Annotated in this window: 97 protein-coding genes (2 of these 97 running past the window's edge); 39 read left to right on the forward strand and 58 right to left on the reverse strand. The window is 67.6% G+C overall.

Features of this window, described 5'->3' with window-relative positions; all coding sequences use genetic code 11:
- The 4 genes from ITJ61_RS20270 to ITJ61_RS08510 form a co-directional block, all read right to left on the reverse strand.
- Nucleotides 1–136: the 5' end (the start) of a helix-turn-helix transcriptional regulator gene (locus ITJ61_RS20270; RefSeq protein ID WP_194685959.1), read on the reverse strand. Its footprint begins 2405 nt before the window's first position; the window shows 136 of its 2541 coding nt (coding positions 1–136); it begins with the start codon at nt 134–136; the stop codon falls past the left edge of the window.
- Nucleotides 137–378: 242 nt separating this feature from the next.
- Nucleotides 379–1608 carry a hypothetical protein gene (locus ITJ61_RS08500; RefSeq protein WP_194685960.1) on the reverse strand — a complete coding sequence of 410 codons (1230 nt, stop codon included), beginning with the start codon at nt 1606–1608 and terminating at the stop codon, nt 379–381.
- A gap of 116 nt (nt 1609–1724) precedes the next feature.
- Nucleotides 1725–3014 (reverse strand): MFS transporter, encoded by a 1290-nt coding sequence (locus ITJ61_RS08505; protein ID WP_104299635.1) that lies wholly within the window; start codon nt 3012–3014, stop codon nt 1725–1727.
- A gap of 79 nt (nt 3015–3093) precedes the next feature.
- Entirely contained in the window at nt 3094–3273 is a 180-nt protein-coding gene (locus tag ITJ61_RS08510; RefSeq protein WP_068477200.1) for a hypothetical protein, read from the reverse strand.
- Nucleotides 3274–3362: 89 nt separating this feature from the next.
- Between ITJ61_RS08510 and ITJ61_RS08515 the strand changes: the two genes are divergently transcribed.
- From ITJ61_RS08515 to ITJ61_RS08525, 3 genes are all read left to right on the forward strand, one after another.
- Nucleotides 3363–4151, forward strand: a complete 789-nt coding sequence (locus tag ITJ61_RS08515; protein ID WP_104242929.1) for an HAD-IIA family hydrolase — start codon at nt 3363–3365, stop codon at nt 4149–4151.
- A gap of 73 nt (nt 4152–4224) precedes the next feature.
- Nucleotides 4225–5976 carry a BCCT family transporter gene (locus tag ITJ61_RS08520; protein ID WP_104305902.1) on the forward strand — a complete coding sequence of 584 codons (1752 nt, stop codon included), beginning with the start codon at nt 4225–4227 and terminating at the stop codon, nt 5974–5976.
- A 155-nt stretch (nt 5977–6131) separates the two neighbouring features.
- A complete protein-coding gene (locus ITJ61_RS08525; RefSeq protein WP_104342810.1) occupies nt 6132–7214 on the forward strand; it encodes a hypothetical protein in 1083 nt (360 codons plus the stop codon).
- 137 nt (nt 7215–7351) lie between these two features.
- On the opposite strand, the gene ITJ61_RS08530 is transcribed toward ITJ61_RS08525, so the two are convergent.
- The 9 genes from ITJ61_RS08530 to ITJ61_RS08570 form a co-directional block, all read right to left on the reverse strand.
- Nucleotides 7352–8269, reverse strand: a complete 918-nt coding sequence (locus ITJ61_RS08530) for an endonuclease domain-containing protein (protein WP_194685961.1) — start codon at nt 8267–8269, stop codon at nt 7352–7354.
- Nucleotides 8270–8553: 284 nt separating this feature from the next.
- Complete coding sequence (lysS, locus tag ITJ61_RS08535) at nt 8554–10053, reverse strand: lysine--tRNA ligase (protein WP_104298307.1); 1500 nt, start codon at nt 10051–10053, stop codon at nt 8554–8556.
- Between the two features lie 130 nt (nt 10054–10183).
- Entirely contained in the window at nt 10184–10879 is a 696-nt protein-coding gene (locus ITJ61_RS08540) for a low molecular weight phosphatase family protein (protein ID WP_194685962.1), read from the reverse strand.
- A gap of 114 nt (nt 10880–10993) precedes the next feature.
- A complete protein-coding gene (gene panC / locus ITJ61_RS08545; protein WP_194685963.1) occupies nt 10994–11848 on the reverse strand; it encodes a pantoate--beta-alanine ligase in 855 nt (284 codons plus the stop codon).
- 28 nt (nt 11849–11876) lie between these two features.
- Nucleotides 11877–12614, reverse strand: coding sequence for a Rossmann-like and DUF2520 domain-containing protein (locus ITJ61_RS08550; protein ID WP_194685964.1), 738 nt, complete (start codon nt 12612–12614; stop codon nt 11877–11879).
- Nucleotides 12611–15106, reverse strand: coding sequence for a PH domain-containing protein (locus tag ITJ61_RS08555; protein WP_194685965.1), 2496 nt, complete (start codon nt 15104–15106; stop codon nt 12611–12613). Before ITJ61_RS08555 ends, ITJ61_RS08550 begins: the two co-directional genes overlap by 4 nt.
- Nucleotides 15106–15591 (reverse strand): PH domain-containing protein, encoded by a 486-nt coding sequence (locus tag ITJ61_RS08560; protein ID WP_104240378.1) that lies wholly within the window; start codon nt 15589–15591, stop codon nt 15106–15108. The genes ITJ61_RS08555 and ITJ61_RS08560 overlap by 1 nt, the downstream gene beginning before the upstream one ends.
- Before the next feature lie 102 nt (nt 15592–15693).
- Nucleotides 15694–16272 carry a YdcF family protein gene (locus ITJ61_RS08565; protein WP_194685966.1) on the reverse strand — a complete coding sequence of 193 codons (579 nt, stop codon included), beginning with the start codon at nt 16270–16272 and terminating at the stop codon, nt 15694–15696.
- A gap of 79 nt (nt 16273–16351) precedes the next feature.
- Nucleotides 16352–16498 carry a hypothetical protein gene (locus tag ITJ61_RS08570; protein WP_181057739.1) on the reverse strand — a complete coding sequence of 49 codons (147 nt, stop codon included), beginning with the start codon at nt 16496–16498 and terminating at the stop codon, nt 16352–16354.
- 256 nt (nt 16499–16754) lie between these two features.
- Between ITJ61_RS08570 and ITJ61_RS08575 the strand changes: the two genes are divergently transcribed.
- Nucleotides 16755–17444, forward strand: coding sequence for a hypothetical protein (locus ITJ61_RS08575; protein ID WP_104240376.1), 690 nt, complete (start codon nt 16755–16757; stop codon nt 17442–17444).
- A 172-nt stretch (nt 17445–17616) separates the two neighbouring features.
- Here ITJ61_RS08575 and ITJ61_RS08580 read toward each other — a convergent pair whose 3' ends face one another.
- Nucleotides 17617–18741, reverse strand: a complete 1125-nt coding sequence (locus ITJ61_RS08580) for a glycosyltransferase family 4 protein (RefSeq protein WP_194685967.1) — start codon at nt 18739–18741, stop codon at nt 17617–17619.
- A 171-nt stretch (nt 18742–18912) separates the two neighbouring features.
- On the opposite strand from ITJ61_RS08580, the gene ITJ61_RS08585 reads away from it, so the two are divergent.
- From ITJ61_RS08585 to ITJ61_RS08605, 5 genes are all read left to right on the forward strand, one after another.
- Complete coding sequence (locus ITJ61_RS08585; protein ID WP_228496929.1) at nt 18913–19941, forward strand: acyltransferase family protein; 1029 nt, start codon at nt 18913–18915, stop codon at nt 19939–19941.
- A gap of 258 nt (nt 19942–20199) precedes the next feature.
- A complete protein-coding gene (locus ITJ61_RS20275) occupies nt 20200–22029 on the forward strand; it encodes an ABC transporter ATP-binding protein (RefSeq protein ID WP_146080475.1) in 1830 nt (609 codons plus the stop codon).
- Complete coding sequence (locus ITJ61_RS08595; RefSeq protein WP_194685968.1) at nt 22026–24206, forward strand: glycosyltransferase; 2181 nt, start codon at nt 22026–22028, stop codon at nt 24204–24206. The genes ITJ61_RS20275 and ITJ61_RS08595 overlap by 4 nt, the downstream gene beginning before the upstream one ends.
- Nucleotides 24203–25519, forward strand: a complete 1317-nt coding sequence (locus ITJ61_RS08600) for a hypothetical protein (protein WP_194685969.1) — start codon at nt 24203–24205, stop codon at nt 25517–25519. Before ITJ61_RS08595 ends, ITJ61_RS08600 begins: the two co-directional genes overlap by 4 nt.
- 26 nt (nt 25520–25545) lie before the next feature.
- Nucleotides 25546–26472 (forward strand): glycosyltransferase, encoded by a 927-nt coding sequence (locus tag ITJ61_RS08605; RefSeq protein ID WP_194685970.1) that lies wholly within the window; start codon nt 25546–25548, stop codon nt 26470–26472.
- 31 nt (nt 26473–26503) lie between these two features.
- Here the strand turns inward: ITJ61_RS08605 and ITJ61_RS20280 are convergent, their stop codons facing one another.
- The 10 genes from ITJ61_RS20280 to ITJ61_RS08655 all read right to left on the reverse strand — a co-directional run bounded on the left by ITJ61_RS20280 (nt 26504) and on the right by ITJ61_RS08655 (nt 39401).
- Nucleotides 26504–27640, reverse strand: coding sequence for a glycosyltransferase (locus tag ITJ61_RS20280; RefSeq protein ID WP_194685971.1), 1137 nt, complete (start codon nt 27638–27640; stop codon nt 26504–26506).
- Nucleotides 27641–27719: 79 nt separating this feature from the next.
- Nucleotides 27720–28736: a glycosyltransferase gene (locus tag ITJ61_RS08615; RefSeq protein ID WP_104298298.1), complete on the reverse strand. Its 1017-nt coding sequence runs from the start codon at nt 28734–28736 to the stop codon at nt 27720–27722.
- Nucleotides 28733–30886, reverse strand: a complete 2154-nt coding sequence (locus tag ITJ61_RS19815) for a glycosyltransferase (RefSeq protein WP_323744320.1) — start codon at nt 30884–30886, stop codon at nt 28733–28735. The genes ITJ61_RS08615 and ITJ61_RS19815 overlap by 4 nt, the downstream gene beginning before the upstream one ends.
- On the reverse strand, nt 30877–33123 hold the full coding sequence (locus ITJ61_RS08625) for an N-acetylneuraminate synthase family protein (protein WP_104298296.1): 2247 nt from the start codon (nt 33121–33123) through the stop codon (nt 30877–30879). The genes ITJ61_RS19815 and ITJ61_RS08625 overlap by 10 nt, the downstream gene beginning before the upstream one ends.
- Complete coding sequence (locus tag ITJ61_RS08630; RefSeq protein ID WP_194685972.1) at nt 33120–33875, reverse strand: cytidylyltransferase domain-containing protein; 756 nt, start codon at nt 33873–33875, stop codon at nt 33120–33122. Before ITJ61_RS08630 ends, ITJ61_RS08625 begins: the two co-directional genes overlap by 4 nt.
- Nucleotides 33872–34912 carry an RNA-binding protein gene (locus tag ITJ61_RS08635; RefSeq protein WP_104298294.1) on the reverse strand — a complete coding sequence of 347 codons (1041 nt, stop codon included), beginning with the start codon at nt 34910–34912 and terminating at the stop codon, nt 33872–33874. The genes ITJ61_RS08630 and ITJ61_RS08635 overlap by 4 nt, the downstream gene beginning before the upstream one ends.
- The gene (locus tag ITJ61_RS08640) at nt 34903–35898 is read right to left on the reverse strand and encodes a CgeB family protein (RefSeq protein ID WP_104240363.1); all 996 of its coding nucleotides are present in this window, start codon (nt 35896–35898) and stop codon (nt 34903–34905) included. Before ITJ61_RS08640 ends, ITJ61_RS08635 begins: the two co-directional genes overlap by 10 nt.
- A gap of 69 nt (nt 35899–35967) precedes the next feature.
- On the reverse strand, nt 35968–36510 hold the full coding sequence (locus ITJ61_RS08645; protein ID WP_181059669.1) for a hypothetical protein: 543 nt from the start codon (nt 36508–36510) through the stop codon (nt 35968–35970).
- A complete protein-coding gene (locus tag ITJ61_RS20285) occupies nt 36510–38108 on the reverse strand; it encodes a polysaccharide biosynthesis tyrosine autokinase (protein WP_194685973.1) in 1599 nt (532 codons plus the stop codon). The genes ITJ61_RS08645 and ITJ61_RS20285 overlap by 1 nt, the downstream gene beginning before the upstream one ends.
- 150 nt (nt 38109–38258) lie before the next feature.
- Entirely contained in the window at nt 38259–39401 is a 1143-nt protein-coding gene (locus tag ITJ61_RS08655) for a glycosyltransferase (protein ID WP_104240360.1), read from the reverse strand.
- 220 nt (nt 39402–39621) lie between these two features.
- On the opposite strand from ITJ61_RS08655, the gene ITJ61_RS08660 reads away from it, so the two are divergent.
- Complete coding sequence (locus tag ITJ61_RS08660) at nt 39622–40842, forward strand: O-antigen ligase family protein (protein ID WP_146081143.1); 1221 nt, start codon at nt 39622–39624, stop codon at nt 40840–40842.
- A 311-nt stretch (nt 40843–41153) separates the two neighbouring features.
- Here ITJ61_RS08660 and lepB read toward each other — a convergent pair whose 3' ends face one another.
- Together lepB and ITJ61_RS08670 are read right to left on the reverse strand one after the other, a co-directional pair.
- Nucleotides 41154–41825 carry a signal peptidase I gene (lepB, locus tag ITJ61_RS08665; RefSeq protein WP_181059671.1) on the reverse strand — a complete coding sequence of 224 codons (672 nt, stop codon included), beginning with the start codon at nt 41823–41825 and terminating at the stop codon, nt 41154–41156.
- 59 nt (nt 41826–41884) lie between these two features.
- On the reverse strand, nt 41885–43033 hold the full coding sequence (locus tag ITJ61_RS08670; RefSeq protein WP_181057731.1) for a hypothetical protein: 1149 nt from the start codon (nt 43031–43033) through the stop codon (nt 41885–41887).
- A 223-nt stretch (nt 43034–43256) separates the two neighbouring features.
- Between ITJ61_RS08670 and ITJ61_RS08675 the strand changes: the two genes are divergently transcribed.
- Nucleotides 43257–44246: a nucleotidyltransferase family protein gene (locus tag ITJ61_RS08675; RefSeq protein ID WP_181059673.1), complete on the forward strand. Its 990-nt coding sequence runs from the start codon at nt 43257–43259 to the stop codon at nt 44244–44246.
- Between the two features lie 42 nt (nt 44247–44288).
- On the opposite strand, the gene ITJ61_RS08680 is transcribed toward ITJ61_RS08675, so the two are convergent.
- Nucleotides 44289–44630: a PqqD family protein gene (locus ITJ61_RS08680; RefSeq protein ID WP_104240355.1), complete on the reverse strand. Its 342-nt coding sequence runs from the start codon at nt 44628–44630 to the stop codon at nt 44289–44291.
- 113 nt (nt 44631–44743) lie between these two features.
- The gene (locus ITJ61_RS08685) at nt 44744–46360 is read right to left on the reverse strand and encodes a sugar transferase (RefSeq protein ID WP_258063751.1); all 1617 of its coding nucleotides are present in this window, start codon (nt 46358–46360) and stop codon (nt 44744–44746) included.
- A gap of 314 nt (nt 46361–46674) precedes the next feature.
- On the opposite strand from ITJ61_RS08685, the gene ITJ61_RS08690 reads away from it, so the two are divergent.
- The gene (locus ITJ61_RS08690; RefSeq protein ID WP_104240353.1) at nt 46675–47787 is read left to right on the forward strand and encodes an LCP family protein; all 1113 of its coding nucleotides are present in this window, start codon (nt 46675–46677) and stop codon (nt 47785–47787) included.
- Nucleotides 47788–48135: 348 nt separating this feature from the next.
- Nucleotides 48136–49134: a helix-turn-helix domain-containing protein gene (locus ITJ61_RS08695; RefSeq protein ID WP_104240352.1), complete on the forward strand. Its 999-nt coding sequence runs from the start codon at nt 48136–48138 to the stop codon at nt 49132–49134.
- A gap of 44 nt (nt 49135–49178) precedes the next feature.
- Here ITJ61_RS08695 and ITJ61_RS08700 read toward each other — a convergent pair whose 3' ends face one another.
- Nucleotides 49179–50027, reverse strand: coding sequence for an endo alpha-1,4 polygalactosaminidase (locus ITJ61_RS08700; protein WP_194685974.1), 849 nt, complete (start codon nt 50025–50027; stop codon nt 49179–49181).
- A 229-nt stretch (nt 50028–50256) separates the two neighbouring features.
- On the opposite strand from ITJ61_RS08700, the gene ITJ61_RS08705 reads away from it, so the two are divergent.
- Nucleotides 50257–50478, forward strand: coding sequence for a hypothetical protein (locus ITJ61_RS08705; RefSeq protein WP_194685975.1), 222 nt, complete (start codon nt 50257–50259; stop codon nt 50476–50478).
- A 22-nt stretch (nt 50479–50500) separates the two neighbouring features.
- On the opposite strand, the gene ITJ61_RS08710 is transcribed toward ITJ61_RS08705, so the two are convergent.
- The 7 genes from ITJ61_RS08710 to ITJ61_RS08740 all read right to left on the reverse strand — a co-directional run bounded on the left by ITJ61_RS08710 (nt 50501) and on the right by ITJ61_RS08740 (nt 58457).
- The gene (locus ITJ61_RS08710; protein ID WP_194685976.1) at nt 50501–51358 is read right to left on the reverse strand and encodes a fumarylacetoacetate hydrolase family protein; all 858 of its coding nucleotides are present in this window, start codon (nt 51356–51358) and stop codon (nt 50501–50503) included.
- 16 nt (nt 51359–51374) lie between these two features.
- Complete coding sequence (locus tag ITJ61_RS08715; protein WP_194685977.1) at nt 51375–52544, reverse strand: glycoside hydrolase family 88 protein; 1170 nt, start codon at nt 52542–52544, stop codon at nt 51375–51377.
- A gap of 32 nt (nt 52545–52576) precedes the next feature.
- Entirely contained in the window at nt 52577–53239 is a 663-nt protein-coding gene (locus ITJ61_RS08720) for a ferredoxin-NADPH reductase (protein WP_104240348.1), read from the reverse strand.
- Between the two features lie 2 nt (nt 53240–53241).
- Nucleotides 53242–54159, reverse strand: coding sequence for a carbohydrate ABC transporter permease (locus tag ITJ61_RS08725; protein WP_228496633.1), 918 nt, complete (start codon nt 54157–54159; stop codon nt 53242–53244).
- The gene (locus tag ITJ61_RS08730) at nt 54159–55106 is read right to left on the reverse strand and encodes a carbohydrate ABC transporter permease (RefSeq protein ID WP_104240347.1); all 948 of its coding nucleotides are present in this window, start codon (nt 55104–55106) and stop codon (nt 54159–54161) included. The genes ITJ61_RS08725 and ITJ61_RS08730 overlap by 1 nt, the downstream gene beginning before the upstream one ends.
- A gap of 66 nt (nt 55107–55172) precedes the next feature.
- On the reverse strand, nt 55173–56465 hold the full coding sequence (locus tag ITJ61_RS08735; RefSeq protein ID WP_104240346.1) for an extracellular solute-binding protein: 1293 nt from the start codon (nt 56463–56465) through the stop codon (nt 55173–55175).
- A gap of 63 nt (nt 56466–56528) precedes the next feature.
- Nucleotides 56529–58457, reverse strand: coding sequence for a DUF2264 domain-containing protein (locus tag ITJ61_RS08740; RefSeq protein ID WP_323744321.1), 1929 nt, complete (start codon nt 58455–58457; stop codon nt 56529–56531).
- A 149-nt stretch (nt 58458–58606) separates the two neighbouring features.
- Here ITJ61_RS08740 and ITJ61_RS08745 point away from each other — a divergent pair, with 149 nt between their 5' ends.
- The 11 genes from ITJ61_RS08745 to ITJ61_RS08795 all read left to right on the forward strand — a co-directional run bounded on the left by ITJ61_RS08745 (nt 58607) and on the right by ITJ61_RS08795 (nt 73397).
- Entirely contained in the window at nt 58607–61045 is a 2439-nt protein-coding gene (locus ITJ61_RS08745; protein WP_228496634.1) for a heparinase II/III domain-containing protein, read from the forward strand.
- The gene (locus tag ITJ61_RS08750) at nt 61042–62142 is read left to right on the forward strand and encodes a substrate-binding domain-containing protein (RefSeq protein WP_104240334.1); all 1101 of its coding nucleotides are present in this window, start codon (nt 61042–61044) and stop codon (nt 62140–62142) included. Before ITJ61_RS08745 ends, ITJ61_RS08750 begins: the two co-directional genes overlap by 4 nt.
- Before the next feature lie 216 nt (nt 62143–62358).
- Complete coding sequence (locus tag ITJ61_RS08755) at nt 62359–63471, forward strand: TerC family protein (RefSeq protein ID WP_104240333.1); 1113 nt, start codon at nt 62359–62361, stop codon at nt 63469–63471.
- Between the two features lie 223 nt (nt 63472–63694).
- A complete protein-coding gene (locus tag ITJ61_RS08760) occupies nt 63695–64750 on the forward strand; it encodes a LacI family DNA-binding transcriptional regulator (RefSeq protein ID WP_104240332.1) in 1056 nt (351 codons plus the stop codon).
- Nucleotides 64751–64802: 52 nt separating this feature from the next.
- Nucleotides 64803–66452: an ABC transporter substrate-binding protein gene (locus ITJ61_RS08765; protein WP_104240331.1), complete on the forward strand. Its 1650-nt coding sequence runs from the start codon at nt 64803–64805 to the stop codon at nt 66450–66452.
- Between the two features lie 124 nt (nt 66453–66576).
- Nucleotides 66577–67554 (forward strand): ABC transporter permease, encoded by a 978-nt coding sequence (locus ITJ61_RS08770; protein WP_104240330.1) that lies wholly within the window; start codon nt 66577–66579, stop codon nt 67552–67554.
- A gap of 9 nt (nt 67555–67563) precedes the next feature.
- Nucleotides 67564–68583, forward strand: coding sequence for an ABC transporter permease (locus tag ITJ61_RS08775; RefSeq protein WP_104240329.1), 1020 nt, complete (start codon nt 67564–67566; stop codon nt 68581–68583).
- Nucleotides 68580–69485 (forward strand): ABC transporter ATP-binding protein, encoded by a 906-nt coding sequence (locus ITJ61_RS08780; protein WP_194685979.1) that lies wholly within the window; start codon nt 68580–68582, stop codon nt 69483–69485. Before ITJ61_RS08775 ends, ITJ61_RS08780 begins: the two co-directional genes overlap by 4 nt.
- A complete protein-coding gene (locus tag ITJ61_RS08785) occupies nt 69482–70420 on the forward strand; it encodes an ABC transporter ATP-binding protein (RefSeq protein ID WP_104240327.1) in 939 nt (312 codons plus the stop codon). Before ITJ61_RS08780 ends, ITJ61_RS08785 begins: the two co-directional genes overlap by 4 nt.
- Entirely contained in the window at nt 70417–71919 is a 1503-nt protein-coding gene (locus tag ITJ61_RS08790; RefSeq protein WP_104240326.1) for a glycoside hydrolase family 32 protein, read from the forward strand. Before ITJ61_RS08785 ends, ITJ61_RS08790 begins: the two co-directional genes overlap by 4 nt.
- 32 nt (nt 71920–71951) lie before the next feature.
- A complete protein-coding gene (locus tag ITJ61_RS08795) occupies nt 71952–73397 on the forward strand; it encodes a glycoside hydrolase family 32 protein (protein WP_194685980.1) in 1446 nt (481 codons plus the stop codon).
- A gap of 19 nt (nt 73398–73416) precedes the next feature.
- On the opposite strand, the gene ITJ61_RS08800 is transcribed toward ITJ61_RS08795, so the two are convergent.
- From ITJ61_RS08800 to ITJ61_RS08820, 5 genes are all read right to left on the reverse strand, one after another.
- Nucleotides 73417–74412, reverse strand: a complete 996-nt coding sequence (locus ITJ61_RS08800; RefSeq protein WP_194685981.1) for a PfkB family carbohydrate kinase — start codon at nt 74410–74412, stop codon at nt 73417–73419.
- A gap of 5 nt (nt 74413–74417) precedes the next feature.
- Entirely contained in the window at nt 74418–74747 is a 330-nt protein-coding gene (locus ITJ61_RS08805) for a putative quinol monooxygenase (protein WP_194685982.1), read from the reverse strand.
- Nucleotides 74740–75540, reverse strand: a complete 801-nt coding sequence (locus tag ITJ61_RS08810; protein WP_104240322.1) for an ATP-binding cassette domain-containing protein — start codon at nt 75538–75540, stop codon at nt 74740–74742. Before ITJ61_RS08810 ends, ITJ61_RS08805 begins: the two co-directional genes overlap by 8 nt.
- Nucleotides 75537–76571, reverse strand: coding sequence for an ABC transporter permease (locus tag ITJ61_RS08815; RefSeq protein WP_104240321.1), 1035 nt, complete (start codon nt 76569–76571; stop codon nt 75537–75539). The genes ITJ61_RS08810 and ITJ61_RS08815 overlap by 4 nt, the downstream gene beginning before the upstream one ends.
- A 66-nt stretch (nt 76572–76637) precedes the next feature.
- A complete protein-coding gene (locus ITJ61_RS08820) occupies nt 76638–77747 on the reverse strand; it encodes a substrate-binding domain-containing protein (protein ID WP_104298231.1) in 1110 nt (369 codons plus the stop codon).
- A 101-nt stretch (nt 77748–77848) separates the two neighbouring features.
- Here ITJ61_RS08820 and ITJ61_RS08825 point away from each other — a divergent pair, with 101 nt between their 5' ends.
- Both ITJ61_RS08825 and ITJ61_RS08830 read left to right on the forward strand, forming a co-directional pair.
- Nucleotides 77849–78901, forward strand: coding sequence for a LacI family DNA-binding transcriptional regulator (locus ITJ61_RS08825; RefSeq protein ID WP_308471349.1), 1053 nt, complete (start codon nt 77849–77851; stop codon nt 78899–78901).
- Nucleotides 78902–79083: 182 nt separating this feature from the next.
- Nucleotides 79084–81966, forward strand: a complete 2883-nt coding sequence (locus tag ITJ61_RS08830) for a glycoside hydrolase family 32 protein (protein ID WP_194685983.1) — start codon at nt 79084–79086, stop codon at nt 81964–81966.
- Nucleotides 81967–82126: 160 nt separating this feature from the next.
- Here ITJ61_RS08830 and ITJ61_RS08835 read toward each other — a convergent pair whose 3' ends face one another.
- The 4 genes from ITJ61_RS08835 to ITJ61_RS08850 all read right to left on the reverse strand — a co-directional run bounded on the left by ITJ61_RS08835 (nt 82127) and on the right by ITJ61_RS08850 (nt 86316).
- Complete coding sequence (locus tag ITJ61_RS08835) at nt 82127–83920, reverse strand: glycoside hydrolase family 35 protein (protein WP_194685984.1); 1794 nt, start codon at nt 83918–83920, stop codon at nt 82127–82129.
- A 64-nt stretch (nt 83921–83984) separates the two neighbouring features.
- On the reverse strand, nt 83985–84932 hold the full coding sequence (locus ITJ61_RS08840; protein WP_104305875.1) for a sugar kinase: 948 nt from the start codon (nt 84930–84932) through the stop codon (nt 83985–83987).
- Nucleotides 84929–85570 (reverse strand): bifunctional 4-hydroxy-2-oxoglutarate aldolase/2-dehydro-3-deoxy-phosphogluconate aldolase, encoded by a 642-nt coding sequence (locus ITJ61_RS08845; protein ID WP_228496635.1) that lies wholly within the window; start codon nt 85568–85570, stop codon nt 84929–84931. The genes ITJ61_RS08840 and ITJ61_RS08845 overlap by 4 nt, the downstream gene beginning before the upstream one ends.
- Entirely contained in the window at nt 85567–86316 is a 750-nt protein-coding gene (locus ITJ61_RS08850; protein ID WP_104298226.1) for an SDR family oxidoreductase, read from the reverse strand. Before ITJ61_RS08850 ends, ITJ61_RS08845 begins: the two co-directional genes overlap by 4 nt.
- 96 nt (nt 86317–86412) lie before the next feature.
- On the opposite strand from ITJ61_RS08850, the gene kduI reads away from it, so the two are divergent.
- A complete protein-coding gene (gene kduI, locus ITJ61_RS08855; RefSeq protein ID WP_104240313.1) occupies nt 86413–87246 on the forward strand; it encodes a 5-dehydro-4-deoxy-D-glucuronate isomerase in 834 nt (277 codons plus the stop codon).
- Nucleotides 87247–87272: 26 nt separating this feature from the next.
- Complete coding sequence (locus ITJ61_RS08860) at nt 87273–88046, forward strand: IclR family transcriptional regulator (RefSeq protein ID WP_194685986.1); 774 nt, start codon at nt 87273–87275, stop codon at nt 88044–88046.
- A 180-nt stretch (nt 88047–88226) separates the two neighbouring features.
- On the opposite strand, the gene ITJ61_RS08865 is transcribed toward ITJ61_RS08860, so the two are convergent.
- On the reverse strand, nt 88227–88640 hold the full coding sequence (locus tag ITJ61_RS08865) for a hypothetical protein (RefSeq protein WP_146081923.1): 414 nt from the start codon (nt 88638–88640) through the stop codon (nt 88227–88229).
- 556 nt (nt 88641–89196) lie between these two features.
- Nucleotides 89197–89529 carry a hypothetical protein gene (locus tag ITJ61_RS08870; protein ID WP_146081922.1) on the reverse strand — a complete coding sequence of 111 codons (333 nt, stop codon included), beginning with the start codon at nt 89527–89529 and terminating at the stop codon, nt 89197–89199.
- A 717-nt stretch (nt 89530–90246) separates the two neighbouring features.
- Here ITJ61_RS08870 and ITJ61_RS08875 point away from each other — a divergent pair.
- Nucleotides 90247–90984 (forward strand): helix-turn-helix domain-containing protein, encoded by a 738-nt coding sequence (locus ITJ61_RS08875; protein ID WP_219819609.1) that lies wholly within the window; start codon nt 90247–90249, stop codon nt 90982–90984.
- A gap of 347 nt (nt 90985–91331) precedes the next feature.
- On the forward strand, nt 91332–91628 hold the full coding sequence (locus ITJ61_RS08880; RefSeq protein ID WP_146081921.1) for a hypothetical protein: 297 nt from the start codon (nt 91332–91334) through the stop codon (nt 91626–91628).
- A gap of 261 nt (nt 91629–91889) precedes the next feature.
- Here the strand turns inward: ITJ61_RS08880 and dctA are convergent, their stop codons facing one another.
- Nucleotides 91890–93449, reverse strand: coding sequence for a C4-dicarboxylate transporter DctA (gene dctA, locus ITJ61_RS08885; RefSeq protein ID WP_104240307.1), 1560 nt, complete (start codon nt 93447–93449; stop codon nt 91890–91892).
- A gap of 151 nt (nt 93450–93600) precedes the next feature.
- On the opposite strand from dctA, the gene ITJ61_RS08890 reads away from it, so the two are divergent.
- On the forward strand, nt 93601–94563 hold the full coding sequence (locus ITJ61_RS08890) for a TAXI family TRAP transporter solute-binding subunit (RefSeq protein WP_194685987.1): 963 nt from the start codon (nt 93601–93603) through the stop codon (nt 94561–94563).
- 72 nt (nt 94564–94635) lie between these two features.
- On the opposite strand, the gene ITJ61_RS08895 is transcribed toward ITJ61_RS08890, so the two are convergent.
- The 8 genes from ITJ61_RS08895 to ITJ61_RS08930 form a co-directional block, all read right to left on the reverse strand.
- The gene (locus ITJ61_RS08895; RefSeq protein WP_194685988.1) at nt 94636–96756 is read right to left on the reverse strand and encodes an acyltransferase family protein; all 2121 of its coding nucleotides are present in this window, start codon (nt 96754–96756) and stop codon (nt 94636–94638) included.
- Nucleotides 96757–97070: 314 nt separating this feature from the next.
- Complete coding sequence (locus tag ITJ61_RS08900) at nt 97071–98471, reverse strand: sensor histidine kinase (RefSeq protein WP_194685989.1); 1401 nt, start codon at nt 98469–98471, stop codon at nt 97071–97073.
- Nucleotides 98471–99190, reverse strand: a complete 720-nt coding sequence (locus ITJ61_RS08905) for a response regulator transcription factor (RefSeq protein WP_104240302.1) — start codon at nt 99188–99190, stop codon at nt 98471–98473. Before ITJ61_RS08905 ends, ITJ61_RS08900 begins: the two co-directional genes overlap by 1 nt.
- A 10-nt stretch (nt 99191–99200) precedes the next feature.
- Nucleotides 99201–99734 carry a DUF3995 domain-containing protein gene (locus tag ITJ61_RS08910; protein WP_194685990.1) on the reverse strand — a complete coding sequence of 178 codons (534 nt, stop codon included), beginning with the start codon at nt 99732–99734 and terminating at the stop codon, nt 99201–99203.
- 8 nt (nt 99735–99742) lie between these two features.
- Nucleotides 99743–100129, reverse strand: coding sequence for a VOC family protein (locus tag ITJ61_RS08915; RefSeq protein ID WP_104305867.1), 387 nt, complete (start codon nt 100127–100129; stop codon nt 99743–99745).
- Between the two features lie 188 nt (nt 100130–100317).
- Entirely contained in the window at nt 100318–101802 is a 1485-nt protein-coding gene (locus ITJ61_RS08920) for an acid phosphatase (RefSeq protein WP_194685991.1), read from the reverse strand.
- A gap of 173 nt (nt 101803–101975) precedes the next feature.
- On the reverse strand, nt 101976–102893 hold the full coding sequence (locus ITJ61_RS08925; RefSeq protein WP_104240298.1) for a UTP--glucose-1-phosphate uridylyltransferase: 918 nt from the start codon (nt 102891–102893) through the stop codon (nt 101976–101978).
- Between the two features lie 81 nt (nt 102894–102974).
- Nucleotides 102975–104795: a hypothetical protein gene (locus ITJ61_RS08930; protein WP_194685992.1), complete on the reverse strand. Its 1821-nt coding sequence runs from the start codon at nt 104793–104795 to the stop codon at nt 102975–102977.
- A gap of 1126 nt (nt 104796–105921) precedes the next feature.
- Between ITJ61_RS08930 and ITJ61_RS08935 the strand changes: the two genes are divergently transcribed.
- The 6 genes from ITJ61_RS08935 to ITJ61_RS08960 all read left to right on the forward strand — a co-directional run bounded on the left by ITJ61_RS08935 (nt 105922) and on the right by ITJ61_RS08960 (nt 112524).
- Entirely contained in the window at nt 105922–107403 is a 1482-nt protein-coding gene (locus ITJ61_RS08935; protein ID WP_181057717.1) for a lipopolysaccharide biosynthesis protein, read from the forward strand.
- Nucleotides 107404–107438: 35 nt separating this feature from the next.
- Entirely contained in the window at nt 107439–108371 is a 933-nt protein-coding gene (locus ITJ61_RS08940) for a hypothetical protein (protein ID WP_194685993.1), read from the forward strand.
- Nucleotides 108362–109183: a polysaccharide pyruvyl transferase family protein gene (locus ITJ61_RS08945; protein WP_194685994.1), complete on the forward strand. Its 822-nt coding sequence runs from the start codon at nt 108362–108364 to the stop codon at nt 109181–109183. The genes ITJ61_RS08940 and ITJ61_RS08945 overlap by 10 nt, the downstream gene beginning before the upstream one ends.
- A 79-nt stretch (nt 109184–109262) precedes the next feature.
- Nucleotides 109263–110561: an O-antigen ligase family protein gene (locus ITJ61_RS08950; protein WP_194685995.1), complete on the forward strand. Its 1299-nt coding sequence runs from the start codon at nt 109263–109265 to the stop codon at nt 110559–110561.
- Nucleotides 110562–110596: 35 nt separating this feature from the next.
- Nucleotides 110597–111427, forward strand: a complete 831-nt coding sequence (locus ITJ61_RS08955; protein ID WP_181057713.1) for a polysaccharide pyruvyl transferase family protein — start codon at nt 110597–110599, stop codon at nt 111425–111427.
- An 11-nt stretch (nt 111428–111438) separates the two neighbouring features.
- Complete coding sequence (locus ITJ61_RS08960) at nt 111439–112524, forward strand: hypothetical protein (protein ID WP_194685996.1); 1086 nt, start codon at nt 111439–111441, stop codon at nt 112522–112524.
- Between the two features lie 10 nt (nt 112525–112534).
- Here ITJ61_RS08960 and ITJ61_RS08965 read toward each other — a convergent pair whose 3' ends face one another.
- Together ITJ61_RS08965 and ITJ61_RS08970 are read right to left on the reverse strand one after the other, a co-directional pair.
- A complete protein-coding gene (locus ITJ61_RS08965; protein WP_104342450.1) occupies nt 112535–113596 on the reverse strand; it encodes a glycosyltransferase family 4 protein in 1062 nt (353 codons plus the stop codon).
- 5 nt (nt 113597–113601) lie between these two features.
- Nucleotides 113602–114684, reverse strand: a complete 1083-nt coding sequence (locus ITJ61_RS08970) for a glycosyltransferase family 4 protein (RefSeq protein ID WP_104240290.1) — start codon at nt 114682–114684, stop codon at nt 113602–113604.
- Nucleotides 114685–115000: 316 nt separating this feature from the next.
- Here ITJ61_RS08970 and ITJ61_RS08975 point away from each other — a divergent pair, with 316 nt between their 5' ends.
- Nucleotides 115001–115343 carry the 5' end (the start) of a glycosyltransferase gene (locus tag ITJ61_RS08975; protein ID WP_104240289.1) on the forward strand. 791 nt of this gene lie beyond the right edge of the window, so 343 of the gene's 1134 nt are visible here — the first part of the coding sequence; its start codon is at nt 115001–115003; its stop codon lies off the right edge, out of view.

The following is a 115343-nucleotide window of genomic DNA, read 5'->3' on the forward strand; positions in this document are numbered from 1 at the left end:
AGAGCAGGCGGCCCGTGTGGCGACCGGATTCGGCCCACATCCGCAGGAGCGTCGTCTTGCCGTATCCGCTCGGCGCGTGGAGCAGGGTGATGCGCGTCGAATCATCGTCGAGCGCCCGGAGGAGGCGCTGCCTCACCAGTAGTTCTCGCGTGGTTGCGTGCACTGAATTCACCCCAGCTCAAGTCCATGAATACTCACCTACCAAATGGATGGTCATGACTCTAACTCGCTGATCCCGGTTTGACGAGATCCGGGGAACCGGGGATTCACCGGGGACGATGCCATACCACACCAGAGGTTTACCACGTTCTGGCAAGCCCAGAATGCCCACGTTTGGGCCGCCAGACTGGACACCGTTATGGCAATTCGGCGAGGAATCTAGCGCTGATCAGCGCAAACTTGCTCGGCCATGGTGAGCGCGCCGGCGCCATCAAGGCTCGAGCCCCAGGTGAGCTGGAGCTCGCGCGTCAGATCCGGCCACTGCGACCCCGACCAGAATTCACAGTCACGCACACCGAACTTCAACTCGAAGACGCCGAGGCCCGTGAGGTTGTTCCCCACGAAGTTGACGCTGAAGTCCCTGTTCGTGCGCTGCAGCTCCGGGACGAGGTCACGCAACTCCTGCCACTCCACGGTCTCCCGGAACACCTTGGCCGCCTCGCCCGCCTTGATTCCCTGCATCGTGTCGTCGAAGGCGGTGACGTTGACCTGGGTCCCGCCGAGGGCCGAATCATCCACGCGCACGTGGACGCTCGCGAGCTGCTCCGACTCGTCGAACACCGCGCTCGTCTCCCGGACGAACTCGACCTGCTCGGCGGTGGGGAGCTCGCTCTGCACGAACTGGCCGGTCGTGAACGGAGCAAGACCCATGAGGTCCCACTCCCCCGTGGCAGCGCCTGGGTCGTGGATCGCGCGGGCGGTCTCGAGGAGCTGCGTCGTGCGCTCGCTATCGCCGCGCTCCTCGCTCGAGAGCTCGACCACAACCAGTCGCCCACGAGCCGCGGCAGACAGGGAGGGTGCGCTGGACCCCGTCGGCGAGACAGTCGCGGGCGCCGGGTCGCCGGGAGCCTGCGTCTCGGACGGCTGCGCTTCGGTCTCCCGCGAGGTGAGGCCGTCCGCTGCTGCACCGGATGCCTGATCGGTCACCTCGAACATGCCAGCGGACACCGGCGCCGAGTACGTCCGTGTGGAGATCGATTCGAACCCCACTGCCGCCAGCTCTCGCCAGTAGCCGAGCTGGGCGTGGAGCGACTCCGGAGTCGTGAGATCGAAGTACGAGTATGCGGACCCCGCAAGCCTGAGCTCGACCGTCCCGGCCCACTGGCCCTTGTCGAGCTGGACGGTCGGGAAGGTGGAGGCGTAGTCGCCGATGTCCGCGAGCTCCTCCTCGGTCACCTCCTCGGCCAGCGTGACGACGAGGTCGACCTTGACGGCCCCATCCACCGGCGGGCGGTCGAGGCTCGACGCCTCGACGCCGGGAAGTGATCGGAGGGTCTGATTGAACGACTCGAGCGCGGTCTGCACGGACGGGAACGGCCCGGAAGCGCATCCGGCGAGCATCGTCATCATGACGGCCGCAATGAAGACGGGCAGGGCAGAACGCGGCATCGTCAGCACCCTCCTCCGCGTCCTCGATCCAGCACGACGACGATCAGGTTACGCGTCGCTCCCCGGAGGTATCTGAGGACTCCCCCAGAGCGAGCTCCGCCGTGCCCCAGCGAGGTTCAACTCGCTGCCGGAGAACCGGCTGCTTCGCCGTCTGCCCTGACCTCACCAGCCCTGCCGACGTGCACCAGGGAACGCCAGACGAGCGCGAGGATGAGGATGCTCGCACCGAACGCGACCCAGATCGTGGTGACGATGCCGAAGCCCTGGCCGATGAGACCCCCTGCGAAGGTGCCGACGGCCATGCCGCCGATCATCCCGAGGAAGTAGACGCTCGAGACCCGTCCGCGCATGCGGCTCGGAACGGCTCGCCCGCGGATGGTGCTCGCGAGCGTCGCCCAGATGACCGTGTACATGCCGAAGACGAACATCGTGAGGCCAGCGACGATGACGTTCGCAGTCGCCGCGAGAACCAGGTGCAGCACCGTCTCGAGCGCGAGACAGGTGCGCATGAGGCTCGTGTAGGAGAAGCGGCGCTCCAGGCGTCCGTAGAGCGCTGTGCCGACGAGCCCACCGAGTGCCGAGACCGCGAGCAGCAGCCCGTAGCCGGCATCGTCCAGTCCGAGACGCTGCTTCGCATAGAGCACGAGCACGCCGTAGGTCATGCCGTACGTGATGTTGAACGCGAACAGGATGATGGCGAGCGTCCGGACCGGCGGGTTCTGCCAGAGCCAGGCGAATCCCCTGGCGATGTCCCGACGCACGCGGGCCACCGAGCGCACCGTCTCGATCGGCCCGGTCGTCGCCGTCGAGACGGGTGGTGAGGTGATCCGGGACACGAGCACCACAGCGAAGAGCAGGGAGACGACGGTCACGCCGTACGGGATCGCATGCCCGACCGCGAAGATGGCACCGCCGATCGCGGGACCGGCGAGCTGGTTCATGACGGTCTGGCTGGCGATGAGTCGCGAGTTCCCGATGCCGAGCTCTTTCGACGGGACGAGGTCGGGCACGATCGAGGTCCAGGCGTTGTCGGTGAAGACCTCCGCCGACCCCACGAGGAACAGCGCGATGTAGAGGATCGGCAGGTTGATGGTGTCGGTGAGCACGAGGGCCCCGATGACCGCCAGCATCAGGACGCGACTGAGCGCCCCCGTCACGATGATCGCGACGCGGGGCAGGCGGTCGGCGACCACGCCCGCGAAGAGGCCGAACACGAGCCACGGAAGCTGCTGCACGACCAGGGCCAGCGACACGAGCAGCGGGTCCCTGGTGAGGCTCGCGACGAGCAGGGGGCCCGCCGCGATCAGGATGCCGTCGGCGAGGTTCGAGAACAGTGACGAGGAGAGGAGGAATCGGAAGGGCGTGCCGAGCGGCTTCGGGGACGCCCAGTTGAGCAGGAGTGACATGGGTCGGTTCCAGACGACGAGAACTGACCCCCTCTTCGGTGAGGGGGTCGAGACAGAGCAGGGAAGGTGAGGTGGCGCGCTAGCTGTTCGCGTCGAGCTGAGGGAGGCCGAGGCGAGCGCGTTCTTCGCGCTCGATCTTGTCGGCCATGGCGCGCTCGCGACGATCGCCGGAGAGGATCGAGGTGAGGATCCAGAAGAACGCAGCCCCGATGATCACGGTCGGGATGAGCGACCAGAGCGCGTTGAGGAAGAAGTCCATGATGGAGGGAGTCTACGCGAAGCCGTTCGCGTACCGGCGAGTCTGTGCACATCCGACTCGGTGTCGGCGCATCCGCCTAGGCTGTGCACATGGTCGATCGCTCGAACGTCGAATGCTGGCTCACTGACATGGACGGCGTGCTCGTGCACGAGCAGGCCGCGCTCCCCGGTGCTGTCGAGCTGCTCGCGCAGTGGCAGCGGGACGATACCCCGTACCTCGTGCTCACGAACAACTCCATCTTCACGGCGCGCGATCTCGCGGCCCGCCTGCGCTCGAGCGGCATCAACGTCCCGGAAGATCGGCTCTGGACCTCGGCGCTCGCGACGGCGGACTTCCTGCGCCAGCAGCTGCCAGGCGGGTCGGCGTTCGTCATCGGCGAGGCGGGACTGCTCACGGCGCTGCACGACGCGGGCTACATCATGACGGAGACCGACCCCGACTTCGTCGTCGTCGGCGAGACCCGCAACTACTCGTTCGACGCCATCACGAAGGCCATCCGCCTCATCGGCAACGGTGCGCGCTTCATCGTCACGAACCCCGACGCGACCGGCCCGAGCGCCGATGGCCCCATGCCCGCGACGGGTGCCATCGCTGCCCTCATCACGAAGGCGACCGGCCGCGAACCCTACGTGGTCGGCAAGCCGAACCCCATGATGTTCCGGTCTGCGCTCAACAAGATCGGCGCGCACTCCCACAACACGGCCATGATCGGCGACCGGATGGACACCGACATCGTGGCGGGCATGGAAGCGGGACTGCACACCGTGCTGGTGCTCACGGGCATCAGCGATCAGCGCGAGATCGAGCGCTACCCGTTCCGCCCCGACGAGATTATCTCCGGCGTGCACGAACTCGTCCGGCCTGCTGGCGAGAGCTGAGTCGGACCAGCCCACTCAACCCTGATTGCTAGGCGAACTAGCGATCTGCCGCAGCTCGCGTACCATTGGCGCAGTGACTTCCAGCTCCTCCAGCTCAGCAGCCGCTCCCGATACGCCGAAGAAGAAGGGCCCACCGACGATCAAACGGTGGGTCTTCTGGCCCGCCGCGATCATCGTCATCGGCTTCGCCGGCTTCTCGATCCTCGCCCCGAGCGCGGCTGACACCGCATTCGGCGCCGTCCAGTCGTCGATCGTGCGCAACTTCAACTGGTACTACGTGCTCATCGCGGCGTTCTTCGTGATCTTCAGCCTCGTGATGGGCTTCGGCAAGTACGGCGACATCAAGCTCGGCAAGGACGACGACAAGCCCGAGTTCTCGAACCTCAGCTGGCTGTCGCTGCTCTTCGCCGCCGGCATGGGAATCGGCCTCGTCTTCTACGGGGTGAGCGAGCCGCTCAGCCACTTCATCGAACCGAAGCCCGGCGTCTCCGGCACCGAGAGCCAGCTCGCCCAGCAGGCCCTCTCGCAGACCTACCTGCACTGGGGCGTGCACGCGTGGTCCATCTACATCGTGCTCGGCCTCGCGCTCGCCTACGCCATCCACCGTCGCGGACGACCGGTCAGCGTGCGCTGGGCGCTGGAGCCGCTCCTCGGCCGTCGCGTTCGCGGAGGCTGGGGCAACCTCATCGACGTCGTCGCGCTGGTCGGCACCATCTTCGGAGTCGCGACCTCGCTCGGCCTCGGCGTGCTGCAGATCGGCTCGGGCCTGGAAGCCGCAGGCATCCTCGAGTCCTCCACGACCTCGTCCATCGCCATCATCGCCGTCATCACCGCGTTCGTGCTCTTCTCGGTGATCTCCGGCGTCGGCAAGGGCATGAAGTGGCTCTCGAACATCAACCTCATGCTGGCGGGCGCGCTGCTCATCTTCATCCTCATCGTCGGACCGACGCAGTTCCTGCTGCGCGACTTCGTCCAGTCGCTCGGCAACTACCTGCAGAACTTCGTCAGCCTCACCTTCTCGACGAGCGCATTCTCCGGCGAGGCGGGCGTCGACTGGCAGTCGGCGTGGACCACGTTCTACTGGGGCTGGTGGATGTCGTGGGCGCCGTTCGTGGGTGTCTTCATCGCCCGCATCTCCCGCGGTCGCACCGTGCGTGAATTCGTGACGGGCGTCATGCTCGTGCCGACGCTCGTGACCTTCCTCTGGTTCTCCGTCCTCGGCGGCACGGCCCTCTACATGCAGCTGAACGGCATCACCGACTTCGTCCAGGGCGACGGCTCGGTCGACGTCGAAGGGGCCCTCTTCCAGATGCTGGCCCAGCTCCCCGGCGGTGCTGTGCTGACCATCGGCGCGATCATCCTCATCGCGATCTTCTTCATCACGTCCGCGGACTCCGGCGCGCTGGTCATGGGCATGCTCGCGACCGGCGGCCAGGCCGAGCCGAAGCACTGGGTGCGCGCGTTCTTCGCCATCATCACCTCGCTGCTCGCGGTCGCGCTCCTGCTCGCCGGCGGTTTGAACGCCCTGCAGACGGCCGCGATCAGCATCGCGCTGCCCTTCTCGATCGTCCTGCTCCTGTCCTGCTGGGCGACGGCCCTCGCGTTCGCGCGAGAGAAACGTGCCTACGACCGGGCCAGCCGCGCCGCCCTGGTCGGCCACATCGGCGACTTCTACGGCCTCGAAGTGGACGAGCCCGTCGAGCGAGCACCCGGCAAGATGTTCCCGTGGCTGCGGAAGGCGAACGTCATGAACGTGCCCGTTGCGGGCCCGCAGACGAGCCAGGTCGCGGTCGTGGCGCAGGCTGACGAGCCCAAGAACGGCTGACCGCCGAGCGGGTCGGTCTCGAGCCAGGTAGGGGCCGGATGCACACGCATCCGGCCCCTACCTGTTCCTCTGCCAGCACCTCACGCCCCCGCCCTCCCTCTCCCCGGATGTCAACCCTCAGCGAGCATTGACCGCGAAGCCCCACCCTGGAGTGGATGCAGAAACTCGCCGGCGCCCTCCTCCCCGCGCTCACGCCTTCCCGACTCCTCCACGTGGCCAAGACAGCCGCCGCCGCAACGCTCGCCTGGTACGCCGGACACCTCGTCCCGGGGGAGGCGAACGCCTACGCCTACTACGCTCCCCTCGGCGCACTGGTCGCAAGCGTCCCGACCGTGGCCGGATCCGTGCGATCGAGCGTCCAGGTCGTGGTCGGTGTACTCCTGGGCGTGCTCGCCTCCGGAGCGCTCCTGACCCTCGGCACCCCCGTGGCGCTGGCAGTCCCCGTCGCGGTCGGTGTCGGCACCCTGCTCGCAGGGATTCCGGTCTTCGGCGCGGGCCGCGACTACATTCCCATCGCAGCCCTCTTCGTCTTCGTCGTCGGCGGCGCGAATCCCGACGGATTCTCCATCGGCTACGTCGTGCAGATGGCTGTCGGCGCGGCCATCGGCGTCGGGCTGAACCTCATCGTGCCTCCCGCCACCGGCCGGAAGCAGGCCATGGAGGCGATGAGCGCCCTCAAGACCACGATCGCCGACACCATCCAGCGAGCGACGGAGCTACCAGCCGGCGATGCTCCGGAGGACGACCTCAAGGACTGGCGAAGCTCGCTGCTGCGCCTCGACGGCGAACTCGCCGACGCGAAGACGCTCGTCGCCGAGGTGCAGGAGAACCTCCGTGGCAACGCCAGAGGTCTTCGCGCGAAGTTCGACAGCTCCTCCGTCCAGGCGGAGCTGGACAGCCTCAGCCGCATCACTCGACACATCGCCGAGCTCCAGGATCCGTTCCTCGAAGTGTCCTGGAGCGAGGCGAAGCCCGAGTCCGGGCGTGCGCTGCAGGCCTCGGGAGAGCAGCTCGGGCAGCTGCTGCGCGCCTGGGACCAGAGCGAAGCAGATCTGCACGCACGCCTCACCGCCGCTTCCTCGGCCCTCGACGACCTGCAGCGGCTGGAGTTCGAGGATCACACGGGGTGGGATCCGCCAGCGCAACGCCGTTCCGTCACGATCTACGCGCTCAGGAAGATCGTCGCCGAGATCGAGTACCGCGTGGAGAGCCAGAAGAGCACGGCCTCCACGGCGTAGGCGCGACCCCCAGTTCCCCGCCCGCGCGCCCCGCTCCCCGCCCCTCGCCCCTCGCCGCCCGCCCCCATCGCGCAGAGCTGACTTGTGGTCGTCAACCTCGCGCGAGAACGACCACAAGTCAGCTCTGGGCGAGGGCCTCAGCGTGGACGCATCGCCGCGCGGAGTCGGGCGAAGAGGCGCGTCGGGTCCTGGATGTCGCGTCGGGTGATCTGGATGACGGTCCAGCCGAGGCTCTCGAGCTCACGTCGTCGTTCGATGTCCTCCACGGCCTTCGCCACGGTGAAATGGTGTGCGCCGTCGTATTCGAGCGCGATCTTCAGCGAGGGGTAGGCGAGGTCGATCCGCGCCACGAACCTCCGTCCGTCGAAGACGCGGTGCTGCAGGACGGGTTCCGGGAAGCAGGCCGAGACGAGGGCGTGGCGAAGCCGGGATTCTCCGGGCGATTCGACCTGCGGTCTAGCGAGTTCGACGGCAGCACGGAGCTGGGCGACTCCAGCACGCTTCGCCCAGGCGTCTGCGACTGCACGGAGCTCGTCCAGCGTGGCCAGCGAGCCGCCGTGGCGCCGTCCGGGGTAGTTGTCTGCGCGTGTGAGAAGTGCATCCGCCTGCACGAGGGTTTCGCGCGGGCTGACCTGAGCGGCGAGCTGCGCCCAGGCGACGCAGGGCGACAGCAGTCGGACACCCTCGAACTCGCGGTCGCTGAACAGGTGCGGAGCCAGCCGGATGCCCGTGACCGCGACTCCAGTTGGGACGTGCCCTGGACTCCGCACGGCGACGAACGTGTGTCTGCGCGATTCGATCGCAAGCGGGAGCGGGATTCCCCAGACCCGGCAGGCGGAGACGCTGGCCAGCGCGACGTCCCGCGGTGAGGCTCTCGCGTAGGCGAGGTCGGCGTCTCGCGGTGACGTGATCTCGCGGGTGGTTCTGATGCCGCGGTGCGGGCCGGTCGTCGTCGACGCTCTGACCTGACCCCGCGTGATTCCGCTCTCGAGAGCAGCGAAATAGCGGAACGTCGTGTTGGCGAACTCGGGTGGGAGCGGCGTCTTGGGTCGCATGCAGGAACGGTAGATGGATGCGCGCGGCTGCGCCCCGCCCATCTCCCCGCCTGTGGAGACGGCGCTCTCGACACCCGACGTGCCTGCAAACCGCCCCGCCCACGCGCCATCCCGCGCGCCATCCCGCCCGCCCTCGCGCCGCCCCGCGCGCCATCCCGCCCGCCCTCGCGCCGCCCCGCGCGATCCCAAGCTCCAAAGATGACTTGTGGTCGTCAAACTCGAGGTTTGACGACCACAAGTCATCTTTGGGAAGACTGGGCGCGGGGAGCTACCTCACACGGGCCCTACTTGACGAGGGGGAACAGCACCGTCTCGCGGATGCCGAGGCCGGTGATGGCCATGAGCAGGCGGTCGATGCCCATGCCCATGCCGCCGGAAGGAGGCATGGCGTGCTCCAGCGCAGCAAGGAAGTCCTCGTCGACGCGCATCGCCTCGGCGTCTCCCCGCGCCCCGAGCGCCGCCTGCTCGACGAAGCGGGCGCGCTGCTCGACGGGATCGATGAGCTCCGAGTACCCGGTCGCGAGCTCGAAGCCGCGAACGTAGAGGTCCCACTTCTCGACGACCCCGGGGATCGAGCGGTGGGATGCGGTGAGCGGCGACGTCTCGACGGGGAAGTCCATGACGAACGTCGGGCGCGTGAGACCCTCCTTCACGAAGTGCTCCCACAGCTCTTCGACGAGCTTGCCGTGCGTGGGGTGGTCGACCTCGACCTCGACCTTCGCCGCGAGCGCCTCGAGCTCGGCGAGCGACGTCGACGGCGTGATCTCGACGCCTGCCGCCTCCGACAGCGACGGGTACATGGACACTCGGTCCCAGTCACCGCCGAGATCGAACTCGGTGCCATCCACCCAGGTCACGACGTGCGAGCCGGCGACGGCCTGGGCCGCGTTCTGCACCAGCTCCTGGGTGAGGTCGGCGATCGAGGTGTAGTCGCCGTAGGCCTGGTAGGCCTCGAGCATCGCGAACTCGGGGCTGTGGGTCGAGTCGGCGCCTTCGTTGCGGAAGTTGCGGTTGATCTCGAAGACCCGGTCGAGGCCGCCGACGACGGCGCGCTTCAGGTACAGCTCGGGTGCGATGCGCAGGAACAGCTCGGTGTCGAACGCGTTGGAGTGCGTCACGAACGGGCGGGCCGCGGCGCCGCCGTGCATGGTCTGCAGCATGGGCGTCTCGACTTCGAGGAACTCGTGGTTTGCGAAGGTCTGGCGCAGCGAGGCGTTGGTCTTGGCACGAGCGACCACCACCTCCCGGGCGACGGGTCGCTGGATGAGATCGAGGTAGCGCTGGCGGACGCGCGTCTCGTCGCTCAGTTCGGCGTGAAGGTTCGGGAGCGGCCGGACGGCCTTGGAAGCCATCCGCCATTCGTCGGCCATGATGCTGAGCTCGCCGCGGCGAGACGAGATGATCTCACCGGCAGCGAAGACGTGGTCGCCGAGGTCGACGTATTCCTTCCACAGGTCGAGCTGCTCCTGGCCGACGACGGCGAGCGACAGCATGATCTGGATGCGCGACCCATCGCCCGCCTGGAGGCTCGCGAAGCAGAGCTTGCCGGTGTTGCGAAGGTGCACGATGCGCCCCGCGACGCCCGCGCGCTCGCCGGTCGACGCGCCGTCTTCCAGTTCGGTGTGGGCTGCCCGCACTTCCGCGATGGTGTGCGTGATGGGGAGCGTCAGGGGGTAGGGCGCGATGCCCGACTCCAGCATCCGCGCGCGCTTTTCGAGACGCACCTGCTTCTGCTCGGAGGCTTCGGCCTCGGAGAGTGCGTCTTGGATGGGCGCGTCGGCCATTCGGGCTCCTTGCGTTTCGTGCGGCTGGGTGTGGATGCGTGTCCCGGGCGCGACGAATGGCGCTCGGAAACGCACTCCCCCAGTTTGGTGCACTTCGCGCCGTCGCGCGAACCGGCGAGCCTCGAGGAGGCTACGCGGTGCGGGCCTTCGCCCAGTCGACGACGCCCTCGAGGTAGGCGACGATCGTCTCTGCCGCTGGCACGAGCTCGCGGCCCGAGCGCTGGTAGGTCTCGTCCGAGCGGCGGAACGGGTCGACCACGTCGTAGTCGGCGGCGTTCTCGAGCGGAGCGACGAGGCCGCGCAGCGGGGCGGCGGCGGCAACGGCCGCGGCGAGCGCGGCGGTGACGATGTCCTGCTCTGAGGCGCCAGCGCCGGCGCCGTCTGTGGCGCCTTCGAGCGCTTCGCGGCGCGAGCGACGCGAGCCGTGGCTCGCGCCCGGCGCCTCGTAGGACTCCTCGAGGTCTTCCGCGGTGACCTGGCTCGCGATGTGCGCGAACTCGCGCAGCGTGAACGTGCGCCGGACGACGGAGGGGGCGAGCTCGACGATGCGCTGACGGTGGTCGCGGGAGAGCGCCAGCACGAGGCCTGCTCCGCGGGCGATGTCTTCCGTGAGCTGCCTCGAGATGTGCTCTTCCGCATCCGTTACCCCGTACTGGGCTGCGAGCGCGAGGGCTTGCTGCGGCATCCCGCTGCCGACGAGGGCACCTGTCCCCGCGCTCTCGACGGTGACGCCGGGCAGATCCCGGAGTCCGTCTCGAAGCAGCTGCTCGGCGAGTGGCGAACGGCAGATGTTGCCCGTGCAGACCGTCAGGATGCGAAAGCTCATGCGTGTGTTCCCCCAGGGGTCGTGGAACGTTCAGCGTAGCAACGAGACGAGCGGGACGCGGCACTCGTGCTGTTCGCGCGCGTCCGGCTGAAGCCGGAGCCGCCCGCGAGCGCCTTAGCGGTACTCGCCGACATAGGCCGGCATGTTGTCGATGAGGCGTGTGGTGCCGACGCGGGCGGCGACGAGCACGAGCGCCGTCCCGCGGTACGCCTCATTGACGAGCACGAACGTCTCGGGATCGACGATGGAGACGTAGTCCATCTTCACGAGCTTCTCATCCATGAGGGCGCCCTGGGCCTGCGAGATCATCTCGCGGATGCCTCGGTCGCCGTTGGCGGCGGCGGCCGAGAGCGCGCGCACGAGGCTGAGGGCCGCGCTGCGCTCGTCGTCGGAGAGGTAGACGTTGCGGCTGGAGCGCGCGAGGCCGTCTTCTTCCCGGATGATGGGCGCGCCGACCACGTCGATATCGAGGTCGAGGTCGCGGACGAGGCTTCGCACGAGGAAGAGCTGCTGTGCATCCTTCTCGCCGAAGACCGCCATGTTCGGGCGGATGATGTTGAAGAGCTTCGTGACGACCGTGAGGACACCGTCGAAGTGCGCGAGCCGGTGTGCCGCCTCGAGGATGCCCGCGGCGGGTCCGCCGACGAGGCGCGTCTGCTTGATGCCGTTGGGGTACATGTCGCTGACCGCTGGCGCGAACACGTAATCGACGCCGGCCGCGTCGAGCTTCGCGAGGTCGTCCTCGAAGGTGCGAGGATAGCGCTCGAAGTCCTCGCCGGGCGCGAACTGCATCGGGTTCACGAAGACGGACACCACCGTCTTCGAGGCGCTTCGCTTGGCGATGTCGACAAGCGAAAGATGGCCTTCGTGGAGAGCGCCCATCGTGGGCACCAGGGCGATCGTGTCGGTTTTCCCGACTTCCCGGAGCACTGCTTTGGCTTCGGCGATCGTGGTCAGAACGTGTGGCAAGAGCCCTCCTCGGAACCTGCGGCTGCCGCTACGAGCGCGGGTCCGCCTCAGGAAGCGTACCGTCGAGCGGGTCGAGGCGTTGCGGGGTGGCGTCGGCGAGGGCGTTGTCTGCGGCCGAGCGCACGAGGCTGGAGAGCATGAATCCGGGGTTCTCGACACCGATTCCGGTGAGCAGCTCCGTGGCCTGCTTGACGATGGAGCGAGTGAACTCCGTCGCAGTGTGGAGTGCTTCCGCGTAGGTTGGGCGGTCCTGCTCGGCGATGACGACCGGCTCCGCGCCGATCTCGACGACGAGTGCCTGCGCGATCGGCAGCACCGGCCGCGGCGCGGTCACTGCGCACCAGGCTTCCTTGAGGCGGTGCAGGTCGAGGCTCGTTCCGGTGATCTCGATCGCGGGATGCACGGCGAGCGGGATCACGCCTCGGTCGAGCGCCGTGCCGAGCACGGCAGTCCCGCGCCCGGAGACGGTGTGCAGGACCAGCTGACCCGCGACCCACGCTTTGGTCTCGGAGAGCTCGAGGACACGTGCTTCGAGCTCGTCCTCGTCGAAGGCGAGGATCACGAGCTCACTGCGCTCGATGGCCTGCCGCTGGGTGAGGTTGGGGGCCCCGGGCAGCATGGCGGATGCGCGCTCGGTCGCTTCGACGGACTCGGTGGCGACGCCGACCAGCGCATGCCCGGCTCCGGCGAGTGCCGTTGCGACGATGAGGCCTGTGGGCGAGTCCCCCACGAGTCCTATGCCGAGCCGCCCTTCGCGTGTGCTCATGCGTTGCCCTCCGGAACCTGTCTGCTGTCGTGGCCCGGCTGCTGGTCTGAAGCGGTGCCGTTCTCCCGCTGCTCCCGCAGCTGACGTCGGGTCAATGGCTGCGCCTGGTCGGCGGCACCCGCGGACTCTTGGGCCTGGTCGCTCGCGATCTGCGGCGCCGCCGTGGGGGCAGCCTCGCGCTCGACTGGCGGGCGGTGCGTCGGCGCGGGGGCGATCGTGGCCGGCGACTGGATGGGCGTCGGGGTCGTGTCGATCGCGGAGTCCACCGACGCAGGCGGCGCGGCGACGGGTTCCCAGGAGACGGGGGGCCAGGCGCCGTTCGCCGTCGCCCCTGGGACGGGACCGATGGACGTGGGCGAGGGCGCCGGAGCCAGAGCCGGAGACGGAGCCGCCGAAGGACCGGGGGTGGTCGCAGGCGGGCCTGCGCTCGCGGGAGTAACAGAAGGGCCGACGCCGGCTGAGGGCATGGATCCTGCTGAGCTGGCTGAGCCGAACTGCGCCGGGATCCTCGAGAGATCCGGCGCGGGCGTGGCCCGCTGGGCGGCGACCGGTTCCGCGACGGGCGGTGTGGAGGTGCCGTCCACGCCGCTCTGAGCGAGAGCCTGCTGATATTCGCGTTCGGCCTGCAGCACGGCGATCGTCTGACTGTCGACGGCGATCCCGCGGCTTTCCGCGTCGGCAACGCGCATGCGCGCGGTTGCGATGGCGCTGAGCGTGGCGGCCTCGCGCCAGCGGTGGGACGTGTCGAGGCTCGCGGCGCGAATGGCGACGGCGGAGACGTCGTCGAAGAGTCGGACGCCGATGTCGCCGTCGACCATGCCGATGCGGGTCGTGACGCCCATGCCGAGCACGGTGTGGGCGTGGAGGTTGACGACGTTCGCGAAGTAGCCGACTGGGCCGCGGTCGAGTCCGATGGACTGCATCCGCTCAGCGGGCACGATGGTGAGCTTGCGTGACCAGGCGCCGAAGCGCAGGTAGAGGGCGCGGCTGTCGAGGCGGAAGCCGTGTCGCCGCCACGAGAAGGGCCGCATCCACGCCGCGCGCTTGGGGGCCGTGACGAAGTAGTCGTCGTCGCCCTTGCTGTACATGCCGAGCTCGATGAGACGGCGCACCTCATCGTTGACGAGCATCGGGAGGAGGAGCGCGAGCACACGCTCGGTCTCAGCTCGCGTGCCGACAGGGAGCACGAGGTTGCGGGTGAGCGCTGCCTGGTTCTGCGAGCCGTCGGAGGAGACCTGCTCGGTGCCTGCGCGGGTGATGCGGACCATCCACCAGTCGAAGGGGCGCCAGAAGAGGGGCTGGGAGACCTGGACGGCGTGGATCCGGCCGGGCGGGACCGTGTCGTTGCTCGTGGTGAGGAGCCCTCGCCCGACGCGCACGCCGTCGGGCGTCGCGGCGATGCTGTAGTTGAGGGATGGCAGGATCTGACCGGCCGTGATGGCGAAGAACACCGCGCCGAGGGGCAGGATCGAGAAGAGCAGCCACCAGAACTCGAAGGTGAAGGTGATGATGAGCCCCGCGATGAGCGTGAGGATGACGACGACGAGCCACGGGTTGACGAGGTTGGCGACGACGAGGCGCCACGGCGGGAGGCGCACCACCGACTGCGGCGCCGCCTCTCCGGGGGCGAGCTCGGGGCTTGTGAGCTCCTCGACTCGCTGCGCGAAGAACTCGGAGGCTCTCGTGCGCAGCTGCTCGGCGGTCGGCGGGCGCTGGGCCGCTCCCTGCACCACTGCCCCGGCGGGGCCGGCACCGCTCGGCTGGCCTGCGCTCGTCGGCATGTGCATGCCGCCGTTGGCACCTGCGAAACCGGGCTGAGCGGGGCCCTCGAACGACTGGCCGTGGGCTGCGCGCTCGTTGCGCTTCGCCCCCGATGCGCGTTGCAGGATGCCGGCGCGAATGCCGTCGGCGTCGCGGGTGCGGACATAGACGAGCTGGATGTTCGCGTTCTCGCCGGCGACGCCGATCTCGATCTTGGACGCCCCGACGATTCTCGCGACGAGCGGGCGCTGAATGTTGATGTCCTGCACTCGATCGAGTCTCGCCTGACGGCTCTTCCGGAACAGCACGCCGCTCTGCAGCTCGATCGTGGTGTCGCTGACTCGGAACTGCGCGAAGCGCCACGAGAGGTAGCTGAAGAGTCCCAGGAGGATGATGACGAGGAGCGTCCCGAGCGCGGCCCAGAGCAGCCAGGTCTGGTTCTCGAAGACCATTCTCGTGGGGTCGTACTCGGCGCCGCTGTACTCGTCGAGCTGCGGGAAGATGAAGCTCGTGATCGTCTGCCAGGACTGGTTGATGAGGAAGGCGCCGATCGCGATGACGAACACGCCGACTTTGAGGAGCGGTGTGAGCGGGTGGAGTCGATGCCACTCACCGTCGATCAGGTCGGAGCCCTGGCCGAGCGCCGGCCCCGGAGGCTGCGCCTGTGGCGCCCCAGACGGCGGGCCCCCGAACCGGGCGCCGGGTGACTGAGGCGGGAGGTGGGCACTCATCAGAGCCCTGCTCGACGAGTCTCGGCGAGTGCGACGAGGTCGTCCCGGAGCTTCTCGGCGTCGCGCCAATCGAGGCCTGGAATGGTCACGTTGGTGATCGCGGCGGCGGTGACGACCTTGAGCGAGGAGAGCCCGAAGATGCGGGTGACCGGACCGCGTTGGATGTCGACCAGCTGCAGACGGCCGTACGGGATCGCGACCATGCGGCTCCAGAAGAGACCACGGCGGAAGACGAGGTCGTCCTGGCGCAGCTGGTAGCCGATGGCGCGCACGCGTCGCCATTCGAAGGGGATGGAGATGAGGATCAGCAGGAGGATGGCACCAGGGGCCAAAGCGATCCAGTTCGAAACGTCCGGGATCACGAGGAGAGCGATGACTCCCGCGAGCGCCACAAGCGCCCAGAAGAACGCCCCGAGGAGTTCAGACCAGATGTACTTCGCGGAAACCCTGCGCCATTGCACGGTGGTGTGGTCAAGCGCGGTCATGCTGCCCCCTCGTTGCGACGTGTCGTCATGCGCCTACCGTATCGAGAACGACCGACATGTCGGGTCGCCCTGCCTGGCATCGGCCGAACTGCGCCGTCCGCGTCAGCAGGTCGGTGCGATCAGCGCCTTGATGAATGCCCCGGACTGATACAGGTACTGCCAGGCCCAGTTGGAGTCGCCGATGCCGACGCCGTCGTCCGTGGCGAGCACTCCCCCGCCAAGGCAGTCGGTGAAGATCATGCGGGCGCGGGAGATGTGGGTGACGCTCGTGACGATCATGACCGACTCCCATCCTTCCGCGGCAGCCAACCGCTTGACCATGAGCGCTTCCCCTGCCGTGGTGAAGGGTTCTGGGATGAGGCACCGCGTGACGGGCGCGGTGGACGCGTGGTCCGCCCCGACCTCGCACGCAGGGATGTTGATGGCGGAGTCGATGCCGTAGTCGTCGACGGCGATGACGACCGTGTCGCTGTAGCCGTCGGCGGCCAGCTGCTGGGCGGCCTGGATGCGTGCCTCACGCGGCGGACCGAGCACGATGATGGCGTCGACCTCTCGGGGTTCGTCCGTGGAGGGGAAGACGAAGAGGGGAAGTCCGGCTGCGATGACGACGACGAGCAGAGCAAGCGCCACGCCTGCGATGGACGCCACCCGTCTCGCCATCCCCGTTCTGCTTCCGCTCACCAGCACAGGCTACGTGAGCGACGGGACCCGCCTCCGCCGCGCGCCGCGTCTCACTGCCGCGCGCGGTCCGAGCACACCCTCACCCCGGCACCTCGTGGGTGGACGCGGCCTGAGCTGGCGCCGCCACGGCGATGGCGATGATCGGAGTGGCCCAGGCGACAGCGCCCAGTAGGCTGCGCCGTTCAGCGCCCCGCTCCGACTCTGCAGCTGATTCGTGTGTGGACATCGTCGTTCCCCCTTGCTCTCGTGCGCGGGGCGTTTCCCGCGCACCAGGTCGGCCGGCGACTGACCCCCGTCGAGTTCCGACCTCCCGAATCCCCGACCCTACCCGGATTGGCTCGGTCCAGGTATGGGCAGAACTCCCCTGTGGATGCTTCGAGCAGGTCGCCCGTCCGAACGTCGCCGCCGGGCAGGTGCGGTCACGCGGGAACCGGGGGCAGGGCACCGGCTCCGTCGATCGCGCAGGGCAATAGCATTGGCCCATGAATGTCCCGGCGGAGCCGCCTCCAAGACGCTTCCTCGGCGCTGTCGAGCGGCGGCTTCCTGCCACGCTCGTCGAGCATCCGTTGCGCTGGAGCTGGGCGTGGTTCGTGGTCCTGGCGTCCGCGACGATCCTGGGCTGGGTCGCCGACTGGCCGATGCCCGTGTGGGCGGCGGTGGTCGTCGTGGGATCGCTGCCCTCGCTGACGGCGACGGTCGCTCTCCTCCTCCGCACTCCTCGCAGCCACCTCGACGAGCACGACTCGGTCTTCGGTCATTTCTTCGTCCGATTCGTGACGCTCGTGGTGGGGTTCGCGGCGTGGACGATCTCGGTGGTCATGAGCGCGAGCCTCTCGACGCTGCTGCAGCTCATGGCGGAGAACCGCGAGGACGAGATCACCTACTCGGGCATCCAGCTCTTCGCAGGCCTCATGCTCCCGGTCGTGCTGGCGATCTGGCTCGTCTTCCTGCTTCGCTGCGCCTGGTTCCTCGCCAAGCTCCGCGGATGGCGGGAGCACCCATCCCCTGAGCGCTCGCGTGTGCCAAGCACGTTCCTCGCCGAGTTCCCGAGGATGCGCCACGTGGTCGTCGGGTTTGCGCACCCCGGTGCGCTGCTCGCATCCGCTGGGCTCTCGTCGGCTGCAGTCCTCACGGAGGAGACGCTGCGCCTGACCTTCACGATGCTCTTCTAGACCTCTCGGGCCGTGCGCGCGGCCCAGGCGACAAGGGCACCACCGAGGAGCAGGACAAGAGCGGCCCCTGAACCCAACCCGCCCAAGACGCGGTCGACGATCGGAGCGAGCCGCTCAGGGCCTCGCCGAGCCCTGGCCGGGCATCGTCCTGACAGATAGCCAGTCAAAGCGACTACGCCGCATTCCGCCCCGCTCCCGGGGAACGGCGACGGGCCCCCGGCGAGTTCTCCACCCGATCGCGCTCGAGCTGCTCGGCGATCGACTTCCACATCTGGTCGAAGGTGTACCGGTCCTCGACGGCAGCTCGCGCCCTGCGGCCCACCTCGAGCAGCTCGGCTGGCCGGGTGAGAACCCTCTCTATCACCGCGGCAACCCCCTGCGGGTCATGGAGGGGCATACCGAAGTTGCTCACGCCCTCGTCGATGTACTCGCGCATCGCCTCCGTCTCGGTCACGGCGCAGGCTTTGCCAGACGACATGGCCTCGAGCAGCACGCTCTGGCCAGTGGGGTAGGCGAGGTCATGGGTCGGGGTGACGACGAGCTGGGCCGCGAGGAGATTCTGCCGGTGGGTCTGCCCGTCGGTGGGGCCGCTCGTCGTGACGTTCTTCGGCAGGTCCATCTGCTGGAATCGGTGGAGGTGCGAGACGAGGTGGAAGTCGACGTGTGGGAGGAGCCGTGCGGCCTCGACGAGGGTCTCGAAGTCGCGGCCAGCATCGAGGCCTCCGCTGAAGACCTGGAATCGCTGCTCGACCGAGGAGTCCGGCACGTACTTCGTGTGCTCGACCCCGAAGTTGATGGGAGCGACTTTCCCACCGGCGCCGATCTGAGCGAAGAGCTCGACTTGGTTCCGTGAGAAGACGAAGATGCGATCCACACCCGCCACCGTTCGCGCGATCTCCTCGCGCCGCGCAGCCGAGCCGGTCTTCAGCTCCTCCCCCCACCAGCAGGAGACGGCGGCGAGTCTCGTCTTGGCATACGCGGTCAGACCCCGGCGCTTGAGCGCGGCCGGAAGCACAGACTTGTCTTCGAGGATCGCCAGGACAGCATCCGCCCGCCGCGCCGATGCCAGCCCCCGGATCGCGAGGTCGGCGGGGACACCCGTTCGGTGCTCGACGACGTCCTTGACCTTTCGGTGCACCCGAGAGCTCGGCATGCGAACCGTGACCAGGTTGGCGTACTGGCCGAGCAGCTCCGCGCAGTAGGGCCCTCGCAGCTGATCGCCGGGCGAAGTCCCCGAACGGATCGAGGGCAGCCCGTCGTGGTCGAAGAGGCCCAGGATGGTGATGTTGTTGTTCACAACCTCAGCCTAGAGACACCGCGGCCATTTTCTCCCATCTTGTATGCTCGGGCGCATCTTGTTGCACACCAGGCGCTAGCCTGAGTGCGCAAACGCGTCCACCCCCCTGAAGGCGCGCGTACTTCTTGAGGGGGATCCATTTCATCGACACGATTCAGAGAACTCGATGGGCTGCGCGGCCTTGCGGCTGCTGCGGTCGTCGTAGGTCACTTCACGACCACATTCTCCGTTCACTACCCGACGGCGCCGGCAAGCTCCTTCGAGCTGCATCACGGCCAGTTCGGAGTTCAGCTCTTCTTCCTCATCAGCGGGTTCGTCATCCTCATGACCGCTGATCGGGCCAAGCGCGCTTCCGACTTCGCAATCTCACGGTTCGCCCGTCTCTACCCGGCCTACTGGATAGCCGTGGTCATCTCGGTCGTCGTGGGCGCGCTCGCGAACGTTCCGGGAACGCAGCTGACGCCGCTCCAGACGCTCCTCAACTTCACGATGATCCAGCGGCTGCTGCTCGTTCCTGACGTCAACGGCGCCTTCTGGACGCTGGCGGTGGAGATGCAGTTCTACATCATCGTCTTCCTCGTGCTCTTGCTCACCAAGTGCAGGCTGACGGACGTGCTCCTGCGATGGTTGGTGGCGGCCTGGCTCGTCATCGCGGTCGGTTCGGCCGTCGTGGCGGCAGTCCTTGCCCCCGGCATCGACATCACGGCCGCTCCAGTTCTGGTCCGCGCGATGGTCAACGTCACCCTCGCGGAGTACGGGCCGCTGTTCTGCCTCGGAATGCTGCTCTTCATGGCCCGCAGGAACCAGCGGTTCGAGTGGCTGACGATCCCGGCCTTCCTCGCCGTCGTCGTGTCTGCCGCCCTGCTCCACTCGCCGAGCTACGCCGCGATCGTTGCCGGCATCAGCGTCTTCTTCGCTTTCGTCGCGCTGCGCACGTCGACTCCTCCGCTTCGGCTGAGTCCCCTGCTCTGGCTCGGAAAGATCAGCTACTCGCTCTACATCGTGCACGTCGTCGTCGGCTACGCGACGATCGATCTCCTCTGGCCGCTCATCGGACGCGACCTCGCGGTGCTCGTGGCGATGCTCGTGGTCACCGTTCTGGCCTGGGGCCTGTACTCGCTCGCCGAAACCCGCATCACGCCAGCTTTGCGACGTTCATTGCTGCGCCGGGCTGACGGACGAGGAAGGACCGCGACGTGAGCCATGTGAACACGTTGGCCATGGCCGTTGGCGCCAGTCTCGGGCCGACCTGCTCCTTGGCGCGTTCTCGCCGGCGCCTCAAGCTGCACGAAGGCCGGCCTCCGCGACGATCTGCCGAACGCCGCGGCGCTCCTCTCCCGAGTCGGGGCCCGGATGTAAACCGCGACTTCTGGAAATTGCACGTGATTTCGCGGGTGATATCCTCCGTTCGGGGCCAGCTGATGCTGTCGGCTCTTCACACACCGAAGTCCACTTGAGGTGACTACGATCTTGCTATCTAAACTGCAGCTCATCTTCTCCAAGGGGGCTCGCCGGAAGTTGATCATCGGGCTGATCGGCTCGGTGATCGTCGCACTCGCTGAGACTGGGTCGGTGCTCCTCGTCGGTCCGCTCTTGGCCATCCTCGCCGGCGGCTCCACGACAGAGGGCATGCTGGGCACCGTCGCGACGCTCTTCGGGAACCCCACGCCGGAAGTACTGATCATGTACCTGCTCGGAGGGGTGGTCGTCGGCTTCGTGCTGAAGGACATCTTCTCGATCGCGTTCCGCTGGTGGATTCTGGGCTTCATCAACCGCGAACAGGCCCGAACGGCCACTCGAATCCTCAACTACTACCTGCATGCGCCGTACAGCCTCCATCTCGGTCGAGGCACGGCTGATCTCCTGAGGACCATGGGCACCTCCGTCGGCCAGCTCTATTCGCTCGGCGTGATCGCGGCGCTGAACGCCATTACCGACAGCATCACGATCGTGGCGCTTCTTGTGTCGATGCTCATCGTCATGCCCCTGCCCACGCTGATGGCCTTCGTCTACTTCGGCATTGCCATGTTCGTCTTCGCCCGAGTCATCCGTCCGCGTGCGGAAGCGGCTGGCCGGATGAAGATGGATGCAGCAACACATGGCTATCGCGCGGCCCTGCACGCCCTTGGCGGCGTCAAGGAGATCAAGATCCGCAGCGCTCAGCCGCACTTCGTCAACGTCTACGAGAAGGTCGAGCTCCAGCACGCGCAGGCTCTCCGCCTCGTCGGCTTCCTCGCGGAGGTTCCGAAGTACTTGCTGGAGGCGCTGTTCATCCTGGGCCTGGGCGGGCTCATCATGTTCCTGCTGAACACGGGTGGAGGCATTGCAGCGGTGACCTCGATCGGTCTCGTCGGAGCCGCTGGCTTCAGGCTCCTCCCGTCGCTCTCTCGTCTCCTCGCCTCGATCTCGAACCTGCGCGTCGGAGCCCCCGCGCTCGACGAGGTCTGCACCGAACTCGAACGCGCAACAGAGTACGAGACGAGCGCGAACCTCGCGGCCGCCAACGACGGCACGCTCGATTTCTCTCACACTCTCGAGGCGAAGAATCTCGGCTTCCGCTACGAAGACGCCTCGGAGAATGTCCTGAGCGACATCAACCTGACCATCCCAGCAGGTTCGACGCTCGCGCTCGTCGGATCAAGCGGTGCAGGCAAGAGCACACTCGTCGACATCATCCTCGGGCTCCATCGCCCCACCGCAGGCACGCTCACCGTTGACGGGCAGGACCTGCGCGACGACCTCGTCAAGGCCTGGCAGCACCACGTCGCGATGGTTCCGCAGGAGGTCTTCCTCCTCGACACCAGCCTGCGGGAGAACATCGCGTTCGACGCCACGGCCGATGAGATCGATGAGGAGCTCCTCGCCGAGGTCGTGCAACGAGCACAGCTGCAGGACCTTGTCGATTCTCTGGAGGGAGGCCTCGACTCCTCTGTCGGCGACCGAGGCTCACGGCTTTCCGGCGGTCAGAGGCAGCGCGTGGGCATAGCTCGTGCCCTCTACCGGCGCCCTTCGCTTCTCGTGCTGGATGAAGCGACTTCAGCTCTTGACAATGAGACAGAACACAAGATCATCGAGACCATCGACGGGCTCAAGGGCGAGGTGACCGTCGTCATCGTCGCTCACCGGTTGTCCACGGTCCGCGAAGCAGACGCGCTCGCCTACATGAAGAACGGGCAGGTCGCCGGGTACGGCACCTTCGAAGAAGTGCGCTCCAGCAACGCTGATTTCGCTCGTCAAGTCGAGTTGGGCCTGCTGAAGGTCACCGACAGCGATCCCGTGACTCCGTGACGCGGCCTCAACCTCTTGAGACGCGCGTCGTCATGCTCGGCGGCGCGGTCCCGTACCCCGGTGTTCGCCACGCGGGCGGCCTGTACGTCCACCACCTGACGCGGTCGTTGTCGGAACACGGTGTGGTCGAGGTGATCGCTCCGGACCACACCGCGAACCAGAAGGCGCTCGAGCATGTGGACGCGCGCGTCGCAGCGCACCTGGTCGGCCGATGGGCGTCCCCCAGCTCACGACAGCGGCTGCTGCAACGCGGCGTCGGGATCGTCGAGAGGGGCTGGAGGCGCGTCGATCCTGCAGCACCCCCACTCGGCATCCTCGTGAGCCTCTACTTCGATCCGCGGGTGCGCGAGTCCGTCGCGAGCGCCGACCTCGTCGACCTGCAGTGGTTCGAGTTCATTCGCCTCGCCCCGCACATCCGACGTCTCAATCCGAGCGCACGGATCGTGGGCACCTTCCACGATGTGCTCTCGCAGCTCTACGCGCGTCGCGCTGACGACGGAGGCCTCGGGCGGTGGCGGCGCGCTGAGACCGTGGCCATCGCCGCGGAACGTCGCTCCCTCCGGCACCTCGACAGCGTCCTGACTCTGAACGAGAAGGATGCGGAGCTGCTGAGGCGACGCGGAGCGACCGAGGTCGAGGTCATCGACCCGCCTCTCTCCCCAGTTGCACTGCCGACTCGTGACGTGGACAGCGCCTCCCCGGAGGTCGTGTTCGTCGGATACTTCGCGCGGCAGGTGAACGTCGATGCGGCGACCTGGTTCATCGATCAGGTCTGGCCGGAGGTCATCGCCGCGGTTCCCCACGCCCGGCTCACGCTGGTCGGCCTCGACCCGGATGGGGCTCTGGCTCCTCTCGTCTCGCGGGCGGTCCAGGTGACCGCGGCGGGATTCGTCGACGAGCTGTCGCCAGTCTACGCGCGAGCCGCTGCTGTGGTCGTTCCGCTCCTCTCAGGCTCGGGTGTGAAGTTCAAGACCATCCAGGCGATGACGCACGGTGTGCCGACGATCTCGACCTCCGTGGGCGCCGAGGGGATTGCGCACAGCGACGAGCTGGAGGCGGTGACGGACAACCCCGCAGCGTTTGCGGGGGCCGTCGTCGGGGTCCTGCGCGACCAGCGAGGCGCCGACCTCCGAGCCGACGACCTCGCCGGGAGACTCTCGGCGACCTACGGCGAAGAACGGTTCAGGGAGACAGTGAAGAGAATCTACGGCCAAGACGAGCCACAGGCAGCCATCGACAGGGACTCCGTGACGGTGGTCATTCCCTACTACGGGGAGCCGACGGACACGCTCAACCTCATCGAGCAGCTGCGCGGGCAGGACGGTCTCGCCGAGATCATCGTCGCCGATGACGCGTCTCCCGTCCCCTTCCCCCAGCAGCCGGGGGTACGACTCGTGCGCCGCGAGGCCAACGGCGGGTTCGGCGCCGCAGTGAACACCGGCTCAGAACTGGTGGAGACCGACCTGATGCTGGTCCTGAACAGCGATCTGGAGGTGGGCGCAACGTTCATCCGCGACCTGCTCGATGCCGCTGGACCACTTCCTACCGCGGTCGTCAGCCCTCAGGTGGTGAAGTCGAACGGTGAGCCGGAGTGGACCGCTCGCCAATTCCCACGCATCAGACACCACGTGGTCGAGTGGCTCTCCCCGCTCGCGCGCTGGCGCCACCTTCCTGCACTGCAGCGTGCCGTTGGGCACGTGACTGCGCTCACACCAGGGGGCAGCGACCGAGTCGACTGGGTCATCGGTGCCGCGATGCTCCTTCCCGTCAGGGATTTCAGGAGTGTCGGAGGTTTCGACGAGCGGTACTTCATGACGTCCGAGGAAGTCGATCTGCAGCGGCGTCTCCTCGCACGGGGCGTTCCCTCCTACGTGGCGAATACCGTCACCGTCACGCACGTCGGTGGCGGATCGTCGGACACTTCTCTGCGGCGGCAGTGGCTTCTGACTGCTCGGCAGCGCTACGTGAACAAGTGGGGCGGTTCGGTCGCCTTCACGACATCCCTGGCACTGGCGAGCCTCGTCAACTTCGCGGTGAACGCCCCCCGGCAGCTGACCGGACGTGACCTCGACGCGCGCGCGACGCTGCGATACGAACTCGGCCTCCTCCGGACAGCGAGGCAGCAGGCGAGCCAACCGTCGCACCCGTCGACCCGTATCCGAGCGGAGCACGCATGACCGCCAAGACTCCACGCACGGTGGCCCTTCTGGGGACCAGGAAGGCCGCGCACCTCGCGAAGGGTGCGCTCGGCAAGGTCCACGGCGCACTCGCGGATGTGGAGGCCCACCTCAGCAGCCGTATAGATGCGGGTGCGGGAGCCTCCGTCACGCCGGACGAATTGCTGGCGAGTCGCTTCGCCGCCTTCCGCCCACTCCACGCAGCCCCGCCAGCGGCCGGTCAGCGCCCGTCGGTCACGGTGTTCGGCTTCTTCAACAGCAGCGGCTTCTTCGGCGGCATCGCGACCCTGCTCAATTTCAGTGCGACCGTCGCCAACCACCTCGACTACGACCTGCGCTTGGTGCACACCACCTCGTTCGACGGTGACCCGGACGTCGCCGGCTTCCTCAGGAACCAGGGCATCGATGTCGACCCCTCGCGCATCCACTTCGTGAACGCAGCTCACCGCCGGGCCGCCGGCGCCTCGCTCCCCCTGCACCCCGACGATCTGCTGGTGGTCAGCGCCTGGTGGGACGCATTCGCGGTGGATCGACTGGCACACGACCGCCCGTATGTGTACCTCATCCAGGACTACGAGCCGATCTTCTACAACAACGGCGACCAGCAGCTCTGGGCTTCGTCGACGTACGAGTCAGTGAAGTTCGTGCCCGTCCTCAACAGCTCGATCCTGCACGACTACTTCCGGACGACTCCGCACCATCGCGTCGCGGCCGAGGCGCTTGTCTTCGAGCCAGCGGTGCGAGTCCCCAAGCGAGAGTCGACGCTCGTCGAGCGACCTGGCAAGAAGCGCCTCTTCTTCTATGCCAGGCCAGAGACTGATCGGAACCTCTTCTACACCGGCCTGCTCGCCATCGACCAGGCATTCGAGGAAAGCGCCGAGCTTCGTGACAACTGGGATGTCTGGCTCGGCGGAACCCACACGATCCCCCCGCTGCGGCTCAAGAGCGGACTCGAGTTGCAGCGGCTGGGGAAGATGTCGTTCGAGGACTACCAGCAGTTCACGCTGACCGCAGACCTCGCCATCTCCCCGATGCTGGCACCCCACCCGAACTACCCGACCCTCGAGTTCTCCCGCCTCGGGACGCCAGTCATCACAACCTCCTGGGAGACGAAGATCGACCTCGACCGCTACTCCGAGATGATCACGCTCGTCGAACCGACCGTGGCCGCGATGTCGCAGGCGATCATCGAGCGCGCGACGCGCGAGACAGCGCAGGAGGGCGCGGCTCCGAAGACCGAGGAGTCCTGGACACAGGCACTCGCTGAAACTGCCGCGACCGTGACCGCTCTGCACAGAGGCGCTCTCGGATGATCGCGCACGATCTGACCCTCGTCATCGTGGGCTACAAGCACGAGCGCTACGTCGGAGACCTGCTGCTCTCTCTCCAGCAGCAGACGATCTTGCCCAGCCGGATACTGCTCATCGACGACGACCCAGCAGGAGAGACCGCGGACGCCGCCGAGGTGTACCTCGAAGAGAACCCTCTTCACGTGTCCATTCAACGCAACCGGGTCAATCGAGGGCTCTGCGCGAGCCTGAATTCCGCGCTGTCGACGATCGATACAGAGTTCTACGCATACATCTCTGCCGACGACTGGATGCTCCCGACCCGCTTCGAGCGCCAACTCGAAGCGATGGCCGGCGCCTCCGCAGATGTCGCTGTCGTCTACTCGAACGCACTCCGAGTCGATGAGCACGGAAAGCAGCTCGAGCGCGACTTCAAGACTGAGTACGCGTGGCCTCCTCGACTGAGCGGGTCTGTCTACAGTGAGCTCTGCGAGTACAACTGGTTGCCTGCGCCCTCGGTCATGCTCCGGACTCAATCGGTGAAGGAAGCAGGAGGCTACGACCCCGATCTCTTCTTCGAAGACCACGACCTGTGGATCCGGCTCGCACTGAAGTCGGACTTTCTCTGCGTGGACGAGCCTCTCGTCGCTTTCCGCGAACTCGGGTCGTCGCTTGGACACCAGCAGTTCCACACCACGAATCCCCGCTTCGTCATGGCGTATCTCCAGATATTCTCGAAACAACTCGGGATCACGCCCGAACTCGACGCTGAGATGCAGAATCGCATCTGGACGCTGGCTCTGCGTCTCTGGCGCATCGAAGGACCGACGCCACGAGTCGTCGACTACCTGAAGACCTCTTTCCGTTCAGCTCCGAACCGGGTCACCGCACGGGTGTACGTTCTCTTGGCTCGTGCAGGGGTTCGAGCAACGGCAGTAGATCGCGTTCGAGGGTTCCTCCGCGCTCCGCGCGCCTAGGAGTTCGCGACCGTTCGCCTCGGAGGCGAAGCTACGACGCGCCAGCGATCGCTCGAAAGTGGTTCACTCGCTCGTCGAAGGTGGTCTCGAAGGGGACCGCCTCCATGAACGAGAGTCCACGGCGGGCCTGAACCTCGAGCTCCATCGGCCCGGTCGCGAGCCGTTCAGTCACTGCTGCCGCCGCGACCACGTCTGGTCTTGCTACGGCCCAGCCACCACCGCCAGCGGCCAGCAGCGGCGTGAGCGTCCTGTTGTGAAAACCAAGCACAGGAACCCCCGAACCCATCGCCTCGAAGTACGTACTCGCCGAATCCCCCTGAACGTGCGGCAGGAACATGAGGTCGACCTCGCTCCGCACAAAGGGCTTCCAGTCCTTCTCGAAGTCCATGAATCCCGCGAAGCGCACATTCTTCGACTCGAGCCGGCGGAGCGCCGGTTCCAGATTTCCTGATCCGATTATCGTGAACTCGAAGCTGATCGATCTCCGTTCGAGTTCCGCGATGAACGGCTCGATCAACTTCACTCCCTTGATCTCGGTCAGACGGCCCGAGTACGCGATTCGCAACGGCCGATCGCCGTGCCAGTGCTCCCGACGGCTTGCGGCAGCCATGTCACCTGCACGCATCCTGTGATCGAAGTACATATGCGTGGAGGGGTTCACGGCCTTGTAGTGCTCGGCTGCCGAGTGACCGTTGCATTGAAAACCATCTGCTCGGGCCGCGAGGGAATCCAGACGCCTCGTGCGCCGAAGCGCGCCGACTCTGATGCGGGCCCGGTCGACAGCTCCACGGGCCGTGACGAGACCAACCTCAAGGCGAACGGCGGGCGACCAGTCGTCAGTGAAGATGACCTTGAAGTGATGGCCGAGAAGCGACTGACTCAGCGGTCCCACCACTGAATGCATGACCAGGTCAGCCCCGAGTCGGGAGAGGGCGGGCGCGTCAACTTGCGGGATGAATTCGAGGTCAGCGGCGAGATCGTGATCGGCCCACATCATCTGGGGGTCGTCTTCCTCGGCGAGAAGAGGAGCTTCGAGCGAGGACACGAGCACCTTGCCCGGCCACCTCTTCGCGTACTCGGCCAAGCCCGTCATGGATTTCGCGAATATGCCGAGCTTGCCATCCGCAGTCACACGAAGCGGGCTGTCGTTGAGGTAGAAGAATCTCACGGGCATTCCTTGGAGAAGGAGGTGGACAGGATGGGTGTCGACATTCGATGTTCACCAGCACGGCGATGAAACGCAGAGCTCACTTCGACGTGGAGGCCGAGCGTCGCCGCTGGAGTCGATTCGAGATCTTCACGGTGAGGATGCGCAACACACGCTGCCACCGCTCCAGCGAGCCGATGCGCTGACGCTCGACTCGACCACAGAGGGCTGCCCACTCGTCGACGAGCTTCACAAGCGAGTACTCATCGGCGCGGCGTGCCGCCCCGAGGCGGATACGCTCGAACGCCTCGGGTTCAGCCCGCAACCGTGCGAGCGTCGCTGGAAGCTCTCGAGCGTCGTTGATCAGCAGGCTGTCCTCTCCCGGGCTCGCGAGCTCGAGGTACGAGGCCTCGCCGCTGATAATCGGCACCGTGCGGGCATTCCATGCGTTGATGAGCTTCGTGGGCGGCTTCCGCACATCGGCGTTGTCGACCATGCTGCCCCGGATGCACAAGGTGAGATCAGCGTTGCTGAAGTCATGCCAGGTCTGATCGCTGCCGTTTGTCGTGCTTGGAGAATCTATGTGCAAGCTGAAGCCGCTTGCGACGATGCCTGCAACCATGTCGGGCTCAAGGAGAACCTTCGGCACATGCTCCGGATTGCATTTCAGCGTGATCGCCTCGAAGACCGTCCTCGTCTGATCCCTGGGTATCAGCCCCCTCTGCGGGAGCGCAGGAAGGTACTCGGCGTCAGCACCGTAGCGCTGAATCCAGTACGCCGAACGATTCGGCACGATCACACGGTCTGGCCGGAATGGTGCGTCGAATTGCAACGCGGAATCACTTCGGATCATCAGACACGGGAATCCCGACAGCACCAGCGCCGTCCGGAGGTTGACGAAGTCCGAGATGAAGGCGACGACAAGAGATGTGCCGCCCGGCACATCCGGTCCGAGCGTGACGTCGTACCCCCGATCACGGAAACGCGCGAAGAGCTCGAGGATGTTGTGCCCGAATCCCGATGCGAACTTCTCGGGATCCTCGTCCGGTCTCCAGTGCCGGGCAACGCTTGCTACCTCTGGATCTTCGCAGTAGAAGTGCCAATTGCCATCGTTCACGCTGACCTCGACTTCCCGAGCGGCTGACCTACCAGCACCAGACGCAGGAGTTCACTCACCGAAGCCGCGCCGGCACTCGGGGAGTAGTGGTCCTGCCAACGCCGCGCGTTCGCGTCCACGTTGCCGTCAAGCCCACGCTCGATTTTCCGCTCGATAGCTGCCGCGAGTGCGAGTGCGTCGCCGGCAGGAAACACGTCGCCGCTCTGCGGCGGAACGATCTCCGGCAAGGCCCCAGCGTCGCTGACGAGCACCGGGACTCCCGCGGCCATCGCTTCGGTCACGACGAGTCCGAACGGCTCGGGCCACACCGAAGGGACCACAAGCAGGTCGATGCGATCAAAGAACGCAGCTGGCGCTACCCAGCCCGGCCGGTCGGTGAGGTGCGCGACGGGCTGCAACGCCTTCTCCACGGCCAGCTGAGCCTGTTTCGAGACGAATCGTGGCTCGCCGGCGAGCAGCAGCCGATAGTGCCCAGGTTTGCGCGCCTCCAGCTCCTGCACGGCGGCGGCCAGCACGTCCACGCCCTTGTCGATGGATGGCCTGCCCAGGAATCCGAGCACGATCGGCGGTCCGCTCGACACCCGGTTGCGTGTGCCGGGGCTCTGGCTCCAGTTCGGCAGCACCGCTGCATTGCCGACGGCGGCCGCCATCGACGCGGATGGCACGAGCGTCGTGAGCGCCTTGAAGCGCGCCAAGGGCTCGAGGACGCGCAGCGCACCCAATGGGCGTTGGTGGAGGTGCACGATTCGACCGGGGTGCCCTGCTGTCGCCGCGGCGGGTACGAGCCCGTTGCACCAGAGGACTCCACGTCGCTGTGCGGCATCCCAGCGGCGGAGCGCGAGCATCCAGGATCCCCGCCCGGCCGCCTCGAGTTCCACCACGCGATGCCCGGCATCCCGCGCCGCAGCGACCAGCTCCCCCGGTTCGGAGGGGCCGACGATGGTCACGTCGACGCCGAGCTCCTCGAGCACGGCGGCGATGTTGAGGAGCATCACCTCTCCCCCGCCGATGTCGCCGTTGTTCGTGGCGATGGTGATGTGGTCCGGGAGGCCGCCCGGCAGGTCGGACGTGACTCCCGCCTCGGCATAGACACCGGCGATGGCTGAGGTCATGTCGGAGACCGACGGCCAGTCGTCGAGCGTCGTGACGGCGTCGGCGTCCAGGAGCGCACGCGCGACCTGCGCGACATCTTCGGCGTCGACGAGTCCGGCCTCCGCGACGATCTCCGGGTTCCCGCCGACTCTGGAGGCCACGACGCGCATCCCACGATTGGCCGCGTCGAGCAGCGAGTAGGAGCAGTTCTCCCACACCGACAGCTGCGCCAGCACGTCGGCTTCCGCCATGGCCGCGTCGGGGTCCACGAACCCTGGGAAGTCGACGGCGTCGGCGAGGCCGAGGTCGCTGACCCGACGTCGCAGCTCCGCGTCCAGCTCGCCGACCCCGGCGATCGTCAGCCTGGCGCCCGGTCTCTGCGCGTGCACGCGAGCGAACGCATCGATGAGCTGCGGGATGCGCTTCTCGGGAGAGAGTCGCGCGAGGGCGAGCACGCGCAGGGAGTCGGAGGCGCGCACCGCGTGCGGGGGCAGCCGGTCGACGCCGTTGTGCACGACATGCACGTGCTGCTTCGGACCCCACTTCGCGAGCATCGCCTGCTTGGTCGCCTCGGAGACGGCGATGACGCCCTCGAACCGACGCAGCCGCGCTCCGTGCACCCGAGCCATGAGCTGCGACTTCCAGGAGGACCCGTGATAGACGCTGTCCTCGCCGGCGATACCGTGCTCGCTCGTGACGCGCACGGTGCCAGGTGGCAGGGGCGTGGCGGCCACGACGACATCCGCGTACGCGAGATGCGAGTGCACGACAGCAGGCCGGAGGCGGCGCGCCGCCGACCTGAGGGTCCGGATCGACCGGCTCAGGCCGGCGTCTGGCCCGACCCTGCCCACGGCGAGGCGTGCGCCGACGGCACGGAGACGATCGACGAGAGGCCCCTCCGGGCAGAGCACGACGAGCTCGAAGCCGGGAATGCCCGCCTCGACCACGTCCAGGACGTGACGCGCGACCCCGCCCAGGTCGGCAACAGGAATCACCCAGAGCGCGATCGGCCGCGAAGAGCGGCCTCCGTCAGGTGCTGCCCGTGCCTCTAGAGCCACTTCTCGAGCCGATCGAGCGCCGTCCAGAAGCCCTGGCCGTTGTCGATGTGACCCTGCCAGATCTCAGGGATGAACGGGGCACCCGGCGCGAATTCGTCGAGCTGGCCCGCCAGCAGCGGCCAGTCGACCTCGCCATCGCCGACCTGGACGCCCTCGCCGTCGACCCCCGTCGCGTCGACGAGGTGCAGGTGGATGCTGTGCGGCGCGACGAGCTCCGTGTAGTCGGAGAACTGCATCCCGAGGAAGTTCGCCGCGAGCTTCGAGTGAGACACGTCGAAGCAGAGCTTCGTCCCCGTCGTCGCCGAGAACTCCGCAGTGTCATGAGGATCGAGGAAGAGGTTGTGGAACTGCTGGCCTCCCATGAGCCACGGGAACGGCGGAAGCGTCTGCGCCGCGATCCGCACGCCGTCCGTGTCGAGACGCTGCACTGCATCCGCGATCCGCGCGTACATGGCGGTGCGCGCCTGAGCGGGGACGTGCTTGTCCTTCGTGAAGCCGCCCATCGTGACGACCATGATCGGCTCGCTCGAGCGCGTGAACCACTTCTTCAGGCTGCGGGTCGTGTCGATGGTCCGCTGCACCTCGCGGATCGACCGTTCCCAGTGCTCGTCGTCCGTCGATGCGAGGTCGACGAGGAAGTCGCCGGAGAACAGGTCTGGCAGGTGCGTCGTGAAGTCCATGTCGAGGGGCTCCGTGAAGAAGCTGTCGATGTCGACCTCGAGGTCCTTGTACGAGAAGTGGAACTCCAGGAAGTCGGGAGTCGAGTTCTCGATGAGCTTCTTGTAGTCGTGGTACCGAACAGGGAGGCCCCATGGGCGACGGAACTCGAACTCTCGCCCGACGGAAGCGGTGTCGGTGAGGTCGCTCTCGAAGAAGAACTCGCCTTCCGCCATGTCGTGGTTCACCGCGCGACCCACGAGCTCGTCGAGACGGTTCGGCTGCAGTCCGCGACCGGGGCTCTTCACGGCGATGTCCTCAGCTCGGAGCACCTCGCCCTCGCGCAGCTCTCGCGCCGCGACCAGCGACTTCGCGAGCGTCGTCCGGTTCATGAGCTCGCCCGTGGACACCTCTCGCGGTGCCGCGTCGCCCAACGAAAGCTCGATGTCTCGGATCTGCTCGACCATCTGCGCGAACTCGTCCGGGAGCAGCGAGACCGTGTGGTCATTGCCCTCCATGCCGCGATCGACGGTGAAGTGCTTCTCGATGATGCGCGCCCCGCGTGCGACCGCAGCGACGGGCACGTGCCAGCCGCGCTCGTGGCCCGAGTAGCCGACGATGCTGTCGCCGATCTCCGCGAGCCGGTCGAGGTAGGCGAGGTTGATGTCCTTGAACGGTGCCGGATATGTCGACTGGCAGTGGAGCAGCGCGAAGCTGGAACCCAGGGAGCGCATGAGCCCGACGGTCTCGAGGATCTCCGACTCCCGGGACATTCCGGTCGACAGGATGAGCGGGAGCCCACGCGAGCCCGCATCGCGGAGCAGCTCGTGGTTGGTGAGGTCGGCGGAGGCGATCTTGAGTCCCTCGATGCCGTAGTCGACGAGCGCCTGGACGCTCGGTCCGTCCCACGGCGTGCACATGAGGTCGACACCGCGGTCGCGCGCATGGTCGAAGACCGTGAACAGCTTCTCCGCGGGGAGCGAGACGCGCGAGAGGAGATCCAGCGTGTACTGCGCTCCGAGGTCTTCGCCTGCCGTCGACCCGCCGCTCTGGCGGTACAGCGCGTCCATGTCCCGCAGCTGGAACTTCACGGCGTCGGCGCCCGCGTCGGCGGCGAGGTCGACAAGTCGCTTCGCGAGGTCGACATCGCCGTTGTGGTTGTTGCCGATCTCAGCGATGACAAACGCGGGGTGGCCGGCGCCGATCTCGTGCCGACCGATGCGCAGCACATCATTGCGGTCGATGGCGACGGCGATCAGGTGGCCCGTCTCGTCGACGAGCGGCAGGTGCGTGATGCCGCCGTGCCCGAGCAGCGGAGCCAGCTCGGACGGCGTCGACGTCGCCGGCGCGGTGCGGGTGCTCGTGTTGGCGACTTCGACGCACGTGACGTCGAGCGAGGCCGTCGGGTTCGCGACGATCCAGCGACGGAAGTCACCGTCGGAGAGCGAGCCGCGCAGACGACCGTGCTCGTCGACGCAGAAGACGATGCGCTGCTGGTTCGCGCTGATCTTCTGCAGACCGACGACGATCGGGTCCTCCGCGAAGACGATGTACGGGGTGAGGTTGCGCTCGAAGATCACTGAGCGGAGTCCTTGTCTGTCGGTGCTGCGGTGTGCGCTGACGGAGCGGCGGCCGCGTCAGGATGAAGCTGGGAGAGCTGGTGGTCTGCGATGGAGAGATCGAGCTCGGTGTCGATGTCGACGCCTTCGAGGTCATCCATCTCGAAGATGCCGATCGTGCCACCGAGCCGGTTGTGCTCCCGCTCGTAGATCTCGGTCTTCGTGAGGTAGAGCGAGCCCGTCTCGCGGTAGAACATCTGCGTGCGCTGCAGCTCCTGGCGGCGGGGCCTCGCGCCGATCGTGAAGTGCGCCTTCGGCTGGTCCCCCTCTGCCGCTCCGTACTGCCAGAGGAACGGCGTCTGGGGCACGGCACCCACCATCGAATCGACGCCCGTCGCCGCGAACTGCGAGATCGCACGGTCGAGGGTGCCCGGAAGCCGCACGGGCGAGGTCGCCTGCAGGAGCATGACGGCATCCGGTCGTCGCCCTGCGGCCGTGTACTCGGCGATGGCGTGCTCGACCACCGGCTCGGTCGCCGTCGTGTCTTCAGCGAGGTGCGCGGGGCGCAGCCACGGCACCTGCGCGCCGGCTTCCCGTGCGATGGCGGCGAGGGCCTCGTCGTCGGTGGAGACGAGGACATCCATCTGGGGACGCGCCGCGAGGGCCTGCTCGATGGTCCAGGCGACCAGTGGCTTGCCGGCGACTCGGCGCCTGTTCTTGCCCGGGATGCCTTTGGAGCCTCCCCGCACGGGGATGACGCACAAGATCCTCATACTGTTTCCTCCAGAATCCGCGAGATGCTCGCGGCTATCAACTGTGCTGGCTCTGTCTGGGGAACAGGAGGGGCAGGAGTCGAATCGCTGCCCCACTGCGAAAGACCATACCGTGTCCAGAAGTCGCGCACCCACTCGGGCGGGTCGACGCACGTCACCCAGGCATCCTGGCCGGCGGCGGCGGCCTCGAGGACCCCCGTGGAGAAGACGGAGACGACCGGCCGGTCGAGGGTCGCGAGCGACTGGCCCGAGCTCTCGAAACGCACTCCGCGCCGCTGCCAGGCGCGGTGCTGCAGACGCGACAGGCGGTCGGTCTCCGCTGGGTGCGGACGATACTCGGCACCGGTCGTCGTGCAGAACGTCCGGGCGGTCCTCGCCGACGTCCACCGAGACAGCTCAGCACCGTGCAGCTGTCCGAGGAAGACGGGAGTCGCGTCTCCGGGACCTTCGGGACGCCCGCGGTTGCGACGCGAAGCATGCCAGAGCAGCTGCGCACCCACGACCTCATGCGTGACATCACCTCGTCCCGACTTCCAGAACTCGGCGTCGTCCTGGGAGAACGCGAGCAGGTGACTGCCGCGAGCCAACGGCGGCGCGAACGGCGTCGTCAAGCCATGCTGGGCCACGACGAACCGTGCCCCGAGCTGCCTGCTCCAGCGGTAGCCGACGGCCCCAGCGGGAAGGAAGTGACCTGCTGCGAAGACGGCACGAACGCCGCGGAGCTCCCCCGGCAGGTCCAGCCCCTCGAGCCGACGGCTCGTCCAGCTGCCGTCGAGCATCCCGCTGAGGTCTTTCGGCGCGAGAACGGCGACCTGTTCGCCTTCGAGGAACCGCAATGGCTCCGCGTACGCCGCGACCGCACTGGGGGTCGGCACATCGATGAGGACAAGCAGACGCGGTTCGGGCCCGTTGACCATGAGCGTGAACTCCGGCTCCCCAGAGGGACGCCGCACACGGGTCATGATCTGGCGTTTGAGGGACCTCGAATTCTGCCAGCGCTGCCACGCCTCGAGGTCCTCCGGAATGTTCAGTCCCACAGCGCCTCCAATGCTCGAGCGCGGTGCTCGAGGGTGTGCTCGGCCAACGTCCGTCTGCGAGCTGCCTCGCGCACCTGGGCGGCCCACGCGGGCTCGCGCTGCGCGCGACGCGCCGACTCCACGATCTCCTCGACGCTCTCGAACACCAGCACCTCCTTGCCGACGTCGTAGAACTCGCTCACATCGGGCCTGTCCACGAGCTCGAGCCCGCCGACGCCTGCGGCCTCGAAGGTGCGCATGGTGAAGCCGTCCTGATTCGCGTGCACGTTCAACGTCGCGAGGCTTCCCGCCATCACGCCGTACGCGGCGCCCCGCGTCAGGTCTCCGCTGGCAGGCACGCCTGCCGACCGGAAGCGTCGCGTCCTCACGACGTCGGAGAGCTTCCGTGACCAGTCGCGGCCGTACGCGCGCACGGGAACTCCAGAGCCCTGGATGCCGCGCACCAGCTGCTCGCGATTCGGGTAGCGGGCACCGACCAGCGTCACCGCCGGCACCTCGACGCGCGCGAACGACTGGCTCGAGTCGAAGCCGAGGGGAACGAAGACGGCATCCGCGCCGTGTTCTCGAAGGAGGCGCACGTCGTCGTGGCTGTAGCTCGCGACGCGACCGGTCGACGCCAGGAACTCCGGCGTGTACCTGGTCCTGCGGATCTCGTCGTACAGCCAGACGACGGACGGTACCGACTGTGCGCTCAGGGCCTCCCACCAGGCGTCGCCGAGCTGGTCGCCCTTGATGACGAGGACCGCCTCGAAGGTCTCTGCGCGCAACTGCTCTACTGCGCGCGAGGTGGCCTTCTCCGCCGCGGCACGAGACCGCATCGACTCCGGGAGGTCATGGAGCAGCTTGTTCTGGAACCGATCGGCGAACGTCGCGTGACTGTCGTAGCGGTGCACCCTCACCGAATAGCCGATCGACTCGAACGCCGAGGCAACCGCCTTCCAGTACCCGTGGAAGTCGGGACTCACGATGAGCAGGCGCTTCAGCATGCGCCAGCTCCCGCGCAACCCGCACTCGCGCGGCGCCAGCGTGACATGTCCACGTTCATTCCCTCGAGGTCAGGTCGTTTGCAGACGGGGAGTCCGTGCGATCGCGTCGATGCCCGGGAGGATGGTCGCCAGGAGGGCGTCGATCTCGGCGACTGCCTGCTTGGCCACCGCGGGGCCGCGGCCGTACGGATCCGCGAAGTCGAGGTCGCCGCCCGGCGGGGTCTTGACATGCGCGAGGAATGGCAGCGGCGCCGCGCGCCGGGGAATGGTCTCGAGCAGCCGTGCCGCGCTGCGGATCGTGAAGGTGTTTCGGACGGCCTTGGGCGACTCGCTGAGCATCCACGATCGGTGCGCACCCTCGAACGCGAGCACCAGGTCTGCCTCCTTCAGCATGGAGACGTCGACCTGCCGCGCCGCGTGGGGCGTCGGCTCGACGCCCAGCTCACGGACGGCCGCCGAGATCGTCGGGTCGATGTCCTCGCCGACGAGAGCACGGACGCCAGCGCTCGACACCTGCCAGTCGCTCTCAGGCCCGAGCTGCGCACGCGCGAGGAACTCGGCCGCGGCCGAGCGCGCGATGTTCGCGTGGCAGACGAAGAGCAGGCTCGGCACTAAGCGCCTCTGCGCGATCGACGGCTCTGTGGCTGCTCGGTTGCGACGGCAGTCGGAGCCGAGGACGGGACGGGGCCCGCCTGCGGCTGCACAGGAGCAGCCTGCTCGGTGGCCGGCTGGGCCGGGCGGGAGGGCGAGAGGGACTCCCGCTGCGGTGCGGCCACGTCAGGCTGGGCACCGAAGTGCTCCGAGGGGTCGGTGTGCCCCTTGATCGCCTTGAACTTCGGCATGCCCTTCTTGTCTGCGGTGACGTAGTAGCTGCGGTTGCGGCGGTACTCGTAGCCGTCTGCGCTGTCGCGCGGGGGCACCATGTTGAGCACCGTTCCGAGCATGCGGCTGTGCACCTGCTTGAGCATGTCGCGCGCAGCCGCCACGTCTTCGCGGCGGGTACGACCCGCGGAGGCGACGAGCACGACGCCGTCGACGCGCGTGGACAGCACGGCGGCGTCGGTGACGGGCAGCAGCGGGGGCGCGTCGATGACGACGATGTAGTCCTTCGAGAGCAGGCTCACGATGGACTTCATCGCCTCCGAGCCGAGCATCTCCGACGGGTTCGGGGGGATGCGCCCGGACGGCAGTACGTAGAGCCCGGGGATCTTCGAGCCGACGAGCGCATCCTCGAGCGACACCTGGCCGCTGAGCACCTCGCTCAGACCGATCTTGCCGTCGATGCCGAGGACGGTCGCGACGGTCGGACGACGGAGGTCCGCGTCGATGAGGATCGTCGGCGTGTTCGACTGCGCCAGGACCTGCGCGAGCGAGGTCGCGACGGTCGACTTGCCCTCACCCGCGTTGGCGCTGGTCACGACGATGGAGCGGATCTCCTCGTCGACGCTCGCGAAGCGGAGATTCGTGCGCAGTCGCCGGAATGACTCGGCGGCGATGGCGTCGGCGTCGTTCGTGCCCCGGTTCTTGCCCATGAGCTGCGGCGACTTCGGGATGCGACCGAGCGTTCCGGCGCCGGAGGCCGTTGCGAGGTCCTTCGAGTCGCGGACCTTGACGTCGAGCGAGCGACGCAGGAGCGCGAAGGCGTAGGCGAGCACGAGGCCGATGGCGCCGCCGATGATGAGATTGTTGCGGAGGTTGGGGCTGACCGGCGACGTTGGCTCGACGGCGTTCTGGAGGGGAACGACGGTGACTCCGGAGGTTCCGCCCCCGACCTGCGTCTCGATCTCCGTGATGACGTCGGCCATCGCCTGCAGCGCCCCGTTGGCCAGGGCGACCGCCGATGAAGGCGTGCTGGCACTGGCGCTGACCTGGATGAGGTTGCTGTTGGGTGCGACCGTCGCGGAGAGGCGACCGGTCAGCGTCTCGCCCGCGGCGAGTCCGGAGTTGGGGTTCTCGGCGATCTTGGCGTAGACGGGCTGGCTCGTGATGAGGGGAAGGTACGAGTTCGCCTTGGTGATCGCCTGCTCCGAGCCGTCGATGGACGAGAACTCTCCGGAGCTGCCGGCGATGACGAATCCTGCGGAGTCGGCTTCGTAGACCTTCGGCTGGATCTGCGTGTAGCCGAACGCGGCCAGCAGCCCGACGATGACCCCGATAGCGAGGATCTTCCAGCTCTTGCCGGTGAGACGCAAGAAATCGAGTACCGTCACAGCGCGTACGCCTCTCCTAGACACAACATTCCGCGCACGGGCATGAGACCCGTGCGCGAGGACAACTCACAGTAACAACTGGACGCACCGAACGCCATCCGCTGGCCGTTCATGCGGTCCAGGGATGCGGCATCGCGCGACACGCGCATGTCACTTCTCCCCACGGCGCGTGGCCGCTTCGTCGACGAGTTCGTGCAGCCGCCGCGCGAATGCCTGTTCGGAGAATCCGTGGGCGTGGGCCTTGATGGCCGCGACGTCCCAGACCTGGAAGCGCGAGGCCGCGACGGCGTCCGCGATCGCGGCGGCGGTCGGCACGTCGAAGAAGCGTCCAGTTGCCCCTTCGCGCACGGTGTCGAGGTACCCGCCGGCCCGGAGGGCGATGCTGGGCTTGCCCCACGCCGCCGCCTCGATCACGGTCAGTCCGAAGTCTTCATGCGATGGCGCGATCAGCGCGCGGCTCCTGGCGTACAGCCAGCGAAGGTGCTCGTCGCTGATGCCGGAGACGAGGCGGACGTTGTCCGGCAGCATCGCCGACAGCTCAGCCCGCTGGGGACCGTCGCCGACGATGACGAGGCGCTCGTTCGGCAGGCCCGCCACGGCTCGGATCGCGGCGTCCACGTTCTTGTAGGGAAGCAGGCGCGACACGAGCAGGAGGTGCCCACCGCCGCCGACGAAGTCAGCGAGTTCTGGCATTGCGGTTCTCGGCCCGCTGATGTCGACGCTGTGCGGTGGGAAGAGCAGCTCTGACGAACGCCCGTACACATCGGAGACTCGCTGCTGCACGATGGACGAGTTCGTGAGGTAGGTATCGACGCTGGCTGCCGCCTTCTGGTCCCAGCGCTTGAGGAACGGCGTGAGCATGCGCAGGCCCATTCGCGCAGGGGAGAGACGGCCAGCGCCGCCGAGGTACTGGTCGCTCAGGTAGAGATAGCGGGCGGGCGAATGGCAGTACGCGATCGTTCTTCCGGTGGTTCGAAAGCCGTGCGCCCACCCGGTTGTCGATGCGATGACGACGTCGGCGTCGATGTGCATGCCGGAACTCGCGGCCGCCAGGAGCGGCAGCGCCTTGCGGTGGTCTCTCCGGAGCGGCCCGACCTTGTTCAGCGGGGACGTGACGATGTCGATGTCGCGGAACTCGGGGAACGTCGTCTCCGGCTCGTAGAGCGTCGTGAAGACCTGCGCCTCGGGGAACGCTCGGCTGAGGGAGAGCACAACACGTTCGGCGCCTCCGCGCTGCGTGATGTAGTCGTGGGCGATCGCGACGCGGGGACGCGGAGAGCCAGTCGCGCGCATTCCACCACCTCGGTTTTCGTTCATTGGCCACCAATGGGAGGTGAAATGCAGATTCCCCGAATGCGGATCCTGGAATTCCAGAAACCCGACTCCCCACATTCTATGCAGGCCGGCTCAGCCCTGTGGCCGAGGAGCAACGATCCCGCAGAATCGCTTCCCCCCGGAACCGCTCTGCAGCGGCGCTGTTGGACAGCACCGGCAAACACCGTAGCATCGGAACGTGACAGAGCATTCTCCGTTGGCAGGGGCCATCAGCAAAACTCCGGACTTCGTTCGAGATTCCATCTTTGCCGTCGGCAGCACTCGCATCATCGATGCCGTGCTGATGATGTTCTTCGTCGTCCGCATCGCGACACCCGGCATCGGGCTCCCCGTGAACGACGTCGCCGGACTGCTCCTCGTCGCCGTCGCCGCCTTCCGCCGGCCCACCAGGCAGCTGAGCGGCACGACCTGGTTCGCGGCGATCAGCGTCCTCCTCGTCACGTTCCTCGTCATCGTGGCGATCGCGACGGGCCCGAATCAGGCAGACATCACCCGCCTCGGCCGAATCCTCATCCTGTTCTTCCTGGCCGGCTTCATCGCCAGCGGACGCATCGACATCGTCTCGGGCCTCAAGGGATTCTCGGTCGGGCTGCTCGCCAACATCCCGCTCTTCTACGCAGGGCTCGCCCCGGACACCTACGGCGGGCTCCTCACCGGCTTCCTCAACGACAAGAACGTCGCCGGATTCACGTACGCGATCATGACCGTGCTCCTCTTCCTGATCTACAGGCGCCTCTGGACCCGAATCGCCCTCACCGGCCTCGGCCTGGGGGCAGTGGTGCTGACCGACTCTCGGACCTCGATGGCCGCACTTGCCGCAGCCATCATCTGGCTGGTCCTCGCGCGCTTCCTCGGCCCGTTCTTCCGCGTCGTCCTCGCCGGAGTGCTGCTCGGCGGGTTCTTCTATGCAGAGAACAACCTCTCGCAGGTCGGCGCCTACGCCGCACGTTCCGGATCAGACGAGCTGCGCGACCGAATCGATGCCGCATCGCTCGAGAAGACACTGGCTGCGCCCTGGTACGGCCACGGACTCGGAGAGGCGACCACCGAGGTCGCCGGGGATGTCTGGTTCTTCCACAACTCCTACTGGGGCCTCATCACGGAGGGCGGCTACGCCTTCCTGCTCGCCATCCTCGCGCTCCTCGCGTTCGCTGGATTCCAGTTCCTGGGGAAGGGCAAGCAGACGCCTGAAGCCCGCATCGTCGAGGCCGCGACGATCGTCATCCTGCTCTGCTCGTTCCGCCTCGGAGAGGTGTTCATCACCCTCCCGACCTTCATCGCCATCGGCATCGGCCTCGGCATCTACTCGCAGCGACACTCTGACTGGCTCGTCCGTCAGGCGGCAGCGGGCCCGGAGGTCGAAGGGGCGCTCTTCCCCATCCAGCAGCGCGTCAGCTAGGTCGCCGACCCGGCAGCGTCCGGCAACCCACGAGACGACGAAGCGCCCGACCCGCACGAGGCGGGTCGGGCGCTGTGCTTCCAGCGCAGGGGGCCGAGCTGGAAGCGTCTGGGCCGGGACGCGTCTCCCCAGACACGAGACCCGACCTGCGCCGCGAAGCGGCGGCCGGTGCCCCCAGGCGCCAGCATCGCGACAGCACGTCCATTGTGCTGCGAACGCGGATACCGCTCACGCGAAAGGGAGATTCTGGCGCAAGTGGGGCACGAAACGGCAGCAGATGCCGCGCCCCACCGCGCCGGGCCGCTGACGGGTCAGACGGCGCCGAACCGCGGAAGCGGCCACACGATGGAGAAGACCTCGCCCACCACGTCGTCGTCGCGGACCGTGCGCAGGCAGGAGGCGTCCACTCCCCCGCCTCGGCACGCGGCGAGCGAATCGGAGGAGTTGGTGCGGTTGTCTCCGAGGACCACGATCTGGCCTTCCGGCACGGTGAACTCGTCGAAGCAGCGCAACGAGGCCGGAGACGTGGAGCAGTCGAGCGTGCCTGGCACGAACTCGAAGTCGAGGTCGACGTAGGAGCTCTCGTCGAGCGCGGTTCCGTCCACGACGATGCCACCTGTCGCCGGGTCGACCGCCATCGTCTGACCTCCGGTCGCGATGACGCGCTTCACGAGGATGTGCGAGAAGCCCTGGCCGATGCCGAAGACCTCCCCCACCACGCGTGCGGCGAATCGCAGCGGATCGCTGGGAGCCTCGGGCGGCGCCTCGTCCCACGTGTCAGAGGCCGCGAACACGACGATGTCACCCGTGATCGGTTCAGCGTCACCCAGGTACGCGAGGCGATTGACCAGGATGCGGTCGCCGACGGCGAGCGTGTCGTCCATGGAGGCGGACGGGATGGCGTACACCTTGACGAAGAACGCCTGCACGAGCGCGAGGACCGCGAACGCGGCGACGAGATGGAAGAGCGGATGCGACGTCACACGTCGCAACCGCGATCGCGGCGCCCGTCTGCCAGGGGCGTCCGCGAGGTCGCCGTCGCTCACTGACCCGCCGTATTGCCGACGACCGCGGCTTGCACGCGTTCGACGAGATTCGCCTCCACGAGACCTTCGAGGGCCACCTGCACCAGGTGACGCGCGTCCGGGACCTCACCGTACTGCTCGATGAGCGCAGCCGTGAGGCTCGTGAGGGTCGTCCAGTCGCCGAGAAGCTCCCACAGACCAGGCGCGATGCCGGCCAGTTGCCTGACGATGCGCGATTCGAGCGTGACCGCCTCGTTCTCGAACAGCAGCCAGTGGACGCCAGAGGCGCGTCGGTAGGAGTCCTCTCGGACGGTGGCCGAGGGTGTCCTCGTGTCTGCCACGCTGTGACCCGATGTCCACGGCTGGAGGTCGCCCTGAGCGGCGAGGATCTCGGGGACCAGCGCAACGACCTGCGAGGCCTCTGAATACGTGACCCGTCGCACGCCGTCGGTGGCGTCGATGAGCTCCGCAAGCTGCACCAGCGGATCCGGCAGGGCGGGCAGGTAGCTCAGCTCCGGGACCATCGAGCCGATCGCACTGCCGGTCGCCACTGGCGAGAGCTGCGGGCCGTCGACGAGCTCGTGCTCGTCGACACGGTGCAGGAGCACGATCGCGGCGATCTTGAGCGGCGCCTGCGGGAGGGGGCGCAGCCCGAGCTTCGCGGGCGAGAGCTGCGCCTTGGGCCGAGCCGAGTCGACGATGACCGAGAGCGGCTTGCGGTACGGCAGGACGGTGCCGTCGAAGTCGACGGCGAGGGTCTCGTCGGTGACATAGCCGAATTCGCGGCCGAGGGTCTTCGCGAGGGTCGTCTTGCCGCGCCCAGAAGGACCGACGAACGCGATGACCCGACCGTCGTCGAGCGCGACACCCGCCGCGTGGAGCATCACGAGGCGACCGCCGTTGTGCTCGATCGCGTCGAGCGTCACCGTGGTCGAGATCTGCGAGGCCAGATCGGCTGCCGAACCGCTCACCACGTCGGTCGCCTCGGGTTCACTCAAGGGAGCGAGCGCAAGACGATGTGATTCGTCAGGCTCACCTTCCCCGGGCTGGCCCGTCACGTCGGCCCAGGACTCCCGCAGATCCGCCTCGAACTCCGCCGAGATGCTCTCATCGAGGCGAAGTTCTACGTCTACGCCAAGTGGATTCAGGCGCAGTGTTCTCGTCATGCTGGCAACTGTACCAAGCAGGCGCGGCCTGGGACGGCTCAGGGGAGCACTCCCCATTCCCGCGCCTCGAGCTGTCGCCCGAAAGGGAGGCTTCGAGCACACCTTCGAGGCGGTCCGAACGTGCCGTCCGACGCCTCGGAAGTGCACGCCCACACACTCGCAGACCTCGATATGCTCGCTCTTACGAGTTCTCTCGGCTCGCGACGCAGATCTAAGGACCCCAGTGACCGCAGCAGCCGCGTCCCCGGACGCCGCGACCATCGCGTTCTCGGTGAACGATGGAGTCGCGCTGTCGACGGCGCTCACGCAGCATGTCGCCCGCGAGCAGGGCATCCGCATGCTCGTCATCAAGGGGCCGATCTCCGCCGATCTCGGACTGCGCACACGCCGGTACTCCACCGACGTCGACATCATCGTCGAGCCCGGCCGCGCGAAGGACCTCATCGAAGCGCTCCAGGCGTACGGGTGGCGCCCTCGCCCTTGGCCCGACTTCCCGAAGCTGCTCGAGCAGCACTCGCGCACCCTCATCCACGAGTCCTGGCCGAACGACATCGACGTGCATCACTACTGGCCTGGTTTCCTCGGCAGGCCGCAGGAGGCATTCGATCGCCTGTGGGCGCACCACATCCAGGTCACCGTGGCCGGCCACCCCATCGACACTCCCGATCGGGCGGGCAGCGCCCTCGTCCTCGCGCTGCACTCCCTCCGCGAGGAGGGCCAGGTCTCAGCGGACTCCCGCCAGATGACCGAGTACAGCGAGCTCGTCAGCGCGCTGAAGAAGATGGATGGCTCCGACACGCAGTTCGTCTCGGACGCGCGCTCGACCGCGTCCCTCACGGAGCAGATCCTGCAGGACGCGGTCGGAACGGACTCGACGCAGACCGCGCGACGCTTCCTCACAGACCTCGGACACGATGTCCCGCTCGTCCCGAACTCGAACGCCAGCGAGGCGCTGCGCCTGTGGCGTCTCAACGCCAAGGCTGAGCACGCGATGACGGGCTGGATGCTCAAGCTGCAGCGGGCTCCCCTCCTCGAGAAGCCGGGCATCGCGGCCCGCGCGTTCTTCCCCTCTCGCGCGGATCTCGCGGCCATCGACCCCGAGCTGCGCAACGGCACGATCAGCGTCGTCAGGGCCTGGTGGAAGCGAGCGAGCCGAGGGCTGCACGGTCTTGTGCAGGCCAGGCGCGATCTCAAGGCGTTCGACAAGCGCTAGCGGCGTCGGCCACCCCGATGCTGACGGCGTACGTCGCGACTGCTACGCGGAGGTGTGCGAGTCGAGGATCTGCAGCAGGTGGGCGTCCAGCAGCTGCGTCACGAAGCCGAGCACCTGCTCACCGATGACCTGCTCGTCGAGCCCGTAGTCGGCCGAGAGCTCGCGCACGATGAGCTTCAGCGAGCGGACGCCGTCGAGCTCGTCCCAGATGACGGCCGCCGTCCCGCTGAGCACCAGCGGCTTGCAGCTCGTGTCGACGAGCGACAGGACGGTCAGGTCTCCGCTCTCATCGTCGCGGACGAGGGCCAGAGCAGGCGCCGGGGTGATCACGGCCTCGAAGAGCTGCTCGCTCTCACGACGCTGATCGCCTATCGCCTGATCCATCCCGCCAGCCTACTGTTCGGCTGAGATCCACTGCGTGCAACAGACCGGCGCACACAAAGAAGCAGCGGCGACCCACCTGGTGGGTCGCCGCTGCTCACTGTGCGTGATTCGCCCTAGTAGGCGCCCTCGCTGGCGACGACTGCACGAGCCGTGCGGAAGAGGATGACGAAGTCGCCGGCCATGGACCAGTTCTCGACGTAGTAGAGGTCGAGGCGCACCGTCTCCTCCCAGGTCAGGTTGGAGCGTCCGCTCACCTGCCAGAGGCCCGTGATGCCGGGCTTCACCATGAAGCGACGGTGCACGTGGTCTTCGTACTGCTTGACCTCTCGGTCCAGCGGCGGACGGGGGCCGACCAGCGACATGGAGCCGCCGAAGACGTTGAACAGCTGCGGGAGCTCGTCGATCGAGTAGCGACGGATGAACTTGCCGACCTTCGTGATGCGAGGGTCGTCCTTCATCTTGAAGAGGATGTCGTTGCCCGCGTCGCGGCGCTCGCTCTGCAGCTTCTTCAGCACCTCTTCGGCGTCGGCTCGCATGCTGCGGAACTTCCACATCGTGAACCGGCCGCCGCTGTAGCCAACGCGCTCCTGCTTGAAGAACACGCCGCCAGGCGAGGTGACGGCCACGGCGATCGCCGTTCCGACCAGGAGGGGCGAGAGGACGAGGATGAGGAGGCCGGAGACGAGGATGTCGAAGGCGCGCTTGAGCAGGAGCCCCATGCGCGTGAACTTCGGGGAGTCGACGTGCAGCAGCGGCAGGCCGGCGACCGGGCGCGTGACGATGCGCGGGCCACCCACGTCGAGCAGGCCTGGCGCGACGATGAGGAAGTGGCGGTCCGGGTCGAGGTCCCAGCCGACTTCGCGAAGCCACTGCGTCGAGGTGACGTCGTTGCCTGCGATGACGACGGTGTCGGCGCCGATGGCGTCGAGCGAGCCTGCCAGGTCCTCCGGGTTGCCGCCGATGGGGACATCCGTTCCCGGCAGGAAGTCGGGAGAGTTGGGGTCGAGCTCGCCGCTCTTGCCGTCGATGAGGCAGGCGCCGACGACGTTGTAGCCGGCGGCTTCACGACGCGAGAGGTCGCGGTTGAGGTCGAGCACCGAGTAGCGCGAGCCGACGAGCAGCACACGTGCCTGCAGGTTTCCGCCCTTGCGCTGGCGTACGAGCCACTGGCGACCGATCCAGCGGGAGAGGAGGAGCGCGACGGTGCCGACCGGGAAGGCGATGAGCACGTATCCACGGGCAAGCTCGAATGCCGAGAGGTAGGCGAAGATCGAGACGATTCCCGCGAGCATGAGCGAGGCGTTGAAGATGCCGCGGTACTCCTCGAACCCTGAGCCCAGGATGCGGTAGTCACGGGTGTCGAAGAGGGAGAGCATCCAGGCCCAGCCGACGACGATGACGGTTGAGACGAGCCAGTAGGACACTTCGCTGCTGATGAAGCCGCTGCCGCCGGCGGGAACGGCCGCGTTGCCGCCGCCGAGCCAGACGAGCTGGGCTCCCACCATGACGACTGCCAGAATGGCGAGGTCGGTCAGGACGAGGAGCTGCGCGTACCCCTGGCGCCAGTTGGCGCGGCGTTTGTTGCTTCGCTGGACCCGAGCGTTCTGTTCTGAGGAGGTCTGCGCGAAGTGCGGTTCGACCGAGGGCAGCATGTCACTGTCTCGCGAATCGTCAGTCGCGGTTGCGACTGGGATCTGCGAGGTAGCGGGCCCTGAGGTGGGTGGCGTCACGTGTGCTCCAATAAGAGATGAGTACTTCTTGGTGCGCAGACCGCGTCGGTTCCGGGAATGCGCTTCGGGTCTCCGTGGCCACGGGCCACGCTCTGTATGGGCCTGTGGGCTCATCGTAGAGATCCTGGGTGCTAGCTGAGACTATCTCAACGTTCCCGCATAACAAAAGGGTCACCCAGGTATTTTTTCCGCATCTCTGGCGTGTTTTCCTGACCGAAACACACTTGTTGTGCATTTGGGTTTCATTTCAGGGAAGCGCGACATCGCTCGGCCCGACTCGTGCTCGAAACTTGCGCCGTGTCATACTCGCCTGCATGGAGCAGACCCCAGGACAGCCTTCGTCGCGCCCTCGAAGCGACGACGACGCCCTCACAGATCTCTTCGAGCACGAGGCTGATAGCGGTTCCGGCGGCACACGCCGCGCGGCACGCGAGCACGGCAAGAAGAAGCGTCGTGGGCCGAAGATCCTGCTGTGGACACTCGTGGGCGTCCTCATCGTCGCAGTGGCAGGTGCCGGCATCATCTGGTGGAACGTGAACCAGGCGTTCAACAACATCGAGAAGATCGATGACGCCCTCCCCGGAGACTACGAGGGACGCCCGGAGCAGGTCGTCACCGAGGCGGGCTCGCCCATGAACATCCTCCTGCTCGGAAGTGACTCGCGCGTCAGCGGGAGCACATCGATCATGACCGACCTCGGCAGCCGCAGCGACACGATGATGCTCGTGCACATCCCCGCCGATCGCAGCGACGTGCAGGTCATCTCCATCATGCGCGACAGCTGGCTCGCGATCCCGGGCCACGGCGAGGCCAAGATCAACGCGGCGCTGTCCTTCGGTGGCGTGCCGCTCGTCGTCCAGACGGTCGAGGGCCTGCTCGGACTCCGCATCGACCACGTCGGGGTGGTCGACTTCGACGGCTTCGCGGGCATCACGGATGCGCTCGGTGGCGTCACCATCAACAACGACGTCGCCTTCAACTCGTCGCACATGCAGGGCAAGACCTTCGAGGCCGGGCCCATCACGCTGACGGGCGATGAAGCGCTCGCCTTCGTGCGAGAGCGCTACGCCTTCACCGACGGCGACTACCAGCGCGTGCGGAACCAGCAGGCCTGGGTCAAGGCGGTGCTCGACAAGATGCTCACGGCGGAGACCCTGACGAACCCGGGCAAGGTGCAGGAGATCATCACGAAGTTCTCCCCCTTCATCGCGGTCGACAGCACCTTCGACCTGCAGACCATGCTCAACCTCGGCCTCTCGATGCGGGACATCCGCGGGAGCAACGTGCGCAGCTTCACCCTGCCGACCAACGGCACCGGCATGGTCGGCGACCAGTCGGTCGTATTCCTCGACACGGTCAGCATCGGGGAGCTCAAGAAGCACCTCGTGACCGACACCGTCAGCGAGTACCAGCCCACCGGGCGATAACAGGGCCGCTCCGCCTCCTCGCCCCGCGCATCCGACTGGATGCGCGGGGCGATCTGCGTCTCCGCATCCGGATCCACGCATCACCGAATCCGCCCGAGTCTGCGAACACCAACATGTCCGAGGCACATGCTCGGGACTGAAGCACGTCTCCGTCGCGAGACCCGAGCAGCAGTCCACGACAATCGCCAGAACATGGCATCTCCCGCCGAAAAGTGCGACGTATTTTCTGGTGATGCGGCAAAGAGTGAGACTCGATACAGCTTCGTTCAACCCGCAGATCCTTCCGCGGTCACAGCAGGGGTTCTCCCCGTTCCACCGAAGCCCGCCGTGATGTGAGTCGGAAAGGAGATGACAGGCGTGATCTCGGAGCTCGATGTCGCACTTCGTGGTGAGAGGGCCGTCGATTGGCTCCAGTCACGTGGCCTCCAGGTCGTCTCAGCGGACGGCGAAGTGAAGATCTTCGCCGACCTCGCGACGTGCCCCACGATCGTCATCGGCCGCATCTGGGTGACCCCGATGGTGGTCCAGATCAAGCCGCGCCCCCAGGACGACAACGGCTTGGTCTTCCTGAGCTTCGCGATGCGCGGCACGTCGAGGCTGAACGGTCAGAACGAGTCCGAGGGTTCCGTGCCGTCGCCGTTCTACGTCCACGAGTCCTCGGAGCCCATGCGCGTCGAATCCTCGGACGCCTCGACTCGACTTCTGTTCGGGATCCGACGGTCGAAGATCAAGGCGGTGCTCGGGAACGAGCTCAACTACACCGGCCCGCGCACACCGAACGCGCACCTGCGCAAGGTCCTGACCAGCGCCGCCATGGCATCGCTTGACGGCTCGATCGACGAGGACAACCCGGGGTTCCCCGCCTGGCGGACCGCGATCGAGAACCTGGTGATCGCCGTGCTGCGCTCGTCGATTCGCGAGAGCACCGTGGCCGGCCCCTCGAAGACCCTGCTGATGCGCGCGCACCGGCTGATCGCGGAGCAGGCCCACGACGCGAACTTCTCGGTGGTCGATCTCGGCCAGCAGCTGGGCATCTCGCAGTCGCACCTGCACAGGGTGTTCAGGGAGACGGGCACGACGCCCGCGAGGCTCCTGCGCGAGACCCGTCTCGCGTTGGCGGAGGACTTCCTCGGAACAGGCGACCCGACGGTGCAGGACCTGAAGGCCGCAGCCGCCTACAGCGGGTTCAGGAATCTCCGCATGTTCCGCCGGGCAAGCGCAGAAGAGTCAGGTCAGGCCGAGGCGCAGACCGGAGGAGTCCAGGGCGCACAGCCGACCTCGGAGGATGGGCCGGAGAGCTCGTCTGAGGACGCTTCCGAGAACGCGTCGGGGTCGGCCCTGGTCTGAGGGACTCCCCCGACGGGGACTGACCTCCAGGCGCGGAGGAGGACTCAGCACTGCATCCGGAAGTAGTCCGGCACATCCGGTGCGAGGAGATCACGGTCGCGGATGACCGTGAGCGGAGCGCGGCTGTCGTCAGCGCAGACCTCCTCAGGTGTTCCTGCGAGAGCATCGGTGTACTCGATCTGCAGGACGAGATCGCCGTAGGCGCTCGAGTACGCGGCGCATTCCCCGTACACACCGCACTCCTCCGCGACGGCGAAGTCGAAGCCCAGCTCGGCTCGGCCGCGATCGGCGAGCTCTGCCGCGTTCTTCTGCCCGATCGCGAGGCCAGCAGTGTGGGCGGCTTCGACGTAGGCCGCCGCGAGCTCGAGCGCCCCTCTCTCGTCGATGCCGGCTCCCCCACCGCTCGTGGACGCGTCGAAGCGCGTGAAGGTGTCGAGGTTGTCGATCTCGACGGCGTCGAAGCCCGACTCGGCGCAGCCCGTGATGATCGGGGCCATCACGGCGAGGATGCCGTCGCGCTGCTCGGCCGTCGACGGGTCGAGGATGTACTCGTCGGGCCAGTCCGGGTCGACGACCGGCTGACCGGCGTCGTCGTGGAGCAGCAGCTCGCTGCGTTCGTCGAGCCAGGTGGCAGATTCCCCGGGCTGCGTCTGGAAGCCGTTCACGTAGCAGATGCTGTACGCCCCGGAGTCGGGGGCGGCAGTGGAGTCTCGGGCGACGACGTCGAGGCCACCGTCGATCTCGTACGGCTCGCCGAGCTGGTAGTCGAAGGTGCCGTTTGTCGGCGGGAGGGGCACGTACGACCCGGTGTATTCCACCACCCCGCCCTGCGCGCATCCGCTGAGGACGAACACACTCACGACGAGGAGCAGAGCTGCTGGAGAGACGCGCATGACGTCATCATGCTCCACGGCAGATCTCGGTTCTGTGTGCATTCACGCCGATTTCACCTCGCCTTTCACCTCGAGAACCTTTCTCTCGAGAAGAGGGCCGCGCCTAGGCTTGTTGGCCTCACCACGAAGGAGTGCCGGTGTCCCCCACCACGCCCCGCGGCCCATCCCCCGATGCACGCGCCGCCGACCGCCCGTCGTCGGCGTAGGCCGGACAGGCGACGGTCGCGGCGTGGTTCACCAGCCAGACACGGTCCTGCAGCTCGTCGGGTGGATGCTCCTCGCCTGCGGTGCTGCGCTCTTCGCGCTCACGATCGTGACGGCGGTGCTCGCAGCTCGACGGCAGGACTCCTCGAAGCGCAGGCTGCAGGCGCTCAGCGTGATCCTGGCGACGCTGGGCAGCCTGAGCGTCGTCATCGGCGGCGTGAGCCTCGCTGCCGGGACCTTCGCGTGATCTCCCGTGCCGCCGAGACGACCTAGCTCGCGAACACCGTCGTGAGCTCGCCGATCCCCTCGACTCGGATGCGCACCGAGTCGCCGTCGGCGACGGCGCGGTGGTCGCGGAGTGCATCCGGCAGCTTCTGCGGGGTGCCCGTCGCGATGACGTCACCCGGCTGGAGCGTGATGGACTGCGAGATGTACGAGACGAGCTCCGCGAACGGGAAGATGAGGGTCGACGTGCTCTGCGACACGGTCGTCTCGCCGTCCCGGATGACCTCGACGAGCAGGTCTGCGGGGTCGTCGATCTCGTCCGCCGTCACGATGGCGGGTCCGAGCGGCGCGAAGCCGTCGAAGCACTTCCCGAGCGTCCACTGGCTGGTGCGGTTCTGCCAGTCACGGGCAGACACGTCGTTGACGAGGGTGTAGCCGGCGACGTGCGCCAGCGCGTCCTCGGCGGACACGGCGTGCGCCGCCCGTCCGATGACCAGACCGATCTCGCCCTCGTAGTCCACGTCGCTGCTCTGTGGGGGCAGAGTGACGGCGTCGTCTGGTCCGAGCAGCGTGTTCGCGGTCTTCACGAACACGTCGGGGCGTTCGGGGTCAGGCTGTCCCTCCCCGCCCGCGACCACATGGCCGCGGTAGTTGTAGCCGACGCAGAGCAGCACCCGCGGCGTCACGGGCGAGAGCAGTCGCTCCCCGTCGCGCAGCGGCAGGCCACTGACGTCGGCCGACGCGACCGCGGCGCGTGCATCCGCGAGCAGCTGCTCGTCGGAGAGCAGCTCGAGTGTCGATGCGACGAGACCGGCCAGGTCGAGGAGCCGATCACCCTCTGGCGACTCGACGAGGGCCGCGGGCACGCTCTGCCCGGCACGATCCCAGGTGACGATTCTCATGCGCCTGCTCCCCCGCTCACCAGTACCGCTGCCAGTCGGGACGCGACGCGCGCGTCAGCGCCTCCAGGAAGAAGTAGTCGCCCCAGAGTGTTCCCTCGTCGACGCCCACGAGCTTCGGCATGTCGTACACCCCGTGCAGGAGGAGCGCGTCAGATGACTCGGCCGGCCGCGGCATGGCCTCGGCGATGAGCGCGTCGAGCTGCGCGTGCGCGGCTGCGCGGGCGCGCGCCGACCGCTCGGGGTCCGGCTCGACCGCGGCGAGCTCGAAGAACCCGCAGGCGGCGATCGCGGCGGCGGAGCTGTCGCGGGGAGCGTCGCTGCCCTCGGTGTAGACGAGGTCCCAGTAGGGGATGCCGTCGCTCGGCAGGTGCGCGAGGTAGTAGTCGGCGCACCTCCAGGCAGCCTCGAGCTGCCTCGGGTCGCCAACGGCCTGCGAGTTCAGCGCGAAGCCGTAGATGCCCCAGGCTTCCCCGCGCGCCCAGCACGACTCGTCGAACGCGCCCTGCTCGGTGCCGCCGCGCAGGGGCTCGCCGGTCTCCGCGTCCCAGTAGAACGTGTGGAACGTGGAGTCGTCGGCACGGAAGATCTGCGTGCGCAGCTGCTCCGTGTGGCGGCGGACCGCATCCGCGTACCGTGGGTCGCCCGTCTGCTCGCCGACCCACGTGAGCAGCGGCATGTTCATGAGGCTGTCGATGATGGCGCGGCCACGCTGCGCTGGGTCGCTGAGGTCCCCCCAGGCCTGCAGGATCCCGGCAGGCTCGAGGAAGCGCGTCATGAGCCGCTCCCCCGCCTTGATCCCGGCGGTGCGCCAGCGCTCATCGCCGGTCTGCTTCCACGCGGTGACGACCGAGAGCGAGTAGAGGAATCCGAGGTCGTGGGTCTCGAGGTCCTCGTCCCCGTAGAGGCGACGCTCGAAGTCGGCGGCGTGCGCGAGGGCGGCTTCGTGGAAGGCCGCGTCGCCGGTGACATCGCCGGCGAGCCACATCATGCCCGGCCAGAAGCTCGTGGTCCAACCGCGGTTGGCTCCCTCGGCGAATGCCTCGGTCGCGGGTCGCAGCAGGTAGCAGCCGTCGGTGGTCGTGTCGTCAGGGTAGGCGGCGCCGAACGCGACGATGTTGCGTCGGACGGTTTCGGTGGCCGCTGCCAGCGCGTTCTCCACGGTCGTGGATGCGGGCGCGAAAGTCATGGGAATTCCTTCGAGTGAGTTCGTGGTGTCCGTCAGGCCGCGGCGTGTGCCGGGGTCTGCTGCAGGGTGTAGCGGCCGCCAGCCCAGACGACGTAGAGGCAGGCGGCGGCCGAGAGCCCGATGGCGATGGCCGGGGCCGCGGTGAGCACCGCGGCCTGGACGGCGACGATCGCGAAGGACGCGAAGGTCATCGGCCAGCGGCGCACGGCGAGGAAGAGGGATGCGCGCACCAGCACGAGCAGGCGCGTGTCGTCGGCCTGCGTGATGGCGACGAGCGACACCGCTGCGGTCGCGAGCGTCAGGATGGCGACGACGGCCAGCAGCGGGACGATGAGGACGCCGATGCCGGTGGGAACGAGGACGAACACGTCCACGAGTGCGACCGTGACGACGGCGGAGGTGACCGCCGAGATCACGAGTGCACGCTTCCAGGTGCGGCGAACACCGCGGAGGAACGCGCGGATCACGTCACTGTCGCCCTCGGCATGCGCGCGGAAGGTCGCGAATGCACCGGCGATGCCCGGGCCCGTGAGTGCCGCGCTCGCCGCGAGCAGCGGCCACGACAGCGATGGGTCCGTCGTCACGAGCAGCACGAGGAACGGCAGGCTCATGATGGCGAGCATGGCGTTCACGCCGAGGGCGAGGTACGCGACGTTGAACGCCGTCGAGTAGATGCTGTGCGGGATGCGCTTCATGATCAGCCCTTCAGTCCGCTCGTGGCGACGCCTTCGACGAAGTACCGCTGGCCGAGGAGGAAGACGATGGCGATCGGGATGACCGAGATCGTGAGCCCCGCGAAGAGCACGCCGTAGTCGACGTCGTACAAGCTGGAGACGAAGTTCTTCAGACCGAGCTGCATGGTCCAGAGGCTCGGGTCGCGCAGGTAGATGAGCGGTCCGAGGTAGTCGTTCCACGTGTTCACGAAGGTGAGCAGCGAGAGGCTGGCGATGGCGGGAATCGAGAGCGGCAGCATGATGCGCCGCCAGATGCCGTACTCGCTGAGGCCGTCGAGGCGTGCTGCCTCGGAGAGCTCCATGGGGATGGACTCGTAGAACTGCTTCATGAGGAACACGCCGAAGGCGCCGAAGGCCTGCAGCAGGATGATCGCCCAGAGCGTGTTCGAGAGGTTCGCGTTCGAGAGCATGATGAACTGCGGGATCATGTACGACTGCCACGGCACGGCGATCGTTCCGACGTAGAGCAGGAACAGCGCATCGCGGCCGGGGAACTTCACTCGCGAGAAGCCGTAGGCGGCGAACGAGCCGGTGAGCACCTGCAGCGCCGTGACGGTGACCGACAGGAACAGCGTGTTGCCGATCCAGGTCATGATGTCCGACTTGGTCCAGATGTCGACGTAGTTCTGCCAGACGAAGACCTCGGGGATCCATCTGACCGGCACCGAGAAGACCGCGTTCGCGTCTTTGAGGGAGCTCATGATCATCCAGAAGAACGGCGTGAGCATGGCTGCCGCGGCGATGATCAGCGCGATGTAGAGCAGCGCCTTCGCGAGCCCGGCCTTCTTCTTCTTGCCGGCTGCCGCGGGGTGCGCGGGCGGGTCGATGAGGAGGCGACGTGAGTCCTCTTCCGGGAGGACGACTGCCATGGTCTGGGACATCAGTTGTCCTTCCGCTTGTTCCACAGGAACTGGATGATCGTCACGACGATGCAGAGGAAGAACAGCACGACGGAGGCCGCTGACGCGTATCCGAACTCGTTCTCCTCGAAGCCCTTGCGGTAGATGAACTGTGAGATGACAGTCGTGGACTGTCCCGGCCCGCCCTCGGTGAGCACGAGGATGAGGTCGAAGATCTTGAAGGAGTTGATCGTCAGCATGACGGTGACGAAGAACATGGTCGGGCGCAGGCACGGGAGGGTCACGTTCCAGAAGCGCTGCCAGGCGTTGGCGCCGTCGACTCGGGCGGCCTCGTGCAGCTCGGGAGGCACCGTCTGGAGGGCCGCGAGGAAGAGCACCATGTAGTAGCCCATGTCGCGCCACGTGCTGATGATGACCACCGCCGGCATCGCCCACTCCGTGGAGGTGAGCCAGCCTGGCGGGTTGTCGATGCCGATGAGGCGCAGGCCCTCGTTGATGGGGCCGAAGTCCGGGCTGAAGAGCAGGTTCCAGACGAGCGCGATCGCGACGATCGACGTGATGTAGGGGAAGAACGCGGCGGTGCGGAAGAACGCGACGCCGCGGAGCTTGTTGTTGAGCAGCAGGGCGAGGCTCAGCGACACGACGATCGTGAGTGGGATGTGCAGCACCGAGTAGTAGATGGTGTTGCCGAAGGCGACCTGGAAGCTGCCGTCGTTGAAGAGTCGGGTGAAGTTGTCGAAGCCGATGAACGTGGACGTGCCGAAGATGTTCCAGTTCGTGAGAGACATGTAGAACATCACGATGACGGGCACGAGCGTCAGCGTCGCGAACCCGATGAAGTTCGGCAGGATGAAGCTCCACCCGACGAGGGTTGTCTTCCTTCGCAGGCGGTTGCGCTGCTTGCGCGCCTCGGCTGTCAACTCCGGCGGGGCTGCCGACGGCGGCGTCGGTTCCGTGGTGGTGGTCATGATTCTCCTGGAGAGAGGGTGCCGGTCGGCCGGTGAGAGAGCACCGGCCGACCGACGGCAAGGGGGTTAGTCGAGGCCGACTTCGTTGGCCACTCGGCCTTCGGCTTCAGCGATGGAGTCCTGCACCGACTTGGAACCGGAGAGGATCGAGGAGTGCATGTCGTTCAGGATGTTCTGGACGGCTGCGGTCTTCGAGTTGGTCGGGCTCTCGGGGAGCGTCTCGTGCGTCTGCACGGCGAACGCGGAGAGCTCGTCCTGCGGGGCGCCCTCGACGGCGAAGTACGCCTCGACGACGGGGTCGCTCAGGAGCGCCGGCGTGATGCCGATGCCAGCGAGCTTGGTTGCCGCCTCTTCGCTCGCGGCGTAGGCGAGGAAGTCCTTGGCGGCCTGCGTCTTGCCCTCGTCGATGTTGGCGTTGATGCCGAACCCTGCCGGGTCACCGAACGTGACGGGAGTGTTGTCCATGCCGGTGGTGGATGCATCCATCTGCGGGACGGGTGCGATGCCCCACTCGAAGTCGTCGGCTTCGCCGGAGGCCTGCTGCGAGATGAGGGTCGCGACGAACCACGAGCCCATGGGGATCATCGCGGCCTTCTGCTTGCCGAACTCGCCCTGGTAGGTGAGCTTGTTGGCCGTGACCGTGTTGAAGGAGGCCTGCGCGCCGTCGTCCTGGAGCTTGAGCGACTTGTCGTAGTAGGGCGCGAAGTAGTCGTACTCGCCGCTGAAGATGTCGCCGCCGGCCTGCGCGTTCGCGAAGCCCTGCACGGTCGACTGCCAGCTGTGCTGGTGAGCACCCTTGGCGGTCGAACCCGCACCGGCGAGGTTCGTGGTCAGGAGGTCGGCGTTCTCGACGTAGTCATCCCAGGTCCAGCTGCCGTCGGGGTAGGCGACACCTGCCGCGTCGAAGAGGGCCTTGTTGTAGTAGAGCACCCACGAGTCCTGGCGGTAGGGAACCGCCCACGTCGTGCCGTCGATGTTGTACGACTCGGCACCGCTGATGCCCTCGGGGAGCGCGACATCGGAGACGTCGAGGAGCTGTCCGCCCTCCTGGAAGGTCGTGACGAACTTGATCTCCTTCTGGGTGATGATGTCCGGCCCGGAGCCCGCCGCGAGGTCCGCGGTGATGAGGGTGTTGTACTCGGCGGGGTCGTAGTCGACGACCTCGACGGTCACGTCGGGGTACTTCTCCGTGAAGCCGTCTGCGAGCAGCTGGAACTCGGGGGTGGATGCGACGCTCCAGCCCGACACCGACAGCGTGATGGGGCCGTCAGGGTCGACGCTCCCGCCGCCGCTGCATCCGGTGAGGGCCAGTGCGGCGGCGGCGAGGCCCGCAGTGGCGATCATGGTGCGCTTCTTCATGGTGCTGCTCCTTTGCTGCAATGAACGAGATCCGCTTCGAATCTCTGAGAACCGACGCCCGGGCTACGAGAGGCGGTAGTTGGTGAGGTCGACGGCGCTGTGGGCTCCGTCTGACCAGGTGATGGCGGCTCGCTCTTCGGTGAGCTCGACGCCGGTGGTGCTGCTGGGGGTGTGGTCTGCGCCCGCGAGGGTGAGGTGCGCGGCGACCCAGGTGTCCGGTTCGACGGGGGCGTCGAGGATCGGGACCCGGGTGGATGCGCCGAGCGGGCTCGCATCCGTCCTCGTCACGGTCCGGGCCGTCGTGCCGGCCGTCAGCCCGCGGAGCGCGCTCGTGACCTGCGCGTCCTGTCGGCTCGTGACGGGCCAGCCGCCCCAGCGGAGCCGCCAGTCGGCCCCGTCGACCCCTGCCTCGGTGTCGGTGACCCGGGCGAGGCGCACTTCCTCGGCGCCGCGGACGACGGAGACGACGGTGAGCCGCGCGATGACGCTCGCGTCGCCGTCGAGGCCCGAACCGTGACGCTGCTGCTTCAGTGCTGGCTGCAGCGTGTGGGCGAGCCAGGTGGATGCGGCCACTCCGGCGGCGCCGTCCTCGCTCGTGCTGAGGAGCTCCATCGCGGCGCGGTGGGTGGCCGTGCCGGTTCCGTCGACGAGCGCCACCGACTGCTCGAGGGGCTCGTGCCAGGCGAGGTCGTCGAGCAGCGGGCTCGTTGCGCTCGAGTAGGCGAGGCGGGCGTAGAGGGGCGAGTCGCCGACGAGGGTGTTCGGCTTCGCGTGGTCGGTGCCGTGGTTGGCGATGCGAACGATGCCGTCGCGGCTCGTGCCGGTGACCACCCAGCCGGGGGCCGCGATCGTGCGCACGAAGTCGCCCTGCTCAACCGGGAGTGGCTCGGCCTCGGCGGCCCAGACGGGGTGGTCGGCGGGAAGCAGCACACCCAGGAGTCCCTTGGAGGCCCAGTACGGTGAGGCTGGCCCGGAGTAGGCCTGCGCGAGCTGCCGCCATTCACCGTGCCAGCCCATCGTGAGGAGGCCGCGCTCATCGGGAACACCGCGCTCGTCGAAGTGGGTGACGACCTTCTCGGCCGCGTGCCGAAGGGCGCCGAGCGACACGGAAGGGACCTCCGCGAGCGCGCCGACCCAGAATGGGGCAGCCGCCGCGAAGCGGTAGATGAGGCTGCGGCCCTGCAGGAGCGGCGAGCCGTCGCCGCCGATGAGGTGCACGGCGTCCTGCAGGAAGCGGTCGAGCGCGGCGACGTCGCCCTCGAGGCGGTCGCCTGCGAGCTCGTCGGCGCCGCGCATCCGGGCCCAGAGCACCGGGTAGATGTGCAGCGCCCAGCCGACGTAGTGGTCGTAGGAGCGCTCTTCCCCGTCGGACAGCCACCCGTCGGCACGCACGAACGAGTCGTGCAGAGCGAGGTCCGCGGTGACGTCCTCGGGCGACCACGGGCCGCCGACCGAGCGGAGGAAGGTCTGGACGACGAGGCGGAACCACAGCCAGTTGGTGCGCGGGTAGGTGTCGTCGCCGACGGCGGGAGCGAAGTAGTCGACGACACGCTGCTGCGTGAGCTCGTCGAGCGAGTCCCAGATCCAGGGACGGGTGAGGTCGAGGATGAGGGCGAGCGACGCCGCCTCGACCTTCGCCTGGGGGTGCTCCTCGAGCCGCACCCATCGGTCCGCGGCCTCGGGGTCGACACCGGTTCGGATGCCCTCGGAGAAGAAGGAGATCAGCTCGTCGACGCCCTGACCGCGCTCCCCGGCGATGCGGAATCCTGCGAGGAGGAAGGTGCGTGCGAAGCCCTCGAGGCCGTCGATGTCGTGGCCGTAGCCGCCCTCGGCGCCGGGAGGCGTGATGCGCGCCTTGCCCGGTGAGGCCCAGGCCATGGCTCCGGCAAGAAGGCGGTCGGCGTAGCCGGTCCAGTCGTCGCGGGTCCATGCCGACTGCGACGCTGACTGCGCCGCGGTGGCGGGCGACGCGGGCGTGAATGCAGTGGACACGGATTCTCCTTTGAATTGCCGTCCGAGGGAGGGTGAACCGTCTCCTCGGGGGTGGTGACATTTCCGAGCGTAGCAATCATTCTCGATCACAACAATGCGGTTATGATCGTGCATGATCGTTTACGATCGATTTGTGAAAGAGGTCAACGATGACAGACACCAGGCCTAAGCCGACGCTTCGCGCTCCCCTGCTGCACGCCTTCACGGCGCAGCTCGGGCTTCGAGGCGACCTCGATCTCGCAGCCGCCCTCCGCGCGATACTCGCCGACCCGAACGACGCCCTGCCCGTGCCACCCGCATCCTCGTGGCAGCCGGGCGGACCCGACCCGATGACACTCGCCGCCCTGAGCGCGCGCGCCCGCACTGAGCGCGGCACCCCCTGGCCGCAACCGCTCGCCAGCGACGCCGCCCGCTACCACGGAGACGGCGACCGCCTCGCCTGGGAGACACCCGCCTTCGCGCGGCAGGAACGCCTGACCCGCACCGCGGTGGCCGCCACCGCCGACCCGGCGATGCTCGGTGACGTCGTCGACGGCATCACCCTCCTCTGCGAGCAGAGCTCCTGGTGCTGGCCCGCCCACGACGACACGCTCCAGCGCCACGGCTCGGTCCTCGCCACCGTCACCGACCCGTACCTCGACCTCGGAGCAGGCGAGGTCGTGGGCCAGCTCGCCTGGATCGACCAGCTGCTGGGCGACCAGCTCGACGCCCAGTACCCGGGTGTGCGAGCCCGCATCCGCCACGAGGCGCGCGTGCGGGTCTTCGAGCCGTTCACGCGCCGCCGCGACTGGCACTGGCTCGGCCTCGACGGCGACGCCCACAACTGGAACCCGTGGATCCACGGCAACGTGCTCGTCGCCGCACTGCGCCTGCTCGACGAACCGACGGAGGCCGACGAGCGCGCCCGCATCCTCGCGCTCGTCATCGAGGGACTCGACCGGTACGTCGCCGTGCTCCCAGAAGACGGCGCCATCGACGAGGGCTACGCCTACTGGTGGAACGGCGCCTGCCGCCTTCTCGAGGCCCTCGACCTGCTCACCTCCGCGACCGGCGGCCGCCTCGACCCTGTGCCGAGCATCCGGGCGCTCCGCGAGACCGTGGCCTTCCCCCACCGCATGCACCTGGGCGCCGGCTGGTTCGTGAACGCCGCAGACGGACAGGCGAAGCCGAGCGCCGACCAGCCCTGGCACTCCCTCCACCGCGCCGCGGTGCGCGCCGGCGACCTCGACGCGCAGCGGTTCGCCGCCTCCCATCGGCGTCCGGATTCGCCAGCGGTCGTCGAGGCCGAGGGGCTCGGCCGGGTGCTGCGCGGCATGACGGATGCGGCCTGGCTGCAGGCGAGGGCGTCAACTCCCCCGACGCCCGCCGCGACCTGGCTCCCGTCCACCCAGATGCTCGTCGCCCGCGAGCGCGACAGCTCGTCCTCTGGGTTGTCTGTCGCAGTCAAGGGCGGGCACAACAACGAGCACCACAACCACAACGACGTCGGCAGCTTCCTCGTCGCCTCCGACGGGGTGCCCGTCATCGTCGACGCCGGTCGCCCGAGCTACGACGCCCGCACCTTCAGCGAGCGCCGCTACGAGCTGTGGCCGATGCAGAGCGAGTGGCACAACGTGCCGTTCGTCGCCGGGCGCGGCCAGCCGACGGGCCGCGAGCATGCCGCCACCGTCATCGACGTGCAGACGGGGGATGCCCCCTCGCTCGAGCTGGAGCTCGCCGGCGCCTACGACGTCGCCGAGCTCGAGTCCTGGCGCCGCGAGGTGCGCCTCGACCGCGAGCGTGCCGAGGTCCGCATCCACGACGCCTGGCGCTTCGCGCAGCCCGGCCCTGCGCCGGCCGCTGCGGCGGCCGCCCCGTCCCCCGCACCCCACTCGGGCCCCGCTCTCGCCGCGCCCGCCGAGCCCTCCGCGCCCGCAGAGTTGTGGCCAAACGCGATCGCCCGCGACGCGAACCGCACTTCGCCACAACTCTCCGCGGAGGAAGCCACACCCGCGCCGGCCGCCTTGGCCGAACCGGCGCCCCACGCACCCACAGCCGCCACATCCCCCACGCCCAATCCGGCCACCCCACCCGCAGAATCCACCACCTCCCCCGCGCCCGCAGCTGCCCCCGCAGAGCGCGCGGCCGTGGCCGCAGAGCCCGCGGCGGGCGCAGAGTTGTGGGCAAACGCGATCGGGCGCGACCAGAACCGCACTTCGCCACAACTCTCCGCAGCGCGAGCCGCCGGTGCGACGCAGCTGCGGCTTCTGCTCGCCGGGGAGGTCGCGCTCGACGGCGACAAGGACAGCGCCAGCGACGGCGACAACGACAGCGCCAGCGCCAATGCCGAGGCCGGCCCCGCTCGCCGCGGCGCGACGGTGACCCCGCTCGCCGGCGCTCCGCGCATCCGCATCACATGGGACGAGGGCGTGCACGCGAGCCTGACGCCCATCGAGCTCGAGGATCCGATGCTCACGGACGTGTGGGGCCCTAGACTCGTGCGACTCGACCTCGACGTCGCACACCGGTCAACGCTGACCGTCACCGCGCGACAAGAGCACTCGACACTGCCCCTCGGGCAGACAGAAGCTGTGGGGGTCACAGAATGATGGAACAGGGATCACGACTCGCGACCGAGCGGCGGGACCTCATCCTCGAGCGGCTACTCGCGTCCGGCGCGGTGCGGGTCGCCGAGCTCACCGACGCTCTGGATGTCACCCCCGTCACGCTGCGACGCGACCTGCAGCAGCTGGAAGCGGAGGGGCTGCTCGTGCGCGTGCACGGCGGCGCGGTGCTCCCGCCCGACGGCGCACCGGCCCTGCAGGCGCGCCAGGCGAACAACGGCGCGCAGCAGACCATCGGCGTGCTCGTGCCGTCACTCGACTTCTACTGGCCGCGCGTCATCCGCGGCATGGAGCAGGCGGCCCGCGAGCAGGGCGCGAAGCTCCTGCTCCGCGGCACGTCCTACGAGATGCAGGATGAGCGGCCCGTGCTCGAGCGCATGGTCGAGCACGAGGGCGTCACCGGCCTTGTCGTCGCGCCCAACACCGACACCGACCACGCGCGCGAGGTCATGGAGTGGCTGCACGAATCCGGCCTGCCGTTTGTGCTCGCCGAACGCGACGCCGTCGTCGGCCCCGACCGCACCCCGGCCGAATCCGTCACCACCGACCACGCGCTGGGCGCCGTGCTCGCGGCCCGGCACCTTGCGCAGCTCGGGCACCGCAAGGTCGGCCTCTTCATCTCGCGGAACTCCCCCACCTCGCGCAAGATCATCGCGGGCTGGTCGGCCGCCTGCCGCGAGCTTGGCCTCACCCCGGGCGAGCACGTCGAGCGCATCCTGCCCGACCGCCGCGATCCGCGATTCTCGGGGGCAGTGGATGCGGTGCTCGACGCGGTCCTCGAGGCGGGCGTCACGGCCCTTCTCGTGCACTCCGACCGGGAGGCGATGGCGATCATCGACGTCGCCCTCGCCCGCGGGCTGAGCGTGCCGGAGGACCTGTCGGTGGTCGCCTACGACGACGAGGTCGCCGACCTCTTCACGCCGGCGCTGACCGCGGTCACGCCGCCCCGGTCCTCACTCGGGCGGGCCGCCGTGACGACCCTGCTCGCGCGCATCGCCGACCCGACGCGCCCCGTGCACCGCACCGTGCTCAGCCCGAGCTTCAACTCGCGACTCTCCACGGCGCCGCCTCGCGACAGCTGAGCCGCTTGCGGGCGTTCTCCCAGCCTTCCTGCCCGCACATCCCCCTAAGCTCTTCCGAAGCAAGGGGAGTACTCCCGTCTGCGGTGTGCCCGTCAATACGAGCGTGATTCCACGTTCCGGGGCATCGGCTCCACCATGTCAGCGTCGCTGATCTGGTCGGGGCGGAGGAGACCTTGGTGTCGTTGTCGAACACCAATCCCCCTTTGGAGTACCCCCATGCAGGTCACGACCTCTGTCTGGCTGATCACGATCGCGGTGACGATCGGATTCTTCGTCTACGAGTTCTTCGCGCACGTGCGGAAGCCGCACGAGCCGACCATCCGCGAATCCGCTCGCTGGTCGGCGTTCTACATCGGCCTCGCGCTGCTGTTCGGCGTCGGCATCGGCTTCGTCACCGACTGGCGCTACGGCGGCGAGTACTTCGCCGGCTACCTGACCGAGAAGGCGCTGTCGCTGGACAACCTCTTCCTGTTCCTCATCATCATGACCGGCTTCGCGGTGCCCAAGATCTACCAGCAGAAGGTGCTCATGATCGGCATCGTCATCGCGCTCATCATGCGCGGTGGCTTCATCGCTGTGGGGGCCGCCCTCATCGAGAACTTCTCCTGGGTGTTCTACCTGTTCGGCGCGCTGCTGTTCGTGCTCGCCTACCAGCAGATCAAGGGCGACCACGGAGACCCCTCGAACAACGCCTTCATGCGCTTCGTACGCCGCATCCTGCCCGTCACGGATGAGTACCACGGCGACAAGATGACCGTGAAGAAGGACGGCAAGCGCTTCGTCACCCCGATGCTCCTCACGATCGTCGCGATCGGCTTCATCGACCTGGTCTTCGCGCTCGACTCGATCCCCGCGATCTACGGGCTCACCAACGAGGCGTACATCGTGTTCACCGCGAACGCCTTCGCGCTCATGGGCCTGCGCCAGCTGTTCTTCCTCATCGGCGGACTGCTCGAGCGCCTCGTCTACCTCAGCCAGGGCCTCGCCGTGATCCTCGGCTTCATCGCCGTGAAGCTCGTCTTCCACGCCCTGCACGTCAACGAGGTGCCGTTCATCAACGGCGGCGAGCCGCTGCTGTGGGTGCCGGAGATCCCGATCTGGTTCTCGCTCACGTTCATCGGAGCGACCATCGCGGTCGCCACGATCGCGAGCCTCCTCAAGACGCGGAACGACCGCAGCAAGTCCGAGCGCTCCACGGTGCAGGACGAGCCCATCGAGACGGCGGCCGACGCTGCGGATGCGCCCCGCGCCGCCAGCGCGGGCCGCGCCGCGAGCGACGCGACCTCGAGCGGGTCCCCCGTCTCCGGCGGCGACTCCCGCGACGCCTAGCCGCCGCAGAACCCAGACACCGCAAACGCTGCCCGGCGTTTCACCCTCTGAGACCACTCTCAGAGGGCGAAACGCCGGGCAGCGTCGCAGATGGGGCGAAAGCTACGATGCGACGCCTCGGCGAGGACAGGGCCAGCGCTCCAGTTGACGCGCGTTAGTCAGTGTCGTACTGTGCTCCTATCGCTCGCATTAACGCGAGTTAGTCAACGAAGACAGGATTCCAATGAGCGGTCAGAATGCGTCGGCACACGGGGGTCCCGTGCGTGCGAAGGCAGTCACGATGGCCGACGTGGCACGCCACGCGGGCGTCAGCCGGACGGCAGTCTCCTTCGCTCTGAACGGTACGGACGCGGCCATCCCGGAGGGCACCAGGCGCCGCATCCGCGATGCCGCAGCCGAGCTCGGGTACCGCCCGAACGCGGCAGCCAGAGCACTCGCCGTCCAGCGCACCGGATGGTACGGCCTCGTCACGGAGATCGTGACGGCCCCGTTCGCCGTCGACATCGTGAAGGGCGCCCAGGCCGCCGCGTGGGAGCTCGGCAGCTTCCTCCTCATCGCCCCGAGCGACGAGGAGCCGACCATGGAGTCGCTCGCGATCGAGAAGCTGCTCGAGCAGCGGGTCGAGGGCATCATCATCGCCGCGACCTGGCATCGCGGCATCCGCGTGCCGGACAACGCGCACGACGTGCCCTGCGTGCTGGTGAACTGCTACGACCTCGACAACCGAGTGCCGAGCATCGTCCCCGATGAACGCCAGGGCGGGCGCACGGCTGCTCGCGCGCTCCTCGACGCCGGACACGAGCGCATCGGCCACATCACGCTCTCCCCCGGTATCGCGGCGACGGTCGGCCGCCTCGCGGGCCTCCGCGACGAGATGCGCCTGGCGGGGCTCCCCCTCGGCGACGAGCTCATCGAGTCGAGCGACGGGACAGCGGATGGTGGCTACGCCGCGGCCACCAGACTCCTCGATCTGCCCGAGCGACCGACCGCGATCTTCTGCGGCAACGACCGCGTCGCGATGGGCGCCTATGACGCCATCAAGGAACGCGGGCTCCGGATTCCCGAGGACATCTCCGTCGTGGGCTTCGACGACCAGGAGATCCTGGCCGGCTACCTGCGACCCGGCCTGACCACCGTCGCCCTTCCCTTCGAGGAGATGGGCGCGGCAGGGGTGACCATGCTCACCTCGCTGGCAGCGGGCGAGACGATCACCGATCGACAGATCGAGATCGCCTGCCCGCTGCGCTCGCGCTCGTCCATCGGAGGTCGAATCCGATGATCGAGCAAATCCCTGCCCTGCGAACTCCTACGCACGCGAAGAAAGAGACACCATGACCCTATCCATCAGACAGCGCGTCGTCACCGTGGTCGGCATGGGCGCCGTTGCCGCGGTCGCCATGTCCGGCTGCACTGCGTCCGCTTCCGGCGCCGGTGAAGCACTCCTGACGATCCCTCGCGAGGACATGGGGACGTTCAGCCAGAACTTCAACCCGTTCTCGCCGACCGCCGCCCCGATGACGCAGCAGGCGATCTACGAGTCGATGCTCATCTACAACCCCGCCGCTGGGGACACCGTGCCGTGGCTCGCCGAGTCCTGGGAGACGAGCGGTGACGGCCTCACGCAGACCTTCGACCTCCGCGACGGCGTGCTGTGGTCCGACGGCGAGGCGTTCACCGCCGACGACGTCGTGTTCACCGTCGACCTGCAGCGCGAGCTGCTCGGCGGATTCGACTACCTCGCCGACGCCAAGGCCGTCGATGCGGACACAGTCGAGTTCACGCTCTCGAAGCCGTACAGCCCGGCGCTCTACGAGCTGGGCCAGCTGACGCTCGTCCCCGAGCACATCTGGGCGGCCGAGGAAGATCCCGGCAACTTCGAGAACCCTCTGCCCGTCGGCACCGGCCCCTACACGGAGGTCACGAACTTCCAGGCGCAGTCGTTCGACCTCCTGCCGAACCCGAACTACTGGCAGGAGGGCGCCCAGAACATTCCCGGCATCCGGATGCTGGCGTTCGCCGGAAACGACGGGGCCAACCTGGCGGCCATCAACGGCGATGTCGATTGGGCCCCGCAGTACATTCCGAACATCCAGACCGCGTTCGTCGACCGCGACCCCGAGAAGCGGCACTACTGGTTCCCGCCGACGGGATCGATGATCAACTGGCAGCTCAACACGACGCTCCCGATGTTCTCCGACGTCCGCGTCCGGCAGGCGCTGTCCATGGCACTCGACCGCGAGCAGATCGTCGACGTCGGCATGTCCGGCTACACGAAGGCGGCGGACTGCACCGGGCTCTCTGGCGCGTATGACACCTGGCGCGACGAGGCGGTCGCGAGCTCCTGCGGCTGGGCCTCGCTCGACCTCGCAGCGGCGGCAGACCTCCTCGACGCGGCTGGATACCCGGAGGGCGCAGACGGGACGCGGACCACCCCGGACGGCCAGCCGTTCTCCTTCACCATCTCGGTCGGCTCGACGTCGAGCGACTGGCTCTCGGTCGCGAACATCATCGCGCAGAACCTGGGCGAGCTCGGCATCCAGGCGACCGTCGATTCGCCAGACTGGGCCTCGGTCGTCGCCGGATACGAGACCGGCGACTTCGAGACCGGCATCGTCTGGAGCGCCGCCGCGCCGACTCCGTACCAGTACTACCGCAACACGATGTCGACGGAGACCGTCGTTCCCGTCGGCGAGCAGACCTTCGACAACTACCACCGCTTCGGCAGCGCGGACGCCGATGCGCTGCTCGCCGAGCTGGCCAGCGCGTCCGAGCCGGAGCAGCAGGCAGCCGCGACCTCGGGCCTGCAGCAGCTCTTCGCGGAGCAGACCCCGGTCGTCCCCCTATTCTCGGGCCCTGAATGGGGTGCGTACACGACCGAGCGCTTCGTCGGCTGGCCGACGGAGGAGGACCCGTACGCGACCCTCGCGACCCGTTCCTCCACCACCGTGCTCGTGCTCACGAAGCTGACACCCGCCGAGTAGCAGCCGCCTTCTCTCGCCGCCGGCCGGGCCGTACCCCGGTCGGCGGCCCAGCCGCCGCCTGCCCTGAAGGGGCCGCGTCGCCATCCCATCAACTCCACCCGCTCCATCCATCGAGGAGGATGTCGTGAGCTTCATTCTGCGCAGGCTCGGGTTCTACCTGCTGGCCTTCTGGGTCTCCATAACCCTCAATTTTCTCCTCCCGCGTCTCATGCCGGGAGACCCCGTGACGCGCATGCTCTCGCGTTCTCAGCAGCGGCTCGACCCTGAGCAGGTCGATTCCCTTCGCGAGATGCTCGGCGTCAACGGCGGCCCATGGTGGCAGGAGTACCCCGAGTACCTGGTGCGCATCCTCACCGGCGACTTCGGCGTCTCCATCTCGAGGTTCCCGACCCCCGTCACGGAGGTCATCGCCCAGCAGCTGCCGTGGACGCTGCTCCTCGGCGCCGTGTCCCTGTTCATCGCCGTGATCATCGGCAACCTCCTCGGCATCCTGGCCGCGTGGCGTCGGGGCGGCGTGCTCGACTCGATCGTCCCGCCCCTACTGGTCTTCATCGGCTCGTTCCCCTACTTCTGGCTCGCGATGGGCGCGCTCTACGTCTTCGGAGTCATGCTCGGGTGGGCCCCGCTGCGGCACGCGTTCAGCGTCGGCCTCACCCCGTCGTGGGATCCGGTGTTCATCAGCGACGTCGCGGCGCACCTCGTCCTGCCTGCGCTCTCCATCGTGCTCGTGTCGATCGGCGGGTGGATGCTCGGCATGCGCAACACGATGATCGCCACGAACTCGGAGGACTACATCCTCATGGCGGAAGCGAAGGGGCTCAGCTCGTCGCGCGTCATGCTCCGGTACGGGGCCAGGAACGCGCTGCTCCCGAGCGTCACCTCCATCGGGATGAGCCTCGGCTTCATCGTCGGCGGGGCTCTGCTCACCGAGGTCGTCTTCGCCTACCCGGGCGTCGGCTACCAGCTGCTCGCTGCCGTCCAGGGCCTCGACTACCCGCTCATGCAGGGCCTGTTCCTCACGATCACCGCCGCGGTGCTCCTCGCGAATTTCCTCGTCGACCTCATCTACGTCCGACTCGACCCGCGCGTTCGCGTGCGCTGAGAGGTACCCATGTCGATCCAAAGCCCCGAGTCGCTCGCGCACGCCTCAGCCGTCCGCGACGCGAGCCAACCGCCGAGCACCAGCTCGATCGCCACCCGTGAGCCGGATGCGCAGAACCGCTCGCGCGGACGTCAGCTGACGCGCCTGCTCCGCGCCCTGCTGCGCAACAAGAAGGCGCTATCCGGGCTCATCATCCTGCTGGTGTTCGTGGTGCTCGCGCTCACCGCACCCGTGATCTTCCCAGGTGACCCGTCTCGGATCGGGTCGGGCGGAGCAACGCCACCCAGCGCGGATCACCTGCTGGGCACCACCGCGAAGGGGCAGGATGTGCTCGCGCTCACCGTCTGGGGTGCTCGCTCGAGCCTGCTCGTCGGGTTCGTCGCGGGTGTGCTCTCGACGCTCGTCGGCATCGTGGTCGGGCTCACGAGCGCCTTCTTCGGCAAGCGCGTGGACGATGCGCTCTCGCTGGTGACGAACGTCTTCCTCCTGATTCCCGGCCTCCCGCTGCTCGTGCTGCTCGCCGCGTTCCTCCCGCCGGGACTCGGCACGGTCATCGCGGTGCTCGTCATCACGGGCTGGGCTGGCAGCGCTCGGGTGCTCCGCGCTCAGGGCCTCTCGATCCGCGGCAAGGACTACATCGGCGCCGCCATCACCTCCGGAGAGCGACCGCTGTCGATCATCCTGCGGGAGATGCTGCCCAACGTGGCATCGATCGTGATGACCACGCTCCTCGCCTGCATCATCGGAGCGATCGGAGCGCAGGCCGGCCTCGAGTTCCTCGGGCTCGGCGACCCGAACACCCTCTCGTGGGGCACCAACCTGTTCTGGGCGTCCAGCGACGGCGCGCTCATGATCGGCCAGTGGTGGATCTTCGTCCCCTCCGGTCTCGCGATCGCGCTCGTCGCTTTCGCCCTCGCCCTCTGCAACTACGCGGTCGACGAGGTCACCAACCCACGGCTCCGGAGGCCGCGCACCGCGCGGACCGCAACGGCACCCACGACCGTCGACCGCAAGGAGCAGGCACGATGAGCGTCCTCGAAGTCCGCGACCTCACGGTCGACTACGTCAGCGACGAGCGGTCCGTCCGCGGCGCCGACCGCGTGTCCTTCTCGATCGCGCAGGGTGAGATCCTCGGCCTCGCCGGGGAGTCCGGCTGCGGGAAGTCGACGTGCGCGAACGCCATCATGCGGCTGCTGAAGGAGCCGGCCCGGATCACGGGCGGCAGCATCCTCTTCGACGGCCAGGATGTGCTGAGCATGGACGCCGGGCGCCTTCGCGATTGGCGCTGGCGGGAGGTGGCCATGGTCTTCCAATCGGCGATGAGCTCGCTCAACCCGGTGATGCGCATCGGCGACCAGCTCGTCGACACGCTGCGGGCTCACGAGCGCATCTCGAAGCGCGACGCATGGCGCCGCGCAGGGGAGCTCCTCGAGATGGTCAGGGTGGGCGCGGACCGTCTCCGCTCGTACCCGCACCAGCTCTCCGGCGGCCAGCGACAGCGGGTGGTCATCGCGATGGCCTGCTCGCTCCGCCCCCGCCTGCTGATCCTCGATGAGCCCACGACGGCCCTCGATGTCGTGGTGCAGCAGGACATCCTGCAGCAGATCCGGGACCTCCAGCAGGAGCTCGACTTCGCCGTGCTGTTCATCACCCACGACATGTCGCTCATGCTCGAGCTGTCCGATCGCATCGGCATCATGGTCGCCGGCCGCATCGTGGAGGTCGCGCCCGCCGCGGTCATCCGGAACGGCGCGCGTCATCCGTACACCCGGGCGCTGCTCGGGGCGTTCCCACCGATCAGCGGCCCGAGGACGAAGCTCTCCGGCCTGGCTGAGGGTGTGCGCTTCACCGATGTCCCCGACCTCGTCGAGGTCGCCCCTGGCCACCTCGTCGCTCCGAGCGGCGCACTGATCGAGGAGGAGACGCGATGAGCGTCGTCACCGAGCACGAACCCGTCCTGCGCGTGCGGGGCCTCTCCAAGCGGTTCCCCGGTGCCGGCCTCTTCGGCCGCCGCGGCGCGGTGGATGCCCTGTCCGACGTCGACCTGTCGATCGGCCGCGGTGAGATCGTCGCGCTCGTCGGCGAGTCCGGGTCGGGCAAGTCGACGCTGGCGCGGTGCGTCGCGCGCCTCGAGCAGCCGACTTCGGGAACCGTCGAGCTCGACGGAGTGGATGTCCTGCGCTCCGAGCGCCGCTCAGCCTCCCGCGCCTACCGGAACCGCGTGCAGATGGTGTTCCAGGACCCCTTCGGATCGCTCAACCCGGCCCACCGCGTCGGGGCGGTCCTCGAGCGGACCTTCCAGCTGCACGGCATGGGCCAGGGCGACGTGCACGAACGCTGCGCCCAGCTCGTCGAGTCGGTGGGCCTGGATCGCCAGGTCCTGAGCGCATTCCCGCACGAGCTCTCGGGCGGCCAACGGCAGCGCATCGCCATCGCGCGTGTGCTGGCCGTGGAACCCGATGTCATCCTCGCCGACGAACCGACGTCGATGCTCGACGTCTCCGTGCGCATCGGCGTGCTGAACCTGCTCGCCGGGCTCAGGGACGAACGCGGCATCGCCATGCTCTACGTCACGCACGACCTCGCCTCGGCGAGGTACCTCGCCGATCGGATCCTGGTCATGCACCGCGGACGGATCGTCGAGGGCGGCGAGTCGACCACGCTGCTCGCCAACCCCAGCCACCCCTACACGCGCCTGCTCGTCGGCGCCGTCCCCGACCCCAATCGGAGCTCCGCGCCGGATGTCGGCGTTCGCGCCCGCCTGCGGGAGGAGATCGCCGCGTGGACTTCCGGGCCAGCGCTCTCGCGCCGCATCGTCGACGCCGACAACGACCACTGGGTGCTCGCACCCGAGGAGAACGAATGACCGACACCACCGTCCGCGCCGACGAGCAGCTCATGAGAGCTCAATCGGACCGGCTTCGCCCCGCCTTCCACTTCACCTCGCCGGCCGGCTGGCTCAACGACCCGAACGGGGTCGCGCAGATCGACGGCCTCCACCACCTCTTCTACCAGCACAACCCGGAAGCTCCGGTGCACAACCGCATCCACTGGGGTCACGCCGTCAGCGACGATCTCGTGCACTGGCGCGATCGTCCGATCGCGCTCCGCCCCGGAGAGGGCGCCGACGGCGACGGCTGCTGGTCCGGCGTGCTCGTCGACGACGCTGGCACGCCGACGCTCGTCTACTCTGGCCGCCAGGGGCTCCGCGAGCTGCCGTGCCTCGCCGTCGGCTCGGCCGATCTCGAGGAGTGGTCGCCGCTGCCTGAGCCGGTCATCTCGACCCCTCCCGAAGGTGACCTCACGGCGTACCGCGACCACTGCGTGTGGCGCGAGGGCGACGTGTGGCGCCAGCTCATCGGCTCGGGGGTGCGCGGAGACGGTGGGTGCGCATTCCTCTACGAGTCCACGGACCTCCGCGAGTGGCGGCTCATCGGCCCGCTCGCGTCGCTCCCCGCTGGCCAGATCGCTCTCGACGACCCGGACTGGACGGGAACGATGTGGGAGTGCGTCGACTTCTTCCGGCTGCTCCCCGGCGACTCAGCTGGAACCGCGGCGACGGCAGCGCCGGACGCCGCGAGCGGCGACCCGCACGCGCTCATCTTCTCCGCCTGGCACGAGGGCGCGACCCTGCATCCGCTGATCGCCCTCGGGAGGTATCGGGATGACCGGTTCCAGATCGACCGTGTCCAGCGGCTCGATCTCGGGAGGCGCCACGCCTACGCCCCGCAGACGTACCGCGACGAGGCGGGCCGACGCATCCTCTGGTCGTGGATGCAGGAGGGGCGCACCGACGAGGCCATGATCGCCTCGGGCTGGTCGGGGGCCATGGCCCTCCCCCGGACCCTGTGGCTCGACCGTGACGGCGTCGTCCGACAGGAGCCGGTTCCGGAGTTCGCCGCCCTGCGAACGCACGAGCTCGCCGGCGACTGGTCTGGCGACACCCTCGACATCGAGGTGGATGCGCTCGTCGGGGACGGTCGCCGGCTCGCCGTGACCGTTCTCGCCACCCCGGACGGCGAGGAGGCGTGTGTCGTCGAGCTCGCTCGCCGGGACGGAGCGCTGCACCTGAGCCTCGACCGATCCCGGTCCTCCGCCGACACGACCGCGGACCGTTCGCGCCTCGCCGGCACGGTGCCGGAGCCGGGCACCGCCGACGACCGCGAGCGCCCCTCGCGTCTCCGCATCGTCGTCGATCGGTCCTCGATCGAGGTGTTCTGCGATGGCATCGCCCTGACGGCTCGTGTCTACCCCACCCGCACCGATGCGCTCGGCGCGAGAGTCGAGGGGAACGCGGCGGTCACGCGCGCGACCGCGTGGCACATGGCAGGCGCCGAGGAGCACAACCGGATCCAGCTGCACTGAACACGGCACCGACCCACCCCCGAGGGAACCTGATGACGAGCACCGCACCGACCACCTTCCGTCCCGCGTTCCACATGAGCGTGCCCCGCGGGTGGAAGAACGATCCGCAGCGCCCCATCCGCGTGGGCGACGAGTACCTCTCCTACTACCTGGCGAACGACGACTACGTCGAGGGCGGGATCGGAACTTCGTGGCGGCTCGCGACCACGCGGGACCACGTTCGCTTCAGCGATCAGGGAACGGCGATCCCCAAGTTCGCGAACGGGAACGGGGACTGCTGGTCGGGCTCCGTCGTCGTCGATGCGCACAACACGGCCGGGTACGGACGTGACGCGGTTGTCGGGCTGGTCACGCAGGCGCCGGCTGGCGTGCAGGCGGTGTACCTCTGGGTCTCGACGGATGGCGGGCGCACCTTCACGCCTGGCCCGCCCGACCCCGTCCTCGCGAACCCCGGGGTCGTCGACTTCCGCGACCCGAAGGTCGTGTGGGATGACGACCGTGCGCGCTGGTGCATGCTCCACGCGGAGGGCGACACGATCGGCTTCTACGTGTCGGCTGACCTGCACGGTTGGCGGCGGGTCGGCGAGCATCGCATCGAGGGCATCGGCCTCCTCGAATGCCCCGACCTGTTCCGGATGCGCGCGAGCGACGGCACGCGGCACTGGGTCCTCGGCACGAGTGCGAACGGCAAGGCTAGGGGCCTGCCCGCGACGTACGCCTACTGGGTCGGCGAGTTCGATGGCTCGGCCTTCACCTGCGACGAGCGGGAGGCCCTGTGGCTCGACCACGGGTTCGACTTCTACGGCGCCGTCACCTACGACGCGCATGACGCGGGCGGAGACGTCGACGAGTCGCTGCGCCGCGCCATCGGCTGGGCGAACTTCTGGGACTACCCGCACAATGCGCCATCGATGGTGACCGACGGGTACAACGGCGACGACATGATCGTGCGGGAGCTTCGCCTGCACCGACGCGGCAGCGGCTACGCGCTGAGCGCTCAGCCACCGGCCGCGCTCCTGGAGCACGCCACTCGCCGCCATTCGCTGGGGACCGTCGCCGTCGCCGGGTCCTCGGACCTCGAGGTGCGGGCGGTTGCGTACGAGCTGCGCTGCGAACTGCGCTGGGACCCGAGCTCGCCACCCACCGGTGCCGGGCTGGAGCTCCGTCGTGCGAGCGGGGGTGCCCGGCGTATCGGGGTGGGGCTGTCGTTCGCAGACGCCTCGATCTCCGTGGACCGCGGAGAGACGTGGAGCCCGAGCGGCGGCGCGACGACGACGAGCATCGACGCGTCGACGGGATCGCTCCACCTTCGGATCCTCGTCGACCGGTCCAGCATCGAAGTCTTCGTCGGCGAGGGGTTCGAGGTGCACTCGCATCGCGTGTTCCCGCTGCCAGCCGACGACGGCATCCGGCTGCTCGCCGTGGGCGGCCAGATGACCTTCGCGGACCTCGAGATCATCGAGCTCGAGGTCCGCTGAGGCGCATTCGCCCGTGTGCTCAGTCCAGCGCGGCCGCGACGGGCACGCGTGGCCGGGGCTCTTCAGCCAGCTCGGCGGATGAGGGCGGGTCCGCGCCGGGACGGGAGACGGTGATCGCCGCCGCCCTGGCAGCTCGTTCCAGCAGGCTGCTCAGGTCTGCGCGATCGACGCGGCGGAGGGCCCCGCGAGCAGCGCCGTCCCGGAAGCCGAGCCGGAGCATGCCCTCGATGATCGCCGACATGAACGTGTCGCCGGCGCCCACCGTGTCGGCCACCGCAACCGAGGCCGCGGCGACGTCCGTCGTTCCGGCCTCGGTCACTGCGGTGGCACCGCTGTCCCCTGCGGTGACGACGACGACCGAGGGGCCCATCGCACGCCAGGCGCTGGCGACGTCGACGAGGCGTTCCCCGGGGTAGAGCCAGGCGAGGTCCTCGTCGCTGGCCTTCACGACATCCGCGAGCGCCACGATCTCCTCGACGCGCCCACGGACCTCGCGGTGATCGCCGAGGAGCGCAGGCCTGATGTTCGGGTCGTAGGTGACGAGCGCACCTCCGCGCAGTCGCCGGATCGCCTGGAGCACCTCGCGTGCGCCCGGCTCGAGCAGGGCCGCGATGGACCCGGTGTGCACGATGCCGGCAGTCACGGCGTCATCGACTCGGACGTCCCAGTCGAGCTGGAAGTCGTAGCGCGCCGACCCCGACTCGTCGAGGAACGCGGTGGCCGTCGACGTGGCGCCGGCGCTCGATCCCCCTCCGGTCAGGATCTCGACGCCGGACGCCTGCAGCCACGCGCGAACGCCCTCGCCGCGCCGGTCGTCGCCGATCCGCGTCAGCAGGCGGGGGCGACAGCCGAGTCGTCCGAGCGCGAGCGCCACGTTCGCGGGGCTTCCCCCTGGGCTCTCGTCGATGCTCCCGTCCACCCGGTGGACGACATCGACGAGCGCCTCGCCGATGACGAGGACGCTCGCGGTTGCCAGCCCGGGCGCCACGTCTGCGGTGTCTGCGGTGCCTCGCATCCCGATCAACGCCCCGTCGAGCGCAGGAAGCTCAGCTCGCTCTGCGCCTCTTCGATGAGCGGGGTGAGCCGGTCGTTGAAGGCCTGCCCAGCAGGATGCGCCAGGTGGGCCTGGAACGCGGCGTTGTCCGCGTAGATCTCGAAGACCAGGAATCGGGCAGGCGCCTCCTGCCTGCGGTAGACCTGGAACTCCAGATTGCCTGGCTCGGCTCGCACGACCTCGGCGTAGGCGAGGATCAGCTCCAGGACTGCGGCCTCGGTGCCGGGCCTGGCCGTGAACTCCGCGTAGAGCGTCGTCTGCTCAGCACCCGATGCGCCGTCCTCGCCCTCACGCATCAGCGGCCCCCGTCATGATCGCGACGGCGTCGGTCATGGTGTGCGACTGCGGCGTTATGGTCGCCGCTCGCTTCCCGAGGCGCTGGATGTGGATCCGGTCGGCGACCTGGAAGACGTGCGGCATGTTGTGCGAGATCAGGATGACGGGAACGCCCTGCTCGCGGAGCCGCTCGATGAGCTCGAGCACCTGCTTCGACTCCCGGACGCCCAGGGCCGCCGTCGGCTCGTCGAGCACGACGACCTTCGATCCGAACGCCGCCGCCCGCGCGACCGCGACCGCCTGCCGCTGACCGCCTGACAGGTTCTCGACGGCGACCGTGACGTCCTGCAGCGTCGAGATGCCGAGGCGCTGGACCTGCTCGCGGGCCTCCTTGCGCATCCCCGAGGTGTCGAGGGCACGGAACACCGTGCCCGCGATGCCAGGCTTGCGCCGTTCACGCCCGAGGAAGAGGTTGGATGCCACGTCGAGCGCAGGCGACACCGCGAGGTTCTGGTACACGGTCTCGATGCCAGCGTCGCGTGCATCCTGCGGTCGCTTGAAGTGGACCGGCTCGCCGTCCAGCAGCAGCTCCCCCTGGTCGGGCACGTAGGCGCCGGTGAGGCACTTGATGAGCGTCGACTTCCCGGCGCCGTTGTCGCCGATGATCGCGAGCACCTCTCCGGCGTGCAGCTGAAGGCTCACCCCATCCAGCCCCACGACCTTGCCGAAGGTCTTGACCAGCCGCTTCGCCTCGAGGACCGGGACCCCCTTCGGTGCTGTCGTGGGCTCGACCGCGTCTGCTACGAGGCTCATTTGCGTACCTTCCTGATCCACTGGTCGACGGAGACCGCGACGATGACGAGAATTCCGATGGCGAGGGTCTGATAGAGACCGTCGACGCCTGCAAGGAAGAGGCCGTTTCGGAAGACGCCCACGATGATCGCCCCGAGCAGCGTTCCCCAGATGATTCCCCGCCCGCCGAAGAGCGAGGTTCCGCCGATGACGACGGCGGTGATCGAGTCCAGGTTGAGGTCGGCGCCGGCGTTGGGGCTGGCGGCACCCGATCGGCCGATCTGGATCCACGCGGCGACCGCGAGGACGGCACCGGCGACGACGTAGACGCTCATGAGCACCTTCGTCGTGGAGATGCCAGCCAGTCGCGCGGCCTCGGCATCGTCGCCGACCGCGTAGACGTGCCTCCCCCACGCGGTCCGCCCGAGCACGTACGCGACGAGCACGTAGAGCGCGAACATGATGATGACGCCGACGGTGAGCATGACGTCGCCGACCGGGAAGGCCGTGGCCGTCCACGTGAGCAGCTCTGGCATCTCCGCCTTGCGGATCGTCTGCCCGCCGCTGTACAGCAGCGTCAGCGCGACGAAGACGTTCAGCGTGCCGAGCGTCGCGATGAAGGGCGGCAGCTTGACCCTCGTGACCAGGAACCCGTTGAGGGTGCCGGCGGCCAGCGCGGCGAGTAGGCCAGCGAGCAGCGCCAGCGGGGCGGGGAACCCGTTCTGGACCGCGGTCTGCGCGGTGACCATCGAGGCCAGGATCATGGCAGCCCCGACCGACAGGTCGATGCCTGCGGTCAGGATGATGAGCGTCTGGGCGATCGCGACCGTGCCCACGACCGAGACCTGGTCGAGGATGAGCGACAGGTTTCCCGGGGCGAAGAACCTGGGGTTGATCGTGCCGAAGACGATGATGGCGATCACGAGCACGACGGCCGGGCTGATGGCCGGATAGCGGTGGAGGACGCCGCGGACCCGATCGAGCGGGGTCCGCCGGTCGAGGAATTCGGCGGCGAGGTCGAGAGATGAGGTGGGAGGAGAGGTCTGAGTCACGAGTTCACTTCCTTGCAGTGGCGAGAGGCGTCGCGGCGCCGTGTGGCTGTCGCGACGGGTGCTGGACTACTTCGTGCCCCAGCAGAGCTCCGCACCCTCGGTCGTGTCGATGGACTCCACGCCGTCAGCGGGCTGGTCGGTCACCAGCGAGACACCCGTGTTGAAGAAGTCCAGGCCTTCGCTGGTCTCCGGGGTGCTGCCCGTTCCGACGAGCTCGGCGATCGCCTCGACGCCGAGCTCCGCCATCTTCACGGGGTACTGCTGGCTCGTGGCGTCGATGATGCCGTCTGCGACCTGGCCGACACCGGCGCATCCGCCGTCGATCGAGACGATCGTGACATCGTCCTTGCTCTTCCCCGCTGCCTCGAGAGCCTGGTAGGCGCCGTAGGCGGCGGGTTCGTTGATGGTGTAGACGACGTTGATGTCCGGGTTCTTGGCGAGGAGGTTCTCCATCGCCGTGCGCCCACCGTCCTCGGCACCCTGGGATGCCTCGTTCCCGACGATCGTGTACTTGCCGCCCTGTCCGCCGGAGTAGTTCCCCTGCGGGGCTTCGTCGCCGTTGACCGTGTCACTGCCGAGCTCGATGCCCATGCCCTGGAGGAACCCCTGGTTCCGGTTGTAGTCGACCGAGACCGCCTTGTCGTCGAAGAGGTCGATGAGGCCGATGACGGCATCCTTGCCAGCAAGCGAGTCCGCTGCCCACTCGCCGACGTACTGCCCGGCGAGGAAGTTGTCGGTCGCGAAGGTGATGTCGACGGAGTCCGCCGGGTCCGGCACGGTGTCGAGGGCGATGACGAACAGGCCGGCGTCGCGAGCCTTCTGGACTGCGTCGAGCACGGCCGGCCCGTTCGGGGTGATGAGGATTCCCGCGTCGCCCTTGGAGATGGCCGCCTCGATGGCCTGGATCTGCGTGTCCTCGTCGCCGTCCTCCTTGCCTGCAGCGAGGGTGAGCGTCACTCCGTTCGCATCCGCTGCCGTCTGCGCGCCGTCCTGCATCGCGATGAAGAACGGGTTCGAGTTGGTCTTGACGATGAGCGAGACGCCGATGTCGCCCTCTCCCCCACCCTGCGCGCCCTGGTCGGCTCCGGCGCATCCCGTCAGCGTCAGCGCTGCGATGGCGAGCACCGAGGAGGCGGCGAGAAATGGCTTCCGAGCGATTGGATTGCGGTTCTTCATTGAATTCCCCTGATCGTCTGCGTTGATTGACAACGTTGTCAACGACGTTTGTACTCCATGCGCCGAGTAGAGTCAACAGGCCGTCGAAAGAAAGGTCGATCGTGACAACAGCACCTCGGCGAGACGACCCCGCGAGCGGGCGCTCGCGCACGACCATGAAGCAGGTCGCCTCCCTCGCAGGCGTCGGAGTGAAGACCGTCTCCCGCGTCGTCAACAACGAGCCGAACGTGTCCGCGACCACCACCGAGCGAGTGTGGAACGCCGTCAGAGCCCTGAACTACCACGTGGACCTCGCCGCCGGGAACCTCCGCAGAGCCGACGGACGCAGCCGGACGATCGGCCTCCTGGTCGGCAGCGTCGACAACCCGTTCGCGGCCGCGATCCACCGGGCCGTGGAGGACGCGGCATTGCACCACAGCGTGGCCGTGTTCGCATCGTCGCTCGACGACGACGCCACCCGCGAGGAGGGTGCCGTCAGCGCATTCATGCGACGGCGCGTGGACGGCCTGATCCTGACGACGACCCAGCAGCCCACCTACCTCACCACCCTCCGCGACCGGGACATCCCGGCCGTGTTCGTCGACCGTGTCCCCCAGGGGCTTGACCTCGACGTGGTCTCGAGCGACAACCAGGCCGCGGCAGCACGGGCGACGGCACACCTGATCGAGCACGGCCACCAGCGGATCGCGCTCCTCACCGACCGGCTCTCGATCCAGACGGCCGAAGAGCGCCGTCGAGGCTTCCTCGAAGCCCTGGGTGAGGCCGGCATCCCCACACGGCTCGCCACGATCGTCACGGAGCTCCACGACGAGGAGACCTCGCGCGCGGCGCTCGGCCGACTGCTCGACTCCGAAACGCCACCGACGGCGGTCTTCAGCGCCCAGAACCTCGTCACAATCGGGGCCCTGCGCGCCCTCCGGGAGCGGGGCCTGCAGAACGAGATCGCACTGGTCGGCTTCGATGACCTCCCGCTTGCAGACCTGCTGGTTCCCGGCGTCACCGTGATCGCCCAGGACCCACAGCAGATCGGGCAGCGCGCCGCCGAGCTGCTCTTCGACCGCCTCGGCGGCGACCGTGGCCCCGCCCAGCGCGTCACCGTCCCAACCCGCCTCATCGAGCGCGGCAGCGGCGAGATCCTCGCCCCCACCTCCTGACGAGGCCATCACCCCCTCCCATCGAGGTCGACGCCAATCGACTCTTGCTTTGTCCGGTGGACAGTCTCTAGCATCGCTCGAAATGGATTGACATCGTTGTCAGTCCAGTCCGTTGCATTCGACGCACTGAGAAGAAATCGAGCGAATCCATGACATCGACGTCACCGAGACACCCGAGACCGATGCGGAAGGCTCTCGCCGCGCTGGCAGCAACCAGCATCGCGTTCGCCGTCCTCGCCGGCACAGCCGCCACAGCCACCGCCGAGGAGTCGGCCGAGGCGGGACAGGAGCAGTTCCGCCCGCAGTTCCACTTCTCCCCCGAGAAGAACTGGATGAACGACCCCAACGGCATGGTGTACGTCGACGGCGTCTATCACCTCTACTACCAGCACAACCCAGAGGGCACACGCTGGGGGAACATGAGCTGGGGCCACGCGACCTCCACCGACCTCATGCACTGGGAGGAGCAGCCGCTCGCACTCCCCCAGACCTTCGACGATTCCGGAGTCGCGATCGAGGACATCTTCTCTGGCTCCATCGTCGTCGACGAGACCAACAGCTCCGGTTTCGGCACCGGAGACAAGCCCCCGCTCGTCGCCATCTACACGAGCGCGTACACCCAGGATCATCCGACGCACCCCGGGATCCAGGCCCAGTCGCTCGCCTACAGCAATGACGGCGGATACACCTGGACGAAGCACGAGGGCAACCCCGTCTACGACCGCGGCTCCGCCGACTTCCGAGACCCGAAGGTCTTCTGGTACGACGGTCCGGCCGGTGCGTACTGGGTCATGGCGGCCGTCGAGGCGGTCGACCACAAGGTGATCCTCGCGAAGAGCACCGACCTGCGCTCCTGGGAGCACCTCTCGGAGTTCGGGCCCGCGAACTCCACGGAGGGCATCTGGGAGTGCCCGGAGCTCTTCGAGCTGCCCGTCGACGGCAACCCGGATGAGACGAAATGGGTCATGGTCGTCAATCTCAACCCAGGTGCCGTGGCTGGCGGCAGCGGGGGCCAGTACTTCGTCGGCGACTTCGACGGCACCGAGTTCACGAGCGAGACCACCGTCGAGCCAGGCACCACGGCAGAAGGAACCCCGTTCGCGACCTTCGACGGCGGAGACTTCAGCGGGTGGACCGTCACCAACGAGTCCGGGAACGAGGCCGATGGCCCGTGGGGGCTTGCGCCGGCGGCCGGGACGCTGCCAGGCCAGGGCCCCGTCAAGGGCGCCATCGGAGCCGGCTTCGCGAACGGCTTCCACGGCGGGGACTGGCCGGTGGGCTCGCTCGAGTCCCCGCAGTTCACGATCGAATCCGACGTCATCAACCTGCTCGTCGGCGGAGGCAACCACCCGCACGTGGACGGCTCGCAGCTCGGGAACGAACCGCCGGCGGGCACCACCGTCTTCGACTTCGAGCTCGCCGATGGCGAGAACCTCCTCGGCTCAGGCTGGGAGGCGACGGGCGACTTCGCCCTCGACCCGGCACGCAGTCCCTCGATGACGAGCGGCGAGTACGCGCTCGGCGACAAGCGCGTCAACACGTGGGAGGGCGGGCCGCTCGGAGACGACAACACGGGCACGATCACGTCGCCCTCCTTCACGCTCGACGGCGATTTCGCTTCCTTCCTCGTCGGCGGGGGCAACCGCACCGACGGCACCCTCCAGGTCGAGCTGCTCGTCGATGGCAGCGTCGTGCGCACGCAGACCGGTGCCAACGCCGGGCAGATGACGTGGCAGTCGTGGGACATCAGCGAGTTCGCCGGCAAGGATGCGCAGCTCCGCGTTCGAGACGAGGCGACAGGAGGCTGGGGGCACCTCACCTTCGATCACCTCGTGATCGGCGACGAGCCCTCGCAGCTTCGCTCGGAGGAGACCGCGGTCAACCTCATCGTCAACGGCGAAGTCGTGCGCACGGCGACCGGCAGGAACAGCGAGACGCTCGACTGGTCGAGCTGGGACGTCTCCGACCTCCGCGGACAGCAGGCCACGATTCAGGCGGTCGATCAGAACAGGTCGGGCTGGGGCCACCTGATGCTGGACCAGATCATGTTCGCCGACACGAGCGTCCCATCGACGCTCGAGAGCTACGACTGGCTCGACTGGGGCCGCGACTACTACGCGACGGTCTCGTACTTCGGCACCCCGGAGGGGAGCCGGATCATGCAGGGCTGGATGAACAACTGGGATTACGCCAACGACATTCCCACCTCGACGTGGCGCAGCTCGATGACGCTCCCGCGCGAGGTCGTCCTGACCTCGACTCCAGCGGGACCGCGCCTCAAGCAGCAGGTCGTCCCCCAGGTCGATGAGCAGCTCGACGTGGCAGGCGCGGCCACGCGCACGGACGTCGCCCTCAATGGCGCGGTGGATCTCGGGCTCTCGGGAGACGTCGTGAAACTCGAGGTGACCCTGGAACCGGGCGAGGCGCAGCGGGCGGGAATCACGGTCTTCGGGGACGCCGAGTCGGGAACCCGCATCGGCTACGACGCCGCGCAGGGACGCCTGTTCGTCGACCGGACGAACTCCGGCAACGTGGACTTCCACCCCGCCTTCGCATCGGTGGAGGATGCGCCGGTCGCCCTCGACGACGACGGCTCGGTTACCTTCTCCCTCTACCTGGATCGCGCATCCGTCGAGCTCTTCACGGCGGACGGGATGGTGACCATCACCGATCAGGTGTTCCCGAACGAGGGCGCGGACGCCATCACCGCCTGGTCCGAGGGCGGAGCGGCGACGCTACGACGCATCACCGTCACGCCGGTCACGCCGACGATGTGGCAGGAGCCCGGACCCGTCGTCACCCCGCCGACCGCGACGGCCACGGCAGCTCCGACCGGGGGCGCCACGCCCTCGCCGTCAGCCACCTCCGCATCCACATCCGCACCCACGTCCACGTCCGCACCCACATCCACGCCTCAGGGTGGATCGGACACCGGGACGCCGACTCCGGAGGGGCTGGCGTCGACCGGCGCGGACTTCCCCCTGGCGGCGGTCCTCTTCGGCCTGGCGCTTGTCGGCGGCGGAGCGGTGCTGGGTGCTCGACGACTCGGTCGCCGAGGTCAGTAGCAAGAGCCTCCCGGCAATAGGGCCCGGCGGGCCCTATCGCCGATCACTGCCCGGCGTTTCGCCCTCTGAGACCGCTCCCAGAGGGCGAAACGCCGGGCAGCGTCGCAGACGGGGCGGGCGCAGGGGCCGGCGGGTGTGCGGGGCGCGGGGCGGACCCCGGTTACTCCTCGAGGGGGCCGAGCGTGGCCTGCGCGACGAAGCGAGCGACGGGAGACGCCGTCACCTCGAGCTCGACGATCGCGACCGTGTTGACGCCGGCGCGGAGCACCGAGCCCGGCACGTAGAGCGTCTGCTGCGGTCCGCTGCGCCAATAGCGCCCGAGCAGGAAGCCGTTCACCAGGGCGTACCCCTTGCCCCACTTGGCGGTGTCGAGGTAGAGGTCGCGCGGCGCTTCGAGCTCGAACTCTCCGCGAAGCCCTGTGAGCCCGAGCGGCGTCTCGGGATGAGCCAGTGGCGCGGATGCGTCGGCCGCAGCAAGAGCAGCGCCGGGTGCGCTGGTGAGCGCCGAGCCGATCGCGATTCCGGCCTCAGCGACGTCGATGGGCGTCGCCGTCCAGCCTTCGAGGGGAGCCCCGTCGAGGAGCGGCGTGCCGATGATGCCCTTCTCCTCGCCGATGCGCTCGGCGTAGTTGACGCGACCCTGCTCCTCCACGAGCACGCGCAGCCGCGTCCCGGCGGGCACGACGATCGACGTCTCGTGGAGGGTGCGCGACAGCGTGCCGAAGGGGACGCCGTCGATGGAGAGCCACGCGAAGTCGCGCACTTCCTCGAACTCCAGCAGGCGGGGTGCGGATGCGCGCGGCAGCTCGGCCTCGTAGGCGACCAGGGCGCTCAGGTGCTGCAGGGCATCGAAGGTCGGGGGCGTCGTTTGGCGTTCGGGACTGACGGGCGGGAGCCACGCATCCGGTGCCACGACGGAGAGCGGCACCTCGAGCTCTGGGGCTGGGACCGCGAGCGCGGGGGTCTCCACCGGCACATCGGCGTACTTCGCGATGACGTCCCTGAAGGCGAAGAACTTCGGGGTGGGGTTCCCTGCCTCGTCGAGCGGCGCGTCGTAGTCGTAGGAGGTCGTGATGGGCAGATACCTGCCCTTGTGGTTCGCCCCGTTGGCGAGGCCGAAGTTGGTGCCACCGTGGACCATGTAGAAGTTCACGGAGGCGCCGGCGGCGAGCAGCGCGTCGAGCTCGCGAGCCGCATCCTCGACGCTCGTCGTGTGATGGAAGGCACCCCACCAGTCGAACCAGCCGTCCCAGAACTCGGCGCACATGAGCGGGCCGGTCGGCTGGTGGCGCCGCAGGGTGGCGAGGCGCTCCTCGGCGCGCGACCCGAACGAGCCGGTGAGGTGCACGCCGTCGACGCTGCCGTCGCTCAGCATCTGGTCGGTGGGCTGATCGATCGTCGTGAGCGGCACCGTGATGCCGGCCTCGCGGGTGACCTCGACGAGCCGCTCGAGGTAGGCAGTGTCGTTGCCGTAGGCGCCGTACTCGTTCTCGATCTGCACGAGCACCACGGGGCCGCCGACGTCGATCTGCCGCGGCGCGACGATGTCGTAGACGCGCTGCAGGTAGGTCTCGACCTCGTGCAGGTAGCTAGGTTCCGAGCGTCGCAGCCCCACCCCGGGCATCGCGGTGAGCCACGTCGGGAGCCCGCCGTTGTGCCATTCCGCGCAGATGTAGGGGCCTGGGCGCACGATGGCGTGCATCCCCTCGGCCGCGATCAGGTCGAGGAACCGGCCGAGGTCGTTCCAGCCGGTCGCATCCCACTCCCCCTTGCGGGGCTCGTGGGCGTTCCAGGCGACGTAGGTCTCGATCGTGTTGAGGCCCATGAGCTTGGCCTTGTGGATGCGGTCGGCCCACTGCTCGGGATGCACGCGGAAGTAGTGCAGCGCCCCGGAGAGCACGCGGTGGGGTTCGCCGTCGAGGAGGAAGTGCTCTTCGCCGATCTCGAAGGTCATGTGAGCAGACTCCTGTCTTCTGTCTTCGCTGACATCGGGGGGTGTTGAGAGGAACCGGGGTGGATCAGCGTTGGACGGCGTCGCCGACGCCGTCCACGAGCTCGCGCAGGTCACCCCAGCTCGGCAGCGACTCCCAGTCGCCGTCGCTGCGGCAGGCGCTGGCTCCGCACGCGGCGGCCGTCAGCATGCGCTGCTCGAGGGGCGCCCCACGCGTGAGCTCGACGAGGTAGCCGGCCGCGAAGGCATCGCCGGCGCCGACCGTGTCGACGACGTCGACCGCGAAGGCGGGCACCTCGACCTCGAGGTCGCCGTCGACGCCGGACGCACCGTGCTCGCCGCGCTTGATGACGGCCTGCCGGGGACCGAGGGCCTGCAGGGCGCGGGCCTGCTCGATCGGGGATGCCTCGCCGACGAGCATGGCGGCCTCGTCATCTCCGGCGAAGACGATGTCGCTGAGCGCGGCGAGCTCGCGGTAGCGGGGAGCCGCGGCCTCGGCCGACCACAGCTTGCTGCGGTGGTTGACGTCGAACGACACGATCACGCCGTGCTCGCGAGCGAGGCGGACGGCGCTGAGCACCGTCTCGGCGGCGCTGTCGCTGAGGGCGAGGCTGATGCCCGTGACGTGCAGGACCTGGGCGCCCACGATGGCCTCGCTTGGGACGTCGGCCGGCGTGATGCGGCTGCCGGCGAGTCCGCCGCGGTAGTAGGTGACGCGGCTGCGGCCCGGACGGGGCCGGTCCTTGAGCATGATTGCGGTCGGTGCATCCGCGTCGACCGTCTCGTGCAGCTGCACCTGTTCGGCCCTGAGGGCGCGGAGGATGCGCCTGCCGACGGCGTCATCGCCGACCCGGCCGATCCACGCGGCCTCGACGCCGAGTCGGGCGGCGGCGATCGCGACGTTGCTCTCCGCACCGCCGAAGCTCATCTCCGCGTCGGACTGCAGGTCGAAGCCGCCGGCCCGGCGCGCGATCACCAGCCCGAGCGCCTCCCCGATCGTGACGATGCCGCTCACGTGCGGCCGACCTTGGCGGCGCTCACGCGGGTCGCGATGTCGGCGGCCGCGCGGGCCCCCTCGGCGACCGCGTCTGCACCTTCGTCGAGCAGCTTCGAGCTGCCGAGCCAGCTTCCGCTCGCGGCGAAGACCGCCGGATGCTCGAGGTGCTCGGCGAGGTTGGCGATGCTGATGCCGCCGCTCGGCATGAACGTGATGCCGCGGAACACGGAGGCGTACGTGTTGAGCAGGGACAGTCCGCCGAAGTTGCCGGCCGGGAAGAGCTTGAGCTGCGTCAGCCCGAGGTCGCGGGCCGCGGTGATGTCGCTCGGCGTGAGCGTTCCGGGGAGGATCGGAACGTCGGCGTGCTGCGCGACTCGGACGACCTCCGCCGACAGGCCGGGCGAGACGAGGAACTGTGCACCCGCGTCCAGCGCCTGCTTGGCCTGCTCGGTGTCGAGCACGGTGCCCGCGCCGACGATGAGGTCGGGGCGCCCGGCGATGTGGCGCAGCGCGTCCAGTGCCCCGTCGCCGCGCAGCGCGATCTCGACGATGCCGATGCCGCCCGCGACGAGACCGTCGGCAAGCGCCTCGGCCTGCGCCTGCGTGCTCGGCGTGGAGAGGGGAACGACGGAGTGGCCCTCGAACAGGGCGCTCATCGTGCGAGCCATCCGCCGTCGACGGGGAGGACGACGCCCGTGACGTAGGCAGCGGCCGGGCTCGCGAGGAACACGGCGGCACCGCCGAGGTCTTCTGCCTCGCCCCAGCGACCCGCGGGGATGCGCTCGAGGATGGAGCGCGAGCGGTCGCTGTCTTCGCGCAGCGCCTCGGTGTTGTCGGTCGCGATGTAGCCGGGGGCGATCGCGTTGACGGTCACGCCGCGGGATGCCCACTCGTTGCTGAGGGCATGGACGAGGCCCGCGATGGCCGACTTCGACGCCGTGTACCCGGGCACGTTGATGCCGCCCTGGAAGCTGAGCAGGCTGGCGGTGAAGATGATGCGCCCGTTGCCGCGTTCGACCATTGCCGCGCCGACGATCTGGCTGAGCACGAACTGGCTCGAGAGGTTCACCTGGATGACCTCGTCCCACCAGTCGAGCGAGTGCTCGGCGGCGGGCGCGCGGCGGATGGTGCCTGCGTTGTTGACGAGGATGTCGGCGTGCTTCACGGATGCGCCGAACTGCTCGACGGCGGCACGGTCGGTGAAGTCGACGCCGTGGCCCTCGAAGCTGCGGCCGAGCGAGCGGACACGCGCCCCGACTTCGCCGCCGTCGGCTTCCTGCTGGGAGGACGCGGCGATGATGTCCGCCCCCGCCTCAGCGAGTGCCGTGGCGATGCCGAGGCCGATGCCGCGGCGGGCGCCGGTGACGACCGCGGTCTTTCCAGTGAGGTCGAAGCTGGTCATAGCGACCCTTTCGCGTGAGGCCAGGTCCACCTGGCGGAACTCGGTTTCATTCACCTACTATAGACGTGCCACGAACGAATCACGAGAGGAACTCCCTTGTCCCAGCAGTACCGCCCGGGTCGCCCGGAAGACATCCCCACCCTCGACCAGCAGGCACTCCGTGACCGCTACCTCGTCGAGCAGCTCCTCACGCCAGGTGAGATCCGCGTCGTCGCGACGCACTTCGACCGCGTCGTTACCGTCGGCGCCGTCCCCACCGACAGCCCCCTCACGCTTCAGACCGTCGACGAGCTGCGCAGCGAGAACTTCCTCGACCGCCGCGAGCTCGGCATCGTCAACACGGGCGGCGCCGGCGCCGTCGTCGCCGACGGCGAGCGCTACGAACTCGCGAAGACCGCCGTGCTCTACCTCGGCCGCGGCACCGTCGACGTCACCTTCGAGAGCAACGACGCCGCCGACCCCGCCAAGTTCTACGGCTTCAGCGCCCCCGCGCACACGGCCTACCCGAACACCCTCGTCACCCCCGAAGAGGGCACGATCCGCGAGCTCGGCGACCAGGTCACGTCGAACCGCCGCACGCTGCGCCAGTGCATCCACGAGAACGGCGTCAAGAGCTGCCAGATCGTCATGGGCGTCACGAGCCTCCACGCCGGCAGCATGTGGAACACCATGCCGGCGCACACTCACGACCGTCGCACCGAGGTGTACCACTACTTCGACCTCGAAGAGGACCAGCGGGTCGTGCACCTCATGGGCGACCCCAAGGAGACGCGCCACCTCATGGTCGCGAACGGCGACGTCGTGCTCTCCCCGAGCTGGTCGCTGCACTCGGGAGTAGGATCTTCCAGCTACTCGTTCGTGTGGGCGATGGCCGGCGAGAACCAGTCGTTCGACGACATGGACTCTGTCCCGATCACCGCGATGCGGTGACGACTCCAACAACGAGGGTGGTCAGGATGGACGACGCAGGCCAGTCGCCGACCCCGCCCGCGGGCGCAAGCGAGAAAACGCTGCTTGTGCTCGCGGCGGCCCTCGCTCATCCGCGCTTCACGGACATCGTCGCCGAAGCCGGACTCGCGAAGGCCACCGTCCACCGCATCCTGGGCACCCTCGTCGCGCAGAACTACCTCGGAGGCAACTCCGAGCAGGGCTACCGGGCCGGGCCCAACCTGCTCGCCCTCGCGGGCCGGGCGCTCGCGAGCGTCGACATCTCGCAGGTCGCGGGCCCCATCGTCGACGAGCTCGCCGCCTCCGTCGACTGCACCATCCACGTGGGCGTCGCGACGGAGAGCGAGATGGTCTACCTCATCCGCCGCGACTCGGCGAAGCCGTACCGCATGCGCTCGCGCGTCGGCCTCGGCGTGCCCCTGCACAGCTCCGGCATGGGCAAGGTCGTGCTCGCCGACTGGGCACCGGACCGAGTGGATGCGCTTGCGGAGCGCGTCGGCCTGCCCCGGCGCACCGACCTCACGATCACCGACCTCGGCCTGCTGCACGAGGAGCTCGCCCGCGTCCGCGAGCGCGGCTACTCGACGGACCTGGGCGAGAACGAGACGGGCACCGTGTGTGTCTCGGCACCCATCCGCGACCACACCGGCGCCGTGACGCACGGCCTCTCGGTGTCCTCGATCGAGCTCGAGTACCCGGGCCTCAGCATCGAAGCCCTCGCGCCTGCCGCGATCGCGGCCGCCGACCGCATCTCCCGCGAGCTCGGCGCCCCCGCGGCGTAGGCGATACGCAGGGTTGGTGCCTCGCCCCTTTCGGCGACCCCGCGTGGACGCGTGCGTGTCCAACTTGAGTGCAGAAAACGCGCCCAGCGCGCTTCAGTAGCCGGTTTCGGTCTTTATTGCACTGAAGTTGGACAGCGACGGCGCTGAACCAGTCGTTGAAACGGGCGCGCTGAGCGTCAGTCAGGGGCGATCGCGGCGTGCAGCGAGGCAGATCGACGAGTCCTGAACCGCCGGAGCCAGCGCGATGAGCACAACTCCGACCGACACCCATCCGGGGACGAGGCCGCTGCCGAACCCCCAGATCGCGCTCGACCAGGCCTCGACGCCGAGAACGCCGACCGCTACGACTGCGCCGAGCACGGACGCACGCACGCGCACGGGACCCGCATCGACCTGCGAGAGGAGCCCCCGCCAGGCGATGACGATGAGCACGCACACGACGGCCGGAACCGCACCCCAGAGCTGTCCCGCGGACAGCACTGCCGCCTCCGGCTGGATGCGTTGCACCAGAACGCCGAGGAGCGACCATCCGATCGCCAGAACTCCCGCGACGGTCAGCAACAGGCCCGCCGGTCCAGCAGTCCGTGTGGCCATAGATCCTCCGTCAGGTGTTCACCGCTAGGCGCACCATCGCGCGAGCAGTCTCTGACCGTCCTGCCGGGCGCCATGCCTCGAAAGAACAGCTGCACCCTTAGTGAGCTTAGGGAGAGCCTACGAGAAAGTTCCTGCCATCGACCTTCAAGTTCCGCCCTGTGCGGGAGTCGTCACCGCTCCCACTCACGATCGGCGCTCACTTGGCGACCGGATGCACTCGAGGGCGGACCGTAGAACTCGGCGGGGCATTCGCCGGACAGCACCTTGGTAACGCGGCCACGCTGGAGCACACTTCGAACGGCTCGCTCGGAGACTCGTGGGTTGGGGATGAGCAGCATCCTGACCCTAGCCGCAGCCCCCGCAAGAGTCTCCCCCTCGCACGCGATGATGGCGATAGCAACATATCCGAGATCAGGAGACACGGTCTTGGCGATGTGCAGCCGTGAGCTCGCGGGCGCCTCTGCGGCGAGGAGCCGCCAGGGCCGAGAGCCCGGTCCGTCCGGGAACGCGACGACCTCAACACGGTAGTCGAGGTCGTCCACACGCGCGCGGCGCTTCACCGGGCACCGGCGAGGGTGGACAGGTAGCTTCGCACCTCGTGGATGACGTCGGTGAGATCGCTCCGCCGCTCGTGCGCAAGGCTGTTGGCCAGCCAGAACTGGATGATCAGGCTGGCGCCGATCGTGTGCTCCTCGCTGATGCCCTCGTCGATCCCCTCAATGGAGGCGGCCAGCCCTCGCGAGCTTTGGGTCTGCCCTCCAGGATCCGAGGCGGCAGCGGCTTGAGTTTCGAGGACGTGCAGCATGACTTCGGCGGCTCGGAATACTTCCACGGGGAGATCGGGACTGGGCGGGACGTCATAGGTGGATTGAGGAGAACGTTCGCGCATCGGGGGTGCGACCTCCGTTGGTGGGTGCGCCGAGAATGAACGGGGGGGGGACCTCGGCGACTGGGCGGGCGACCTCAGCTGGGGTGCATCTGGAAGCGAACGATCTTCTGTCGCCTGGCAACGCAGCGAGCCCGTTCATCCTACGCGAATTTCACCTATTAAGGCGAATATGTTCCAAAGGCTTGCGTTGTTCAGCAAAGCCCAATATAGGCTCGCAGCAACCCGCGCTTGCGTCAAAACATGACCGGGGCTGCAACTTCGTGGCCTCAATGGTGAAAACCGAACACTCTTCGCCGCGAGCGCCTAGACTCGAGTGGAGAATAGGGCGTCACTGCGAGCGCAGCCATCTGCACGAACGTGCGTTCGGATGGTGGAACATTGTTGCAAATAGGGTTTGCTCAGGCGGAACTTTTAGGTCACTCTAGGAACTTCAATGCCCGGGGATTTGCCCACATTCTTTGAGCAATGTAGCTACGTCTTGAGAACTTTTCCGGCCAGTGAGGTAGGTACCGCGAGTTGTCTGACCATGAGCGCGTCGCGTTAGCGGATGGGGAAGCCGCAGCCTGGTTCCAGCGACGCGGATGGAACGTTCGGTCGAATTCCTCAGACTTCAGGCTCGTAGCAGACGTACGAACCTTTGATCACTTCGCCCTCATGAGGCTGTGGCACACACCGGCAACCCTCGAGTATTCGGGCGATGACTCTGACATCCCTCTGTTGACGACGACGGTCGGAGTTTCGGGGGTCCACTCCATCGAGGCTTCGGGCACCCACTTCGAGCTCGCCGCGAAGAGCATGCTCGTTCAGAGTCCAACAGGTGAGGTCAGGATGGATGCCGCCCAGGCCGTTTCCCGTATCGTCTGCATCACGCCAGCCTCACGGGTTGCCATCGATGCGCCGAAGTTCGCCTCAGATGCCCTCGTCGTCACGCCCGATGAGTACGACATCAACGTCTTGATCGCCACTGCGCTGGCTTCACTCAAGTCGGCGCCATCACTCTCTCCGCTGAGGGGCAGCCGCAGCAAGTGGCAGCGTGGGATCGAGTACCTGCTCGCAGCAACGCTGTCCACCGACCCAGACGATGACACCCTGGATGGGAACGCGTACGAGGACCTCCTGAGCGCGGCATTCATGATGGTGTCCGCGCGTCTGCGCGAGGTGACGTTCGGAGTTCGGCAGCTCGAGGAATCGCTGGGCATCTCCCACACGCACCTCAACCGAATCTTCCGTTCGATCGGCACAACCCCGGGAGCGTACATTCGCCGCGTTCGCGTGGCCCGCGCCCGGACTCTCCTTCCCTCCCTCAGACCTTCGAGCACTGATTGGCACCGCGCCGCTGAATCTGCTGGTTTCAGTTCCGTTCGAGCGTTGAAAGACGCCATGCGAGCCGTGGAGACCAGTGATGTGAGAGGCGTTTCGACCGACCGGGAGGCGGTCGAGACCGCGAAACCCTGACCTCAGACCGAGGCGCGTCCCATCCACCGGCGATACGTTGCGGGAATCGCACAAGGTGGTGGAGGTGAGCAGTGCATTCCTGCTCGGAGAACGGGGCGCGTGCCTTTCAGGACCATCTGCGGCAGCAGAATGTCGATCACGCCAGCTTCCATCGAGAGCTCTTGGACCTTCTGCGCCTGAACTCAGTTGAGCACATCGCGCAGGCATTGGAGCTCCCGGTGCCAGCACTCAGCATTCTCGCGAGGGTCGCCCGGCGCTCCCAACCAAAGGGTTCTCGCCCGGCACTGCTAGGACCCTACGGTATTGCTGCGGACTACTCGCGAGGGGGTATCCCGCTGCAACTTGTCGTGGAAGAGCTTCTGAGCCTGGACTATATCCACGACTCGTCGACGTGCACGGCGGAAAGCATCCAGCACCGGGGCGCGTATGAGTTCGCTGAGGTGACGCGTGCGTGGAACGACGGCCTGTTGGAAGAACCGACGTACCGGTACCTGGTCACTGCACGCGAGTCGCTGCACAACCGCCTCTCTGAGATGGGCGAGCCGGAGCGGTCATTTTCTGCGGCCGAAGCGTGGGTCGCGGCGTGTGAGTTCGCCGCCCATCGGCAGCTCCTTCCGCCCCCTCCGGACCAAGATCGGGGCTGAACGACTGGCTGGGCTGCGAAGCGTGCTCGGGACGGTCCGGCGCCACTGCACCCGCGGGTGCGCGGGTGCCGGGTCGGTGGGACCCCTGACCAACTTCAGTGCTCAGACGGCCGTTTCGCGCCAGTTCGGGCAGAAAGCGGCCGGATCAGCACTGAAGTTGGTCAGCGGCGGCGGAGAAGGTGGCGGCGGCGGCGCGACGGCGCGCCGGCGAAAGGGGCCCGGGGCGTCACATCGACGCCGCGGGCCCCTGCCGGTGTCCGGTCAGCCGCGGGCGTTCGACTCGCTGGAGGAGCCCCTGCGGTCCGAGGCCCCCTCAGCTATGTCCGCAGCCGGCCCGTCGACCGCGAACCCCGTCTTCCGGTCGATGCTGTCGGATGCCAGCTCCAGGTTGCGCTCCCCCTCGGCGCGCGCTTCGGCTTCCTCTTCGCCGTCGAGGCTCATGAGGTGCTCGACGTCGATGTCGTTGGGGTTGTCGAGCACTTCCTGGAGTCGCTCGCGGTCGAGCGCCTTCGTCCAGCGGGCGATGACGAGTGTGCCGATGCCGTTGCCGGTGAGGTTCGTGAGGGCACGGCCCTCCGACATGAATCGGTCGATGCCGACAATGAGCGCGAGCCCCACCATGGGGATGATGTGGTCGAACGCGGCGATGGATGCGGCGAGGGTCACGAGACCTGCGCCGGAGACGCCCGCTGCTCCGTTCGAGGAGATGAGCATGAACGCGAGGAGTGCGATCTGGGTGCCGATGGGCACATCCACCCCGAACGCCTGCGCGATGAAGATGGCGCCCATGGACATGTAGATGGCGGTGCCGTCGAGGTTGAACGAGTAGCCGGTCGGGATGGTGAGGCCGACGACGTGCTTGGGCACGCCGGCCGCCTCGAGCTTCGTCATCATGCGGGGCAGCACCGTCTCGGAGGAGGAGGTGCCGAGCACGATGAGGAGTTCGTCCTTGATGTAGCGGAGGTACTTGAAGATGCTGAAGCCAGCCCAGTGGCAGATGGGGCCGAGCACCAGGAAGACGAAGATGAGGCAGGTGAGCCAGAAGGAGCCCATGAAGAAGGCGAGGTTGCCGAGGATCTCGGCGCCGTGCTTGCCGATCGTGAAGGCGATGCCGCCGAAGGCACCGATGGGGGCGACCCACATGACGATCTTGATGATGCCGAACATGACCTTCGCGAGCGAGTCCATGGCGCGCACGACCTTCTCGCCACGCTTGCCGAGCATGGCGATCGCGATGGCGGTCAGGATGGCGAGCAGCAGCACCTGGAGGAGCTGGCCGTCGACGAACGCCGACATGAACGAGGTGGGGATGAGGCCGAGGATGAAGCCGGGCAGGCCCTCTCCCCCGGCGTCGCCCGCGTCGGCGATGGTGGCGTCGGCGGCCGATCCGTCGAAGCTCGCGACGTCGTAGTTCAGGCCGGCGCCCGGCTGGAAGACGTTGATGGCGATGAGGCCGAGGCCCAGGGCGACGACGGTGGTGATGTTGAAGTAGACGGCGGTGCGCAGGGCGAGGCCGCCCGCTTTCGCGAGGTTGCCGAGACCAGCGATGCCGACGACGACGGTCGCGAAGATGGTCGGCGCGATGACGACCTTGACCAGGTTGATGAAGAGCGTCGCGAGCCAGCGCAGCTCGGAGGCGAAGGCCGGGAAGATCAGGCCGACGGCGACGCCGAGCGCGATGCCGACCAGCACCCACACGTAGAGGTGGTGCCAGAACGGTTTCTTCTTCTTGACGGGAGGGGTGCTGCCTGCTGCCCGACTTGGTGAGCTCGGGGTGGTCTTGACCGCTTTGCCCTTGTCGGGGCTCGAGTCGTGTGTCACGGTGTTCTCCTTTGAACTCCAGCGTGTGCGTCATCGGTGACGGCTCGTCTTCCAAGGGTGGGCGCCCACAAGCCAGGAGCCCAGGGGCTCGGCGCATCCTTAAGGTGTTCTTGACATTCGGTCGCGGATGCCCGCTTGTTAGGCTCGAACCGTGGCGTTTGCACCGTGGATGTCGTCGGTTGAGCTGCCAGCAGGCGGCCTCACGCGGCGAGCGTTCCTGGGAGGCGCGGCGGCCACGCTGTCTTCGCTTGCGCTCGCGGCGTGCGCCTCGCCGAGGCCGTCCGGGCAGGTGCTGACGCTCGCGACCGGGCCAGAGGGGGCGGTGTTCCGGGAGATCGGGGCGGCCTACGCCGACGCGGTGAACGCCTCGTGGCCGGCCGGCGAGATGCTGGTGCGCGACACCGCCTCGTCGCTCGAGAACGCGCAGCTGCTGAGCTCGGGCGAGGTGGATGCGGCGCTCATCAACGTCGATGTCGCTGCGGAGTTCGAGGGCGAGATCGTAGCGCTTGCGCGTGTCTTCGATTCGGTGCTGCACCTCGTGGTTCCGGAGGACTCGGACATCACCGACCTGCGGGGCCTGCATGGCAAGACCATCGCGGGGGGACTCGAGCTGTCTGGCACCCGCTTCACGACGTCGGCGATCCTGGACGAGTTGGGCGTCGAGGCGGACTACGTGAGTCTTTCGCAGGCCGATTCCGTGGCGGCGCTCGCGGGCGGCGCGGTCGAGGCGGCGGCGAGCCTCACGGGCATGCCCACCCCTGCGATCAGCGAGATCGGCGCCGGGCAGCGGGTGCGCTTCATCGACCTCGGCGCGAACGCGGAGCATCTCATCGACCGCTTCTCGCTCGTGTACTTCCCGGTCACGATCCCGTCGACGATGTACGAGGGCCTGCAGGCGGCGACGACGCTCGCGGTGCCGACGGTGCTCGCGGTGAGGCCCGGCATGGCGGATTCGCTGGCCGAGTTCCTCACCGCCTGCCTGTTCGACAACGCGGATGCATTGTCGCACGTGCGCCCTGAGGCGGGACAGATCAACCCTCGGACGGGCGCGGGGACGACTCCCATCGCGCTGCATCCCGGGGCCGCCGGCTGGTTCCGCGCGAACAAGCCGTAGGGGAACCGAATTTCCGACTTCGATTCCCGGCGTCGCAGCAGCAGCGGTAGCCACCTCGACGAGCCCATGACCCTACTCGCGCAATGCTGCCTGCACTCTGGCTCGGATGTCGGGTCCAACGAGTTCCAGGTACGAGGCCGTGAGATGCCCCGTATCGAAGCGCTGCACGACATCGCCGGCGAAGGCTGGGCAAACGAAGTCGGCGCAGAAGAGGTCAAGGGTATCTACGGTCGCGAGCCCCATCTCCGCGGCAAGAGATTCGTCTGCAGCGACCTTGTCACGCCAAGACTGGGATACCTCTGCCGAGCACGCCTCAGCCGAGCTGGTGACCTTGTTTGCGCACGCCTCGAGCGAAGCGCCGCGTGGATTGGGGTGAATGATGAGTACTTCCTCGACCTTGCTGGTGATTGTCTCGAGCGCAGCTCGGCGACCTTCGTACCATGCCGTCTGTCGATCAGTGCCCTCGACAAGGATGGAGTTGTACGCCGTCTCCGAGTCGAGAATGACGACGAGATCCGGCTGCTCCCGGTCGAGCATCGACGAGAGATTTTCATAGAAATCGTTGCACGCGTCCTGTCTGGCCGGGTTGTCGGCCCAGTCCAGAGGGGCGGTGGACACTGCACAGGAACTGAAAGCCATCCCGGTGGTTGCGTAGCCTTCCTCGTCGAGGGCTTCAACGATCGGAGGCAACGATGCAGCGGCGTACGAATCGCCTAGGACGAGCGCGCTGCGCTCTCCCGAACCGAATCGACATTCTGCGGTGTCAGACTCGCTGGCGGGATTAAAGCAGCCAGCCTTTGTCGGGTAGGTGGCAGGCACGTCAGTGCTGACGGAGTCGAATTGCGCGACGACTTCGGCGGGGAAAGCTGCAGCCCCGGCCGCCTCACGAACAAGTTCAGTTGCCTCACTAGTGGAACTCTCTGTAGCCCGTTGCAAGCTGGCGTCCTCACTCACCACCGTAACGAGAGTGAGTCCAGCGGTGACGAGGACAGTCGTGAGCGCGCCTGCCGAAGCGCGCTTCATTGAAGGCCCCCACTGCTGGCGCCAGCCCGACCAAGTCGCCTTGCGCTCCGGCTTCGGGATTCCCGCGAGCCATGGTGATCTCAAGACCGGCTGCTCAACGAGGTGATACGAGGCGATCGCCGCGCCAAAGGCAACAAGAATCACGGCTACCGGAGCCAGCGCACCAAGACCTGAGAACAGGATCGAGCCGAAGACAATTGCGGGAAAGTGCCAGAGGTACAGCGAGTACGAGATGTTGCCGATGTAGGTCGCGACGCGGTTCGTGAAGGCCCCGAGATGACGGGATTCCTGGCCGACGCCGGATGCGATCATGAGAAGCGCACCAGCAACGGGGAGTGCCGCCCACGGGCCAGGGAAGGGCAGGTCAGGCGACAGGAAGAAGATGCTGCCGAGCATTACGGCGATCCCGGAATACGCGAGCGCGACACGCATACGAGCGCCCAGACGGACCACCACTGGCGACGCGATCGCGAGAAGAGCACCGGCACCGAGTTCCCAGGTCCGCGTCAAGGTGGAGAAATACGCCACGACGGGAGCATCAGCTGACTGCACCATGGCCAGAACGAACGAACCGACCGAGATTACACCGATCACAACTGCTGCCACGGGGCGGACGTACGCCTGCTTTCGGAACACATGCACAGCAATCAGAGCCGCAAGCAACAAGAGCCACGGCCAGACGAAATAGAACTGCTCTTCAACGGACAAAGACCAGTAGTGCTGGAGGGGCGAAGTGGGTCCGCCCATCGCGAAGTAGTCAGTCCCCTGGCGAACGAAGCGCCAGTTAGCGACGAAGAGCGCTGCCCAGACACCATCCTGCGTGATGGATCTCGCCCCGTCTGAGAAGAACACGAGCCATGCCAGCACGCATGTCACGGCGATGACCAGGAGGGCAGCGGGCATGAGTCGCTTCAAACGTCTGATGTAGAAGCGGACGAAGTCGATACGACCGGTCAGTTCCAGCTCTCGGAGCAAGATGCCCGTAATGAGGAAACCGGAGAGCACGAAGAAGATGTCGACGCCGACGAATCCGCCAGTCGGCCATCGCCACAGATGGTCCGCGAATACGACGAGGACTGCTAACGCGCGAAGTCCCTGAATATCGGAACGGAACCCTTGGCGGGTTTGAGTTTTGTCCGTCTCGCGCGTATGGGCTTCTGCAGGCTTCACAGACAAACTCTACACAACCTGAAAATTTCCTGAGCATCAGCACGGTCGCTCGGGGGAGGGTGCAACGCCCGCGCCTGACGCTCATAGGTCACTCAATTGGTCGAGTTTTTGGCACGACTCTGATGGTGTGTGCATCCCGTGCGACCGTTTGCGTACGTGAAATCAGTGGCCTACGGCCCAACACCGCATCCAAGCCGATCATGACGAGGACTGCGTGTCGCCCGAGGTACTGCACGGCACTCTGAACGCCGGATCCTCGACGAGGAAATGTCGTCACGATCATCTTGGCTGTGTACCGTCTCGGGGTCTATCGCTCACAGATGCGCCGCCTTAGGACAATGCGTTCCTCTGAGTGGCACCGCGGCTTCGACGCGGAGGCCGCCGCCGGGCGCATCCGCGAGCGTCAGCCCGCCCCCGATATCTCGCAGGGCTTGCGCGACGATGCTCAGGCCGAGGCCGGTTCCCGGCAGGTTGCTGGTGCGGGGCGAGCGCCAGAAGCGCTGCGTGGCATGCTCGCGGTCGTCAGATGCGAGGCCGATGCCGTTGTCGTCGACCGTGACCACGTAGCTGCGCGAGCCGATGTCCGGCCTGCCAGCGACACGCACCTCGGTGCCGCCGGAGAGCTTGATGGCGTTGGTGACGAGCTCGCTCACGACGGCGTCGAGGCCGCCGGCCGGCTCCTGCACTTCCAGCGTCTCCCCCTGGAGGTGCACGGTCTGCACGGCGATGCCCGCTCGTGCGCCGGCTTCTGCCCACCGGAACGCCGCCCCGGCCAGCGCGTCGCCGATCGCCGAGATGCGCGGCGGCCGGCTCTGGAACTGGGTCGCGTCGAGCAGTCCCGCGACGGTGCCGGTCATGCGGTCGATGGTCTCGATGGCTTCGGCGTGCACCTCTCGGGCTTCGACGTCGTCGCGGAGGTACGGCTCGAGATTCTCGACCGAGATGCGCGTGGAGGCGAGGGGCGTGCGCAGCTGGTGCGACGCATCCGACACGAACTCCTGCTGCCTCGTGACGGTCGCGGAGACGGTGCCGACCATGGAGTTGAAGGTGGACGCGAGGAGCCGCAGTTCGCTCGGGCCCGCGTCGGTGCCGGCCTTCGCGTCGAGGTCGCCGCGCGCGACGGCGTCGACGGAGCGTTCGAGCTCCTGCACGGGGCGGAGGATCCACCGAGACATGGGCCAGAGCAGCCAGAAGGCGACCGCGCCGGGAACGAGCAGCCCTGCGGCGAGGATGAGCCATTCAGTCAGGATCGTGGCGCGGGCCGTTTCGGTGGGCACGTCGAAGACGAGGGCGCCGACGACCTGCGAGTCGCGGCCGACGGGGGCGACGATCGTGAGCCGCTCGGGCCCCCACGGCCAGACGGTGGTGGTGATGTCTGGCGATTGCCCGGAGAGGGCGGCGTCGACGAGCGCGAGGTCTGCGTCGTCGACCGCGTAGGGCAGGCCTGCCGAGTGGATGATCTGCCCGTCGCGGTTGAGGAGCCAGGTGGGGGTGTCGAAGAGCTCGGCGTAGTCGTCGAGCTCGGCCTGGAGGCGAACGGGGTCGGTGCCGATAGCCGTGTAGGCGGCGGTCGAGAAGCGGGCGGCGTCGTTGAGGCGGTCGTTGGTGAGCTCCGCCGAGTGGCGGTCGGCGATCGTGACGGCGGTGGGCACGGCGATCATGATGAGCAGCAGCACGAGCAGCGGGACGGCGCACAGCACGAGTCGCCGGTGCATCAGGTGGGCCCGTCCGGGTTGGCGGGTGCCGTCAGGCTGTAGCCGACGCCCCGGAGGGTGGTGATGGTGACGGTGTCGCCGAGCTTGCTGCGCAGTGTGGCCATGTGGGTGTCGAGCGAGCGGGTGCCGGTCTCGACGCTGCTCTCCCAGACGCGGTCGAGGAGGTCCTCGCGCGTCACCGGCTGTCCTGCCCGCGCCGCGAGGAGCCGGAGGATCTCGAACTCCTTCTGCGTGAGCGCCTGAGCGGTGGGGGTGGCGCCGTCGTCTGGGGTGATGGTCGCGGTGCGCGTCTCGGTGTCGAGGCGCAGCATCCCGACTTCGATGACGGAAGACTCGGGGATGCTCGTGGAGCGGCGCATCTCGCGGGTGCGCCGGGCGAGGCCTTCGATGCGGACGAGCAGCTCGGCGACGCTGAAGGGCTTGGTGACGTAGTCGTCGGCGCCGGCGCGGAGCCCCGCGATGCGGTCCTGCTCGCGGCCGTGCGCGCTGACGACGATGATGCCGACGGCCGGATGTTGGCGCAGCTTCGCGATGATCTGCGTGCCGAGCCCGTCGGGGAGGGACATGTCGACGAGTGCCAGCTCGGGCACTTCGTCGCGGATGCAGGCGAGGGCTTCGGCGACGTCGGCGGCCCGCGTGACGCGGTGTCCGGCGTGCTTGAGAGCGCGGCTCAGCCCCCTTGCCAACTGGTCGTCGTCTTCGCAGAGCAGCACGCGCATGGGACCGAGTTTATTTGACGCGTCCCTCGGGGGTCGGTGGCACTCTCCGGGCCACTGGCCTCGTGAGCCAGAGCCAGCCGGTGAGGGCGAGCCCCCAGAGGAGGAAGAGCGGGTCCCAGAGGAGGGCGTGCCCGATCATGGCATCCCGGTCGTAGCCGCCTTCGGGCACGAGTACCCCGAGCAGCACGGCGCCGCTCGCGACGATGTTGACGAGCCCGTAGAGCACGATGCCGGGGCCACCCACCCAGCAGATGGCGCGCCACACTCTCGGCCACGGCATCCGCTGCGCGTCGAGAGCGACGGGAATGAGGGCGGCGAGCAGCTTGACCAGCGCGACGGTGCCCAGCAGGAGGCCGGACTCCAGTGGTTCTCGCCTCGAGAACTCGACGGCGATCGCCCCGATGGTCGACAGCAGCCAGGTTCCGCCGAGCGCCCAGGAGGCGCTGAAGGCGGCGTGCACGACGCCGATGACGGCAGCGGCCAGCACGAGGATGCGTGCGGCGTTGCGCGAGCGGCGGGTGCGGGCGCGGGTGTCTTCGCGCATCCGCGCCCCTACTCCCCCAGTGTCTGGCCGGGCTGGTCCTCCAGGTAGACGAGCCCGTTGCCGTCTGGGTCTTCGAACGAGAACATGGGTGCAACGCTCTCCCAGCGCAGCACTTCGGCGTTGTGGAGCTCGACACCGCTGGCCTTGATCCGGTCGTGTGCCTCCTGCGCGTCGGTGGTGCCGAGGCGCACGGCGATGGGGATCTCGCTGTCGTGCGGGAGCAGGACGATGCCGACGCTCGAGCCAGGCGGGAGCACCTCGACGTAGCGGGCGCCTGGCCATGCTTCGACGTCCATGACGAGCTCGCAGCCGAGCACGTCCGTGTAGAAGGCGAGCGCCGCGTCCACGTCGGAGACGGGAACCGAGACGCTGAGCACGCGTGTTGTCTTTGCCATGGGTCATAGTCCACCTCGGGGTGAACGACGACGCCAGTGGTTGGGGTGGATGCGCAGGAAGTTCGGTGGGGCGGACGGGCCGGCCTCGAGTCGATCAGCGGTAGACGAAAGCCGCAGGTCGCCGCCCCCGACATCTGGTGGATGCTCCGGGCGCGGCGGGCCTGCGGGCCTCGTGTTCTCGCCGTCTGCTAGCTGTTCGTCTTCGCGGAGCGCTTCCGCACGACGAGTGCGGTCAGACCGGTCGCGAGCAGCGCGAATGCGGCGAGGATGCCAGCGCCGACGTTCTCGGCGCCGGTTGTCGCGAGCGCGTCCGAGCCGTTGTCGGCGTTGCCGCCGCCAGCGACCGGTGCGGTCGTCGACGTGGCGGAGGCGGAGGGCGTGGTCGTCGCCGAAGCGGTAGGCGCCGCAGTCGCGGACGCGGTGGGCTCCGTGGTGGCGGTGGGCGCCACCGTCGGGGCTGGGGTCACGGTGGGCTCGGCGGTGCCCGGCGTACTGGGCTCGGGCTGCTCGGCTCCGGCGTCGACGAGGCTGATGTTCCCGTCGGCGTCGACCTCGACCTGAGCTGCCATGGCGGCGGCCAGGTTGAGGCGCTGCCAGCTGCCTTCTGCGCCCTCATCGAGCGGGTAGCCGGAGTCGAGCGCGGTGAGCTCGAGCACCTGGCGGCGCTGCTCGGGCGTGAGGTCGGGGTGGCTCGTGATGAGGAGCGACTCGGCGTTCGCGGGGATCGTCACGGCGTCCCCGGCGGGTGCGATCTGCGGGAAGGCGTACGACATGCGCTGCTCGTACAGGGCGAGCGCGTCGCCGTCGGAGAGGTACGGGGTGTCGGCTTCGATGCAGTCGGCGAGGGCGGCGCCGCATCCAGCCTCGAGCACGCCGCGCAGTTCGGCCTCGGCCTCGGCGAAGAGCTCACGGAACGCCGGGTCGCTCATGCGGCGCTCGACGATGTGCTGGCCCATCATGCGTCCGCTCATCACATCGAGCGGGTAGTGAGCTGCCATGACGATGCGGTTGTTCCCGGCTTCGGAGGTGCGGGCGAGGATCTGCGGGGCGAGCTCTGGCAGCATCATCGAGAGCGACGTGCCCTGCCAGTACGCCTGCGAGGTGTGGCCGCTGGGGTAGGCGCCGCTCGTGGAGTCCCAGGCGTCGCCGCCCTCCTTGTCGCGGTACTGGAGCAGCTCGGGGAAGCGGATGTAGGGGCGGTCGTAGTCGAAGTAGTTCTTCGAGGGGTTGGACGACGAGTAGTAGCCGACGAGGCCGCCGCTCTTCGCGAGGAGCGCGTCGATCTTCGGCAGCTCGCCCGCGAGGCGCGCCTCGGTGTAGATCGCGCCGAGGTTCTCGCCGAGGCCGTCGGCCATGGAGACCGACATGTCCTCGTACTGGTCGACGATCGCGCGCTCGACCTGCTCGGGGGTGGCCGAGGTGTTGATGTCGACGGTCTGGCTGTCGTTGAGCGCGATGATGTCGGCGCGGTCGGTGACGAGCCAGGAGAACTGGTCCATGATCGGCACGTAGTCGTACTCGGCGTTCGACGGGTAGTCGTAGGCGAGCTGGTCGTCGGTGAACGGCTCGGCGGCGGATGCTGCCCCCGCGCCGAAGCCGGAGAGGAGCACCCCCAGCCCGGTCGTCACAGCGATGGTGGAAGCGAGGCGTCGTCGTGACGTCGTGATGCGCATGCGGGGTTCGGCCTAACGGTCGGGGGATGAACCCGGCGAGCGTAGAGGCCCGGGGAAATCAGCCGATGTCCGTTAGGTGACCGGCTAGTGAACGAGGTCGCGGAGATCGGCGAGAAGCAAAACGGGGACCCGGCGCGTCCTGCGCAGGGCCCCCGTCTGGTGGTCGTCTCGGCTCAGTCGGCGATCTGCGCCGCGAAAGACTGCAGCCAGGGGCGGAGCTCGGGACCGAGCTTCGGGTCCTGGCTCGCGAGCTCGACGGTCGCCTTGATGTACTCGAGCTTGTTGCCGGTGTCGTAGCGGCGTCCGCCGTAGACGACGCCCACGACTCCGCCGAACGCCTCGGGGTCGCCGGCGAGCACCTCGAGGGCGTCGGTGAGCTGGATCTCCCCGCCGCGGCCGGGGGCTGTGCGCTCGAGGACCTCGAAGACCTCGGGACGCAGCAGGTAGCGCCCGATGACGGCGAGGTTCGACGGCGCGTCTTCACGGGCTGGCTTCTCGACGAGCCCGGTCAGCTGGATCGTGTCGGGGCCGACGACGCCCTGTTCGCGCGGGATGCTCGTGTCGTAGGCGGCGACTCCATACGCGGAGATCTGGTCGAGGTCGATCTCCTGGAGCGCGACGACGCTGGCGCCGGTCTGCTCGTGCACCTCGATCATGCGCTTGAGCAGGGATCCGCCGGAGGACATGATGTCGTCGCCGAGGAGCACGGCGAACGGCTCGTGGCCGATGTGCTGCTTGGCGCGCAGCACGGCGTGGCCGAGGCCGAGCGGGTCGCCCTGACGGAGGTAGTGCACGTCGGCGAGGTTGGTCGCCGCGTTCACGCGGGCGAGCTTCTCGTGCTCACCGCGAGCCGCGAGGAGCGTCTCGAGTTCGGCCACGCGGTCGAAGTGGTTCTCGAGCGACGCCTTGTGTCTGCCGGTGATCATGAGCACGTCGGAGAGGCCGGCCTCGACAGCCTCCTCCACGACGTACTGGATGGCGGGGCGGTCGACGACGGGGAGCATCTCTTTCGGGATGGCCTTCGTGGCAGGCAGGAAGCGAGTCCCGAGGCCTGCCGCGGGGATGACAGCCTTGGTTATTGGTGCGCGCATGGAGCTAGCGTATTGGAATTCGGTATCCAGGAGGTTTCGAAGCCCGGTCCACGAGGTCCTGCGCGTTTCGCGGCAGGTCCGCTACTTCTGCGACTTCGTGGGCATCCGCCGCCCGAGGAACAAGGCAGCCCCGAGGAGCAGGGAGCTCCCGGCGAGGAAGATCGGCCAAGGGCCGCCTCCGTCGGTTCCGGTCGTCGCGAGGCCTGTTCCGCCATCCGTCGGTGCTGCGGTCGCCGCCGGCACGCCAGCGGTCGATGATGCGGACGGAGATCCAGGGGTCGCTGGTTGGGTCGCGGATTCGGACGGCACTGGATGCACGGTCGGCGTTGCCCACCAGGTGGGCTCGGGCTCGGTTTCGCCGGGCACGGGTTCCGTGGACTGGGTGGGAGGAGCCGTCTCCGGCGGAGCCGAGGCGGTCGGCGCCTCGGTTGAAGTGGGCGTGGCGGTCGCTGTCGTCGTCTCGGTCGGAACGGCCGTCTCCGTCGGAAGCGCCGTTTCCGTCGGAACCGCAGTCTCCGTCGGAAGCGCCGTCTCCGTCGGAACCGCAGTCTCCGTCGGAAGCGCCGTCTCCGTCGGAACCGGCGACTCGGTGGGGGCGGCCGTCTGGCACACCGCCGGCACCTCGGTCTCGCTGGGCTTCGGGGCAGCCGTGGGCGCCGGGGGCTCGGTCACCCAGTAGCCGAGGAAGGTGAAGGTGGGCAGGGACGCGAGGATGCAGTTGTCTTCCGCATTCACGACGCTGATGTTGTAGTAGATATCCCTGAAAGCGATGCCGGTGACCGCGTAGGTCCCGTCCGGGCCCGCGGGAGGCTCGAAGTGAGTGAAGGCGATGCTGGTGAACAGGCCGTCTGCGTCCTTCGTCCGGGGAATCAGACCACGGTTGTACATCACGTACTCCTCACCATCCGGACCTTCAAGGATGACCACCATGTCCTGGATCTCGCTGTCGTCTCGAGCCCGCCATTCGACGAGCACTTCCTGCTGGCCCCAGATGATCTGAGGCGAGAGGAACCTCGCGGTTACGAACTCGGGAGGCGAGTTGTCAGGCTCCCCGATGTAGGTCACGTTGAAGGACGGCAGCGCGGTGAGCACCGCGTTGTCTGCCGCATTGACCACCCGCGCATTCTCGAACGAGTCGAGCAGCCGGGAACTCACCACTGTGTACTCGCTGATCCTCCAGTACGGTCGATCGACCGTGAAGGTGACCGTTCCAGAGACGATGTCCCCGTCGACACGGTCAGGCGCGGACCCCGCTGCCCGCTCGGACCCATCAGGAGTGGAGACGGTGAAGCCGACGCTTGCGACTCCGGCTGGGTCCCGTGCGGTGTAGTCGATGGTGAACTGGTCGCCGAGCACCAGGTCACCAGGTGGTTCCATGGACACAGACAAGAGCTCGGGGCCGTCCTTGTCACCATTCCTGCCATCGACGTGGATCCTCGGGACATTCGCGACTGTGTCGTTGTCGCCGTGGTACGCGAAAAGGATGTTGCCTTCGACATCAATGAACCGGAAGACGGAGACGTACCAAGTGCGCGCACCCCAAGACGACCCGCCCACGACGAGCGAGTCCGTTCCGGAGACGATGTCCCCGTCCCGCGTGGTCGGCTCCGTGACGTCGAAGCCAACGTCCTGATAGTCCTGCTCCCCTCTCTTCGGGGTTACAGCTTGCAGGCTGACGTAGGAGTAGTCGATGTCCGCTTTGCTGCGGACGGTCCAGTTGAATCGGATCTCTTCGCCTCCCTTGACCTTGAGGGAGGACACGATCTCCAGGGAGAGCAGCTCTGGCTCCTCGCTGGCAACCTGCGCCACGATGGCAGGCTCTGCCGCTGCGGGGGCTGCGGCGACGCCTCCGACGAGGAGTCCGGCGAGCAGCGCGCATACAAGGGCGTGGAACTTCTTCATAGGGGCTCCAACGTCGGGGGCTGCCAAGAGCCTAGTGGATGAAGCGCTATTTGACGAGCACACTTGAATTGCGGCCTCTACAACACAGAAACACGGCGACTAAACGGCCACACAAACAGTCCGTTCAGCCACGGTTGCCACCCCGCATGAGAAGTATCCCTGACCCAAGCCCAAAGATCACGAATATCGAATACTGCATATACGTGTCGATTGCATCCACCATCGCCGGCAGTGTTCCCGCAACTCTAATCGCAAAGAGGTGAATGATACACAAGACAATCGAATTCACAACAGGATATTCTAGAAATTGCGCAGGCTTCCCAGTTGAGATGAGTGGGACCCAGCTCATCGCCAAGTAGATGAACCCAAGAACCCCAAGCACGAAAATTGGTTCGCACACTACTTTAAACCCGACCACGTTGAACTATGACGAGACTGCAACCGAAGCGACAGCAATAATCCAGACAAAGGGGCGTCGCAGCCACACCTCCACCACCGATCGGTGCTGCGCGCACAAGCACCCCAGCGAAAATGACGTCGCCAGCCAACACCAAGCCGATCAGGCGCCAAAGCAGATACGGTCACCCGATCTTGTGCACTACACCCCCGAAGGACGGCACTGCTGACTTCGAGAGCGATCTGCGCAACAACATACCCGACAAGAACATCAGCGCTGGCATTCGGCACGGCTCGCACCACTCGATTGAAGACATCAATTCCACGCGGATAAAAATTCTCGAAGTAGGCGACACCAATACCACAATGAAAGAGGGTCACAAGCAGCATCGAGATCCCTCGAATCACGTCCGTACATCATGCGCGCATAGTTCTAACTTTCGTGCACGAAAGGGCAGATTCTCGGGCGGTTGCTCGAGTCGGACCGCTTGGTCCGCAACAAATGGTGTGCGAAGCACGTCGCACTGAAAACGAGCCTAAGAGAGATCCGTGCGGCTAATTTCCACGAGCACACAAAGCCGTCGGTCCGACCGTCGCGGGATGAGCCTCGCAGACGGCCCAGCCAGCCGAGGTTCAACGGTGGGGAAAGTGGGCCCCAAGCCTGCACGCCCCTGATAATGTCATGCGGGCCGCTTGGTTCGCGCTACCAGCAGTTGGAGGCCACCAGACCATGACCGTTGCACCCGACGACGACGGAATCGGCGCGAAAGCTGTCCGCGGCATCGGATGGATCGTCCTCGAGCGATGGGCCTCGCGGTTCATCGCGCTCGGCGTCTTCGCGCTCCTGGCTCGGTTCATCGCACCGGGAGACTTCGGGCTCCTCGCCCTCTCCACGGTCTTCACCGCGATCCTGCAGGTGTTCGTCGACTCGAGCTTCAACAAGGTGCTCGTCCAGCGGCTCACTCTGGAACCCAAAGACGCGTCGACGACCTTCTGGACCAGCCTCGGCATCTCCGTCGTCATCTACGTCGCCCTCTTCTTCAGCGCGCCGCTCATCGCGCTCCTGCTCGGCGAACCGGAGCTTGGCGACATCCTGCGTGTGCAGTCGATCGCGATCGTGCTCGCCGCACTGAGCAGCACCCCGGCGGCACTCCTCGAACGCGACTTCCACTTCAAGCAGCTCTCCATCCGCAAGCTCGCGGGCACGGTGGCCGGCGCCGGCGTCGCGGTCCCCATGGCGATCATGGGCTACGGCGTCTGGGCGCTCGTCGGGCAGGCCCTGGTGCAGAGCTTCGTCGGATTCGTGACGCTCTGGGCGGCCTCACGCTGGCGTCCCAAGTTCGAGTTCTCCTGGACCTCGCTGCGCTCCATGGCCTCGATCGGCTTCAGTGTCCTCGGCGTGGAACTGCTCAGCGCGACGCAGGCGAACATCGACAAGCTCGTGATCGGCGCTGCAATCAATCCGACCGCGCTCGGCTATTACTTCTTCGCGCAGCGGATCCTCACGATCACCTCGGAGCTCGTGACCTCGGTGGTCGGCCGCGTCTCGCTGACCACCTTCTCCCGAACACAGGGAGACGTCGCGAAGACCAACGTGGTCATGCGCAGCCTCACCTTCGCCTCGTCCGCAGTCGCGATCCCGGTCTTCCTCATCCTGGGGCTGCTCGCGCCGGACTTCATCCCCTACCTCTTCGGCGAGGAATGGGTGGCCTCGATTCCGGTGTTCCAGCTCCTGATCCCGTCGATCATCCTGGTTTCCGTGACCTACTTCGATGGAAGCGTGCTCATCGCAGCAGGTCGAGCGAAATCCGCCTTCGGACTCGCGCTCGCCCAGAACATCGTGGGCGTCATTCTGCTGTTCGTCGCCTTGCCGTTCGGCATCCAGGGGGTGGCGCTCTCCCGCAGCGTCCGCGTGATCCTGCTCTGGCCGCTGCGCCTCGTGCTGCTTGCGAAGCAGGCCTCGATCGCCATCGGCCCCTACATGGGGCAGCTCATCCGATGTACAATTGCCGCCGTCCCGATGGTCGCGTTGCTGCTGATCCTCGACCTGACACCGTGGGCTGCGGTTGAGCCCCGCGTCGTCGGGTACACCGTGCCAGCGGCCATCACCGCGTTCGCACTGTATCTCGGCGTCCTGTGGTTCGTCGCCGGTCGTGAGCAGCGGACGACGATCATCGGACTGGTACGAAAACTGCGTCGCCGGTCCGCGTGACATCCCCCCGCAGTGCTACGAGGAGTCACGTTCGAATGGTCTTTCGCACGCTGGTCAGACGCCAGAACCTGGCGCTGTCGACAAGTCTGCGTTCGGCAGCACACGACGCTGGCCTGAGCGACGTCTTCAACGTGTGCGTCCTCGAGCGTGACAACGCACTGCATGTCTCCTTCCGAGCGCTCGACGAGAGCGGCCAGAAGCCATTCCGGGCATATCTCGCCTCGGCCCCGGTCGGGAGCGACGACTGGACGGTCGTCGATCTCACCGCCCACGCAGGCTCGCACGGGGTCGCCCCGGTCGCCGACCCGAAGCTCTTCGCGACGAAGGACGGGGTGTTCGCGACCTTCAACACGGGATGGCCGAGCGGAACTCAGAACGACATCTTCATCATGAGGGTCGCCCCCCTGCTGTCCGCACCGAGCCGGGTGCAGCTCGCCAACGCCGAACGGCAGCGCATCGAGAAGAACTGGGCGTTCCACCAGCTCTCCGACGGGGAGCTTGGCGGCATCTACAGCCTGCAACCGCTCATGACGCTCCTCCGCGTCGACGGGCAGGTCGGCGAGACGCCGGACATCACCTTCGAGCTCACGCGGCACGACGCCCAGTACCCGGTGAGGGTTCCTCGAGCGACCACCATCGGCTCTCAGCCCTGCCTGACCGCAGATGGCTCGCTCGTGCTCATGGCGCACGAGCGCTTCTCCATCCGGTCCAAGCGCGCCTACGTCGGACGCCCCGTGCGCATCTCTCGGCTCGACACGACGACACCGACGGTGGAGTTCTCCAAGCACCGCCTGGTGCACTCGGTCGCAAGCGCTCTCCCACGGCGAGGCGTCCACAATCGCAATCTGCTGAGCGCAAGCTACTTCGCCGGGGCCGATGTCCTCGGGTCGACGGTTCGGCTCAGCTACGGAGTCAATGACGTGAAATTCGGCATCGCGGAAATCGAGGAGCAGGCACTGTGGCAGTAAAGACGTTCTACTGGGACCCGGTCGACCGGACCCGTCGCTTCTCGATCCCCCGACGAGGCAAGCTGCGGGTCGGCAACGCCGGCGACCTCTTCAATCGAGACCTCGTACGATTCCTCTACGACGACGAGCCGGACAACCTGACCGACATCGGCGGGCGCCTGCTGCTCGTCGGCTCCGTCATCCATCGCGCGCTGCCTGGTGACATCGTGTGCGGGGTCGGGACGAAGGGTCGTGAGCTTCCTGCTGCGGCAGAGGGGCCTTCCGACATCCGCGCCGTGCGTGGGCCGCTGACGATGCGAGCCCTTGACGAAGCCGGGTACGACACCTCGAACGTCACATCACAGCTCGACCCCGGTCTCGCAGTCGAGTCCATCTACGCCAAGACCTGCGCCGAGACCCAGGCCGAAGCGGGTCGGGTCATCTTCATCCCCCATTACCGCGATCTGCCGCTCTTCCGCCGCCGCCGCGAGTTCTCCCTCGTCAGCATCGACTGCGAGCCGGAGGACCTGGTTCGCGAGATCCTCCGCGCGGAGTTCGTCTACACCTCGTCGCTCCACGGGCTGATCTTCGCGCATGCGCTCGGACGTCCCGTCAAGCTCGTGGCACCGGTCAACGGCGAGCCTGAACTCAAGTACCAGGACTACTTCGCATCAGTCGACCTCCCCTGGTCGACCCCCGTCTCCATCGACGAGGCCCTGCGCGAGCCACGCCTCGGCTCCCCGGTCCACATTCAGAAGACCCTCGACGACTTCGCGTTCCCCACTCGAGCCGAACTCGTCGAACGCGGCATCGCATCCGCATCCACCGCGTGACGGCGCGGCGCTGACCTGTGAGTATGAAGGAACCCGAAAGTCAGCAGAGCGCTGACGCACCGAGAAAGGAATTGGTTCGATGACCGAAGTCCTCCTGCCGATCCTCATCGTCGTCGCGACACTGATTGGCCTTCGCGTCGCGGGAGCCACGACCACCGTCGCGCTCGTCGCGCTCGTGGGCCTTGCGCTCTTCCCACGCAGCCAGGTGTACTTGTTCGGGTTCGACCCGGTGCCGTTGTCCACAGTGAGCCTCTTCATCTGCGTCATCATCGCCATCTTCGCCAAGCCGCGGCTGCCGATTCCTGTCGTCTTCATCCCGTTGGTGGCCTACCTGATCCTCATGGTGACCACCGGCTGGACGAATCCGCACGTCTCGGGAGACGCTCTAACGCTCATCCTCGTCGCGATTCTCGCCTGGTTTGTCGGGACGTTCGTCGGACGGGCCGAGACAGCTCCTCAACTCGAACGTTGGCTTGCTTTCGCGATCCTCGCCATCCTCGGCTTCCAAGCGCTCATCGCGCTGGGCCAGAGCTTCGGCCTCTCCTGGTTCGCCGCCGTCTCCGAAGCATCCATCCTCGAATCCGGACGCTCGGCGGGCACGGCTGGGCACCCCGGCAACCTGGGGAAGATCGTCATCTGCCTGACTGCGATCGCGCTGCCGCTGAGCACGTCCACCGACAAGGTGGTCGCTCGCGCAGCGACGTTCGCGATGCTCGCCGGCCTGCTGGGGGTCGGCCTCTCAGCGAGTCGCACGAACTTCATCGCGCTGATCGGCATGCTCGGGCTCTGGATCATTCTCCAGCGCGGCAAGGGCGTCATGAAGCGACGTATCTGGTTCGGTGGCGCGATCGCGCTCGTTGGCGCGCTCTCTCTCGATGCCATCCTCGCCCGCTTCCAGCAGGACCCACTCGGTGGAGAACGAGAGCACCTCCTTGCCGTCGCGCAGGAGCACATCGGTAGAAATCTCATGCTCGGCATCGGGCCGGGAAACTACATCACCTACTTCGGCCAGTTCGATGCGCTCACCGCGCGCGGGTGGCCCGTGCACAATGTGTTCTACTACATCACCGCGGAACAGGGCGTCGTAGGGGCACTACTCTTCTTCGGACCGATGGTTGCGCTGGTCATTAAGGGCCTCCGCGACTACAACAGGAAGAATCAGCACTCAGATTCTGGTTTGGCGCTCTTTACGCTAACCATGGCGATGGTTGTCGTCGGATTGACCGGATGGGGATTCGCGGGAGGTTTCGTCCTCCACATCTGGTTCTTCACGTTCGGCTACTTCAGCGGGAAGCTCGCGAAGAAGCCCGTCGAGCTGCCGCCGCCGGTCGCTGCCCTGCCGATCCGTCCCGCTGCCAAGGGTCTGCGCTTGCGCTGACGACTCCCTCCCAACGAACATTCCAGGAGAAGCCTGTGCTCAAGCACGTCCACGGTGTGCCCGCATTCATGTGGAACCCCCACCGGTACCGTCGTCTGCGACTCGCAGGTCGCACCTTCGGGCCCCGGAAGAACAACTTCGGTGATCTGATCGGCCCGCAGGTCGTCGCGCAGGTCGCCGAGTCCCGACTCGGCTCGGGCCCCCACCAGGCGGTGGACTCGACGCGAACGCTCTTCTCCGTCGGATCCGTCATGCACTTCGCCGTCGACAACGACGTGATCTGGGGAACCGGCGTCAACGGCAAGACGGTCGAGCAAGCCCACCGCTTCACTCGACTCGATGTGCGCGCTGTGCGGGGGCCGCTCACCCGGGAATGGCTTCGCCGCGAGCGCGGAATCGACGCCCCCGAGGTCTACGGCGACCCGGCTCTGCTGCTGGGCGACGGATTGCGCGCGCGGCACCCGCTCCTCCCGTCCCGGCGCTTGAGCGTCATCCCGAACCTCAACGACGCGCGGGAGTACCGCAGCCACCCGGACTTCTTCAGCCCCAGGCGCTCCGTGGACGAGATCGCAGCCCGCATCGCCGGCAGCGAGGCACTCGTCACAAGCTCACTCCACGCACTCGTCTTCGCCGAGATGCTCGGCGTGCCGGTCGTGCTCATCGCCTCTCCCGTCGAGCCTGTCTTCAAGTACGAGGACTACTTCCGCGGCACGGGGAGGAGCAGTTGGACGATCGCCTCGAACCTCGACGAGGCTCTGCAGCTGCTTCCTGCCCGGACGGCCTCGACGGAGGACCCGCTTGCCGCCTGGGACCCCGCGCCCCTCGAGGCGGCCTTCCCCACCGATCTGTGGACCACGGCGAGCTGAGGGCACTGAACATGTCGAGCGTTCCCCCGAAGCCCAGAGTGCTGATGTCCTACAACCGGCCGCCCGGAGGTGGGAACCCGTACACGGCATTTCTCGCACAAGCGCTCGCCGACGACGTCGACCTGCAGTTCTTCTCGTGGAAGACGGCGCTCATCGGCCGCTGGGACATCTTCCACCTGCACTGGCCCGATGCTCTTGTCGTCGCCCCCTCCGCCGTGCGTGAGCTCCTGAAGTCCTTCCTCCTGGTCGCCCTGGTCCTGCGCATCCGGCTCACCCGCAAGACGCTGGTGTGGACGGTGCACAATCTCAAGCCCCACGAAGCAGGGCGGCGGACCACAGCGTTCGCGATCGACCTCCTGATCCGGGCCGTCGACGTGCGCATCTACCTCAACAGCTCAGAAGACAACGACCTCTCGCTGGGGGTCACCGTGCCCCACGGGGACTACGTCCCACTTCTGCGTCAGCACAAGGAGGGGGGCTGGGCGTCTCAGGAACGCGTGGTGCACCAGATCCTCCACTTCGGCCTCGTTCGCCCTTACAAGGGCATCGAGTCCCTCATCGAGAGCTACGACCAGCAGCGGCTGCCTGGGTCGAGACTGGTCATCCTCGGTGCCGCGAAGAACGCGCAGTACCGTCACACGATCCAGCAGCTCGCGGATGCGCATCCCGGCACGGCGTTCGATGCGCGCTTCGTCGAAGACCCCGAGCTTCTCGATCAGCTCGCCGAGAGCAGACTCGTGGTGCTCCCGTACCTCCAGATGTACAACTCGGGCGCCCTCATCTACGCGCTGAGCTTCGGGTGCCCCGTGCTCGCGCCGGTCAGCTCCTCCAACCTCGCGCTCCAGCGAGAGGTGGGGTCGGAACTCCTCACGCTCTACCAGGGACCACTCACGGGCGAGGTGCTGGAAGCCGCCTACCGGGATGCCCCGGCACGGCGCACGTCAGCCTCCGCCTTCTCCGAGCGTCGCTCGTGGGCAACCACCGGCCTCGCACACGTGCGCCTGTACCGAGCGCTGCGCGGAGCCCGAGCCGCCCGAGCCGCGGACATGCGTGCGCGGGTTGCCGCAGCAGTCGCCGCTCCGGATCAAGCCGCCTGAGGGCAGGCTCTCAGCCGGCCGCCAACTCCCGGAGGCGAGCGTCGACGCGTGCAACCGACCGCTCGATGGTGATCTCGCGGGCGTTCTCCACGAGGTGGTCCGAGAGCCGTCGCCGCAGCGCCTCGTCGTCGAGGAGTCGTTCAACCGCGTCAACCCACAGCTCGACGGGCTCGCTCGGCAGCACGAAGGCATCCACGAGCTCGGGGTCCGTGATGAGGAACGGTGCGGCACCGTAGTCCCGCGAGAGGATCACGGGGACGCCGTGCTGCGCGGCCTCGACCGCGCTCCTGCCGAACGCCTCACGGCTCGACGTGCCGAGGAAGGCCGTCGCTCCCTGCCAGAGGGCGGCCGGGTCCACCCAGCCGGAGATGTCGAGCGTCTCGGGCCGTGACTGCTCGAGCTCGCCCTGCAATGGGCCGGCGCCGAACGCCTTGGCCAGCGCCCCCGTCCGGCGCACGATCTCAGCGAAGAAGAGTGGGCGCTTGTCGCGGTCGAGGCGACCGGCGAACACGAGGTGCCCGTCCCGTCCCAGTGACCCGTCAGCGATGCGCTCGACCGAGGGGACCCCAGCCGGCACGATCACCGGATCGACCGCAGAGCGGACTCCGTCGGCGAGCACCGTCGTCGTCGCCCAGACCTCGTCGGCTTTCCGCATGGCACGGGTCACGAGAACTCGCTGGAGCACTCGGCGCAGCGCCTTCGCCTCACCGTGCGCCGGCCACGGCAGTCCGCGGACGAACGAGACCCACGTGCTCGGCCGGTTGCTCCCCAGGCCGCTCACCGCGATGTCGCTCTGGCCGATCATCGTGATGACGACATCGGCCTCGCGGAACTCGGCACGGCTCAGCAGAAGCCGCCTGATCGCCGGGATCAGCTTCATGCCGTGCACGTCGATCGTGGTCTCGTGCACTCCGAGATCGCCCTGCGGCGGGGAGCCGAGTGCGCTCGGCCTCATGGCGATGATCCCGGACCAGTCGAGGCCGGCTTCCCGCGCGGCGGTCACGAGGTCGTAGGTGGAGCGGTAGACGCCGCTCCTCGTGGTGAGTGGGACGGAGACGATGCAGACCTTCATATCGCTCAGACGCTCTTCTCGAGTTCGGCGACGATGGAACGCGTCCCTGCCGCGTACTGCTCAGTCGAGAACCGCTCGAGGACTCGGGCGCGTCCCGCGGCAGCCATGGCCACAGCCCGATCCGGGTCGGCGATGAGCTGCGCGCAGGCCTCGGCCAGCTCCCCAGCGTTCTCGGCCTCGAAGGTCAGCCCGACCTCTGCCGAGTCGACGATCTCCACCAGACCCTGCGTGCGAGCAACGATCGTGCACCGACCCGCGGCCATGCCTTCGGCCGCCACGGTTCCGAAGGGCTCGAGCCGCGATGGGACGAGCACCAGGTCCGCTTCCCCGAAGCGCTCCGCTGGCTCCGGGTCGAAGCCGGCGAAGACGACGGCATCCTCGAGACCGTGCTTCGCGATCTGCGCGCCGAGCTCGTCCCGGTACCACTCGTACCCGTCGAACACGTCACCGATGAGCGTCAGCTTCGTGTCGATGCCTCGCTGCCTGAGGAGGTGAACAGCCTCGATCGCGGTGTCGGTGCCCTTGCGAGGGCTGATGCGCCCCACCAGGAGCAGGCGAACGGGCTCCGCGAACCCTTCGAACACCGGAGCCTCGTACGGGGCCCAGTCCTTGCCGTTGTACAGGACGGAGGTCTTGCCCGTGACGCCGGACGCATCGTCGAGCACGTATCGCTCAGTGGCCTTGCTGTTGCAGACCACTCGGGTCGCGAGTGCCAGCGGAGCGAGCAGCACCTTGCGGACGATCGCCGGCTGCTCTGATTCCGCTTCGCGCACGTGCACGAGCCTCGGCTTCTTCGCCAAGGCCGCCGCGAGGAGCCACCACGGCTGCGTGATCGTGTTGACGTAGACCACGTCGGTTTCGAGGCGACGCAGGACTCTCATCGACCGAACGATCGTGCGCGGCATCGTGGCTGCGAGCTGCAGCAGCTTGAGGGGGCGCAGCATCGCCTTGCGCAGCACGGGAAGAGGGAGAACGAGCACCCGGGCACCCGCCTCCGTGAGGAGCGGCACGAGCGGTCCGTCAGACGGCAGCACCACATCCACCTGGTCGCCGGCTTCGACGAGCGCACGCACCGAGGCTACGGCCATGCGATCACTTCCGTACAGCTCCGCACCAGGATGGGTAAGGAGGACGCGAGTCACGATCGGCTGGGCCTTTCGGTAGGTTCAGGCACGTGCAAACAGCTCGGTCCTGACTCGCAGAAGCAAGAGTCTTCGCACGAAACAGGACCGTCATCGGGGATGCCATAGAGTGTAGCGTGATCGAGCTATCGCATCGCGTCGCGCTCGTTTCCCCCGTTAGCGCATCCCCCACCTGCGCTGGAGGTCGGTCGACCTCAGCCCTGCGAGTCGCAGGACTGACGTTCACCCCCTTCCCACCTCAACGCGAAAGAGGCCTGACCTGATGAATCGATCAGTCGCGATCATCGGTACTCGCGGTTACCCGAGCTACTACGGCGGCTTCGAGACAGCCGTTCGGCGCCTTGCTCCGTACCTCGTCGACCAGGGCTGGGACGTGACTGTCTACGGCAGGGATGGCTCCACGAAAGAGGGCGACCCGACGCGCGACCCACGCGTGCACACTCCCGTGACTCGAGGCATCGAGTCGAAGTCCCTCAGCACGCTGTCGTATGGCGCGACGGCCATGTTCGACGCGTCCAGGCGCCGCCCTGACGTCGCGCTCGTGATGAACGTCGCCAATGGGTTCTGGCTCCCCTTCCTCCGCGCACGCGGGGTCCCGACGCTGC

Source organism: Pseudoclavibacter sp. VKM Ac-2888 (assembly GCF_015351285.1).
In the GTDB taxonomy this organism is placed as follows: Bacteria; Actinomycetota; Actinomycetes; order Actinomycetales; family Microbacteriaceae; genus Pseudoclavibacter.

Bases quoted from the DNA above. Each gene is read 5' to 3' on its own strand.
- ITJ61_RS08960 (WP_194685996.1), top strand. From the start codon at position 111,439: ATGTCGAGCGTTCCCCCGAAGCCCAGAGTGCTGATGTCCTACAACCGG.
- ITJ61_RS08730 (WP_104240347.1), bottom strand. From the start codon at position 55,106: ATGACCACCACCACGGAACCGACGCCGCCGTCGGCAGCCCCGCCGGAG.
- ITJ61_RS08690 (WP_104240353.1), top strand. From the start codon at position 46,675: ATGGAGCAGACCCCAGGACAGCCTTCGTCGCGCCCTCGAAGCGACGAC.
- ITJ61_RS08630 (WP_194685972.1), bottom strand. From the start codon at position 33,875: ATGAGGATCTTGTGCGTCATCCCCGTGCGGGGAGGCTCCAAAGGCATC.
- ITJ61_RS08515 (WP_104242929.1), top strand. From the start codon at position 3,363: ATGGTCGATCGCTCGAACGTCGAATGCTGGCTCACTGACATGGACGGC.
- ITJ61_RS08965 (WP_104342450.1), bottom strand. From the start codon at position 113,596: ATGAAGGTCTGCATCGTCTCCGTCCCACTCACCACGAGGAGCGGCGTC.
- ITJ61_RS08525 (WP_104342810.1), top strand. From the start codon at position 6,132: ATGCAGAAACTCGCCGGCGCCCTCCTCCCCGCGCTCACGCCTTCCCGA.
- ITJ61_RS08925 (WP_104240298.1), bottom strand. From the start codon at position 102,893: ATGCGCGCACCAATAACCAAGGCTGTCATCCCCGCGGCAGGCCTCGGG.
- ITJ61_RS08745 (WP_228496634.1), top strand. From the start codon at position 58,607: ATGACAGACACCAGGCCTAAGCCGACGCTTCGCGCTCCCCTGCTGCAC.
- ITJ61_RS08670 (WP_181057731.1), bottom strand. From the start codon at position 43,033: ATGACGAGAACACTGCGCCTGAATCCACTTGGCGTAGACGTAGAACTT.
- ITJ61_RS08935 (WP_181057717.1), top strand. From the start codon at position 105,922: ATGACCGTTGCACCCGACGACGACGGAATCGGCGCGAAAGCTGTCCGC.
- ITJ61_RS08835 (WP_194685984.1), bottom strand. From the start codon at position 83,920: ATGACCTTCGAGATCGGCGAAGAGCACTTCCTCCTCGACGGCGAACCC.
- ITJ61_RS08550 (WP_194685964.1), bottom strand. From the start codon at position 12,614: ATGAGCACACGCGAAGGGCGGCTCGGCATAGGACTCGTGGGGGACTCG.
- ITJ61_RS08795 (WP_194685980.1), top strand. From the start codon at position 71,952: ATGACGAGCACCGCACCGACCACCTTCCGTCCCGCGTTCCACATGAGC.
- lysS (WP_104298307.1), bottom strand. From the start codon at position 10,053: ATGGCCGACGCGCCCATCCAAGACGCACTCTCCGAGGCCGAAGCCTCC.
- ITJ61_RS08970 (WP_104240290.1), bottom strand. From the start codon at position 114,684: ATGGCCGTAGCCTCGGTGCGTGCGCTCGTCGAAGCCGGCGACCAGGTG.
- ITJ61_RS08860 (WP_194685986.1), top strand. From the start codon at position 87,273: ATGGACGACGCAGGCCAGTCGCCGACCCCGCCCGCGGGCGCAAGCGAG.
- ITJ61_RS08505 (WP_104299635.1), bottom strand. From the start codon at position 3,014: ATGTCACTCCTGCTCAACTGGGCGTCCCCGAAGCCGCTCGGCACGCCC.
- ITJ61_RS08540 (WP_194685962.1), bottom strand. From the start codon at position 10,879: ATGAGCTTTCGCATCCTGACGGTCTGCACGGGCAACATCTGCCGTTCG.
- ITJ61_RS08655 (WP_104240360.1), bottom strand. From the start codon at position 39,401: ATGCGCGCGACTGGCTCTCCGCGTCCCCGCGTCGCGATCGCCCACGAC.
- ITJ61_RS08570 (WP_181057739.1), bottom strand. From the start codon at position 16,498: ATGTCCACACACGAATCAGCTGCAGAGTCGGAGCGGGGCGCTGAACGG.
- ITJ61_RS08510 (WP_068477200.1), bottom strand. From the start codon at position 3,273: ATGGACTTCTTCCTCAACGCGCTCTGGTCGCTCATCCCGACCGTGATC.
- ITJ61_RS08695 (WP_104240352.1), top strand. From the start codon at position 48,136: ATGACAGGCGTGATCTCGGAGCTCGATGTCGCACTTCGTGGTGAGAGG.
- ITJ61_RS08800 (WP_194685981.1), bottom strand. From the start codon at position 74,412: ATGCGAGGCACCGCAGACACCGCAGACGTGGCGCCCGGGCTGGCAACC.
- ITJ61_RS08930 (WP_194685992.1), bottom strand. From the start codon at position 104,795: ATGAAGAAGTTCCACGCCCTTGTATGCGCGCTGCTCGCCGGACTCCTC.
- ITJ61_RS08530 (WP_194685961.1), bottom strand. From the start codon at position 8,269: ATGCGACCCAAGACGCCGCTCCCACCCGAGTTCGCCAACACGACGTTC.
- ITJ61_RS08820 (WP_104298231.1), bottom strand. From the start codon at position 77,747: ATGAAGAACCGCAATCCAATCGCTCGGAAGCCATTTCTCGCCGCCTCC.
- ITJ61_RS08940 (WP_194685993.1), top strand. From the start codon at position 107,439: ATGGTCTTTCGCACGCTGGTCAGACGCCAGAACCTGGCGCTGTCGACA.
- ITJ61_RS08500 (WP_194685960.1), bottom strand. From the start codon at position 1,608: ATGCCGCGTTCTGCCCTGCCCGTCTTCATTGCGGCCGTCATGATGACG.
- ITJ61_RS08735 (WP_104240346.1), bottom strand. From the start codon at position 56,465: ATGAAGAAGCGCACCATGATCGCCACTGCGGGCCTCGCCGCCGCCGCA.
- ITJ61_RS08715 (WP_194685977.1), bottom strand. From the start codon at position 52,544: ATGACTTTCGCGCCCGCATCCACGACCGTGGAGAACGCGCTGGCAGCG.
- ITJ61_RS08910 (WP_194685990.1), bottom strand. From the start codon at position 99,734: ATGCGCGAAGACACCCGCGCCCGCACCCGCCGCTCGCGCAACGCCGCA.
- ITJ61_RS08915 (WP_104305867.1), bottom strand. From the start codon at position 100,129: ATGGCAAAGACAACACGCGTGCTCAGCGTCTCGGTTCCCGTCTCCGAC.
- ITJ61_RS08710 (WP_194685976.1), bottom strand. From the start codon at position 51,358: ATGAGAATCGTCACCTGGGATCGTGCCGGGCAGAGCGTGCCCGCGGCC.
- ITJ61_RS08845 (WP_228496635.1), bottom strand. From the start codon at position 85,570: ATGAGCGCCCTGTTCGAGGGCCACTCCGTCGTTCCCCTCTCCACGCCG.
- ITJ61_RS08560 (WP_104240378.1), bottom strand. From the start codon at position 15,591: ATGACCGCGCTTGACCACACCACCGTGCAATGGCGCAGGGTTTCCGCG.
- ITJ61_RS08575 (WP_104240376.1), top strand. From the start codon at position 16,755: ATGAATGTCCCGGCGGAGCCGCCTCCAAGACGCTTCCTCGGCGCTGTC.
- ITJ61_RS08785 (WP_104240327.1), top strand. From the start codon at position 69,482: ATGAGCGTCGTCACCGAGCACGAACCCGTCCTGCGCGTGCGGGGCCTC.
- ITJ61_RS08920 (WP_194685991.1), bottom strand. From the start codon at position 101,802: ATGCGCATCACGACGTCACGACGACGCCTCGCTTCCACCATCGCTGTG.
- ITJ61_RS08790 (WP_104240326.1), top strand. From the start codon at position 70,417: ATGACCGACACCACCGTCCGCGCCGACGAGCAGCTCATGAGAGCTCAA.
- ITJ61_RS08900 (WP_194685989.1), bottom strand. From the start codon at position 98,471: ATGCACCGGCGACTCGTGCTGTGCGCCGTCCCGCTGCTCGTGCTGCTG.
- ITJ61_RS08775 (WP_104240329.1), top strand. From the start codon at position 67,564: ATGTCGATCCAAAGCCCCGAGTCGCTCGCGCACGCCTCAGCCGTCCGC.
- ITJ61_RS08810 (WP_104240322.1), bottom strand. From the start codon at position 75,540: ATGAGCCTCGTAGCAGACGCGGTCGAGCCCACGACAGCACCGAAGGGG.
- ITJ61_RS08600 (WP_194685969.1), top strand. From the start codon at position 24,203: ATGACCGCCAAGACTCCACGCACGGTGGCCCTTCTGGGGACCAGGAAG.
- ITJ61_RS08780 (WP_194685979.1), top strand. From the start codon at position 68,580: ATGAGCGTCCTCGAAGTCCGCGACCTCACGGTCGACTACGTCAGCGAC.
- ITJ61_RS08850 (WP_104298226.1), bottom strand. From the start codon at position 86,316: ATGACCAGCTTCGACCTCACTGGAAAGACCGCGGTCGTCACCGGCGCC.
- ITJ61_RS08830 (WP_194685983.1), top strand. From the start codon at position 79,084: ATGCGGAAGGCTCTCGCCGCGCTGGCAGCAACCAGCATCGCGTTCGCC.
- ITJ61_RS08870 (WP_146081922.1), bottom strand. From the start codon at position 89,529: ATGCGCGAACGTTCTCCTCAATCCACCTATGACGTCCCGCCCAGTCCC.
- ITJ61_RS08700 (WP_194685974.1), bottom strand. From the start codon at position 50,027: ATGCGCGTCTCTCCAGCAGCTCTGCTCCTCGTCGTGAGTGTGTTCGTC.
- ITJ61_RS08765 (WP_104240331.1), top strand. From the start codon at position 64,803: ATGACCCTATCCATCAGACAGCGCGTCGTCACCGTGGTCGGCATGGGC.
- ITJ61_RS08760 (WP_104240332.1), top strand. From the start codon at position 63,695: ATGAGCGGTCAGAATGCGTCGGCACACGGGGGTCCCGTGCGTGCGAAG.
- ITJ61_RS08950 (WP_194685995.1), top strand. From the start codon at position 109,263: ATGACCGAAGTCCTCCTGCCGATCCTCATCGTCGTCGCGACACTGATT.
- ITJ61_RS08720 (WP_104240348.1), bottom strand. From the start codon at position 53,239: ATGAAGCGCATCCCGCACAGCATCTACTCGACGGCGTTCAACGTCGCG.
- ITJ61_RS08865 (WP_146081923.1), bottom strand. From the start codon at position 88,640: ATGGCCACACGGACTGCTGGACCGGCGGGCCTGTTGCTGACCGTCGCG.
- ITJ61_RS08555 (WP_194685965.1), bottom strand. From the start codon at position 15,106: ATGAGTGCCCACCTCCCGCCTCAGTCACCCGGCGCCCGGTTCGGGGGC.
- ITJ61_RS08640 (WP_104240363.1), bottom strand. From the start codon at position 35,898: ATGCTGAAGCGCCTGCTCATCGTGAGTCCCGACTTCCACGGGTACTGG.
- ITJ61_RS08725 (WP_228496633.1), bottom strand. From the start codon at position 54,159: ATGTCCCAGACCATGGCAGTCGTCCTCCCGGAAGAGGACTCACGTCGC.
- ITJ61_RS08750 (WP_104240334.1), top strand. From the start codon at position 61,042: ATGATGGAACAGGGATCACGACTCGCGACCGAGCGGCGGGACCTCATC.
- ITJ61_RS08905 (WP_104240302.1), bottom strand. From the start codon at position 99,190: ATGCGCGTGCTGCTCTGCGAAGACGACGACCAGTTGGCAAGGGGGCTG.
- ITJ61_RS08805 (WP_194685982.1), bottom strand. From the start codon at position 74,747: ATGCGTGAGGGCGAGGACGGCGCATCGGGTGCTGAGCAGACGACGCTC.
- ITJ61_RS08755 (WP_104240333.1), top strand. From the start codon at position 62,359: ATGCAGGTCACGACCTCTGTCTGGCTGATCACGATCGCGGTGACGATC.
- ITJ61_RS08680 (WP_104240355.1), bottom strand. From the start codon at position 44,630: ATGGATCAGGCGATAGGCGATCAGCGTCGTGAGAGCGAGCAGCTCTTC.